Below are 115,343 nucleotides of genomic sequence, written 5' to 3' on the forward strand. Positions count from 1 at the left end.
CGCCAGGGAGAAGTTCGGCTTGCCGTCGGTCTTGATGATCTGCTGGCGCAGGTGGTGCAGGCGGGCCAGTGGCTGGCCGTCGTCGCCGTAGACTTCCAGGTCGTCGTCCTGCACCTGGTTGGCCGGCCAGAAGCCGAATACCGCCCGGGCGCTGATCAGTTTTTCATTGATCAGCTTGTCGAGCATCTCCCGGGCGTCCTTATACAGGGCGGTGGCGGCTTCACCGACCACTTCGTCTTCAAGGATGCGCGGGTACTTGCCGGCCAGGTCCCAGGAGATGAAGAACGGCGTCCAGTCGATGTACTCGGCCAGCACTTTGAGGTCGATGTTGTCCAGCACCCGGGCGCCGGTGAAGGTTGGCTTGACTGGCTGGTAGTTGGCCCAGTCGAACTGTGGCTTCTTGGCGATGGCTGCGGCGTAGCTCAGGCGCTCGGTACGGGCGCTGCGGTTGGCGGTGCGCTCGCGCACCTCCACGTACTCCTCCCGGGTCTTCTCGACGAAGCCGGCCTTGAGCTCCTTGGACAGCAGCTGGGTGGCCACGCCCACGGCGCGGGAGGCGTCGGTGACGTAGACCACCGCGTCATTGCTGTACTTGGGCTCGATCTTCACCGCGGTGTGGGCCTTGGAGGTGGTGGCGCCACCAATCATCAGCGGCAGGTGGAAATCCTGGCGCTGCATCTCGCGGGCGACGTGGACCATCTCGTCCAGGGACGGAGTGATCAGCCCGGACAGGCCGATGATGTCGCACTTCTGCTCCTTGGCCACCTGGAGGATCTTCTCCGCCGGCACCATCACCCCGAGGTCGACAATGTCGTAGCCGTTGCAGCCCAGGACCACGCCGACGATGTTCTTGCCGATGTCGTGCACGTCGCCCTTGACCGTGGCCATGAGGATCTTGCCCTTGGCCTCCGGCTTGTCGCCTTTCTCCAGTTCGATGAACGGAATCAGGTGGGCTACTGCCTGTTTCATCACCCGGGCGGATTTCACCACCTGGGGCAGGAACATCTTGCCCGCGCCAAACAGGTCGCCGACCACGTTCATGCCGGACATCAGCGGGCCTTCGATGACCTCGATCGGGCGGCTGAAACTCAGGCGCGACTCTTCGGTGTCTTCGACGATATGGCTGGTGATGCCCTTGACCAGGGCGTGCTCCAGGCGCTTGTTGACGTCCCAGCTGCGCCATTCCTCGGTTTCCGCTTCCTTGACGCTGCCATCGCCCTTGAACTGGTCGGCGATGGCCAGCAGCGCGTCGGTGCTGTTTGGCGTGCGGTTGAGCACCACGTCTTCCACGGCGTCACGCAGCTGCTGCGGGATCTGGTCGTAGATCTCCAGCTGGCCGGCGTTGACGATGCCCATGGTCAGGCCATTGCGGATCGCATACAGCAGGAACACCGAGTGGATCGCCTCACGCACCGGGTTGTTGCCGCGGAACGAGAACGACACGTTGGACACGCCGCCGGAGCTCAGGGCATAGGGCAGTTCGTCGCGGATGTAGGCGCAGGCGTTGATGAAGTCCACCGCGTAGTTGTTGTGTTCCTCGATGCCGGTGGCCACGGCGAAAATGTTCGGGTCGAAGATGATGTCTTCCGGCGGGAAGCCCACTTCATTGACCAGAATGTCGTAGGAGCGCTTGCAGATTTCCTTCTTGCGCGCCTCGGTGTCGGCCTGGCCGACCTCGTCGAAGGCCATTACCACAACGGCAGCGCCGTAGCGCTTGCACAACTTGGCGTGGTGAATGAACTGCTCGACGCCTTCTTTCATGCTGATGGAGTTGACGATGCCCTTGCCCTGGATGCACTTGAGGCCGGCTTCGATCACTTCCCACTTCGAGGAGTCGATCATAATCGGCACGCGGGAGATGTCCGGCTCGCCGGCGATCAGATTGAGGAAGGTGACCATGGCCTTCTTCGAGTCCAGCATCCCTTCGTCCATGTTGATGTCGATCACCTGGGCGCCAGCTTCCACCTGCTGCAGGGCGACTTCCAGGGCCTCGGTGTAGTTGTCCTCGCGGATCAGCCGGGCGAACTTGGCCGAACCGGTGATGTTGGTGCGCTCACCAACGTTCACGAACAGCGAGTTGCGATCGATGGTGAAGGGCTCCAGGCCCGACAGGCGGCAAGCCTTGGGAATGTCCGGGATCTGTCGCGGGGCATAACCGGCCACGGCTTTGGCGATGGCGGCAATGTGCCCCGGGGTGGTGCCGCAGCAGCCGCCGACGATATTCAGGAAGCCGCTCTGGGCGAACTCCTCGATGACCTTGGCGGTTTGCTCCGGCAGTTCGTCGTATTCGCCGAATTCGTTGGGCAGGCCGGCGTTGGGGTGCGCCGAAACGTGGGTGCTGGCCTTGTTCGACAGCTCTTCCAGGTAGGGGCGCAGTTCGCTGGCGCCCAGGGCGCAGTTCAGGCCCACCGAGATCGGCTTGGCGTGGGCCACGGAGTTCCAGAAGGCCTCGGTGGTCTGGCCCGACAGGGTACGGCCGGAGGCATCGGTGATGGTCCCGGAAATCATGATCGGCAGCTCGACGCCCAACTCTTCGAACACGCCCTGTACGGCGAAGATTGCCGCCTTGGCGTTCAAAGTGTCGAAGATGGTCTCGATCAGGATCAGGTCGGCGCCGCCTTCGATCAGGCCCTTGGTGGACTCGGTGTAGTTCTCCACCAGTTCATCGAAGGTGACGTTGCGGTAGCCGGGGTTGTTGACGTCGGGCGACAGCGAGCAGGTACGGCTGGTCGGGCCCAGGACACCGGCGACGAAACGCGGCTTGTCCGGGTTCTCCTGGGTCTTGGCGTCGGCCACCTTGCGGGCCAGGCGTGCGCCCTCTACGTTTAATTCGTAGGCCAGTTCTTCCATGCCGTAATCGGCCATGGAAATGCGCGTGGCGTTGAAGGTGTTGGTTTCCAGGATGTCGGCGCCGGCATCCAGATAGGCTTTTTCGATGCCACCGATCACGTCCGGACGGGTGATCACCAGCAGGTCGTTGTTGCCCTTGACGTCGCTGGGCCAGTCGGCGAAACGCTTGCCACGGTAGTCCTGTTCTTCGAGCTTGTAGCTCTGGATCATGGTGCCCATGCCGCCATCGAGAATCAGAATGCGCTCTTTGAGGGCTTGCTGGAGAGCGTGGAGGCGAGCACTGCGATCAGACATGAGAACTACCTGGTAGGGCCATAACGAAGGGCGTGGATCATAGCAAACCTGCATGGATTTGCGGCATTTACGGGTTTTGCATGAATATCGCTCATGTTGGTGGCCGGGCGACATCGGTAGAATCGCGGCGTTTTTTTTACTTTCGGGACCAGGGACATGCCGTACCGTTTTGTCGTTGCCAGCGCTTTGCTGCTGCTCAGTTCATTGTGCATGGCCCAAGGTCCCGCACCGGCCATTTCCTACACCCGCGACATCCAGCCGATCTTCACCGAGAAGTGCGTGGCCTGTCATGCCTGCTACGACTCCGCCTGTCAGCTCAACCTGGGCAGTGGCGAAGGGGCCGGTCGCGGTGCCTCGAAGATTCCGGTGTACGACGGTGAGCGCAGCAAGGCCCAGGCGCCTACGCGGCTGTTCTATGACGCCAGCGGCAAGGCGGCCTGGCAGCGCCAGGGCTTCTATTCGGTGCTCGACGCCCAGGGCAGCCAGGCAGCGCTGATGGCGCGCATGCTCGAACTCGGCCACCGCACCCCCTTGCAACCCAATGCCAAGCTGCCCAGCGAGATCGTGCTGGGCTTGAGCCGGGAGAACATGTGCCCGCAGCCGGGGGAGTTCGACGCCTATGCCGGTGCTCATCCCAAGGAGGGCATGCCCCTGGCGGTCACCGGCCTCACTGACCAGCAGTACCAGACCCTGCAACGCTGGCTGGCCTCCGGCGCGCCGATCGACGAACAGGGCCTGGCCCCCAGTGCCCGGGAAAGCCTGCAAGTGGCCCAGTGGGAGAACCTGCTCAACGCCCCCGGCGCGCGGGAAAGCCTGGTGGCGCGCTGGCTCTACGAGCACTGGTTCCTGGCCCATGTCTATTTCGAAGGCGGCGAGCCGGGGCACTTCTTCCAGTGGGTGCGCTCGCGGACCCCCAGCGGCCAGCCCATCGACCTGATCAACACCCGGCGCCCCAACGACGACCCGGGCACCCAGGTGTATTACCGCCTGTGGCCGGTGCAAGGGGTGATCGTGCACAAGACCCACATCACCTACCCGCTGAGCGCGGCGAAGATGGCCCGGGTCAAGACCCTGTTCTACAGCGGCGACTGGCAGGTCAGCGCCTTGCCGGGCTACGGGCCGGGGCGCCGGGCCAATCCGTTCGAGACCTTCGAGGCGATTCCGGCCAAGGCCCGCTACCAGTTCATGCTGGATAACGCCGAATACTTCGTGCGCACCTTCATTCGTGGCCCGGTGTGCCGCGGGCAGATCGCCACCGATGTGATCCGCGATAACTTCTGGGCGCTGTTCCAGGCCCCGGAACACGACCTGTACATCACCGATCCTACCTATCGTGGCCAAGCCACACCGCTGTTGGCCATGCCTGGGCAGAACGACGATGTCGGCAGCGTGCTCAGCCTGTGGCTGTCCTATCGCGACAAGCGCAACGAGTACGAAGCCCTGCGCCGCGACTTCTATGCCGACTCTCCGGCCCCCAGCTGGTCGACCCTGTGGGCCGGCAACGACAACGCGCTGCTGAGCATCTTCCGCCACTTCGACAGTGCTTCGGTGAGCAAGGGCCTGATCGGCGAGGTGCCGCAGACGATGTGGCTGTTCGATTACCCGCTGCTGGAGCGCACCTATTATCAGTTGGCGGTGAATTTCGACGTGTTCGGCAACGTCTCCCACCAGGCCCAGACCCGGTTGTACTTCGACCTGATCCGCAACGGCGCCGAGCAGAACTTCCTGCGCCTGATGCCCGCTGGCACCCGTGAGGATTTCCTTGACGATTGGTACCAGAACAGCGGCAAGTTCAAGATGTGGCTGGACTACGAGTCCATCGACGACGACAAGCGCAGCGCCCTGAAACTGGACCCCAAGGACCCGAAGAAAGACTTCGCCCATCAGTTGCTGGCCCGCTATGGCGAGCTCAACGCCAAGCCGGACCCGATCAATCGCTGTGACAGTGCCTATTGCTCGCGGCCCAATATCGACCCGGCGTTGCAGGATGCCGATCAGGCCCTGAGCCGCCTGGCGTCGCGTCCGGCGGCGGGACTCAAGGTCATCGAGCAGTTGCCGGAAGCCACCTTGCTGCGGGTCCAGGCCCCGAGCGGCAAGCGCGAGTTCTACAGCATGCTGCGCAATCGCGCCCACAGTAACGTGGCCTTCATGCTGGGCGAGTCGCTACGCTACCAGCCGGGTCTGGACACCCTGACCATTTTTCCGGGCATTCTCAGCAGTTATCCGAACTTCATGTTCAACGTTCCGAGCGAGCAGGTGCCGGCATTTGTCCAGGCCATGCAAGCGGCCAGGGACGCCGCCGGCTTCGAGAAGATCGTCGATCGCTGGGGGATTCGCCGCAGTCATCCGCAGTTCTGGCAGTACTTCCACGATCAGACCCGTTATCTGCAGGAAGTCGACCCGGTCGAGGCCGGAGTCATGGACATGAACCGTTACGAAAACCTCTGATACAGGGCCGCTATCTGTCCTCGGGACGCCCGCTGGCGGGCCCCGGGGAAGCCCTATACCAAGGTCTATCCCGACAAAAATACTAGGACTTTGTCAGCGGCGTCGATTGGCGTAAACTGCGCCCACGTCTGCGAGGAACCACCATGAGCGCCATAACCATTACCGACGCCGCCCACGATTATCTGGCTGATCTGCTATCCAAGCAGAACACCCCGGGGATTGGCATCCGCATCTTCATTACCCAGCCAGGAACTCAGTACGCCGAGACCTGCATCGCCTATTGCAAGCCGGGCGAAGAGAAACCCGAAGACAAGGCCCTTGGCCTGAAGAGCTTCACCGCCTACATCGACGCCTTCAGCGAAGGCTTTCTCGATGACGCGGTGGTCGACTACGCCACCGACCGCATGGGCGGCCAGCTGACCATCAAGGCGCCCAACGCCAAGGTGCCGATGGTCAATGCCGACAGTCCGGTCAACGAACGCATCAACTACTACCTGCAAACCGAGATCAACCCGGGGCTGGCCAGCCACGGCGGTCAGGTCAGCCTGATCGACGTCGTTGACGACGGCATCGCCGTGCTGCAATTCGGTGGCGGTTGCCAGGGTTGCGGCCAGGCCGACGTGACCTTGAAGGAAGGCATCGAGCGCACCCTGCTCGAGCGCATCCCCGAGCTCAAGGGCGTACGTGATGTCACCGACCACACGCAGAAAGAAAACGCCTACTACTAAGGCGTTCGCTGCGAACAAAAAAACGGCGCCCCGTGAGCGCCGTTTTTTTATGCCCGCAAACCAACGCCTCCCGAAATAAGCCTCCGTAGGAGCCGGCTTGCCGGCGAAAGGGCCCTAGAGCCTTGCGCCAATGCCGAGATTGCCTTCGCTGGCGAGCCAGTTCCTGCAAAGAGGGTCAGGGGCGATAGAGGTGCGCGTGCCCGGCGCGGTACAGCGATGATTCGCTGAACGCGTCCGTGGCCAGCACCCGGCCGACCAGGATCAGCGCCGTGCGCCGGAAGCCCTTGGCCGCAACCTTCTCGGCAATGTCCGCCAGGGTGCCCAGGACCCAGTCCTGGTCCGGCCAGGTGGCTCGGTGTACCACGGCAATCGGGCAGTCGGCGCCGTAGTGCGGCAGCAGCTCGGTGACTATCTTCTCCAGGTGGTTGACCCCCAGGTGAATCGCCATGGTGGCGCCGTGGGCCGCGAGGCTGGCGAATTCTTCACCGGCCGGCATGGCGGTCTTGTCCGCATAGCGGGTCAGGATCACGCTTTGGGACACATCCGGCAGGGTCAATTCGGCTCCCAGCAGGGCGGCACAGGCGGCGGTGGCGGTGACGCCAGGGATGATCTCGAAGGGAATACCCAGCTCCCGCAGGCAGCGGATCTGCTCGCCAATGGCGCCATACAGGCTCGGATCGCCGGAATGTACCCGGGCTACATCCTGGCCCTGGTCGTGCGCGTGCTTGATCGCCTCGATGATCTGTTCCAGATGCAGCTCGGCGCTGTTGATCACTCGTATCGCGCTGTGGCCTTCGAGGACGGCCTCGGGCACCAGCGAGCCGGCGTAGATGATCACCGGGCAGCGATGGATCAGGCGCTGGCCCTTGACCGTGATCAGTTCCGGATCGCCGGGACCGGCACCGATGAAATAGACAGTCATGGCTGTGTCCTGTGCAAAAAAAGGCGGGAGCAGAGCGGCAGATGAAGAACGCTCATGTTCGAAGAAGGGAATTGTCGGCGATTCTACCGGGCAGTGGCCAATGCCAGGGTGGCCTGGGCGCATTTTTGCCTGGGAACCAGCAGTTCGGCCGGGCCACCGGACAGCTGTTCGGCCATGGCCAGGGCGGCGCTTTCGGCAACGCCATAGCAGCCGCTGTGTTCAAAGGCGATCTGTGAACGATGGCTCAGGCGCGGGGCATAAGGCGCCAGTTGACTGCTGCTGAAGCAGGTCAGTGGCAGGGCCAGTTGATCCGCCAGTTGCAGCAGGCCGGGTTCGTTACGCTTCAAGTCGATACTGGCCAGGGCCAGCAATTGCCCGCTCTCCAGGCCGTGGGCTTGCAGCACCTGCTCAAGCAGGGCGCGCAGCGTGGTCACCGGGCAGCCTTTCTGGCAGCCCAGGCCGACCACCAGGGCTGGCGCCGCGCGCCTTTCGATCATGCCGGGTACAGGTCCGTGTTCTTGCGCCGGAACAGCCAGGCGCTGATCAGCCCGAGGGCCAGCCAGAACGCCGCATTGGTCAACTGCGAGGCGATCTTGAACTGCGCTTCCAGTTCTTCCGGGGCCAGCATCGAATGCACTTCCGGTTGTGGTGCGCCGATCACGTGAGGCACGGCGATGATGGCGGCGCCCAGCAGTTTCAGCAGCCAGTTGCCTGCGAACACGATCAGGGCAAGGCCCACGGCGGTGGAAGCGGCAGCGCCGATCCACCAGACCTGGCGCTGCACCAGATCGGCGGCAGCGGTGCCCGGCAACTCCGGCGGCAGGCCCAGGGTCGGCGCCAGGCAGAAGGTCGCATAACCGGCCAGGCCCCAGAGCAGGCCCTGGGAAGTGCGGCTGGGCGCCCGCAGGGTATAGAGCCCGGCCAGCATCAGGGCGAAGCCGACCGCCACCACCAGATTGCCGCCGGTGGTGGACAGGGTGCGCTGCCAGCCGTCTTCCGGTTCCCAGGCCTCGGCATCATGGCTGTGACCGGCCATGGCGCCTTCGGCGTGTTCGTGGACTTCGGCCGCCGGGGCCTGTTCATAGGTTTCCGCCTGCAGAATCAGCGGGGCCACCCAGAAGCTCTGCAGCAGGGTCAGCAGCAAGGCCGCCAGCAACCCGCTGAAGCCTGCGGTTTGTGCAATACGCTTGATCATGTCGGCAGGTCTCAGTGGCAAGGGAAAGCAGCGCTGTGACGAGTGTCGTGGGCGGCGTTGTGCACCGCTTCGATATGGGAGAAACCGGCGAAGTACACTAGGCAGGCGCCCAGCAGCGAAGCGCCGATGGCGGCCACCAGGCGCTGGCTCAGGGTGGAGGTGCTGCTGGCGGAATGGCTGGTGCTGCTGATGATCGACATGGCGCTTCCCTTTGGAGTGTCGGCGGGGGAGGAGCGCAGGAAAACCCCGCGTGAGGAGCACGCAGGGTTTGCAACAGCGCCCGCCCACCGCGGGTTTGTTATGTGTGTGTTGCGGGCCGGTCTCCGGGCTCGCGAGGGGCAGGGGGCGACTCATGTCGTACCGTGCCGAAAAGTGTCGCCTTCCCATGCCTTGGCACAGTGGATCTGACACTTCGCTCGCTTACCGTTGCGGGGGCAGCACCGGACTGGTCACGACTTTTTAGTAAAGCACGTGATTCACCGGTTTCCCGTTTCACCCTGTGAAGGGCACCCGTAACAAGGCGCGTAGCAAATCATGGGCGGGGTAACGTCGTCAATTGCGGATGCCGGTGTATTGCCGATTGACCGTCCCCCGCGCTCTGCGTAGCCTTGCGCCTTCGAGGTTCTTCGGCCAGCGGTCGAAGCTAAGAAGGGAACGCGGTCGATGCCGCGGCTGCCCCCGCAACTGTGAAGGGTTTCATTTCTGCAAGGCCACTGCATTGGCGTTCGTAACGCCTGCGGGAAGGCGCGGAAACCGCCAGTCCAATGACTGGCAAGCCCCCAGCCAGGAGACCTGCCTCGATCCCAGATTCTCACTACAACCGGGCGGGGTGATCCGGTGGCGAAATCTCCGCGCGCCTCTGCGCTGCGGCTCTCGTCCCGTATGCCCGCCACCTTTGCCAAGGGGCATCCGATGAAAACACTGGCCAAACTTCCCGTCACCATCGTCACCGGCTTCCTTGGCTCGGGTAAGACCACCTTGCTGCGGCACATGCTGGACAACGCCCAGGGCCGGCGCATCGCGGTGATCGTCAACGAGTTCGGCGAGCTGGGCATCGATGGCGAGATCCTCAAGCAATGCTCCATCGGCTGCACCGAGGAAGAGGCCAGCGGCCGGGTCTACGAGCTGGCCAACGGCTGCCTGTGCTGCACCGTGCAGGAAGAGTTCTTCCCAGTGATGCGCGAACTGGTGGCGCGCCGTGGCGACCTGGACCACATCCTCATCGAAACCTCCGGCCTGGCCCTGCCCAAGCCCCTGGTCCAGGCCTTCCAGTGGCCGGAAATCCGCAGCGCCTGCACCGTCGACGCGGTGATCACCGTGGTCGACAGCCCGGCCGTGGCCGCCGGCACCTTCGCCGCGTTCCCCGAGCAAGTGGACGCCCAGCGCAAGCTCGACCCCAACCTGGACCACGAATCGCCGCTGCACGAGCTGTTCGCCGACCAACTGTCCAGCGCTGACCTGGTGATCCTCAACAAGACCGACCTGATCGACCCCGCAGACCTGGCCAAGGTGCGCCTGGAAGTGGCCGAAGAACTGCCGCCGGCGGTGAAAGTCATCGAAGCCAGCAGCGGCCGCCTGCCCCTGGACGTGCTGCTGGGCCTGGGCGCCGGTTCCGAGGAGCATATCGACGGCCGCCACAGTCACCACGATCACCACCACGACGGCGATGACGACCACGACGACCACGATCACGACGCCTTCGATTCCATCTCCATCGAACTGCCCCAGGCCGACGAAAGCCTGCTGCTGGACGCCCTGACCCAGCTGGTGGTCAAGCACGGCATCCTGCGGGTCAAGGGCTTTGCCGCGATCCCCAACAAGCCGATGCGTTTGCTGATCCAGGGCGTGGGCACGCGCTTCGACAAGCACTTCGACCGTAAGTGGGGCGCTGACGAAGCCCGCACCACGCGCCTGGTACTGATCGGCCAGGAACTGGACGCCGCCCAACTCGAAGCGCAACTGCGCGCCGCCCTCAGCGTGTAAGCCATGCACCTGCTCAGGACCCAGCCCGGCGGTTTCGTGTCGGATGACAACATTGCCGACCTTGGACAAACCCCCGCCGAGCTGGTGATTCTGTGCAGCGGCGACTCCAGCCTGGCGCTGCTGGCGGATGCCGCCGAGCAGTTGCCCGAGGATTACCCCAGCTTTCGCCTGGCCAACCCGATGCAGGTGCAGAACCACGCTTCGGTGGATCTGTATGTGGACCAGGTGCTGCGCCACGCCAAGGTGATCCTGATTTCCCTGCACGGCGGCATCGGCTACTGGCGCTACGGCGTCGAGCGGCTGGTGGAGCTGTCCCAGCGCGGGGTGCAACTGATCCTGGTGCCGGGGGACGACCGCCCGGACCCGGAGCTCAGCGACCTGAGCACCGTGGGCCCCGTCGAGCGCGACCGCCTGTGGCAGTTCCTGCGCCAGGGCGGGCGGGACAACGCGCTGAATTTCTACCGCTGCCTGGCCAGCGGGCTGCTGGGGCGCGACTACCCCTGGAGCGAACCGCAGACCCTGCCACGCACGGCGATCTACCACCCGCACAAGAGCCAGGCCGCCCTCAGCGACTGGCAGGCCGATTGGCAGCCTGGTCAAGCGGTGGCGGCGCTGCTGTTCTACCGCTCCCACCTGCAGGCAGCCAACACCGGCTTTATCGACCTGTTCTGCCAGCGTTTGCTGGCGGCGGGCCTCAACCCCTTGCCGATCGCGGTGGCCAGCCTCAAGGAGCCCGGCTGCCTGAGCCAGGTGGAAGACTGGCTGGATGAAACCGCGGCCGGGGTGATCCTCAACACCACCGGCTTTGCCCAGTCCAGCCCCGAGGCGCCGCACCTGCGGCCGTTCCGCCGCAATATCCCGGTGATCCAGGCCATCTGCGCCCAGGACAACGAACCAGGCTGGCGCGACAGCGAGCAGGGCCTGGGCCCGCGGGACCTGGCCATGCACATCGCCTTGCCGGAACTGGACGGGCGCATCATCAGCCGGCCCATCAGCTTCAAGGACCTGGCCTGGCGCAGCGAGCGCAGCCAGTCGGACGTGGTGTGCTACCGCGGCCAGCCCGAGCGCATGGACTTTGTCGCCGAGCTGGCCCGGCGCTGGGTCGAACTGGGGCGCCTGGACAACGGCCACAAGCGCATCGCCCTGGTGCTGGCCAACTACCCGACCCGCGACGGGCGCATCGGCAACGGCGTCGGCCTGGACACTCCGGCGGCGGCGCTGAACATCCTCAAGGCCCTGCACGCCGAAGGCTACCCGCTGCCGGCCGAGTTGCCCGCCAGCGGCAGCGAGCTGATCCGCCAGTTGCTCGGCGGGGTCAGCAACGACCTGGACAGCCTCGACCAGCGCCCGTGTCAGCAAAGCCTGGCCCTGGACGACTACGCGCTGATGTTCCAGGCCCTGCCCGCCGCCAACCGCGAGGCGGTGCTGCAGCGCTGGGGCGCACCGCAGCAAGACCCGATGTTCCGCAACGGGCGGATGATGATCGCCGGCCTGCGTTTTGGCCTGACCTTCGTCGGCATCCAGCCGGCCCGGGGTTATCAGGTGGACCCCAGCGCGGTCTACCACGACCCGGACCTGGTGCCGCCCCATGGCTACCTGGCGTTCTACTTCTGGCTGCGCCAGACCTACGGCGCCCATGCGCTGATCCACGTCGGCAAGCACGGCAACCTGGAATGGCTGCCGGGCAAGGGTGTCGGCCTGTCGGAGAACTGCTGGCCGGACGCGCTGCTGGGGCCGCTGCCGAACATCTACCCGTTCATCGTCAACGACCCGGGGGAGGGCGCCCAGGCCAAGCGCCGCACCCAGGCGGTGATCATCGACCACCTGATGCCGCCCCTGACCCGTGCCGAAACCTACGGCCCGCTGCGTAACCTGGAACTGCTGGCGGACGAGTACTACGAAGCCCAACTGCTGGACCCACGTCGCGCCCGCGAGCTGCAACGGGACATCCTGCAACTGGTGCGCGAGACCCACATCGACCGCGAGTTGCAACTGGGCGAACAGCTGGACAGCGACGCCGACGCGGCGATCTGGCTGCCGCGCCTGGACACTTACCTGTGCGACCTCAAGGAATCGCAGATCCGCGATGGCCTTCACGTGTTCGGCGAATCCCCCGACGGCCGACTGCGCATCGACACCCTGCTGGCCCTGCTGCGCATTCCCCGGGGCGATGGCAAGGGCGCCCATGCCAGTCTGCTGCGGGCCTTGGCCAAGGCCTTCGACCTGGGCTTCGATCCGCTGGACTGCGCCCTGGCCGAACCCTGGACCGGGCGCCGCCCGCAGCCGTTGCGACAGCTCAGCGATGCCTTGTGGCGCACGGCGGGCGATGTGCGCGAACGCCTGGAACTGTACGCCGCAGCATTGATCGAAGCCGCGCTCCAGGGCCCGGTGGCGCAGTTGGCTGAGCCGGGCTGGGAGCCGGTGCGGGTCATCATCGACGCCTTGCGCGAAGTGGTCGCGCCGCGCCTGGATGCATGCGGCCCGGCGGAAATGCGTGGCCTGCTGGACGCCTTGAACGGCCGTTTCGTCCCCGCCGGACCCAGCGGCGCGCCCAGCCGCGGGCGTCTGGACGTGCTGCCCACCGGGCGCAACTTCTATTCGGTGGACGTGCGCAACCTGCCCACCACCACCGCCTGGCGCATCGGTTTCCAGTCGGCGAACCTGATTCTCGAACGCCACCTGCAGGACCACGGCGATCACCTGCTGCACCTGGGCCTGTCGGTGTGGGGCACCGCCACCATGCGCACCGGCGGCGACGACATCGCCCAGGCCATGGCTCTGATGGGCGTGCGCCCGGTGTGGGCCACCGGCAGCCAGCGGGTGGACGATTTCGAGATCCTGCCCCTGAGCCTGCTGGACCGGCCGCGGGTCGACGTGACCCTGCGGGTGTCCGGGTTCTTCCGCGATGCCTTCGCCAACCTGATCCGCCTGTTCGACGCAGCGGTACAGGCGGTGGCGGCCCTCGACGAGCCTGAGGACATGAACCCGCTGGCGGCCAGGGTCCGCGCCGAGCGCGAGGCCTTGATCGCCTCCGGCCTGGAGCAGGACGCGGCCGCGCGTCAGGCTGGCTGGCGGATCTTCGGCGCCAAGCCCGGAGCCTATGGCGCCGGGGTCCAGGGCGCCATCGACGGTCGCCTGTGGCAGAGCCGCGAGGACCTGGCCGAGGTCTACCTGAACTGGGGCGGCTATGCCTATGGCGGCCAGGATGAAGGCACCGCCGCCCGCGAGCAGTTCGCCACCCGCCTGAGCCAGGTGCAGGCGGTGCTGCAGAACCAGGACAACCGCGAGCACGACCTGCTGGATTCCAACGACTATTACCAGTTCCAGGGCGGCATGCTGGCGGCGGTGGAAAGCCTCAGCGGGGCCAAGGCCGCCAGCTACCACGGCGACCACAGCCAGCCGGACCTGCCGAAGATCCGCACCCTCAAGGAAGAACTGAACCGGGTGATCCGCTCCCGGGCGGCCAATCCGAAGTGGATCGAAGGGGTCAAGCGCCATGGCTACAAGGGCGCCTTTGAAATGGCCGCGACCCTGGACAACCTGTTCGCCTTCGACGCCACCACCGAGCTGATCGACGATCACCAGTACGCCTTGCTGGCAGACGCCTACCTGCTGGACGACTCGACCCGCGAGTTCGTCCGCCAGCATAATCCCCACGCCCTGCGCGACATGACCGAGCGCCTGCTGGAAGCCCAGCAGCGCGGCCTGTGGCAAGACCCCGGCGATTATCGTGAAGCCCTGGAGCACCTGTTACTGGATATTGAAGAAGACAGCTGAGCCTGTAGCCGCTGCCGCAGGCTGCGAACGCCGACGACGTCGACGTCACGTGCTACCACCCCGAACCTCCTCGCGACGGCTCTGTGGTGCCGATCGCAACCTGTAGCAGTGGCCACCCCCTGATGTTTGCACAACCCTTGAGCGAGACCCCGACATGAGCGACACCCCCCATTTCCCGCTGTCCGCCGTGGTCGGCGCCGAACGCCTGAAACTGGCCCTGTGCCTGACCGCCATCGACCCGAAGATCGGCGGTGTGCTGATCGAAGGCCCGCGGGGCATGGCCAAGTCGACCCTGGCGCGGGGCCTGGCCGATCTCTTGGCCAGCGGCCAGTTCGTCACCTTGCCCCTGGGCGCCACCGAAGAGCGCCTGGTGGGCACCCTGGATTTGGACGCCGCCCTGGGCGAAGGCCGGGCGCAGTTCTCTCCGGGGGTTCTGGCCAAGGCCGACGGTGGTGTGCTCTATGTCGATGAAGTCAACCTGCTGCCTGATCACCTGGTGGACCTGCTGCTGGACGTGGCCGCCAGCGGCACCAACCTGATCGAGCGCGACGGTATTTCCCATCGCCATTCGGCGAAGTTCGTACTGATTGGCACCATGAACCCGGAAGAGGGCGAACTGCGTCCGCAACTGCTGGACCGCTTCGGCCTCAACGTCGCCTTGAGCGGCCAGCCCGCGCCGCAGGAGCGCGGGCAGATCATCCGCCGGCGCCTGGATTTCGACAGCGATCCCCAGGGCTTCTGCGGCCAATGGGCCGAGGCGCAAACGGCGTTGCGTGAGCGTTGCCAGCAGGCCCGAGCGCTGCTGCCGGCCATCGCCCTCGATGACCTGTCCCTGGAGCTGATCACCGAGCGTTGCTTCGCTGCAGGCGTCGACGGCCTGCGCGCCGACCTGGTGTGGTTGCGAGCCGCCCGGGCCCACGCCGCCTGGCGCGGTGCCAGTGCCATCGCCGAGCAAGACATCGACGCGGTCGCCGAGTTTGCCTTGCGCCACCGCCGCCGAGAGACTGCGCCCAGTGCGCCGCAATCGGAGCCCAGCCCCCAGCCGCCGGCGTCAGCCAATGCCAACCCCAGTGAAGGCCAGGGCCAATGGGGCGAAATGCCGGCCCAGGCGTTGCCCACCGGCGCCCGGCGTGACGTGCCCAGCTGGCCAAAAAAGCCCTAGGCATTCGTCCCCGCACTGATCGGGGGGCGGATGCCAAGCCCCGGGCGGGGCACCTGGATCATGGCCGGCAAGGCAAAGGCCGCGAGGCCCGCGCCGGTTCCATCAACTGGCCCGGCACCTTGCTCAAGGGCCGGCCGCGCTTGCGCCAAGACCTGCTGTTTCGCCTGCGCAGCCGCGCGCCCCATGAACTGTGGCTGGTGATCGTCGACGCCTCGGCCTCGACCCGCCGCCACAGCGCCCTGAGCGACGCCAAGGGCCTGCTGGCACAACTGTTCGACGACGCCTACCGCCAGCGCGCGCGCCTGGCCCTGCTTACCGCCAGTGGCCGCGCACCGAGCTGGCAGGTCCAGGGCCTGAAAGCCTCCCAGGACCTGCGGCACTGGCTCGACGGCCTCGGTGCTGCTGGCGGCACGCCCTTGCCACAAGCCCTGAGCGAAGCGGCCCAGTGGCTGGAACAGCGCCAGCGGCGCCTGCCGGCGGAACAGCAGCGCGTACTGCTGATCACCGATGGCCGCTTGAAAACCCTGCCGCTGTTGCAGCCCCTGAACTGCCCGACCTTATTGCTCGACATCGAACGCGGCCCGATCCGCCTGGGCCGCGCCCGCGAACTGGCCACACGCCTCAACGCCACCTACCAACACATCGACCTGTAGCCGCTGCCGCAGGCTGCGAACGGCCCGCAGGGCCGCACAGTTCCAGAGGGCGCCGGGGCTTGACGGTTGATCGCCAGGCAAGGCCCTGCGGGCCTTTTCGCAGCCTCGCCGTGGCTCGGCAGCGGCTACAGCCAGTGTCAATCCGGGCTGGTGTAGCCGCTGCCGCAGGCTGCGAACGGCCCGCAGGGCCGCAAAAAACCTGAGAGCGCTAGAGACTCGTCAGTCGATCGCCAGGCAAGGTCCTGCGGACCTTTACGCAGCCTCGCCGAGGCTTGGCAGCGGCTACACTGCCTGCGCCAACACAGGAGTGAAGCGATGCGGGTACTGGTGCGTAACGATAAGGACGATTTCCGGGTCAAGGCCTATGCCGGGACCAATGGGGTGTTGCTGGCCATGGATCTGGATGCGTCACGGCGCAAGGGGCTGCTGGGCTTCGCCATCGAGAAGCAGGTCGGCAGCAAGCCCTGGCTGTTTCTGTTCAATAGCCTGACCTTCCCCGGCAAGACCCATACCTTCCCCCAATACAACGCCACCCCCAGCGATCAGGCGCCGCTGCAGAAGTTTCGCTGGGCCGACTACGCGGTCCGCCCCGGCACCACCCTCAACTATCGGGTGCATCTGGCCTACGGCAGCCCCGATGCGCCGCAACTGGGGGAGGCCCTGGAACTGAGCATCACCGCCGACAACGGCCAGCCGCCGGGGCAGCAGGTGATCTTCAACCGTGCCGTGGCCGCCAGCCAGGCCTTCTCGCGCAAGTTTCCGCAACTGGATGCGTTGCTCAGCAACAACAAGAAACTGCCCATCGAATCCTGGCCCGACGCCCCGCGGCAATGGCTGGAAAACGGTCTGCTGGAGGCGCTTCTGGGGTTTATCCAGCGCGCCACGGATGCCAGCTGGAGCCTGGACGTCGCCATCTACGAGTACCAGTTGCAGGCCGTCGTTGACGCGGTCAACGCCGCCTTCGACCGTGGCGTGCACGTGCGGGTGCTGTACCACGCCGGCCCCGGGGACGACGACACCACGCAGAACCAGGCCAGCCTGCAGCACCTGCCCGAGCACAGCAAACGCGGGCGGGTGACCCACGGGATCTTCCATGACAAGTTCATCGTCCTCAGCCGCCTCGACGCCGCCGGCCAGCGTCAGCCCGAAGCGGTGCTCTGTGGCAGCACCAACTTCACCGCCAACGGGGTCTACCGCCAGGCCAATGTGCTGCACAGCCTCGATCACCCGGACATTGCCGGGCGCTATCTACAGGTGTTCGAGCAGATCTGGCAGGCGCCGACGGACGTGGGCGCCACGCGCAAATGGTTGACCCAGGACAATCCCATGCAGCCGGATGCACCGCTGTTCGCCGGTTTTTCTCCGCGCAGGGGGCAGGGCGATCTCAGTGAGTTCGTCGACATCATCAACGGCGCCCGCCGCGACCTGCTGTTCGTCACCGCCTTCGCCTTGCCCGACAGGATTCTCGACGCCTTGCTCGGCCAGCCCCACGACGATGTGCTGCGTTATGGCCTGCAAAACACGGCTAGTCGCATCACCGGCTTCCACGCCGATCGCACCGCCGAGTTTGCCGCCACCGCCTTGCTCAACAAGGGCCTGGAAGGCTGGCTCAAGGAGGGTCTGAAGGGCCAGAGGGGCAACCTGCTGGTGCACACCAAGGCGCTGGTGACCGACTTCACCAGCGAGGCTCCGGTGATCATCAGCGGCAGCCACAACCTCAGCGTCGGCGCCAGCCAGAGCAATGACGAGAACTACCTGATCATCCGTGGCGACACCGATCTGGCGGATCGCTACGGCCTGGAACTGCTGCGCTTCTATGAGCATTACCGGTTTCGCTACTTCGCCAGGCAGTTGGCCCTCAAGCAGGTCCGGCCCCTGGCGGTGGACGACCGCTGGAGCGATGACTATTACCTGGAAGGCGACCTGCGCCAGCTGTCGCGCCTGCGTTTTTCCGGGCGCTGAACCGAGCCGCCGAACGGCCTGCCATCGGTCCGCTTTTACCGGGGCCGGGCAGGCAGATTGATATCACCTGATCTAGCGTTGCCAGCGGAGCGAGCGCTCCCTCCGCAACGGAGCCTTTTCAGGGAGATAAATCATGGTTTATATACGGCGTGATGTAGGGAAATTGAGCGGCGATTGGGACCCGACCCTGTTGTGGTATGCCAGGGCGGTTGGCGTCCTGCTCCAGCGTCCGATCACCGATCGCACCAGTTGGCGATTCCTCGCGGCGATTCACGGATTCTCCGAGTCGTGGTGGCGGATGGACGGCTACCTCAAGGCCGGTGAGGCACTGCCCAACGAAGCGGAACAGCTGCTGTACTGGGACCAGTGCCAGCATGGCAACTGGTTCTTCCTGCCCTGGCACCGCGGTTACCTGGCGTCCTTCGAACAGATCGTCCGCGATGTGGTCGTCCAGCTGGGTGGTCCCAAGGATTGGGCGCTGCCTTACTGGAATTACAACGAGGGGCAGCAGTCCCTGCAGCTGCCCGCGTGCTTTGCCGCCAAGACCCTGCCAAACAATGAGGGGCCCAACCCGCTGTATGTTGAAAAGCGCTTTGGCCTTTTGGGAGACGGCAACGTCGTGCTCGATGGCAGCCTGATCGGTCTCGGCTGTCTGGACGACCCGAGGTACGAGGGCGGCAGCGAAGGCAGCCCGCCCGGCTTTGGCGGTACCCCGAAAACCCTGCTTAGAAGCGGTGTCACAGGCGGCCTGGAGTCGTGCCCGCACAACGTCGTGCATACCGAAGTCGGTGGCCGCGATCAGGTGCGAACCGCTCCCGACGGTTCTCGGTATACGGTTCGTGGCCTGATGAGCTATCCCAATACCGCCGCGCTGGACCCGATCTTCTGGCTGCACCATGCCAATATCGACCGCTTGTGGCAGGTCTGGCTGGACAGCCCCGAGGAGCACAGCAACCCCGACAAGTCCAACTGGTACAACGGCCCCGACAAACTGAGCCGGCCCTTTATCGTGCCCCAGGTCGATGGCGAACCATGGAAATTCAAGGTGGCGGAGGTGCTCGATACCCTGGCGCCCAGGCTCAACTATCGATACGACACCACGGCTCCCGCCAAGAGCCAGGGCAACCGTCTGCACCAGCGCTTGCAGCGCCTGGGTCTGGCAACCGATCAATTGCAGAACTTCAGCGCCAGCGGAGCATTGATGGCCAAGGAACCGGAAACAGAAGTGATAGGGGCCAATCGTGCGCCGCTGGAAATCGTCGGGCACTCGGTGCAGACCTCAGTGCAACTGGACAAGCAGGGCGCGCAACAGGTGTTCAGCAGCCTGAAGTCGAACCTGTTCGCGGCTAGCTTCACGCCGCCGGACCGGGTATTTCTCAACCTGGAGAATATTCGCGGCAACAGTGATGCGGTGTTGCTGGAGGTTTATGTCAACCTGCCGGCCGATGCCGATCCGGCTCAGCATCCGGAGCTGCGGGCCGGGGTCTTGTCGTTGTTCGGCGTGAGCGATGCCAGTCGTACCGACCACGAGCACGGCGGGCACGGCATCACCGAGGTGTTCGAGATCACCGATATCATCGATGCCCTGCACCTGGGGGGTATCACCTCGGCGGATCAGTTGAATATCCGTCTGGTGTCCAGGGCGGCGGTGCCTGCCGAGGACCAGATCACGGTCGCGCGGGTCAGCCTTACCCGGCTGGGCGGTTGAGGGGCGTGCTACGTGGCCTGCGACCCTTGGGCCAGAACCCGCGGCCCTGGTTGCTGCTGATCAGCCTGGTGGGGTGGGGGTGGTTGCTGGGGTCGACGGCGATGCTGTCGATTCCGGCGTTCTGCGGCAGCCTGCCGTTGTCGGGTTATGCCTTGGGCTGGCGGGGCATCGAGCAGGCGTTGCTGTTCAATCCACCGCAGCGATTGTTGCAGGGCTGGTGGCTGATGCTGCTTGCCATGCTGCCACTGCTGTTGGTGCAGCCCTTGCTCTATGTCTGGCACCGTAGCTTGCGGCGCAAGCGTTGGCAGGGCGTTGCCCTGTTCGTGCTGGGCTTCGGCGCGGTCTGGAGCCTGGCAGGCGTGGTGCTGATGGGGCTGGTGGTGGCGGTCCGGGTGTGGTTCGGCCTGAGTGCGTGGCAGGGTTTTTTCGCCGTGTTGCTGTTGTGCCTGGTCTGGCAGGCCTCGCCGTTCAAGCAACATTGCCTGAACCAGTGCCACCGGCAGCCGCGGATCTGTGCCTTTGGCCTGGGCTATCTGAGGGACTGCCTGGGTTTTGGCCTGTCCGCCGGGGCTTGGTGCGTAGGTTCCTGCTGGCCGCTGATGCTGTTGCCGGTGCTGCTGGAACAGGGGCATGTGGCGCTGATGCTGCTGGGCATGCTGTGGATGCTCTACGAACGCCTGTTGCGGCCTCGGGGCTTGCGCTGGTACTGGCCCTGGCCTCGTCATCCGCGGGGTTTGTCCTAGTCGTTGTCTGAGGTTGCCCAGGGGCAGGATCGCCCGCAGTTGCGATCCCGCCCCCTGGTAGCCTTTGCCTCAGGCCTACAACCGCGGCGCCGGGCTTACCGTGGCATTGCGCCAGGCGGTTTGCAGTTGCTCCTCAAGCAACGCCGGGACCTGTTTGCCGGGCTGGTTTTCCAGGCTCAGCTTCAGGCCGTTGAGGGAGCGGCCGCTGAGGCGGTTGCCCGCCAGATCCTCACGAAACACCTGTTCCGCCTCGGCATAGCGTTTCTGCGCCAGCAAGGCATACCCCAGGGACTCGCGCAGGGTGTAGTACCAGTCCGGCGGCTCGTTGTAGGCCAGGGCGTCTTGCACCTCCACAGCCTTGCGCCAGGCGGTAATCTGCTGCTGGCCGGCATCGCCGGTCAGGGCCTGCAGGTCAGCGTTGAGGCCCTCTTTGGCGTTGTTGAATACCTGGTTGCCCAGGTTTTTGAGGGCTGCCAGGTCCAGTGGGCCGGCGGCACGGGTCAGGGCGCGGTCGAGCAGGGTCAGGTTGGCGATGCGCAGCAGCTGCAGCGCGGAATTGTTGCCATATTGCAGGGCGTCCTTGCCGGTCAGGGGCTGGGGCGAGGCGGCGACCGCCTGCCAGAAACCCTTGAGGGCATCGCGGGCCTGGTCCTGGTTGAGGTTCTGGGCGCTCAGTTGCCGGTACGCCAGGGCATAGGCCTTCATCAGCTGGGTGTAGGGCTTGGTCAAGTCCTGCCAGGGCTTGTCCGTTCCCTGGTTGGCCTCGCGGCAGGTCTGGTTGAGGGTGGCCAGGCCGGCGTCGATCTTCGGCTCGATCCGTGCCAGGGCGTCCCAGTCCTCGAAGCGCACGGCGAAGTAGTAGGGCACCGCGTAGAAGTAGTCGCTCTTGGTCTTGAGCTCTTCGGGGTACTGCTGGCAAAGGAAGGGCACGGCCGCGTAGCGGGTGGTGTTCTCCACCAGTTCCTCGGCCATGTTCATGGATTCGTTCTGCCGGCCTTCTATGGACAGGGTCCAGGTCAGGAAGTGGATGTTGTGCCCCAGGTAGTGCAAGGCATAGGGGCTTTGCGGCTGGACCTGATGGGTGTAGGCGCGGTCCACCGAGACGGCGGTGTAGTTGGCCACGCTGGCCAGGTTGTTGTTGCCGGTGCGCTGGTAGATGTGCGAGGCCATGTGCACCAGATGGCCGATGGCCGGGTTCTGGTCGCGGAAGCGATTGGCCATGGGCAGGCCGCTGTCGGGGAAGGGTGATTCCTCGATGGCGTGGATGTAGAAGTGATTGGCCCCGGTGTGCTGCTGGTCCTGGACCAGCACCCGGTTGAGCACTTGCAGGGCCTCGTAGGCGGCGTCAGTCGGCTTGACCTGATTGGATACGGCCTCGGTGCCGTTCCACCATTTCCACGGGTCGCGGCTGAGCAGGGCGTCGGCGTACAGGGTCGCGGCATCGAGGTCGTCAAAGTAGTCTTCCGACAGTTTTTTCATGGCGTCGGCGTAGCGCTTGTTGCCCTCATCGCCGAGGCTGACCTGGCCGTCCTTTTCGCTATACAGGCTCAGCAGCGCCTTGGCGTAGTCCACCTCGCGCTGCAGCTGACGCTGGCTGAAGGCGGCTTGTGCGGCGCTGTCCTTGAGCCGGGCGCTGGCGTGCTCCAGGGCGATCTGAACCGAGCGGTAGGCCAACTGGTTGCAACCGGTGGTGGCGACACTGTTGATGTTGGAGTTGGCCGACAGCGCGATGCCCCAATAGGGCATGGCCGAGCCTTCGTCGATGCGGCTGGCCTGGTAGAAGGCGCGGATCGCTGCCGAGAAATTGAAGCCGTATTGCAGGGCCATGCCCTGGCTGTAGAAGGCCTGGACCTGCTCCGGCTGCTTGAGGCTGACCAGGGGGTAACGGGTGCCACCCAGGCCCGAGAGCAGTTGGTCGCCCTCGGTGTCCTGGGGGCTGACGCACTTGTGCAGCACTTGCAGGTAGGGCGTGTCCGGCGGCACCGGGGTGAAGCCGCCACTGTGTTCATCGCTGCCGTGGTTCATGGTGTGGGCCAGGGCGCTGGCGCTGGCCAGCAGCAGGCCGGCGGCCAGGGTCGAGCGCAGGAAGGGGACGTCCATGCTGTGTTGCTCCTTGCAGGAATCGCTGGGTTGGGGCCGGCTTACCGAGGTGTGGGCGGGCAAGCCGGCTCCTGCAGCGCGAGGGTTCAGTCGTTGTCGTTGTCGTGGCTGTGACGGGCGACGAACGACGGGCCGTCCGGCTTGGCCAGGCGCTTGATCTGCGGTGCCAGGTCCTGCCGGGGAATCACCACCTGGATCAGCGCCGGGCGGTCCTTGATCTGCAGCAGTTGCGGCAGCAACTGTTCCAGCCCGGCCCGGGTCGAGACCTTGAAACCCTCGGCGCCAAACCCCTTGGCCAGGGCCAGGTAGTCCCAGGTCGGCAGGGTGTCGAACGGGGCGAACTGGCCGCCGGGTTCGAAGGCGTCGATATCGACGAAAGCCTGTTCGATGGCGTAGACCTCGTTGCTCATGACGAACACCAGGGCGTTGATCCGGTTGCGTGCCAGGGTCGACAGCGACTGGCAGATCATCATGAAGCCGCCATCGCCGGCCACCACGATCGGTCGCCGACCGCTGCCCATGGCCACCCCCAGGGCGCAGCCGGTTTCGTGGCCCAGGGAACCCCAGATGGCATCGGCGACAAAGCTGTCCCGAGGCAGGCCGTTGATGTTGCTGGCGGCATACAGGGCCGAGCTTTCACCGAGGATCAGGCTGCTGCCCGGCCACAGGTTCTGTTGCCGGGCAAAACCGTCGAGGATCTCCAGGAACAGGTCATAACCCAGTGCATCGTCGGGTGCGCCCTGTTGCAGTTGCGGCGGGCGCGCGGGTTCCGGAGCGGGGTTGCGCAGGGGGTAGTCGCTGTCCAGGCCCAGGGCCCCCAGCAGCCGTTGCACGTACTCCGGCAGCGGTACGTGGGGGTAGTACTGCAGGCCGGTGCGGGCCAGTTGGCTGTTGACCAGGATGATCCGGCTGAAGTCCTGGTTCAGCAGTTGCAGGTAGTCGTCGGTGAAGATCACCCCCAGGGCGAGGATGCAGTCCACGTCCTGCATGAAGGCCTGGGTCCACAGGCGCGAAGCGGTGCCGGCGTAGGTGCCGATGAACTGCGGGTGACTTTCGTCGACCACGGTCTTGGCTTCCAGGCTGGTGGTGAAGGGCAGGCCGCTGGCCTCGATCAGGCGCATTACCTGCTCCTGCAGGCCGTAGCGGGCCACCTCGATGCCGAGCATGATCAGCGGCGAGCGGGCGCTGCCCAGGCGCAGCAGGCTGGCCTCGATGGCGGCGCGGATCGAGTCCTCGTCGCAGCGGGCGGGCAGCGGTTGCAGTTCGCCCTGAGGGCGTGGGCAAGGTTCGCCCCAGACGTTCTGCCAGGCTTCCAGGTAGATCGGCCGGCGCTCGCTGATGGCCTTGACCAGCGCCTCGTCGATCAGCGCCGGGGCGCGCAGGCTGTCGTCAAGAATCAGGCTGGCCACGGTCACCGGCTCGAAGACCTTGCGGCCCACGTCCAGATCCCCGGTGGAGTGGTGGAACAGCACGTCCTGGGACCAGATCAGGTCGCGGTTCTGCGCCGACGGGCTGGCGCTGATCAGCACCAGCGGATTGCGTTCGACATAGGCGCCGGCAATGGCATTCAGGGCACTGAAGGTGCCGACGCTGTATTGCAGCGATACCGCGCCGATCCCGGTGTAACGGGCATAGCCGTCGGCCGCGTAGGCGGCGGCCATCTCGTTGACTTCGCCCACCGCGTCGATGCCGTCGAAGTCGTCCAAGGCCGACATGAAGTGCGAGACGTAGTCCCCCGGCACCTGGAACACCTTGGTCAGGCCCAGTTGCTGCAGGCGGGTCAGCAGGTAGTCGGCGACGCTGAAGGGGTCATTGCTGGCCATGGGCGATCCCCTCGTAGGCGAACTGGGTGACGCCGTCCAGGGTCTTGGCGCAGTTCTGGCAGGGCAGCGGCTGGTCGCCGGGCAGGGTGCAGCCGTCCGGGGTCGGCACTGGCAGCAGGGCATAGTCCTTGGGCAGCCAGTTGGGGCGCTTGAGGCCAAAGAAATCCTGCAGGGTCGACTCGGCCACGGTCAGCGCGCCTTCCACCCAGCCCTGGCCCATGGAGTAGGCCTCGCCGACGATATGGATCTGCTGGTCGGCCACCGGCTTGCGCATGCGGCACAGGATCTGGTCGATCCGGTAGTTGGCCTTCCATTCGTGCCAGCCGCCGCCATAGGGATCGGCATCCCAGGCATGGTAGACCGCCGAGTACGGGCGTGGCAGCTCCACCTGGTCATGCAGTTGAGTGACTTGCATCTGCGCCACCCGGACCATTTCGTCGCTGACCTGAAACTCGCTTTTGGGCACCACTGCTGCGGCTTGCAACTGCCCGGCGAGGCTGGCCGGTACATGGCCGACAAAGGGCGCACCGCCTTCGAGGCCTTTCCAGAAGGGCACGGTGCCGATGTCGTTGTAGGAGGCCATCAACAGCGAGTTGAGATTCGGCTGGCCGCCGGGCTGTTCGCACTCGGTACCCATGTAGTAGACCTGGCGCACCGGCAGGTCGGTGACCGAGCGCCCGGCCACCAGCCCGAGGCTGCGCCACCAGGGCTGTTCGTAGGCCAGAAACAGCTTGAACGCCGACTGCATCAGCACCGAGCCGAGGTTCTCCTTGAGCCAGGGATCGTCGAACAGCGGCGCATCGATCAGCTCCAGGGCACGACGGGGCATGGCCAGGATGATCTGCTTCGCCTTGACCACCTGGCTGCCGTCGATGTCCCGGGTGCTGCCCTGTTCGGTGACGGTGCTCTGGAAATGCAGGCGATAGGGGAAGTCGCGGTCCTTGGCGTAGCTGATCTGCACCAGGCGCTGGTTCATCTGCACCCGTTGCGCACCGGGCAAGATTCCCGGCAGCTTGCGGAACTTGGCCTCCAGGGTCAGGGGCAGGCTCTGGAAACCCTTGGTCAGGGTGAGGAACTCGGTGTCGTCGCTGTATTCGGTGGCGGGCAACTGGGTGACCGCGCTGGCGTTGGCGACGTTGGCGTCGTAGCCGCCGGCGTCCTTCATGAACTGGTAGCCCTCATTGCTCATGACCCGGTACAGCAGGTCCCAGAAGCCGTAGCGCCAGATTTCCTTGCCGAACACCTTGACCTGCATCTGCTGGCACAGGCTGAGCTGGTCGAAGCCCGGGTAGACGTAGTTCATCACCTTGACTTGCAGGTCCTCGGGGCCGAAGCCGCGCTCGGACCAGGCCAGGTCGTAGGGGATCTTGTGTGGCGCTTCCTTGAAGTCGCGATAACGAAAGCGCTTGCCCCGCAGGTAGAACAGGTTGTTCAGCGAGCCCACCGGGGGCGGCGCGCCCATGGGGAATTTCTGGCTTGGCAAGCGCAATTGCTTGACCAGGCTGTCCACCAGCACATGGCCGGTGGGGCCGGGGATATAGCGCATGCCGCCGACTTCCGCGACCACGTTGGGCAGCCCCGGCAGGTTGATGCTGAACAGCCGGCCGCCGATCCGGTCGCCGTATTCGAACAGGCCGATACGCAGTTTTTCACCTTGTTCATGCTGCAGGCGCCAGGCGCTGTAGGTGCCGGACACACCCCCACCGACCACCGCGACATCGAGTTCGAGTTCTTGAGGTTTCATGCTGAAGTCCTTTTCGCTGGGAGGCGGACAGGGAGGTCCGTCGCGACCAGTATTGTCCAGTTTTGGCGAAATGCCAGTTTGCCATTAGTGCATGTTTCGGCCCGTGTGTACGGGGCTTTTACGATGATTGTCGGACAATATGCGGGCCTGCTGGCGGGGCGCTCTGGGAGGGGCTTGAAGCGTCGCAGCAGCGTTGGACAGGGCGGCGCCAACTGCGTAGTTTTCACACACTGCGCACAAGGACTCCGCCATGTCTCCGGACCTGACTTCCATCGAGCTGTTTCTCAAGGCCCTGACCCTGGGCAACCTGTCCCGGGCCGCCGAGCAGTCGCACCTGTCGCTGTCGGCCGCCAGCCGGCGTCTGTCGCTGCTGGAGCAACACTTCAAGGTGGCGCTGCTGACCCGCACCTCCACCGGGGTGCAGCCCACGGCGGCGGGGCAGGCGCTGGCCGAACATGCCCGCAGCCTCCTGCGGGCGGTGGATGTGATGCACGCTGACCTGGCCGACTTTGCCAAGGGCGCCACCGGCCGGGTCAGCCTGTACGCCAACAGCTCGGCGATGAGCCAGGAACTGCCCCGGCAATTGACCCAGTGGAGCGAGCTGCACCCGGGGATTCGCGTGGACATCCGCGAAGAGCGCAGTCGCGAGATTCTTCTGGCGGTGCGCGACGGCATCGCGGATGTGGGCATCGTCACTACCTTGCCCCAGGCCCGGGACCTGTACTTCAAGCCCTATTGCCGTGACCGTCTGTGCCTGATCGTGCCCCAGGCTCATCCGTTCAAGATGAGCCATGCGCGCTTCCAGGACTTGCTGGGCTACGACTTCGTCGGCCTGGAAGACAACGCCGCCATCACCCCGTTGATCACCGAGGCTGCGGCTGCGGTGAGCATGCCCTTGCGCCTGCGGGTGCAGGTGCGCAGCTTCGAGGCGGTGTGCCGGCTGATCGCCGCCGGGCAGGGCGTGGGGGTGCTGCCCCAGGGCGCGGTGCAGATCTTTCGCAAGGAGATGGCCTTGCGTTTTATCGAAATCGACGATGCCTGGGCCGATCGTCAGATGTTCCTCTGCCGACGCCGGGAGCAACCGTCCCTGGCCAGCCGCGAGCTGTTCGACTACCTGGCTGACTGCGATCGCAGCGCGGCGCCGCCGCCCTAGTCGCGGCCCCCTGGCTGCCTGGCGCCGCGAGCCTTCGAATTTTGCGAAGGCGGTTTCCACAATGAGCAATTCCCCTGGGCGCTTCCCCATGCCCAGAATGGGCTCGCCCGTACGCTTGACCTGCCTCGATAACAACAACACGTCAGACCAGGAGAGACGGCTTGTCCAGGATCAATCCCGCTGTAAAACCTCCCCATCGCATCGCGGTGATCGCCGGTGACGGCATCGGCCGCGAAGTGGTTCCCGAAGGCCTGCGCGTGCTGGAAGCCGTCAGCCGGCGTTTCGGCATCGATCTTCAGTTCGATCATTTCAATTGGTGCAGCGAGCACTACCAGGCCCACGGCAGCATGATGCCCGAGGACTGGGCCGAGCAGATCGGCGACCACGAGGCGATCTTCTTCGGCGCCGTCGGCGCGCCGGATATCGTCCCTGACCATATTGCAGTCTGGGATTCGCTGCTGAAGATCCGCCGCCAGTTTGATCAATACGTGAATATCCGTCCGGTGCGGCTGATGCCCGGGGTGCCGTGCCCGTTGGCCGGGCGGGTGCCGGGGGATATTGATTTCATCGTGGTGCGGGAAAACACCGAAGGCGAATACTCCAGCGTCGGCGGGCGCATGTGGGAGGGCACCCCGCGGGAGATTGCCTTGCAGGAGTCGGTGTTCTCCCGTCACGGCGTGGACCGGGTGGTGAAGTACGCCTTCGAGCTGGCCAGCCGCCGGCCCCGGCGCAACCTGGTGGCGGCCACCAAGTCCAATGGCATCGCCATCACCATGCCGTTCTGGGACGAGCGGGTGGAGGCGCTGGCCAAGGCCTACCCCGAGGTCGACACGCGCAAGTTCCACATCGACATCCTCTGCGCGCATTTCGTCCAGCACCCGGACTGGTTCGATGTGGTGGTGGCTTCCAATCTGTTCGGCGACATCCTCTCCGACCTGGGCCCGGCCTGCACCGGCACCATCGGCATCGCGCCCTCGGCCAACCTCAACCCGGAGCGTCTGTACCCTTCGCTGTTCGAGCCGGTGCATGGCTCGGCGCCGGATATCGCCGGGCTGGGGGTGGCCAACCCGATTGGTCAGATCTGGTCGGCGGCGCTGATGATCGAGCACCTGGGGCAGGGGGATGAGCTTTACCAGCGAGCCGCGGCGGCGATTGTCCAGAGCATCGAGACGGTGCTCGCCGAAGGCCCGCGCACCCGGGAAATGGGTGGCAACGCCAGCACCGTGGAAGTCGGGCGGGCGATTGCCGAGTGTCTGGCTGGCAACAGGAGCTGATGAAAATGAGCCTCGAACACTACATCGACAACCAATGGCAAGCCTCGTCCTGGGCCGAGGACATTCCGGTACTCGACCCCAGCACCGGCATCGCCTACGCGCGTATCGCCCGCGGCACCGCCGAGGACATCGACCTGGCGGTGCAGGCCGCGCAACGGGCCCTGGGTGACAACTTCGACGGGCCCTGGGGCAGCCTTTGCGCCCTGGAGCGTGGGCGCCTGCTGGCGCGCCTGGGCCAGGTGGTGCTGGAGCACCACGAAGAGCTGGCGCAGATCGAGGCCCGGGACACCGGCAAGGCGCTGAAGGTGGCCCGGGCCGACGCCACGGCCCTGGCGCGCTACTTTGAGTACTACGCCGGGGCCGCCGACAAGCTGCACGGCGACACCTTGCCCTACCAGGCCGGCTACACCGTGCTCACGGTGCGCGAGCCCCATGGCGTCACCGGGCACATCATTCCCTGGAACTACCCGATGCAGATCTTCGGCCGCAGTGTCGGTGCCGCCCTGGCGGCGGGCAACGCCTGTGTGGTCAAGCCCGCCGAGGACGCCAGCCTGTCGCTGCTGCGGCTGGCGGAACTGGCGGCCCAGGTGGGGTTTCCGGCGGGCACGATCAACGTGGTCAGCGGCTATGGCCACGAAGCCGGCGCGGCGTTGTGCGCTCATCCCGGCATTGCGCATATCTCCTTTACCGGTTCCACCGGCACCGGCGCCCGGGTGGCCAAGGCGGCGGCCGAACGGCATTGCCCGGTGACCCTGGAGCTGGGGGGCAAGTCGCCGCAGATCGTGTTTGCCGACGCCGATGTGGAGCAGGCGCTGCCGGTGCTGATCAACGCCATCGTGCAGAACTGCGGGCAGACCTGTTCCGCCGGCAGCCGCCTGCTGGTGCAGCGCAGCCTCTATGAACCGCTGCTGGAACGCCTGGCCCAGTGCTTTGGCCAACTGCGCGCCGGGCCCTCGGAGCTGGACTTGGACATGGGCCCGCTGATCAATCAGAAGCAGCTGCGCCAGGTCCAGGCGTTTGTCCGCGAAGCCGAGGCCGCCGGCATCCCGGTGGCGGCGCGCGGGCAGGTGGTGGCCGAGGCCGGCAGCGGCGGCTACTTCCACGAGGCGGTGCTGTTTCGCGATGTGCCGCCAGACAGCCGCCTGGCCCGGGAGGAGGTGTTCGGCCCGGTGCTGGCGGTGATGCCCTTCGAGGACGAGGCCGAAGCCATTCGCCTGGCCAACGACAGCGCCTTCGGCCTGGTGGCCGGGGTCTGGACCCGGGACGGTGCGCGACAGTTGCGCATGGCCCACAAGCTGCGCTGCGGCCAGGTGTTCATCAACAACTACGGCGCCGGTGGCGGTGTCGAACTGCCCTTCGGCGGGGTCAAGGCCAGTGGGTATGGCCGGGAGAAGGGCTTCGAGGCACTGCTGGGTTTCACCACCTTGAAGACCATCGCCATTCGCCACGACTGACGGCCGCCACGACGGCGGCCCATAACAACAAAAACAGGAGTCACTTCCATGCGTCTAGCCAACAAGACTGCCATCGTCACCGGCGCCGGTTCCGGCTTTGGTGAGGGGATCGCCAAGACCTTCGCCCAGCAGGGCGCCCGGGTCATCGTCGCCGACATGAACGCCACGGGCGGCCAGCGGGTGGTGGACGAGATCCGCGCCGCCGGCGGCCAGGCCCACTTCATCGAGGTCAACGTGGCCCAGGACGCCAGCGTTGGCGCCTTGCTGCGCAACACCCTGGAGCACTACGGCGGCCTGGACATCGTGGTCAACAACGCCGGCACCACCCACCGCAACCGGCCGATGCTGGAAGTCGACGAGGCCGAGTTCGACCGGGTGTTTGCGGTCAACGTGAAAAGCATCTATCTGAGCGCCAAGCACTTCGTGCCGCATTTTCGCGGCCAGGGCGGCGGGGGGTTCATCAACATTGCCTCCACCGCGGCGATCCGGCCGCGCCCGGGGCTGGTCTGGTACAACGGCAGCAAGGGCGCGGTGGTAGTGATGAGCAAGACCATGGCCGCCGAGCTCGGGCCGGACAACATCCGTGTCAACTGCGTCAACCCGGTGGTCGGCGCCACGGCCCTGCTCAGTGAGTTCATGGGCGTGCCGGACACCCCGGAAAACCGCCAGAAATTCATGGCCACCATTCCCCTGGGGCGCTTCTCCACCCCCCAGGACGTGGCCAACGCCTGCCTGTACCTGGCCTCCGACGAAGCGGCGTTCATCACTGGCACCTGCCTGGAAGTGGATGGTGGACGTTGCGTCTGATGATCTGTAAAACCCTCCAGGCCCGCGGGTAATCCGTGCTTTGTGTAGCCGCTGCCGCAGGCTGCGAACGGCCCGCAGGGCCGCACAGTTCCAGCGGGCGCCTGGGGTTGACGGTTGATCGCCAGGCAAGGCCCTGCGGGCCTTTTCGCAGCCTCGCCGTGGCTCGGCAGCGGCTACAGCCAGTGTCAATCCGGGTTGGTGTAGCCGCTGCCGCAGGCTGCGAACGGCCCGCAGGGCCGCACAGTTCCAGAGGGCGCCTGGGCTTGACGGTTGATCGCCAGGCAAGGCCCTGCGGGCCTTTTCGCAGCCTCGCCGTGGTTCGGCAACGGCTACAGCCAGTGTCAATCTGGGCTGGTGTAGCCGCTGCCGCAGGCTGCGAACGGCCCGCAGGGCCGCACAGTTCCAGCGGGCGCCGGGGCTTGACGGTTGATCGCCAGGCAAGACCCTGCGGGCCTTTTCGCAGCCTCGCCGTGGCTCGGCAGCGGCTACAGCCAGTGTCAATCCGGACTGGTGTAGCCGCTGCCGCAGGCTGCGAACGGCCCGCAGGGCCGCACAGTTCCAGAGGGCGCCTGGGGTGACGGTTGATCTCCCAAGGCAAGGCCCCGCGGGCATTTTCGCCCGCTTCAACCCAATCTATGGAGTGCATTCGACATGTGTGGGATCGATAACGACAAGCACCACCCCAATACCAAACAGTTGCTTGAAGGTCTGCCAAAGAACTGGGGCAAATGGGGGCCGGACGACGAGGTTGGCGCCCTCAACTACCTGCAACAGGCCGAGGTGCTGCGCGGTGTCGCCGCGGTGCGCCAGGGCAAGACCTTCACCCTGCAGGTGCAGATCGGCCACCCCGGCGGCGACCCGATGTGGCCGGCGCGCAACCCCTCGATGCGCTTCAACACCCTGGACCGCAGCCACTATCAGGCCGGCAAGCAGCCGTCGATGACCGGCGGTGCCGAGTACTGCGACGACGTGATCTTCATGCAACTGCAGGGCTCGACCCAGTACGACGCCTTGGGCCACGCCTGGTACGACAACCAGTTGTGGAACGGCTACGACGCCAGCAGCACCGTCGGCGGCATGGCCAAGGCCAGCGTGCTGCCGATTGCCGAGCGCGGCGTGGTGGGCCGCGCAGTGCTGATCGACATGGCCCGGCACCGCGGCAAGAAGTACCTGGGCCGCGGCGAGACCTTCAATCACCTGGATCTGCTGGCCGCCGCCAAGGCCCAGGGCGTGGCCATCGAGAAGCGCGACATCCTGATCATCCGCACCGGCTCCATGGGCGCCTTCTACGAGTACGGCAAGACCGAGTTCTTCAAGGACCTGGTGGAGCCCGGGCTGACCTACAGCCGCGAACTGGTGGACTGGTTCAACCAGATGGAGATCCCCAACCTGGTCACCGACACCATCGCCAACGAAGTGATCACCGACCCGGTGTCCGGGGTGCAGATCCCGCTGCACTGCGCGCTGATGCGCAACCTGGGGATCGCCTTCACCGAGATCGTGCTGCTCGAAGACCTGGCCGAGGATTGCGCCGCCGACGGCCAGTGGACCTTCCTCTACACCGCTGCGCCGTTGAAGATCGTCGGCGGCAGCGGGGCACCGGTGAACCCCATCGTCATCAAGTAGGCGGCGCTTGCTGGTGGAGAGGCGGGCGCAGGGTTTATCCTGCGCCCCCTCACCAAGACCGATAGGGATCATCGACCGATCATGCATGACGATTCGCACTCGCCGGACTGCAGCTGCTGCCTGGATCACGCCAATGCCCATCAGGGCGTACTCGATACCCTGGAGTTGATGGCCGACCACCCCGAGGCCAGCGAGGACGACATCGTCCAACTGCTGCAGGCGCGTGGCTACTCGGCCATCGCCGCGGAAAAACTCAACGCCTTCGTGCCATCGGCCCTGGCCTGGATCGTGCTCAAGCGCCTGGGGGTGAAACACCTGCCCAACCACTTCATCGCCCTGGATGAGGAGGGTGAGGAGGTCCGGGTTCCGGTGGCCGACCAGCACTACTTCACCGCCGCGCTGACCCTGGCCTACAACACCTTCGAAAACGGCTGGAGCGAGGTGCTGCCGCGCAAGACCTACGAAATGGTGGCTGGCCGCAGCGCCGAAATGGCCATGGCCAACGAGGCGCTGTATGCCGGGGAGTCCCTGCAGGGGTCCACCCTGGAGCCCGTGCAACTGCTGCGTCTGGATGCCAGGGCGGCGCTTGAGTAAGCGCGCGGACACTGGCGGGCTGCAGGTCATGGGGTTACCCTGCGGCTGTTTTTTTTGAGACCGATATGGACCTTCGCCTCCCGTGACCGATACCTGCCCGCCCAACGGCGCGCATTGCGCCGAATACCCCGACCACCAGACCGCCCACCAGGCCGTGGTTGAAGCCCTGCAAGTGATGGGCGCCCACCCCAAGGCCAGCGAAGACGAGATCGTGCAGATGCTCCAGGCCCGTGGCTACTCGGCCATCGTCGCCGAGAAGCTCAACGCCTTCGTGCCCTCGGCCCTGAGCTGGCCGCTGCTCAAGCGCCTGGGGGTGGAGACCTTCGTCGGTCACTTCGTCGCCTACGACGACAATGACCAGGAGGTGCAGATCCCGGTTTCCAGCCAGCACTATTTCACCGCCGCGCTGATGCTGGCCTACAACACACTCGAAGCCGGCTGGAGCGAGGAGTTGCCCCACGGCACCTTTGTCAGCGTGACGCAACACAGCGCCGAGATGAACGCGGCGAACAAGGTGCTGAACCAGGGCGGCAGCCTGGAGGGCGGGACGATCGGGCCCTTGAAGTTGCTGCGGCTGAGCGCCAGCGAGGTGCTGGGGCAAGCCCCTAGCTGATGTAGATGATCTTCGACACCAGCTCGGCGCTGTTCTTGGCCTGCAGCTTCTTCATCAGGCGGGCGCGGTGTACCTCCACCGTGCGGTGGGAAATCGCCAGTTTGCGCGCCACTTCCTTGCAGGTCAGGCCGTTGACGATGTGCAGCGATATCTCGCGCTCGCGTGGGGTCAGGCGCACGGTTGGCGCCAGTTGCCGGTCCAGGCGTTCGAAGTGCCAGATCATCAGCCCGAACGGATCGTCCGGGGTCAGGGAAAAGCCGTGGGCCCGGGCCCAGAACACCTCGCCATTGCGGTGCTGCATGAAGCGTTCGTCGCTATAGGACGCGCCCTGGCCGTTGCGCAGCCAGTGTTCGCTGCGTTCGCCAATGCTCTGGTAATCGGCCTGGGAGGGGTACAGCAACAGGGTCAGGTGATCCAGCAGCTGTTCGCGCTCATAGCCGAACAGGCGCAGGAAGGCCTGGTTGCAATCGAGCATGCGCCGATGCCCGGTGATCAACTGCGGTGCGGGGGAAACCTGGAAGGCCAGGCGCTCTAGGTCCTGGAGCTGCTGGGCATATACGGTCATGGGGCATCCTGCCTCGTGGAAGTCGGTGCGCCGCTCTGGCGAGCGGGGTACTACTTACTGCTGTACGTAGTTGCCCCAACTAGCGTCTGATTTCGGCGCTCGCCATTGTAGGGAATGCCCGCTTCAAGCACAGAAGAAAATCACCATGACCCATGCTTCCGTATCCATTGTTGCTGCTGCCCACACGTCTTTCGGCCGTCTGCAGGGCTCGACCCTCGAGGACCTGATTGTCCAGGTCACTCGTGAAGCCCTGGCGGATGCCGCGATTGACGCCGCCGAGATCGACGCCCTGTTCCTCGGACACTTCAACTCAGGCCTGGTGCCGGACGGTTTTCCGGCCTCGCTGATGCTGCAGGCCGATCCGCAATTGCGCTTCAAACCGGCCACCCGCTGCGAGAACGCCTGCGCCTCGGGCTCGGCGGCGATTCAGGCCGGGGTCAACGCGATCCGCAGCGGCGCCGCTGAACTGGTGCTGGTGGTGGGGGCGGAAAAGATGACCGGCAACTCCACCGCCGAGGTCACCCAAGCCCTGGCCGGAGCCGGTTACCAGAATGATCCGCAGGAGGCCGGCCTGAGCTTTGCGCAGCTGTTTGCCCGGGTCGCGCAGCAGTACACCGAGCGCTACCACAGCCCGCTGGCCTCGATGGCGGCGATTGCGGTGAAGAACCACAGCAATGCCATGGCCAACCCGCTGGCGCAGATGCATCGGCCGATGGACTTCGAGCATTGCAACAATGTGTCCCAGAGCAATCCGCTGATTGCGCCGTCGCTGCGCCTCACCGACTGCTCGCTGATCAGCGACGGCGCGGCGGCCATTGTCCTGGCGTCACCGCAGCGCGCCCGCTCGTTCCGGCGCGAGGTGGCGATCCGCTCCCTGAGCCAGGTCAATGACCTGCTGCCGATGGCCAGTCGCGACATCCTCGCCTTCGACGGCCCTCAGCGGGCCATCCACGGCGCCTTGCGCGAGGCCGGGGTGAGCCTGGGGGACATGAACTTCGCCGAGGTCCACGACTGCTTCACCATCGCCGAGCTGTTGATCTACGAGGCCATGGGCCTGGCGCCCAAGGGCGAAGGCCATCGGGCGCTGGACGAGGGCATCGTGCGCCAGGGCGGTCGTTTGCCGGTCAACCTGTCCGGTGGGCTCAAGGCCAAGGGCCACCCGGTGGGCGCCACCGGGGTCTCGATGCATGCCCTGGGCTTTCGCCAATTGATCGGCGAGCCCATTGGCCTGGGCGTGCCCCGTGCCGAGTTCGGCTTGCTGTTCAACATGGGCGGGATGGCGGTAGCCAACTACGCCTCGGTCCTGCAAGCGGTCAGGACCTGAGCATGAACATCGCTCATTGGCTGCTGGATGCGGCTCAACGCTGGCCCCAGCGTCCAGCGCTGTTCGCGGGCTGTCGCCAGGTGGCCGACTATCAGGACTTCGCAACCCGGGTCCGGGCTCGGGCCCTGCACCTGCGTCAAGGTCACGGCATCGCCCCGGGGGAGCGGGTGGCGTTGCTGATGAAGAACAGTTGCGACTACCTGGAACTGCTCTATGCCATCTGGTGGAGCGGGGCGGTGGCGGTGCCGGTCAACAGCAAGCTGCATCCGCGGGAGGCGGCCTGGATTGTCGGCAACGCCGGGGCTCGGGCGATCTATACCGACAGCGGGCGGACTTTCGAGCTTAAGGACTTGCCGGACAACTGCCGCGAGTTGCCCGGTTACGCCAGCCCCGCGCCGGCGCCAGCCCCGGGCCACGAGCTGCTGGAGCCCTGTCCGCGCAGGGACGATGATCTGGCCTGGCTGTTCTACACCTCGGGCACCACCGGCCGTTCCAAGGGGGTGATGCTGTCCCATGGCAACCTGATGGCCATGTCGCTGTGCTACCCGCTGGATGTGGACCCGGTGCAGGCCACTGATGCGGTGGTCTATGCCGCGCCGATGTCGCACGGGGCCGGGCTCTACAACTTCATTCACGTGCGCTGCGGGGCCCGGCATGTGGTGCCGGAGTCACGGGGGTTCGACGCGCAGGAGCTGTTCGGGTTGGCGCAGGAACTGGGGCAGGTCAGCCTGTTTGCCGCCCCGACCATGGTCAAGCGCATGGTCGAGCAGGCCCGGCAGCAAGGCTATGACGGCGCGGGGATCAAGACCCTTGTCTACGGTGGGGCCCCCATGTACCTGGCGGACCTGGGCCAGGCCCTGGAGACCTTCGGCCCACGGTTGGTGCAGATCTACGGCCAGGGCGAGTGCCCGATGACCATCAGCGCCCTGTCCCGGGAGCTGATCGCCGACCGCGAGCATCCCGACTGGCCCGCAATCGCGGCCTCGGTGGGGCGGCCGCAGTCCTGTGTGGAGGTGCGGATAGTCGATGCCGATGGACAGCGCCTGGGCCCCGGCGAACCCGGGGAAATCGCTGTGCGCGGGGCCCCGGTGATGCACGGCTACTGGGACAACCCGTCAGCCACTCAGGCGGCCCTGGTGGACGGCTGGTTGCTCACCGGCGATATCGGCTTTCTCGACAGTCGCGGGATGCTGACCCTCACGGACCGCTCCAAGGATGTGATCATTTCCGGCGGCAGCAATATCTACCCACGGGAAGTGGAAGAGGTGCTGATGCAGCATCCCGGGGTGTTCGAGGTCTGCGTGGTGGGGCAGGCGGATGCCGAGTGGGGCGAATCGGTGGTGGCTTTCGTGGTGCTGCGCTGCCCTGGCGGCCTCGATGCTCAGGCACTCAACCAATGGTTCGTGACCCGCATGGCCTCGTTCAAGAAGCCCAGGAAATACCTGTTTTGCCGCGAGCTGCCCAAGAACAGCTACGGCAAGATTCTCAAGACCCGCTTGCGCCAGTGGTTGCAGGACCCCTCAGGGTCCATCGCCGACCTCTGAAAGATTTTTCCATGGACAGCAATACGACAGGAGTCTCCCAACATGGACATGACCTCTTGCAATCCCCAGCGCCAGCGGCGCCGGGCCTTTATCGGCGCGACCTCGGGCCACTTGATCGAGTGGTACGACTACGGCGTCTACGGGTTCCTGGCGCTGTACATCGGCAAGGCGTTCTTCGTCTCCGATGACCCCACCAGCAGCCTCTTGGCGAGCTTTGCGGCTTTTGCCCTGAGCTTTTTCATCCGTCCCCTGGGCGGGCTGTTCTTCGGCCCCCTGGCGGACAAGATCGGTCGGCGCAAGACCCTGATCACCGTACTGATGCTGATGGCCGGTTCCACCTGCCTGCTGGGCCTGCTGCCGACCTACGCCAGCATCGGCATCGCCGCGCCGATCCTCCTGGTGCTGATCCGCTGCGTGCAGGGGTTTTCCGCCGGAGGCGAGATCGGCACCATCACCAGCTTCATTTCCGAATACGCCGGGCCCGGGCGCCGGGGTTTTGCCACCTGCTGGCTGATGGTCACCGCGGTGCTGGGCCTGTTGCTGGGCGGCGCCGTGGCCAATGGCATGACCTGGGCCCTGGGGGCCGAGTTGATGCAGGACTGGGGCTGGCGAATTCCGTTCCTGATCGCCGGACCCCTGGGGTTCATCTCGCTGTACATCCGCCTGAAGCTCGAAGACAGCCCGGAGTTCCTGGCCCTGGTACACGCCGGAGAGACCTCCAAGGCACCGCTGCGGGAGGTCTGGCAGTGGAAGCGCTCGATTGCCCTGGTGTTCTTCATCATCACCCTGCACAGCTCGATCTTTTACCTGGTGCTGACCTTCGCCTCGACCTACATGTCCAACACCCTCAAGTTCGACAGCGGCACTACCTTGCTTTACGTGTTCGTCGCCAGCCTCTCGGCGGCCCTGGTCATGCCCCTGGGCGGCGCCTTCACCGACCGCTACGGACGCAAGCCGTTCCTGATGGTGATCGGCACCCTGGCCACCCTGGCCATGTACTGGTTCTTCAAGACCGCGCCCAACGCCACCCCGGCCACGCTGTTCTGGCCGCTGATGGCGGTGGCGATCCTGTTCGGACTCTACGCCTCCTCGACCTACGCCCTGATGAGCGAACTGCTGCCGACCCGCATCCGCTCCACCGGGATTGCCGTGGCCTACAACATTCCCGTGGCAGTGTTCGGTGGCAGTGCACCGTTGATCTCCACCTGGCTGATCAAGCTCACCGGCGACATCACCTCGCCCTGGTATTTCTACGTGGCCACCGGGGTGGTGTCGTTGATTGCCCTGGTGGTGCTGCGCAAGGAGGACTTTGTCGCCTGCGCTCCCGGCTCGCACACCCCAGGCAGCCTGGCACCCCCGTTGCTGGTCAACCCGGCGCCCTGAGCCAGCAGGCCGGCTGCGGCCTGGGGGTTCAGCAGGTGGGGGGCAGCTGGTGCGGGATTCAGGAGCCCTGGGGTTTCCAGCATGCCGCCGGTGGCGCGGCACCGGCACAGGCGCGGTTTTGGCCATACAGCGGTTTTGCCGGCTTGCGGGTTACCGCGCTGTTGCGGGTCCTGATGCAGGTGCGGGTATAGCGGTGCATCTGGTTCAGCGCCAGGTTGCGCAGCCCCTTGGGGCAGATCAACAGGGCCTCGCCGAAAGAGAAGAGTTGAAAGCCCTGAACTTCCAGGCGCTGCTCCGAGGTCAGGCGGGTGTTCCACATCAGTGGGTCCAGGTCATGCAGTTCGAGGTCATCGTGCAGCACGAATCGTTCGACTCCGTCCTGACGCACATCCAGGCTGCCGGCCGCCTTGTAGGTGATCTGGCTCATGGCCCCGGGCAGCACCAGAAGAAAGGCTGCGGCCAGGAGCAGGGTGCACATCAGGGCATAGAAGACCCGTTTGTAGGGACTACCGGCCTTGCAGTAGAAGAACACGATGGGCAGCAAGGAGAAGAGCAGCCCCAGGAAGTTCAACAAGGCCGGTAAGTGTGGCGAGTCATTGGACACTTCGTTGCTGTAGGCATTGATGATCAGCAGGCTGGTGAAGATCCCCGAGATCACCGTGCCCAGCAGGCAGAGTGTCAGGGTCACGAACAGGCCACCCCAGGTGCCCCTGCCCGCAACGGGGTGTTTCTCCAGACTGCTGTGGATCACGCGTTTGAACGCGGGGCGTGACATCACCAGCCCTGTCACCAGTACCACCACCGCCACCAGTATCAGCGACGCCAGTGCCTCACCCAGATGCACGTAGTAGCTGAGCACGATCAGAGTCAGGAAGCCTGCCAGGACCGGCAAGGTCAGCCATACCACCACATCGCTCATGTGTTCTGGAGTGTTGCGAAACACATCGTTTGCCAGCCCGAACAGCAGGGTGGTGACCGTAAGCAGCAGCAAGTAGATCAGCATGAGAAACAGCACCATGACCAGCCAGACCACCAGCGCCGATCTGGCATCGATGGAGGCCATGAACAGGTCGGTGCGGCCGATGGCCCGGGTGTACATGTACAGGCTGAACAGCCCCAGCGCGGCGGCGCTCAGGCCGATGACGGTGCCGATCTGGCTCCAGTAGTTGAGGACGCGTTTGAGGTTTTTCCTGAACACCTCTTCAAAGGTGGGTCCTGCGACTTGCATGTGGGCACTCCCTGGCAACGGCGATGGCGGCGGGAGTAGAACAAGACGAGGGGGCTCTGTCGATGCTTTTGCACGCAGGACCGGGCTCCGACGGTGCCGCTCCCGGGTCCAGTCTTTCAGGCTCGCGCCTCAGCGGTATTGCGCCGCCGCTTGCAGCGGTGTCCGCCCCTTGCGCCCGGCTGTCAGGCGATAGGCAATGGCCAGCCAGACGAACCACGCCGGCATCACGCACAGGGCCATGCGGGTATCCGGGCGCAGGGCCAGCAAGGCCAGGACGAACAGCAGGAACGCCAGGGCGAACCAGGCCATGGGCACGCCGCCGGGCATCTTGTACTGGGAACCGGCGTGCAGTTCAGGGTGCTTTTTGCGGTAGGCGATGTAGGACGCGAGGATGGTCGACCAGGTGAAGATCACCAGGATCGCCGACACCGTCGACACCAGGGTGAAGGCGGTCATCACCTCCGGAACCACGTACAGCAACAGCACCCCCAGCAGCATCAGCAGGCTGGTGAAGGCCAGGCTGATCACCGGAACGCTATGCCCTGACAGGCGTTTGAACAAGCGTGGTGCGTTGCCCTGGTCCGCCAGGCCGAAGAGCATGCGACTGGCGGAGAACACGCCGCTGTTGGCCGAGGAAGCCGCGGAGGTCAGCACCACGAAATTGACGATGCCCGCCGCAGCCGGAAAGCCGGCGATCAGGAACAACTCCACGAACGGGCTCTTGCTCGGCGACACCTGCTGCCAGGAGGTCACGGCGATGATGCATGCCAGGGCCAGCACATAGAACAGGATGATGCGCAGCGGAATCGCGTTGATGGCCCGGGGCAGGGTCCGGCGCGGGTCGCGGGTCTCCGCCGCTGCGGTGCCGATCAGCTCGGTGCCGGCAAAGGAGAAGATCGCCATCTGGAAACCGGCGAAGAAGCCCAGCAGGCCGTTGGGAAAGGCGGCCTGGCGTTCCAGCAGGTGGTTCAGGGAGGCGCTCACCCCGGACGGCGAGACAAAGGCGGTGGCGATCAGCACCAGGCTCACCGCGATCAGGGTGACCACGGCGATGATCTTGATGATGGCGAACCAGAACTCCACCTCGCCGAACAGTTTCACCGTCAGCACGTTGAGGGCGAACAGGGTCAGCATCATGGCGATGGCGGGAACCCAGGCCGGCACATCGGGGAACCAGTACTGGAAGAAGCCGCCCACCACCACGGCATCGCCCACCACCGCGACACTCCAGCTCAGCCAGTAGGACCAGCCGAGGAAGAACGCCGCCTGGGGCCCCAGGTAGGCACCGGCGAAATCGGCAAAGCTCTTGAAGTTCAGGTTCGACAGCAGCAGCTCGCCCATGGCGCGCATCACCAGGTACACGAACAGGCCGATGATCATGTAGATCAGGATGATCGAGGTGCCGGACATGGCGATGATCTTGCCCGAGCCCATGAACAGCCCGGTGCCGATGGCGCCGCCCATGGCCATGAGCTGGATATGACGGTTATGCAGGGTGCGTTGCAGCGTCGGGTGCTCGGAGGCCCCGAAGGTATCTGGATTCATCACAAAACCTCTTGATTTTATAGTTGTCGAGTTTTGGCAGTGGAAGGTCGTTGGGGGCTGCGGTCTGTAATTGTTGTGGTGCAGCCGGGTCAGGTATTGCCCGTGAACAGGGGCACGAGGCCGGTTCCCTGTTCATGGGCCACAGGAGCGCTCTTTCAGCCGGCGGTGATCCGTCGTGGTGCCGTCGCCAGGGAGGCGGGGCGCTGTTGCAGCAACTGGTACAGGTCCTTGATATTGGCCGGAGTGGGCACCAGCTGAATCTGCTCGCCGATGCCGTGCTGGCGTGCCAGGTCATGCAGGTAGCGCAGGGACGCGAAGTCTTCCAGGGCGAAACCCACCGAGTCGAACACCGTGACCTGGGCCTCATGCTCGCGGCCCGGCGCCAGGCCCTGGGCAATGCGGAAGTACTCGGTGACCGGGAACTGCGCCGGCATCTGCTGGATATCGCCCTCGATGCGGGTCTGGGGTTCGAACTCGACGATCACCCGGGCGTTGCGCAGGATGTCCGCGTGCAGCTCGGTCTTGCCCGGGCAATCGCCGCCCACGGCGTTGAGGTGCATGCCTGGCTCGATCAGTTCGGGGGTGAGGATGGTGGCGTAGGCCTTGTCCGCGGTGACCGTGGTCACGATGTCCGCGCCCTTGACCGCATCGGCCACCGAGTCGGCGATGCGCACCTTGAGCCCTGGCCAGGCCTGCAGGTTGTGCTTGAGCTTGTGGGACGCTTCAACGTCGATGTCGAAGATCCGCAGCTCGCTGATGCCGAGCATTTCATGGAAGGCGATGGCCTGGAATTCACTCTGGGCGCCGTTGCCGATGAGTGCCATGCGGCGGGCGTCCTTGCGGGCCAGGGATTGCGCCACCAGCGCTGAAGTGGCGGCGGTACGCACCGCGGTGGTCAGGGTCAGTTCGCTGAGCAGCACCGGGTAGCCGCTGTCGACCTGGGCCAGCACGCCGAAAGCCATCACCGTCAGCAGGTGCCGGGCGGGATTGCCGGGGTGGCCATTGACGTACTTGAACGCGTACTGCTGGCCATCGTCGGCGGGCATCAGCTCGATGACGCCAGTGGCGGAGTGATTGGCGGTGCGCGGGGATTTCTCGAAGGCTTGCCAGCGCTGGTAGTCGGCCTGGATGTAGCCGGCCATTTCCCGGATCGCCCGGCCTATGCCCAGGCGCGAATACAGGTCCGCTGCGTGATCCACATCGATGAACAAGGTCATGTCTTTTCCCTCTCGGTCAGAACGTTGAAAACTGCTGGGCAGTGCGACGCTGGTGCATTAGCGGTTGGCATGGCCGTGGAGCACATTGACCGCGTTGATGCCGATCTCATCCACCATGTAGCCGCCCTCCATGACGAACAACGTGGGTACGCCCACGCCGGCGATGACCTGGCCCATGCCGAGGAAATCCTCGCTTTCCAGAAGGAAGTGGCTGATGGGATCGTCCTTGAAGGTGTCGACGCCCAGGGACACCACCAGCAGCTCCGGGGAGAACTCGCGAAGCCGGGCGCAGGCCTGGATCAGTGCTTCCCGGTAACGCTGCCAGGTGGTGCCTCGGGGCAGGGGGAAATTCAGGTTGCAGCCTTCGCCGGCGCCGGCCCCGCGCTCCGCGGCGAACCCCGAGTAGTAGGGGTAGGAGACCGCCGGATCGCCGTGCAGCGAGACGAACAGGACGTCATCACGCTCGTAGAAAATGTTCTGGGTGCCGTTGCCGTGGTGGAAGTCCACGTCCAGCACCGCTACGCGTTTCGCGCCCCGGGTCACGGCGTGTTGCGCGGCAATGGCGGCGTTGTTCAGGTAGCAGTAGCCCCCCATGTATTCCCGTGCCGCGTGATGGCCCGGCGGACGGCACAGGGCAAAGGCACTGTCCTGGCCTTCGTCGATCAGCGCCAGGCCGGTGAGGGCAATATCGGCGCTGGTGCGAACGGCATTCCAGGTGGTGGCGGTGATGGGCGAGCCGGCATCCATGGCGAAGAAGCCCAGCTTGCCGTCGATGAACTCCGGCACCTGCTGGTTGGCCAGGTCGCGTACCGGCCACACCAGGGGCAGGGCGTCGTGGCTGCGGCCGGTGGCGCGCCATTCGCTCCAGGCGCTTTCCAGGAAGGTCACGTAGCGTTCGCTGTGGGCGGCGACGTAGCAGGAGCGGTCGAAACGGCGGGGGACGATGATGTCGCCAAGCCCCACGTGCCTGACCCGGTCGCGGACCGTATCGGCCCGGCTGGGTTGCTCGAAGGAGGGCTTGAGCACCCCATCCTTCAACTCGGTGCCGTGGTGCAGGCGGTGGGATTCGCTGAAGACGGTAAGCATGCTGAACGCATCCATTGTTGTTGTCCGGTGCAAATAGTTTGTTCCGGCATGGCTGCGACTTCTTTGCTTTTTGTTCTGATGGAATTAGAGTTTTGGGTAATATTTTTCCATTGAGTGGCTACTTGTGAAAAAAATGACTCGAAGGGTGTCCCTGGACGAAACCGACCTGGCGATCCTCGCCCTGTTGCAGCAGGACGCGAGCATTTCCAACGCCGAACTCAGCGAGCGCCTGTCCCTGAGCCTCACCCCCTGCTGGCGCCGGCGCAAACGCATGGAAGAGGAGGGGGTGATCAAGGACTACCAGGCCAACCTCGATCGGCGCCTGCTGGGGCTGGACATCATGGCCTTCGTGCATGTGCGTTTTGCCACCCACTCCGACCAGACTCCGGATGACTTCGAGGCGGTGATCATGCGGTTGCCCGAGGTCCAGGCCTGCCACAAGATCACCGGTGACGCCGACTACCTGTTGCAGGTGCTGGCCCAGGACCTGGACAGCTACAGCGATTTTGTCGAGCAGGTGCTCAGGCGCCAGCCGGGCATCGCCTCGATCCAGTCGAGCCTGGCGCTGCGGGAGATCAAGGCCACCAGTCGCCTGGCAATTGCCCCGGCACCGGCCCGTTGAGTCGAACCCCGGTTACTGGAATTCTCCGCTGAGTCAGGTGGCCGTCTTCTAGGCGACTTCACGGCTGTCGGGCTTTGTGCGCCGCCTGCAAGGTCCGGCGCACGCCTTCGGCATAGGGCGTCTTGGCGATGGGCCCGATCAAGCCTGGCAGGGCCGGGGAAACCTTGAAACGGCCGCTTTCGAAATCCTCGAAAGAGAACAGCGAGGCGTTCAGGCCAGCGGCCAGCACTGCCTCGTACTCGTCCAGGTAGTGCTCGTCCCGGCGTTTGGGGTCGAACGGGTCGCTGCGATACAGCAGGTGCATGGCAGGTTCCATCAAGTGAAAGTGGGGCTGGGTCGAGGGACGCGGTGAGGATGGCGTTCGAACGGTGGATGATAACGGCATTTTTGCAGGCTTTGTTCCTGGGCCAGCAGCGCCTCACATCCCTGCACGTTTATTCACAGAAAATCACTGACTGCAGACAGATTCCAACGTTTGCCATGAGGATACTGGTGCGCCTTCCGAGGAGCCTCCCAAGGAGCCTGAAGGATCGACGTGACCAGAGGAAAACCCCCATGCGTTCCATGCTTGCAACCTTGCTGATCAGCACCTTGGGCGCGATGCCCCTGGCCCATGCCACCGAGCCTCTGGCGTTTCACGAGGTGTTCGACGACATCAAGCCTGACCAGCCCGGTTGCGCCGCCGGGGTGATGCGCGGCGCCAAAACGATCTGGAGCGCAGGGTACGGCGCTGCCGACCTGGCCACGGGCCGGGCGATCCAGGCCGATACCCTGTTCAACCTGGCCTCGGTGTCCAAGCAGTTCACCGGTTTTGCCATCCTTGAGCTCGAAGCCCAAGGTCGCCTGGATCTGAATGACTCGATCCGGCGCTTTGTGCCGGAGCTGCCGGCCTATGCCGAGGGCATCCAGATCCGTCATCTGCTGCACCACACCTCGGGCCTGCAGGACTACATGCTGCTGGCGGAGTTGGCGGGGATTCCCCTGACCCAGCGCTTCACCCAGCAACAGGCCCTGGATCTGCTGTTCAAGCAGAACGCCCTGATGTTTCCCCCCGGCAGCGAATTCAGCTACAGCAACAGCGGTTATGTACTGCTGTCGAGCATCGCCGAGCGAGCCGCCGGCATGCCCCTCAAGGACTACAGTCGAGCCCATCTGTTCGAGCCCCTGGGCATGAGTCGCTCGAGCATTGTCGATCAGTACCCGGTGCAGTTGCCGAACCTGGCCCAGGGCTATGAACAGGGCGAGCCGTCCAAGGGCCCCGAAGCCGTGGACGCCCGCTGGGAACAGACCGGCGACGGTCAGGTGCACAGCACTGTGGCAGACCTGATGCTGTGGTTGCGCAACCTGTCCACGGGGCGGGTCGGGGGCACGGCGCTGGTGGAGAAGATGCGCCAGACCGAGCCCTTCAACGACGGTGACCCGGGCTATTACGGCATGGGCCTGGCCAACCGCAGTTATCGGGGCCTGCAAGAGGTGTCCCACAGCGGCAGTTGGGCCGGTTTCAGCACCGATGTGGCCTGGTACCCGAAGCTGGATGTGGCCACTGTGGTCCTGTGCAACAGCACGGAAGGGGAGGCGTCGGAGCGCGGGCATCGCTTGCTGGATGTCCTGCTGGGCCCGTCCTGGTTGCCCCGGGACACGGGCATTCCGGCGCCGCCGCCGAGCATCAAGGCGGTGCCCAAGGCGTTCTTGAATACCTTGGTGGCCGGCACCTACCTGGATGATCTCGGTCATCAGTTCCAGCTGCAACGCACCGGCAAGGGGTTTGTCCTGGACACCTTTCATGAGGTCCTGCCGTTGCTCCGCCAGAGCGATCAACTGATGGTGGCGGACAACGACGGCATCCCGATCTATCTCGCGGCGGCACCGGGGGCACGGATCGTCGGCAACAACCCGGCCTCGACCTACGTCCTGGCCCCGGCTTGGAAACCCGAGGATATTCGTCGTTATGTCGGCCTCTACGCGCTGCAAACCAGCCCCGGACAGCTCAAGGTCTACCCCCGGCAAGGCAAGCTCTACGTACGTATCGGCCAGCACAGCTATCCTTTGCAGCCGCTGACGACGGAGCGCTTTCGCGCCGGTGAACTGGGGGTGATCAGCTTTGCCGAGGAGGGTGCCGTGTTGACCAGCAGCGTGGCGCGCAATCTGCGCTTCAGGAAGGTGACGGGGCAATAGCCTCGGGCCGCATGTTGGTAACGGACAGTCGGGGCCTTCTTGCAGCCTTTTGAGGCGAGTATTTTAGACCTGGAAGCCCCACCACCTGCCCGGCACCTCGGACCAGGACCTTTGGGGGACTACCAGTGGTCAACCAGTTGCTTGACCTGCGACGCATCGTGGCACCGCAGCAGCGCTTGGCGAAAGCGTGGATTGGAAAACAGCCGGGCAGTGTCCGCCAGCAGTTCCAGGTGTTGCTGATCGGCGGGGGCGGGCACCAGCAGCACGAGGATATCGCTCACCGGCTGCTGGTCGGGGGCGGCAAAGGCCATGGCGGTCTGCGGCCGCAGGTACAGCGCATGGATGCTGTCGAGCTCGGCGAGCCGCGCATGGGGCACGGCCACACCGTCGCCGATGGCGGTACTGGCGGCCAGTTCCCGGCGCCACAGACTGGCCGTGACCCAATCGCCGGGCAGTTGCCGGGTCTCTTGAAGATGCTGGCCAACCTGATCGAACAGGCGCTGTTTGTTCGAGATATTGACGTCGAGGAGGATGTCCTCGACCTGCAGATAGCGGGCAAGCTTGCTCATGGGCTTCTCCGGTCGTTTCAGACTTGGCTCAAGGAGAATTGAAGCGCATTTGCCTGGCTGGGTCAGTGGCGGCCGGGCAGTCTTTACGAACTCTTTAGGTGGGGGCTGGCGGGTGGCAAGGGAGTGACCGAGGAGGGTGGAGTTCTTGTGGTGGATCTGTTCAAAGACGATGGCGCCGTTGGTGTAGATGGGCGCGGCTTTGCGCGGTTGTTCGCTGCTCCATAGGTACTCTTCGCCGATGATGGGTTTTCGCTGTGGGCGTAGTGTGTGCCGCGTTTGTTGCTGCGGTTGAAGTTGAACTTGCGCGTGCGACGGCCGAAGGCGTCGTAGTTGTAGCGCCAGTGTTCGTTGTTGGGGGTGTAGAGGTCGGCGAGGCGATTGTCGCTGTTCCAGCGGTATTGCCAGCGCTGGGGGCGGAAGCCGTGGCGGTCGACGATTTTTTCGGCCAGGCGGCCGCAGGCGTCGTAGCGGTAGCGGTTGGCCCCGGACTTGACCACGCGCCCGCCTTTTTGCTCGGCCTTGACGCCCATGCCCTTTGCGCTGTGGATCTGCCCTTCGCTGAGCAGATTCAGGGCGTTGTCGTAGAGCCATTGCTGCGGCTGGCCCTGGCCCAGGTGGGCGGCGATCAGTTGCTGGTTGGCGTTGTAGCGGTATTGGCTCTGGCCCCAGCGGTTGTCGTCGATCTGGATCGGGTTGAAGGTTTTGTCGTAGCGGTAGTGGCGTTCGACAAAGGAGGTCGCTGCTGCGCCGGCCTTTTGCTCGGTCAGCAGGCTGAGGCTGTTGTAGGTTGAAGTCGGTGATGGCGCTGCGCTGGGCCTTGCACATGTTTGAATCGATAGTTATAAAATTATTTATATGGTGTAAAAAATAATAATACAAAAATTAATTCTTGTTTTTAATAATCTCCGTCTTTGATGCAGATTTTATAGCTGCAAGTTGAAGTCATATTTTTATCTCTCAGGTAAATTGATTTACTTGCCCAGCTCTGTCAGGTTGATGGGGGTATGTTAGAGGGAGTGGTTGTATAGCGTTTTAAGGGGAAATAGATGTGTTAATTTTATTTCATGAAAACTTTAGGGTAAGGTCGTGCTAGTGGGCTTTCTCTTCTATATTGTCTAGTGGAGATAGAGTCATGCTCTCCATAATTTCGTTATGTTTGCAGATTGATTTGCATAAATTTTTAGGGGGTAGAACTCTGCTGTTTTTCTGTGCAAGACTGTTTTGCTATTTGTTTTTTGTATTTAATAAAGTCGTATTTTTTTGGTTTAATAGGGCGGGCTTCGATTATTCATTGTGTATCTTAAAGGTGTTAATTGGTTTTTCTTTGCTTGCGTTGACATTATTGATGTCGCTAGGGTGAGTTGGTTTCGAATAATGTTATCTCGGTGCACCTTTAGGAATGTTATGTATGATCTCGTAATCAACGGTTTTTAATTCACTGAGACTTAATTTTCCATGGTATCTCTATTGTTTTTCCTAGCTTTTCTTTAAATAATCTTGAAATGTGTAGGAATATTTTCTCCCACTCATTCACGTAGTTTGTTTTTTTTGTTTTTACCTTGAAGCTAGGTACTGGCTTATCTCCTTTGCCTTTGCTGATTTCATTGCCTTCTGTATATGAGAGATCGATTAGGGTTTCATCAATTATATAGTGTAAGTAAATGTCGCGACCTTGCTCGCAGAACCAGATATAATCTTTTCCAAGCCATCCTGACTTTGCTCTTTGAATCGATTCAATAATATCTTCGAAGCTGACTGTCAAGTCAGGGTATATGTCAAGGCGTATTTTGTGGTTGCTGTCTAGCTCTAAAGTAATCTCGCCATCAATGTATTGCCTTAATTCTTCCAGGTGGTATTGGAATGGGGTTAATTCTTCATCGATAAATTCATCAGCTTCGCCTGGTATTTTTTTGTTTTTTATTTCTAAAGTAATATTCATGATTTAATCGCCAAGTACGTAAGGGTAGGCGGTAGTAGGGCCTTTTCTTTCGCTTATTATAACTCTGACTATATTTGTTGTTTTTGTTGTTCCGTCTGGGTAGTAAACGTTCGATTGTTTTGATACGTGTACGTCATGAACTCCGGGTGTTGTTGGGGCTTTTTCAAATGCTTCTTCAATCATCCGGTTGTCAATAAAATGCCCCTGCGGCTTTGGATCTTTAGGGTTTTTGGCTCGGTCCATTAACTCCTGGGCTTTTCTTTGCGAGCCATGTTCACTTCTAGCATGTCCATATCTCTTCGAGCTTTTGCCTGCGCCGTGATCTGGCTTATCAATACAATCTCCAGCCAAACCCAGCGGGTCAACCCAACTATTAGGGTTATGCACATACCCCTGCGGCCGAACCCCACCCGCAAGCCCGATCGGATCTGGACTCAAGTACTGCGCCGTCTCCGGATCGTAGTACCGGTGCCGATTGTAGTGCAGCCCACTCTCTTCGTCGTAGTACTGGCCCGGGAATCGAATCGGGCAGGTGGTCTTGTTGATCGGCACCACATTGCTGCTGGCGAATTCGTCATTCGCGGCTTGCCATAGCCGTGCCTGGCCCCAGACGCTGGGGCTGTTGTTCCAGCCCAGTTGGCCGCTTTCGTCCAGTAGCTCTCTGGGCGTGCCGAGGTGGTCGGTGACGATGTACCAGAGTTTTTCGCCTTGCTGTTGCGCCAGCGGGGTGATGCCGCCCGGGGCGTAGCTCCAGCGGGTGGCGTGTTCGAAGGCGACGGTGCCGTCGGCGTAGATGGGCGCTGCTTCGAGCAGTTGTTCGCCGCTCCACAGGTATTCCTCGCCGATGATGTGTTGTTCGCTGTGGGCGTAGTGTGTGCCGCGTTTGTTGCTGCGGCTAAAGTTGAACTTGCGCGTGCGGCGACCAAAGGCGTCGTACTCGTATCGCCAGTGTTCGTTGTTGGGGGTGTAGAGGTCGGTGAGGCGATTGTCGCTGTTCCAGCGGTATTGCCAGCGCTGGGGGCGGAAGCCGTGGCGGTCGACGATTTTTTCGGCCAGGCGGCCGCAGGCGTCGTAGCGGTAGCGGTTGGCCCCGGACTTGACCACGCGCCCGCCTTTTTGCTCGGCCTGGACGCCCATGCCTTTTGCGCTGTGGATCTGCCCTTCGCTGAGCAGGTTGAGGGCGTTGTCATAGAGCCATTGCTGCGGCTGGCCCCGACCCAGGTGGGCGGCTATCAGTTGCTGGTTGGCGTTGTAGCGGTACTGGCTCTGGCCCCAGCGGTTGTCGTCGATCTGGATCGGGTTGAAGGCTTTGTCGTAGCGGTAGTGGCGTTCGACAAAGGAGTTTGCGGCCGCGCCGGCCTTTTGCTCGGTCAGCAGGCTGAGGCTGTTGTAGTGCTGGTGCAGGTTGAAGCCGGCGCTGCTGCTGCGCTGTATGTCGCGGCCCAGGGCGTCGCGGCTGATCTGCAGCGGTGCATGGCCGGCGATCAGCAGTTGCGCCAGGCCGCCATTGCGGTCGTGCTGCCACTGCACCTGGGGCAGGGCAGCGAAGGCTTCCTGGGCGTTGGCCTGTTCGGCGATGGCACCGGCTTGCTGGCCGATGGGCAGGCCGCTGGCGGGGTCGTACTGGTGTTCGATCAGGCGGCCATTGATGCGTTCGCTGAGCAGGCGGCCCACGGCGTCGCGTTGGTATTCGATACGGGCGCCCGGGCTGTTGACGCCGATCAGGTGTCCGACGTCGTTGTAGTTGAACTCGGTCTGTTCGCTCAGTTCGCCGTTGGCCCGGTAGTGAGCGATGCTCAGCAGGCGCGCACTGGCGATGTCGTAGTGGTAGGCCACGCGGGCGCCGTCGGCGCAGTGTTTTTCGCTGAGCCAACCGACGGCGTTGTAGCAATAGCGGGTGAGGGTGCCGGCGAAGTCGCGTTCGGCGATCAAGCGCCCGGCCTTGTCGTAGGCGTATTGATACACGTCGCCGACGCCATTGGTCAGGCGGGTCAAGCGGGTGAGTCTGTCGTAGTCCAGGGTCAGGCTTTGCCCGCCGGGGTAGGTGAGCTTCTCCAGCAGGTCGAAGGCGCCGTAGGCGTAGCGGGTGCGATGGCCTTCGCCGTCGATGAAGCGGGCCAGTCGGTGTTCGCTGTCGTAAGCCCAGTGTTGTTCGGTGCCATCAGCCAGGGTCACGGCGCTGAGGGAGCCACGGGGATGGGCGTGCTGGCTGTGGTAGGCATAACGGGTGATATGCCCCAATGCGTCTTGCTGTTGGAGAGGGCGGCCCAGGGTGTCCAGCTGTACGCAGCTGATCTGGCCGTCCGGTTGCTGGATTTCGCTCAGGCGCTGTTTGCGGTCGTAGCGGTAAAGGGTCTGGGTGCCCTCCGGCCAGGTCTGGCTCAGCAACTCGCCATGGGCCCCGTGTTGGTAAGTGGTGGTACGCCCGTCGGGGTCTTTGACGCTGCTGAGGTTGCCCTGGGCGTCGTACGCCATTTGCCAGGTGACACCGTCGGCGGCGACGTAGCGCGTCAGCAGGCCTTGGGCGTTGTAGTCAAAGGTGCGCCGGGTGCCGTCCGGGTTGATTTGGGTCAGCAGCTCGCCGAAGTCGCTGTAGCGGTAGGTGGTGGTGCGACCCAGAGGGTCGGTGGTGGCGACCTTGTTGGTGTATTCGTCCCACTCGGTGAGCCATTCATGGCCCAGCGCATCGATTTTGCGCACCACCAGGAAGTCGCTGTTGTAGTAGTGCCGGCTGCATCCGCCTTCAGCGTCGTGGTAGTCCGTGCAGCGGTTGGCCTCGTGGTACTCGAAGCGATCGGTGTAGTGCCCGCTGTCGGCATGGGTGCGAATGACTCGCCCTTTGGCGTCGTAGGCAATGTGGAAATGGGTTTTGTCGGTGTCGTGCCACTGGGTCATGTGCCCGGCGTTGTTGTAGGCGTGATAAAGGGTGCCGAATTGATGGCTGGCGCAGTCAGTCAGCATGTTGTGTTGCGCATAGCGGCAACTGAGCAAGCGGCGCGGGTGTTGTTCGCCGTCGTGCAGGGTGATGCCTGTCAGCAGGCCTGTGCTGCTGAGCTCGATGTGCAACTGATAGCCGTCGCTGTGCTCGATACGCTGCAACCGCTGCTGTGGATCGTAGATAAAGCGGATGCGGTTGCCGTTGCCGTCTTCGATAGCGGTCAGGGGGCGAGTGTGGTTCGGGCTGTGGGCAAAGCTCAGGGTCTGCTGGGTCGCGCGGTCATACAGGCGCAAGGTGCCGGAACGTTGGCCGCTGAGCAGGTAGCGACCGTTGCGCCGGTTGTGGGCCTGGACTTCGTCGTCCGGCGCCTCGTAGTCCAGGGTGCTGCCATCGACGGTGTGATAGGTAATGCGCAGGCGATCGAGCACCAGGTGCTGGGACCAGTCGTCGGCCCATTTAAACCCCAGTAACCCATGAAAACTGGCCCGCGAGCGATACAGGCGCGAGAGTTTCAGTGGGATGCTGCCGGGGATCTCCAGCACCGGCCAGGTTTGCAGGTAGTCACCGGTGGCGACATCCACCGGTTCGCCTTCCAGGCTGCATTTGCTGGTTTCGCAGTTCTTGCCGCTGTCGGAGGTTCTTCCGGTTTTTACCTCTTCTGCGCTGCCGTGCGCGGCGCCCTGGGGGCGGACATGAACGCCGTCGCCGCCGTGGGCCACGGTTTCTGTGCGGTTGGCGTTCTTCAGTGCCTTGGCCGCCTTGGCCGCCTCTGCCGCTTTGCCTGCCTTGAACAGCGTCCAGGGCAAGGTCAGGATCTCCACGCCCGCCCGGGTCACAGCCTCGATGTGATTGCCCTTGGACCAGGCATCGGTGACCGGTTTGACCAAGGCAGAACCCACGGCTTTGGCACCGTTGCTGATGCTTGTTCCGACAGTCCCAGGGGTGATATTGCCCAGGCGCATGTTCTCCGCGAGGATCTGCGCATCCAAGGCACGGCCGCGCAGACCATCGGCGGTGTAGTTGCTCTGCAGGTTCTTGGCTTGCAGCTTGGCCCCGGTGTAGGCCAGTTCACCCAAGCCCATGACGGTGTCTTTGGCAAACCCGGTCACGCCACGGGTGACTTGCGCATCGGCGTCCGCCACCGCCGGAAAGTAATGGGCAATCAGCGGACCCATGGGCGTCGAGCCCAGCACCGCCCCTTGCTTGATGCTGGCGATGCCTTCATCGGCGCTTTTGTTCCAGCCGTCAAAATCGATGTACTTATCCAGCCCATCGATGTCGAGCTGCTTCAGGGCTTCGCGCTCGGCCTCCAGTGCTTGCAGGCGTTCGCTGGTGCGTTCTCCGGGAGGGGCCAGGTCACTCGTCTCGCTGGCAACCGCAGTGGCCGACTGGGCCGTCGTCACTATCTTGCCCAGGGTGCCGCCTACACCGGCGGCGTTGCAGTTGATCAGGCAGGCGCTGTCATGCCGGGCCAGCGGCAGGCCATTGACCTTGACGTTGCCGTGGCCCTCCAGCAGCTTGACGTTGCCCGCGCCCAGCGAGGTACCGGCCACCACGTGGGCGCCGGCATCGGCCTGGACCTGATTGAAGAGATCCCCCAGCCGATAGACCTTGGTGCCACGGGCCTTGACGTCGCTGGAAGCCAGCACCGGTTTGTCCAATGTCGCGAACGAGTCGAAAGCCACCACCACCGGTCCGACCCAGCAGAAGTCCGGCACACTGCACACGGCTTGCCATTCACTGCTGTCATGGGCGACGTGGCGCTTGCTGCCCCCTTTGGCGGTGGCGGCCGCGTCCCTATCCACCGGCGCCGACTCGGCGGCTACCGCTTGAGTGGCGGCGGCTTTTTGCGCGTCCAGCTCAGCTTTCAGCTGCTGCAACTCACTGAGCCTGCGCTCATCCATCAAGCGTTGTTCCGCTGCCGCATCATCGGCGCTGTCGGAGATTGTCAATCTGTCCGTCATGTTCAAGCCTTCCCTGGCAACGCGGCGGTGCCTACCAGCGCCATGGTTATCTGGCTGATACCCGCCGTCACGGGCAGGCGCCAGAGCAGCACGGCCTGGCGCTGGTCCAGGTCAAGGCGCAGGGTGTCGAGCACCGGCACGCTGACGAAGGGCTCAGCGTCCGTGCTTTCACACACCACCAGTGGTGCAACTCCGGGCAACCGCATGAGGTAGTCGCCTTCGCTCAGGCAGCCCTTGAGCCGCACGCTCTCATCACCGGTCAGATAGGGCACGGCCACCTGATCGGCCGGGGCGCTCTGGTAAAAGCGTGGGTCGAAGTCGTCCGGCAGCAGTGGATAGCGTTCAGCGAGCCATTGCGCGTCCAGCGTGCCTTGCAAGTCCACGCGCGGCTGCCACCAGCGCGCCAGCGCGGTCAGGCCCACGGGCTGCAAACGCTGCGAGGGGGCTTTGTAGGGATGTGCTGGGTCTTCAATCTGAGGGGCTGGCAGGCTGTCCAACTGCGCGATCTGTGCTTCGATGTGTTGGCGCACCGAAGCCTCCAGGGTGTTCAATTCAGCCGCGCTCGGCAGCCAGCCACAACCGGCGGTGTTGCTGGGGTAGCTGACGCTGGGAATCGGCGTCTGCCCGGGTGACGGCTCGGGGTCGTAGAAGCAGCCGCCAAACGCCAGGCGGTAATCCAGCGTGACCTTTTCCACTTTATCGGGGGCACCGAGCGTCCAGCCCATCAGCCCTTTGTGCACGGTGCGCGGACCATGGACCTGCAAGCTCTTGCGCACCGCTCCGACCTGCACCTCGACCGGCCAGTTCGTGCGCCACTGCCCCTCAGCGCTGTGCACGCTGCCTTGCAGCAGCACATCGGTGCCGGGCTTGCCCAACAGCAGATCGCCTTCTTCGGCGATCACCGCTTGCAAGGGAAAAGTGGCTATCGGTCCATCGAAGCGATCGCCGAGGACAATCGCGCTCTGATCTGCACTCAAGGGCATGGCCAAGCCCTGCGCAAAATCAAAGGTGCCGCGAATCACCAGGATGTCCGTGGGCACGCCCGCCGGGGTAGTTTTTTCATACAGCAGGTGTGGCAGCCCGGTGTGGTTCTCGATGTGGATGACGCCCATCACCAGCTACCGTCGATCAAGAGCGGCATGGCATCGGTCACATCCAGACCTTTGAGCTGGGTGGTTTCGGCGTCCACCGGCAGGTTCGGCGCCGGTTGTGCGGTGCCGCTGTTGAGGTGCACGTCTGCGGGGGCATCGGCATTGACCGTGTTGCCTGCCACCAGATGAATGTCCGGTCCGTCGAGGTAGATCCCGGCATCGGTGATCACCACTTTCGAGCGTCCGACCTGCAAGGTGATGCTTTCACCGTCCAGCTTGATGCTCGATCCTGGTCCGCTGGCCTCCGGCGCAGGCTCCTCACCCGCAGGCGGTGCGGCACTTTGCACGCTGCCATCGCCGACCTTGAGGCTGTAGGACGTGCCCACCACCGTGCTCTGGCTACGGCCCACCTGGGTGCTCTGGTTGATCCCCACCAGGGTGTTCATGTGCAGGCCGACGTTCTGGCTGTAGACCGTGCCGATGTTCATCATCTTGGCCAGCCCGACGTTTTGCAGAGAGGCCAGGTTGATGGTCTCGGTCTTGAAGCAGTCGACATTGATCGACCAGTTGCGCTTGATGCGATTACGTTCGTGGCGGTCGATGGTCTTGGTGCGATCACGTCCGACCCAGTGGGTTTCGTCGTGTTCGACTTCGATGTTCTGATCCCTCTCCGCGTGGACGTAGATCTCTTCGGCGCCCTTTTTGTCCTCGATGCGCAACTCGTTGGAGCCATTGCCGCCCAGGCTGCTGCGGGTCTTGAACACGCTGCGGGTCTTGTTCGCCGGCAACGGATAAGGCAAGGGCGTGTGCTGGTTCGGTACGCAGCCGGTCACCAGGGGCTGTTCGGGATCACCGCCGATAAAGCTCACCAGCACTTCCATGCCGATCCGCGGGATGATCACGTGGCCAAAGCCTTCACCGGCCCAACTGGTGGCCACCCGCACCCAGCAGCTGGAGAACTCGTTGCGCTCGCCTTCGCGGTCCCAATGAAACTGAATCTTTATCCGTGAGAATTCGTCACACCAGATTTCCTCACCGGCAGGACCGGTCACCAGCGCGGTCTGGCTGCTCAGGCGGGGCTTGGGGGCGGGCTCTTGCGGCCGAAAGAAGGTGTCCCAGGGGATGGCGCTGAAGCGGTTGCGGTAACCCTGGGTGAAGCCACCGTGGCGGTCGTCGCTGGTGACCGACTCTTCCAGCACCTGCGGTTGTCGACCCTCATGCTCAACGCTGACCAGCAGCCACATCTGGTTGTATTCACCGCGCGGGTGCTCGCTGAGGGTGACCAGATGGCCGCAGCGAAAGCTCGACAGATCACTCTGCCCCTTGGCCAACTGGTAGTCGGTGCGATGGCCTTCAAGGGCGATCTGGCTCAGTTGCTGGCCCACGGCGCCGGTGCTGTAGCGGCCGGGGTAGCGATAGTCTTCCAGCACCGGAGTGGCGTCGGATTTGGCTGCGCTGTGCAAGGTGCTAGGTACCGGGTCGAGTGCGGCACCGCTGGAGGCGCTGCGCGGGTCGGGCTTTTTCAGGTTGTAGTCGCGGCGCACCACCTGGCTGGTGCGGGTGCTGAAACGCACCGAGAAATGGCTGACCACCGGGTCTTCGGCGGCCAGGCCACTGCCTTGCTGATAGCGCGCGGTGGCGAGGATCGGGTAGTCGGTCTGGTTGTCGGAAAATACCAGCAGGTGCTGGTCGAGGCTGTGTTCGTGGTGCCAGTGAATGCCGTCTTCGAAGCACAGGCGTTGCACAAACTGGAAATCCGTCTCCCCGTATTGCACGCAATACACCCTGGGTACTGAAGGCTTGGGAGCAATGTTGAAGCGGTATTGGTCGGCGAGGATGCCGTGTTCCTTGAGCACCTTGGCAATGATCTGCGGCACCGTCAGGTTCTGGTAGACCCTTTGGTTGTGGCGGTGCTGCAACTGATAAAGGTGAGGACGCAGGATCAGGTGATAGCGGGTCATGCGCTTGCCGCTGTCGCCGATTTCGATGTCGTCGATCAGGCCGTGGATGCCTTCACCCTTGAGGCCGAACTGCAGGAACGCCGGTTGGTTGAGCAGGCTTTCCAGATCGACGTTGGGGTTGTCCGAAACCAGCTCGATATGGATCGCATACAGCTCGCTGATGGCTTCGCGACCCTTGAAGGCCAGTACCTTGAAATCGTGGCGAACGGCAGGGATGGACAGCACGAAATGCGCAGTATCGGCCGGCGCGAACATAGGCTCATCCTTAAGCGTGAGAGAGGCCAGACCCGCGCCGTACCTGGCCCGGGTGCAAAGTGGCGCTCAACCTAGCAAAGGGTGCGCAAAAACTAATATGGGATGAGTCTGGAAAGTCGCTTGAAATTTCCGGACCTGACTTTGCTGTCCGCAACCAGGAGCCAGGGATGGCTGAGCCACTCAGGTCATGACCCGGCTCAAGCTCACGGGTGGCTTGATTCGAAGAACGGACACCCGATGACGAGTCCGCTGAACTCCGTCAGCCCAGACGTGCCGGGCGGCACGAGGCAAGCTCGGCAGAGCATTGGCCCAGCAGCAACTCCTGGCTGACCAGGCGGCCGACGGTGGGCGCCAGGGTCACCCCGGCATGCATCACCGCCAGGTACAGGCCCAGGTACTGCTGGCTCGGGCCAATGATCGGCAACTGATCACAGGGCATTGGGCGTAGACCTACCTCAACGCTGCGCAGGGCTATCTTCTCGGCGCCGCGGAACAGTCGGCGGATCGTGGCCATGGCTTGCTGCGCTATGGCCTCGGGCCCTTGAGGACCGCTGTCGTCGATGTAGTCTTCCGCCGCCAGCAGGCTGCCGTCCGCCGCTTCGCGAATCTCCAGCAGGCTGTTGGAAACCAGGGTCTTGACCAGGCCGCGCGGGGCATCGAAGCGGATCAGGATCGACGGCGAGGCCTGCACCGGCAGCAGGATTCCCAGGGGCGCCAACAGGGCAGGGGTGGCGCAGCCCGTTGCCAGGACGATGTGCTCGGCTAGGTAAGGCCCGGCCGCAGTGGTGATGCCGAGCACGCGCCGGCCCTCCACCAGCAACCCCTGTACCGGCGTCTGGGTCAGCACCCGGGCGCCGTGGGCCCGGGCCCCTTCGAGCAGCGCCTGGGTGGTGGCTACCGGGTCGAGGCTGCCTTCGCCGGGGGCGTACCGGGCTCGTTGCGGTAGTTCCTGCAGATTGGGTTCAAGCGCCCCGATCCGGTCACGGTCGATCCAATGGGCGGACGACATCGGCCCCTGGGTATCGGTGTCTGTCGAGTTCGGGCCGGTTTCGGCATAAGTCAGTGCTCCGGTCCATTGAATCTGTAACTGGGGCAACTCCTGCTGCAGGCGTCGATAGTCCGCCAGCGCCAGGGAGCGCAGCGGCCGAGCGGCTGCCGGGAACTCGCCGTGGGGGTTGATCCAGGCAAAGGAATGGCGGGTGACCCCGGAGCCGGGACTGGCTTGCTCGACCACCGTGACCTGCGCGCCCTGTCTGGCCAGGTGGTAGGCGATGGATGCACCGACAATGCCGGCACCGACCACAATCACGTTTGTAGGCTTCACACTGACCTCGTCTGCTGAAGGCCGTACCTTAGCCGGCCATTTGTTGTTCAAGCCATGTGTTTATTGTTCTGAAATTGCAAGCAGCGGGCCGCTGCCCATCTGGGCGGCGGCCCAGAGAGCCGATCGGCATCCCCATGCCTCATTGGGTTTTCAGCACCAGGCCTTGGGCCTGGGGCAGGGGGTTGCGCATCAACCGGCCCACCACCAGGGCCCCAAGCAGGGCGAGAATGCCTGCCACCGTCAGTACCAGCCCGAAGCCGCCGACAAAGGCTTGCTGGGCCAGGGGTTCAATCAGGGCGCGGGTGCTTTCCGGCAGGCTCGCCAAGGCACCCTGCATATCCCCGGCCACCACCCGCGACGCGATGTCCGGCGCCTGGACCAGCCAAGGCCCGGGCACCTGGCTGAGGCTGCCTTGCAGTTGTTGCAGGGTATGGCTGGCCAACAGCGCACCGAACACGCCGATGGCCAGCATGATGGCGCTGAAGCGCATGGTGGTGCTCATGCCCGAGGCCATGCCGGTGCGTTCCCGGGGCACGCAGGCCATGATGTTTTTCTGCGTGTCGCCGTTGAGCAGGCCGGCCCCGGCACCAGTCACGGCAATCGCCGCCGCGAAGCTCAGGTAGCCCCCGGCATGCACCGCCCAGGCACTGAGCAGGTTGCCGCAGCCCACCAGGGTCAGCCCGGCGGCCATCAGGGCGGCAGGGCTGTAGCGCCCGGCGAGACGGGCACCGATGCGTGGGCAGATCAGCATGGTCAGGGCAAAGGGCAGCATGCCCAGGCCTGAGGCAATGGCGGAGAAGCCCAGACCGTTCTGCAGGTAGAAGGGCAGCAGGGTCATCATCACCTGGGCGCAGCCGGCGTAGGCGAACATGCCCAGCAGGGCGCCGATGAACCGCGGATGGCGAAACAGTTGCAGGTCGACCATGGGCCGGCGTTGCAGGCGCTCGATCAGCACGAACAGCCCCAGCAGCGCCACTCCGGCCAACAGGCGGGTGGAGGTGGCTGGGTGGCTCCAGCCGATGCGGTTGGCTTCGATCAGGCCCCAGATCAGGCACAGCAGGCTGGCGCTGAAGGCCAGGCTGCCCCAGGGGTCCAGGCGCGCCGCTTGGGTATCCCGGGATTCCGGCACGTTGCGCAGCACGCTCCACAGCAGCAGGGCGCCTACCGGCAGGTTGAAGTAGAAGATCCAGCGCCAGCCGAAGTACTCGGTGATCAAGCCGCCGACCGTGGGCGCGGCGGTCATGGCCATGCCCATGCAGGCTCCCCAGAAAGCCCAGGCCTTGGCCCGTTCCGCTTCGTCATGGAAGGTATGGCCGATGGAGGCCAGGGCCGAGGTTAGAAGCAGCGCCGCGCCCACGCCCTTGAGGGCCCGAGCGAGGTCCAGCAGCAGGGCGTTGGGGGCGGCGCCGCAGCCCAGGGAGGCGAGGATGAACAGGCCCAGGCCGCAGAGCAGGGTCCTCTTGCGTCCGAAGCGGTCCGCCAGGCTGCCCGCCGGCAGCAGCAGGGCGGCGAAGGCCAGCATGTAGGCACTGACCACCCATTCGATATCGGCGAAGTTGGCCCCCAGGTCGCGGGCGATGCTCGGCAGGGCCACGGCGACGATGTTGGTGTCCAGGACGATCAGCGAGCAGACCCCGGAAGCAGTCAGCAGGGTCAGGCGGGGATTGATCAGGCGGCTCATGACGCTGTCCGCCGACTGAGGATGGACAGTGCTTTCAGTTCGATGCTCGCCACCACCGGTACCCCGTCATCGAGGATGACCACTGCACAGGAGCAGCCTCTGGCCTGGGTGGTTTGCTGGCCGGCCTTGAGTGGGATTGGGGGGCTGTTCAAAGGCAGGATTGCTTTGTGGGCAACGTTGGCTTGGATCTCTGCGGCCACGGCGCTCTGCAGGCAGCAGCAGGCGATCATTGCCAGAATCAGGGGTTTGACGCGCATGGCAAAGGCTCTCTACTGTGAAGGTCCGCTCAGCTTATCCCGGCCTTTGTGGGTCTTTGTTAGCTGCTGGCGGTCAGTTCGTTACCTTTGAGCTAATGCCCTTTATGGAAATTCGTCACTTTCGCTACTTCCTGGCGGTGGCCCGGCAGCGCAATTTTACCCGCGCGGCCGAGCAACTGGGGATTGCCCCGCCGACCTTGAGCCGACAGATCCAGGACATGGAGAAGACCCTCGGTACGCGGCTGTTTTTGCGACAGCAGCGCGAGGTCAGTCTGACCGAGGCCGGTGCCACTTTGCTCCTGGAGGCCGAAGCCACGGTGCGCCAGTTCGAGTTCGCCCAGCGCAACGCCCAGCGTGCCGGGCGCGGAGAGATCGGCCATATCGAGCTGGGCTATGTGGCCTCGGCGGTGTATTCCGGGTTGTTGCAGAAGCAGGTGCAGAGCTTCAGCCGCGACTGCCCGGACGTCAGCCTGAATGTGCGCGAGTGTCCGATGGCAACCCTGCCGGCGCGGATTGCCGACGGACGTCTGGACGTCGGCTACATTCGTTCGCCCATGACCCTGCCCGACGGCGTGGAGGCCATTCGCCTGGACGCCGAGGGGTTTGTCCTGGCGCTGTCCGCCGAGTCCTGGCTGTGCCGGCTGCCGCAGATCGCCTCCGAGCACCTGCTCAATGAAACCTTCATCCTTCCTGAGCAGATCAGCGGCACCTTGCAAGTGGCGGCCCAGGGGGCCTATGCCCCCAAGCTCGGTGCCCAGCCCGGCGGCCTGGTGGCGGTGCTGGCCCTGGTTTCCCTGGGGCAGGGCGTGGCGGTGGTGCCCGAATCGGTGGTGGGGCATTTGAGCCTGCCCCATGTGGTGTACCGGCCGATCGGCGGCAGTTCGGCGTCGTCCTGGCTGTCGCTGATTTACCGGCGTTTCGAGCAGGCGCCGGCGGTAGTGCGCTACATCGACCAGGTCAAGCGCGAGTACCGGCGTTCGGCCTGATACGGCATGTTCAGCACTGCGCCCGGCGAGCATAATCCGCCGGGCTATTTCTCTTCCTTCAGGAGCTGCGTCCTTGATGATCGACCACCTTGACCACCTGGTACTGACTACCATCGATCCTCTGGCCGCCGAGGACTTTTACGTTCGGGTGCTAGGTATGCAACTGCAAACCTTTGCCGGCGGGCGCAAGGCCTTCAAGTACGGCCAGCAGAAGATCAACCTGCATGTACGTGGCCAGGAGTTCGAACCCAAGGCCCACCTGCCGGTACCGGGAGCGCTGGACCTGTGCTTTATCGCCAGCGTGCCCCTGGAGCAGGTGATTGCCCATCTGCGCCGAGTCAACTGGCCGATCATCGAAGGCCCGGTGGCGCGCACCGGAGCCACGGGGCCGATCCGCTCGGTGTACCTGCGGGACCCGGACTTGAACCTCATCGAGATTGCCGAGCGGGTGTAGGCGGTTTGAGGGGGTGTCCCGGCTAAACTTTTGTAATGATTTCCCGCTGGGGAAAAGTGCCGCTGCCCCTGTAACCTCCAAGTCCGTTTTTTCACTCAGGACTTGCATGAACACGCTCTCGGAGCCCCCCAGTCGGCGCTCTTTCTTCGCTTTGCCCCATGACTTCTCGCGCCATCCGGCCCCATTGAGACGCAGACGCTCAGGCAGTCATTCTCCCGGCCGTACATCCCCGGCCTTTGCCACTTCCCGTACTGACCAGCCCGTCACCCAGGTTGCACCTGTCCTGCACCTTGGTGCTTCGTCGCGCCTGGCCGTTTGAATTTTCTGGAGAACTTGAGTCGTCGTTATGGAATGGATCGCAGACCCCACGGCCTGGCTTGGCCTTTTGACCCTGATTGTCCTGGAGCTGGTGCTGGGCATCGACAACCTGGTGTTTATCGCCATCCTCGCGGACAAGCTGCCGCCGGAGCAGCGTGACCGCGCCCGCTTGATCGGCCTGTCCCTGGCACTGCTGATGCGTCTGGGCCTGCTGGCCAGCATTTCCTGGATGGTGACCCTGACCCAGCCGCTGTTCGAGGTGTTCGACAAGAGCTTTTCCGGCCGCGATCTGATCATGCTGTTCGGTGGTGTGTTCCTGTTGTTCAAGGCCACCATGGAGTTGCATGAACGCTTGGAGGGGCATGTCAGCCAGCGGGCCGGCAGTGCAACCTACGCCTTGTTCTGGCCGATCGTGGCGCAGATTGTGGTGCTCGATGCGGTGTTCTCCCTGGACGCGGTGATTACCGCCGTGGGCATGGTGGAGCATCTGTCGGTGATGATGATCGCGGTGGTGGTTTCCATTGGTGTGATGATCGTCGCCAGCAAGCCGCTGACCCGTTTCGTCAACGAACACCCGACAGTGATCATGCTGTGCCTGGGCTTTTTGATGATGATCGGCTTCAGCCTGACCGCCGAAGGCCTGGGCTTCCATATTCCCAAGGGCTACCTGTACGCGGCCATCGGCTTCTCGATTCTGATCGAGGTGTTCAACCAGATCGCCCGGGCCCGCCGCAAGAAGTCCATGCAGGGCCTGCGCCCAATGCGTGAGCGCACGGCCTATGCGGTGATGCGCCTGCTGGGTGGCCGCAAGCTGGCAGCGGAAGAAGTGGGTGAGGAAATTGCCGATTTGCTGGAAGACGGTGATGCGCCGAGCAGCGAGCTGTTCGACCGCCGCGAACGGGTGATGATCAGCGGCGTACTGCAGTTGGCGGAACGGCCGATCCGTACGCTGATGACGGTGCGCGCCGAGGTCGACTCCATCGACCTCACGGACAGCCCGGAGAGCATCCGGACCAAGTTGATGCACTCGTCTTATTCGCGCCTGCCGCTGATTCGCGACGGTGCGGTGGATGAGCCGCTGGGCTTCGTGCACAAGAAGGAATTGCTCAAGGAATACCTGGCCGGCAACGAGCCGAACCTTGAGCACCTGGCGCGCAAGACCATCAACCTGCTGGACAGTTTTTCGATCCTCAACGCCCTGGAACAGATGCGCAAGGCGTCGACCCACATCGCCTTCGTGATCAACGAGTTTGGCGACTTCATGGGCATCCTGACCATGACCGACATTCTCGAATCCATTGCCGGCGAGCTGCCGGATGCCAGCGAGGTCGAAGGGCCGGATGTGGTGGAAGATGAGGGTAGGTTCCTGGTCAATGGCGCCCTGAACCTGCCCCAGGTGCGCCAGCGTACCGGCTTTGGCGCCGAGCCTACCGAGGACTACCAGACCCTGGCCGGGCTGGTGATGAGCCTGCTGGACCGTCTGCCGGTCAAGGGCGACCGCCTGGAATGGGAGGGTTGGAATATTCAGGTGATGGCGGTGGAAGAGCGCCGCGTGACCCAGGTCCAGCTGTCTCGGCAGGTGCCTGCCTGACGGGAGAAGTCCTGGAGTTGGCGCTGCAAGGTGCTATGCCGTTGCGCGGCGTGAGCGCAGAGGTTCAGGCCCAGGTTCATGCCCTGTCACGCAGGGCTTTTGCCTCCAGCCAGGTGTATAGGTGGCGAGCGATGCGTTCACTGGCATGGCCGTCGCCATAGGGGCTGTGTACTCGGCTCATGCGGGCATAGAGCTCGGCATCGTCCAGCAGTTCGCTGGCATGGTGCACGATGCGTTCGCGGTCGGTGCCCACCAGCAACGCGGTACCGCCCTCCAGCACCGCCGGCCTTTCGGTGACGTCCCGCAGTACCAGTAGCGGCTTGCCGATGGCCGGTGCTTCTTCCTGGATGCCGCCGGAGTCGCTGAGGATGAGGTGCGAGCGCCCCATCAGCCAGACGAAATGCTGATAGTCCTGAGGCGCTATCAGGTAGATGTTGGGCGTGTCCGAGAGCACGCCATGGACCGCGCTCTGCACCTGTGGATTGAGGTGCACGGGGTACACGAACTGCACGTCCGGGTAGCGCCGGGCCAAGGTCGCCACGGCTTCGCAGATATTGCGCAAACCGTCGCCGAAGTTCTCCCGGCGATGGCCGGTTATCAGCACCATGCGCCGCTGGTGTTCCAGCACCGCCAGGGGCGAATCGGCGGCGGGGCGCCACTGGGTCTGTTGCTGGTGATGCCGCATCCACAGCAGCGCATCGACCACCGTGTTGCCGGTGACCTCGATGGTGTCGGCGAGCACGTTTTCCCGCAGCAGGTTGGTCCGGGCCTCGGCGGTCGGAGCGAAGTGCAGGTCGGCGATAATCCCGGTCAGGCGCCGGTTGGCTTCCTCGGGCCAGGGCGCCCTGAGGTTGCCGGTACGCAGCCCGGCTTCGACATGGCCGATGGGCAACTGGCGGTGGAAAGCGGCGAGGGCGGCGATAAAGCTGGTGGTGGTATCGCCATGCACCAGGACGATGTCCGGTTGCAGGCGTTCGAAGGCGGTATCCAGATGGATCAGCAGTTGCTGCGAGAGGCCGTTGAGGGACTGGCCCTGGGTCATCACTTCCAGGTCTTTGTCGACTTGCAGCTCGAAGGAGTCCAGTACCTGTTTGAGCATGTCCCGGTGCTGACCGGTGGAGCAAATGTGCAGTTGCAGACCTGGCCAGTGTTTTAGCACCCTGGCCAGTGGCGCCATCTTGATTGCTTCTGGGCGTGTACCGAAAACCATCACGACTTTAAAAGGCATGTTCCCCTCCTTGGGTGCGATGCGATCGGAACGAAGGTTGAATCAAAGCAGCGGGAACTGCGCTTGTCCAGCCAGGGCGTGTGGGACACATGCCTGGAGTTGGTGCTGGCGGCCAATGGCTCCAGGCGTTGAGTCGCATCAATGTGGCACAGGTTTTTGTACACGTCTGTTGCTGTCTGTATGCTCTCGGTCCGGCGAATGAAGTGATCTGCTCCGGGGCATCGGAGCGGATGCAATCCACCCTGTCTTGCCGCTCCCTATCATGCGGAGGCGGTCCGCTGGATAAAATCAATCAATGTCTGGGCCGACTGTCAGGGTGCTGTTGCCGCGCAAGATCGATGGCTTGGTCGAAAGCCTGGTGCGCGCCTGCTTGGCCGAGGTTGCAGATCACCCCTGGGCGGGTAGGGGGGCGTTTTTTGTTGAAGGCAGTCCCATGCTCTGCGCGCTGGGGGCCGATTATCCAGAGGAGCTGGCGGAATATGCCGGGCTGGCCGGGGAGCTTGGATGGCTCCCTGAAGGCATCCTGAGCCTGGCGGCCATGGATAAAGATCAGTTGGATCACCAACGACTAGGACAGGCGGCGCTGGCGTTGGTCCGTCGTCTGGATGGCGTGGTGGCCTTCTGCGCCAGTATCCATACCTATACTCGGGATGCCGAATTTCTGGCGGGGCTGGCGATCATCGAGCATGAGGGTGAGAGCATTTTCAGCGCCGCGGACTTTGCGGCTTGGTTGGGCCACCGGGATTTTCGACTGGTGAAATAGTCCACGGCCCCACTGCCACTTCGCCACCACCCGTCCTGGGCGCTGGCTTGACAGCGAAGGCGGCCGTGAGATCGCTTTCGCCGGCAAGCCGGCTCCTGCAAGGGAGAGGTCAGATCTTCTGCTGGTGCTCGGCGGCATGCATGCCGAGGTAGGCGCGAAGGTTGTCGTCGTTGATGCCCAGGGTGCCGAGAATCTGTGCCATGAAACTCACTGGAGCGCTGCCTGGGGCGGTGATCACGCACTGGTCCGCGACGGCATGGGGCACATCCTGGTAGTGCGCGGCGCCGGCATAACCCACTGCCAGCAGGTTGGCCGCCGAATTGGAGGTGTGCTTCACCGCGTCCAGCACCCCGGCCCGAGCCAATTCGCGGGTGCCGTCGCAAATGCCGGCGATCACAAGGTGGCGTGCCTGGGCGGCGCGCAGCAGGTCGCCGATGTCCGGCGCCTTGTCGCTTTGCCAGACGCTCCCGCCGCAAACCATCAGCAGATCCACTTCATCCAGACGAATGTCTTCCAGCGCCAGGTCCGGGGTTACCCGCAGGCCGCCCATGGAGGTCACGATAGCGCCCTTGGGGGAAGCGTAACGGCAGTCGAAGCCATAGTAGCCACGGCCGGTGGCGTTGATCAGGGCGGTTTCCCAGTCGGCGAAGTTGTCGCAGATGATAGTGATGGCGCGGGTCATGGAGCTTCCTTGCTTGGGGCGATGAGCGGGTGGGGAGCGCCAGGGTAACCCGTTTTTGCCGGATGCCTGGAGAAGCTTTTACAGCTCTGGCGACAATCGCCGGCAATTGTCGTTGGCCTTCAACCAGCGAGCTGCCTTAGGCTCTGTACGAAAAGTTTTGAGACAAAGGTCAGGCAAGGCGAAAACGGTCGAGGAAGCGGAGTTTACGGGGTGTAAATGAGCATTCCGAGACCGTTTTCAACGCAGCGTCACCGAGTATCAAGGCTTTTCGTACAAAGCCTAGGATCCAGCACCTTGATTTCATTGAGCGCAGTGCAGGGCGGTTCGTCAGTGAACCCATCAAAGGAACTGAACATGTACAACTTTCTGAACGGAACCCCGGCTCAGTGCGGGTTGTTGACCGGCCTTCTTCTGGCGCTGTCCGGTTGCCAATCGGACTTGCCGGGCACCCCGCTGTCCAAGGACGAGCAGCAACGACAGCTGGAGACGCAGTTCTATGCCAACGCGGTGCAGCAGGTGCTGTACCGCGAAAGCCTCAGGGCCAATGCCGAACAACTGATGGGCAGCGTGGAGCTGGTCATGCAGTTCGATCGGCAGAATCAGGTCATCGGTTGTGCGGCGCAGAGCAGCCCCTTGCCTGAAGCGCGGGCCTATCCCTACAACCCGAAACTGGGCGAGATGCTCGAGGGCGTCTGCTGGAACACCGTGTTCCCTCTGGCGCCCGCCGCCGCCTTTGAGCCTGATGGCGTGCTGGAGGTCAAAGGGACGTTGATGTTCCCTCGCTTGACCCTGGAAGGCGAGCAATTGAAGGAGTTTGCCTTCGATACCGCTCAATACGCCAAAGGCCATTTCTTCTGGACGCACACCCTGGCCCAGTTGCCGGTGGACAGCGTCGGAGTGGCCAGTTTTGAGGTCAAGGCCGATCCCCGGGGCCGGGTGCAGGAATGCTGGGTGAACCTGCGGGCGGTGCGCTACCGACCCGAGTCATTCAAGCCCGACAATCAATTGCGCAATCGCGTCACCCAACTGTGTGAGCAGTTGGACCTGCGGCAGATGCCGGGTTTTGCGGCCGAGCAGGGTCAGGCGCGGCCGATCCATGCCAGCGTGTTTTACACGCCGTGGAAAGGCGGGCCGAACAAGGCCGCGCAGCGTGTGCAGGCAAGCGGCGCTGAACCTTGAGTCTGGCTGGTGCGCATTGGTGATGCAGATTTTACTAAAGCTTCGGCTATTGGTTCGTTCAGTGATTGAGCCGACCCTTTCCGGGGCGCGGGGCGTGGCCCTTGCGCCCGGTCATTGATCAATGAGTTCCCTATTCATGTCATTAGCATTCTTGCGCACCTCGACCCTGGCCTTGCTGACTCCGGCCGTGCTGACCCTGGGCGCCTGCCAGAGCAAGACTCCGGAGCAGAGCGCCGCCCAGGCCCTGGAAACCCAGAAAAGCCTGGAATTCTCTGTCGCCATCAGCGAAGTGCTGAGGCGCAACATCATGGCCGCCAACCTTCAGGGCCTGAGCGGCGCGGTGGAGTTGCGGATCAAGCTCAATCGGCAGAACGAAGTGCTCGACTGCACGGTACGCCCCGGCAGCGGTGATGTTTCCCAGGTCCTGGCCACCCCAACCCTGCTGCACCTGGCCCGACAGGTGTGCTGGAACACCCTGTTTCCTGCCGCCGCGCCTGAGGCCTTTGGCGATGGGAACGTCATCAAGGCGATTGCCAACCTGGAGTTTCCGCACCCCAGCCAATTGCCCAAGCGTGAGCGTCAGGCGTATCGGCTGAGTTCCAGCCTCTATCAGCAAAGCCGGTTCTTCTGGGAGCAGGCCGTCGTCGGGTCGGGCATCGACAGCATCGGCGTGGCCAGTTTCCACTACAGCGCCAATGCCCAGGGGCAGGTCCGGGAATGTCTGGTAAACCTGGAGCACAGCGCGTTCCGGCCGGAAGCGTTCAAGGCCGACGCCACCCTGCGCCAACGCTTGACCCAGCGCTGCCAGCAGCTGGATCTGCGGCAGATGCCGGGCTTTGTCAGTCAGCCCGACGGCCTGAGCCGCGGTGAGGTGCTGGTGGAATACATGCCGTGGCGCGGCGGCCCGGCACCGCACTGACGCCACGCCGTCCGGCAGGCACCTCCCCAGGTGCCTGGGCAAAGAATTTCCCCCGGGCTATTTACATCCACGCCGTCATTCCCCATTATCCGCGCCGTCTAAGTTTCGCTGCTGACCAGACAATTCCAGCCACCAAAAGGGTGGTTGTTTTGTTGCGTCCAAGAAAAGCAGTTGAAAATGACCAAGACTCCTCTGAAAAGAATTCAGCACAAGCTCGCCCGTTCCGGGGTGGCCATCGAACGCCTGAATTCCAATTCCCTCTCCATCTCTTCGATCAATGACGCCGGGCTCAAGGTGGATCTGTTGCTGCCCGAAAGCTTTGCCATCGAAGAAAAAGCCGTCCTGCAACTGATGGATTTCGCCAAGGTGGCTCACCCCCATGGCGGCGAAGTGAAGTGCGCCTGCGCCACGCCGGACTTCCACACCGGCAGCCCGATCCCGGTGGGCAGCGTGATTGTCACCAGTCACGACATGGTGGTGCCGCAGGCCATCGGCACCGACATCAATTGCGGCATGCGCCTGCACAAGCTGGGGCTGAACTACGAGCAGTTCATGGCGCAGAAAGCCAAGTGGACCGCCCTGGTACGCGGCGATCTGCTGGAGGGCACGCGCAACATTCCCACCAGTCCAATGGCCATGACCGCGCTGTTTCAGGCCGGGCTCGGGGATTTCTGGGCCCAGGTGCAGCAGCAGGACCCGATCGGGTTGTTTGCCGGGGCGGACTTCGCCCAGCTGCAACGTGAGCTGTCGGGTTTGCATGAGTCGTCGTTCGCTCGCGGCAGCGCCGACTACGCGCCAGAAGCCTTGCAGGATCGCTCGCGCAAAATCCTCCGCGACCCGGGCCTGGGTTCCCTGGGCGGCGGCAACCACTTTGTCGAGATCCAGGTGGTCACCGAACTGGTGGATCGTCAGGCCTGCTTTGCTCAGGGCCTGTCGGTGGGGCAGGTGGTGATGATGATCCACACCGGCTCGCGCGACGTGGGCTTCTATGTCGGGCGGCGCTGGATGGACAAGGCCAAGGCCCTGTGGCCGGCGGGGATCAAGCACCCTGATTCGAAGATCTTCGCCCTGTTTGGCGAGATGGCCGACGAGTACCTGCTGGCCATGCACAGCGCTGCCCACTACGCCGACGCCAACCGCGCGTTGATCGCCGAGATGGTGCGCCAGCGCACCCGGCAAGTGTTTGGTGCGGGCATCGAAGCGCCGCTGATTGTCGATGTGCCGCACAACATCGTGCTGCGCGAAGAGGGCGGCAATGTGCATCGCAAAGGCGCGACACCGGCCTATGCCGGGCAGCCGCTGCTGATTCCGGGGAGCATGGGGCATGACTCCTACCTGCTCACCGGGCTGGGCAATGAGCGCTGGCTGCGTTCGGCCAGCCACGGCGCCGGGCGCTCGATGTCGCGCAGCGAGATCGTGTTCAAGGCCAAGAAGGACAAGGCGTTCCTCGGCTTGCAGGGCGTGGAGTGCATCACCACCAAGGAGGAGCGGATGATCGAAGAGGCGCCAGGGGCCTACAAGGAAATCGGCCAGGTGATCCAGTCCCAGGTGGAAGAGGGCACGGTGTCGGTGATGGCGCGGTTTTCGCCGATTCTGACCTTCAAGGCGTAAGCGCGCTGGGCGGGTGCGGGCGGGGATGGTTTTCGGGTTTGCCGTGCAACGGTGCGGCCGATACATTGTCGCCCCTCCCGGCCTGTTCGCTCCGAGCGGTGCCGTTGCAGTTGTCTGCGGTCGCAAAAGCCCAGGATGCGGTAGCCGCTGGGGTGTTTGCCTGTTTGTGATCAACCTTCGGTGCTTAAGCATGAATCAAGATGAAAACCTGAAGCACGATGCGCTAGCGCCATTGACCGCTGCCAGCGAGTTTGTCGTCGACAAGCAGCCCCTTGCCGAACTGCTTGCCGTGCTTGCCCAGTGTGGCGAGGTGGTGTCCTGCTTCTTCAAGCCTGATCCCGCCATCAAGGTGTTGGGTGAGAGGCCGCGACTGGCCGAGTTTCTCGAGCGTTTCAGCGGCCTCGCCAGCTCGACGGCCATCGGGCAGATCGAGCCTGAATTCGGGCCCTGTTCCATGCTCAATCGATACGAGTTCGAGGGCTCGTTACTGGCGGCGCTGCTGCGGGGCGGGTGTCATTCGTCCAGCCGTGGAGGGTCCGTGGCCAATGCCCGCCAGGTGGTGTTCGAAGCGCTGGATGCTGTGTTTCCGGCGCCGTTTTCCGAGCTGGTGGTGTATCGGTTCGATAGTCCTGATTGGTGTGAGTTGACCAGGGGGGCGGCTATTTCTTCTGCCTATGTCGCCTGCCAGGGGGCGCGGAATCTGTGGTGGGTGTTGTGTGTTGCTGATGTTGACTGAGGCTTTTGGGCTTTAGGTTGGCTGTGTGGGAGGTGTACACCCACATGGGTAACGGAAAAGTTCAGGCACATGGGTGACACCAAGGGTGCGGCTCGCTGGAGCTGGCTTGCCAGCGAAGGCTGCCTGGAGGGCGCCGGTGGGTTTGGCGTAGTAGGTGCTTGTTGCTGCGGTAACCCCTAGTCCTATGCTATGGCCACAACCTTTGTGGCGAGGGAGCTTGCTCCCGCTCGAGCGCGCAGCGGTCGTAATCCCTAATATCGCGGATTTTGGGGTATATCCGTTGCTGCTGTAGGTTTCGTCCTTACGGTGAGGGGCGCGTACATATCCGTTGCTGCGGGTGCCGCTGCTGACGGTTTCGCTTTTACAGCGAGGGACTGTGTACATATCCATTGCCGCGGTTGCGGCCACTGGCGGTTTCGCCCTTACGGCGAGTCCCTTTTTACAGTCGCCTAAAAAGGAACCAAAAACGCTTGCCCCTCCACTCGGTGCCTCGCCTAGGCTCGGCATGCCCTCTCTCCGGCATTGATCCGTGGGCCGCCGCCACCGGCCGTCCCTGGCCGGATGGCGGCTAACCCGGCGTCCTGCCGGGTTACCCACGGCTCACTGCCTGCGTTCGGCCATCGTGGTTAACGGGGCCCCCAGGATCAAAAGCCAAAGCAAAGCAGAGCGAGAGCCTTGGCTGTGCATTGGGTTAGGGCTCCGGTAGTTGCAGCGCTTGTTGTTCCGCCATTTGCAACACGTCGCAGTCGTCCTGCAACAGCAGGGTCGCCACGCTGGAGAAGCGCTTCAGGTCGAGGTGATCGGCATTGCGGCTGGTCATGTCGGTAACGCTGTCCAGCATGTCCCGGGCGGCGCGGATGCGCAGGCCGGCGTAAGTCAGCAGGTCGAGCAGCGGCGCTTGTGGGTTGATGAAGGCGACGGGGTGGTCGGTTGTGGATGAGGTAAATGCTTGGTAGTCCATTGGGTAACACTCCATAACTTCGGGAGTTACCACCGTTCGCGGCCAAGCGAAGGAGGGTGGCAACTGTACGCGGGTTGGCCGACCGGGCCCGAAGCATCCCGGCACACCCGAAGGTGTCCCACGCACAGTCGCCATAACACGAATGTGCAGGCGCAAAAAAAGCGCTTGCCTTTCGGATGGTGAGCGCCTGTGCGCTACGGGAATGCTGACGGCCAAGTCAGATCGCTGAATTTGCAGCGACGGGCGAAACTATAAGGATAAGTAAGAGGCTAGGCGAGGTGCATAGGCCTGTTCGCAGAAGTTGCCGCAATACTCTGCAAGACGCTCCGCTTTTTACGACATACCGACGCTGTCTTAGTAGCGAGGGCAGGCTGTAGAAATGCAAGTGGCAATTTGCTACTTTCAATGCCAGCCTATGATCGTCAGCGGTTCGGTTTGGTGGAAATGGCCGAGTATTTAGTGATTAGGGCTGTGATCTTTCTAGAAAGCATTTCAGATAATGTAAGGAAGGAAAAATGACAGATAGACGGCCGTTAAATCCTAACGTAACTGTTCCCAAACCAGGCGGTGGTCAACAGCCTAGATCTAGAAATGAAGATGGGAAAATTCGCGAAAAGCGTAGTGACGCAGGGAAACCAAGGAGAAAGTGATTTTAATTAAGGCCAAGCGAGACGCTGATTTTTAGCGTCTCGCTTGGATTTACATTTACTTTTTTGGGGTAGGCTCTTAGCTATTTCTTTAGAGTTGATAGTTGTATTTACTGTGCAGCTCCCAAAATTCTAATTACTCCTTCGAATACAGGTCTCAATGGTTCAAATATTTCAGGATTTTCATCTGCTATATCAATAATCCACTCTGCAAATCGAATTTTTGAGTCTTCATGTGTTGTCAGTATATTGAAGTGTTTCAAATCCTCTCTCGGGGTTATGTAAGGTTGGATTCGGTGAAAATGCTCCGCTGAAATTATTTCAGCATGTGGTGATTTTGTGATTTCTAGAGCGCCAGCTTTGAGTGCAGTATTTCTTACCTCGGGAGTAAAAAAGTTCTCAAGGCTTCCCGGCCAAATATTTTTAGGCAAACCTAGTGTCGTCATAAAGCGCTCGAAGTCAGCGTTAAAGGGTAATCGACACCAATAAACTCTGTTTGAATTGTGTTGTATCCATTCGCCTGATCTATTAAGGCGGGAGTTGCTATAGAGTGCGCGGCCTTCCGTGTCATTATCAACCAAGGCAAATATCTTTCGTTCTGGAGCTAATCCCGATAGCACTTTTCCATCACGGGAGAGACTCTCCATTTTTGTTGTGCCTCCAGCCGATTCAAAACGGAATGGCATATCAATGTTCATGATGATTTCCCAAGCTTTAGAAAAAATCATCACGTCGGAGGCGCCCTCGACGAAAATTATTGATTGATTATGATCGTCAATTCTACGGGTTAGTTCTTTACTGTTTTTTTCTTGTTCTAAAATTTTCTTATGCGCCTCTTTTAAGTAGGCACTAATTACTGGTAGGTGTGGTGTTTCCCCCATTAATTCACTAGGAAGATGTCCGGTAGTGTCGTCTATCTTGGTAATGGATGAGTTAACTCGATCTTGGATGGTGTTAGAGCGACTAACGAAATACTTAGACGTGTCTTCGTGATCAAGTGAGAAAAAGGCTGGACTATGACTGGTTAAGAAGATCTGCTTGTTGGGTTGTTGGCCGAAAGCTCGGAATCTGCCGGCTTCTTCAATGGCATTAGCTAGCTCTAAAGAGTTCTCTGGTTCCTCAAAAGCCCATATATGGAAATCCTCATTGCTGTGTTCAGCTAGGAAGGAAAGAATGGGGGCGATATGCCTGACTTGAACACCATCGCCACGTTGTAGGGTTAAGCTGTAGGAGTCTCCGGCTTCTGAGGTGGTTTCAAAGTCAAGTGATCTAAATAGATCGGTCAGATCCTTTGGTGTGGTTACAACACTGGTTATGTTCAAATCTTTAAGAAGTTGCTGACTGAGATCTTGCGTTCTATCTTGTAGAGCAGTTGTGAAGTTTGTTAGTGATCCAGAGAATTCAATATTTTGGGATATTACTTTGTAGATTTCGGCTTGAAGGCTTTCAAAGATTTTCCTGTCTTTAATGGCAGGGATGTAATAGAGTCGTATTTTGTTTAAGAATCGAGATAAATAGTGGCGCTTTGGTTCTGCAATCGATGTTGTGATTTGAGAGTCTGATCCTAAGGAGATGCTCCACTGTTTTTTGACCCAGAACCGATCTCCTAAGGAGCCTCTCCAAGTTGCTGGGGTATTAAACCAGATCTTTACATATACAAATTTTCTGATGTCGCCATCTCCGCCAGCTTCTGCTCTGCGTGAGTGGTTAAAGTCTTGGAAGAAATTAAATTCTTGGTCTGGACTGGTTTTGTTGTTAAAGAACAAATTAAGGGCGCGTAGTATGTTGCTCTTTCCAGAGTCATTCCTGCCAAAAACTACGTTGATATCAGTGCAGTTGCTAAGGCTGTCTTTATAAATTGATCTAAAGTATGCGATCTCTACTTGATCTATTAGGCGCATTTCAATTCCATGTTTGCGGTAGTAGTTTTGATATGAAGAATGCAGGAGGGTTTTTGCTTTCTAAGCTGATGGCATAGTGCCTTCTTTTGGCTCGAAAGGCTAGCTGTTGGCGGTATGGCTCTAGCTGGTTTCTATCTCTCTTACTTGGGTTAGATTGTCCCATTCTGTTGTCATTTCATCACTTCCAGTGGCACACTTCATGGGAATTTTTCCGCTATTGCAGCAGTAATTCCGTTGTAGCGGAATTTAGCCTTAATGCTAAATCGTTGATTTTTGTTGTGGGTGCTACCACAGGCTGTGGACGGCAGGCTGGTTAGCGTGTTTGAGCGCGGTTTTTGATTTGGGAAACGAGAGGTCCCCATACCTATGAGCATTGTTTTTGACAGCCAAACTCCAACCTTCAACCAGGAGAATCGCTCATGAGCATCACCCGTTACGGCACCGGCAGCACCGCAGGCGGTGGCCAGCCGCGTCCTTTCGCTCGCGCCGTCGAAGCCGATGGCTGGCTGCATGTGTCCGGCCAGGTGCCGGCGCTGGATGGCGAGATCATTCACGGTGGGATCGTCGAGCAGACGCATCAGACCATGCGCAATCTAGTGGCCATTCTCGAAGAGGCCGGGTACGGCCTGGAGGATGTGGTGCGGGTTGGCGTGTGGCTGGAAGATCCGCGGGATTTCTGGAGTTTCAACAAGGTGTTCGGCGAGTACTTCAAGCCCGAACACGCGCCGGCCCGGGCCTGTGTGCAGGCCAGCATGATGGTGGACTGCAAGGTCGAGATCGATTGTGTGGCCTACAAGAAGAAGCCTTGAGTGCGCTTCTGTAGCCGCTGTCGAGCCTGGGCGAGGCTGCGATCGACCGCAACGCGGGCGCAGGGTGATGAGATCGCTGCGGCCCCGGCGACGGCGTGTCGCTCAGGGCGTTCGCAGCCTGCGGCAGCGGCTACAGGGATTGTGTTTTGCATAGGGGTGGGTAGATGACTGAAGACAGCATCAAGCGCCGGGCCAAGGGCCTGGATCGGGCCTTCGATATTCTCGATTTCCTCAAGGAGATCGGCCAGCCGCTGCGGCCCAACGATATCGCCAAGGGCATTGGCAGTCCCAAGTCCACGGTCTATGAGTTGGTGGCGTCCTTGCTGGAGCGGCGGGTGCTGGAGCCGGTAGGCAAGGACGGTCATGTGTACCTGGGCCGCCAGCTGTATTTTCTCGGGCAGGCTCATTTGCGCCATTTCGATCTGAGCCGCGAGGCTGATCAGGCGTTGCAGGAAATTGTCAGCCAGACCCGGGAAACCGCGCAGATGTGCCTGCTCAACGGGCGCAAATACACCGTGGCGCTGATGAAGGAGGGCGAGCGGAATTTCCGCATCACCTCGGACATTGGCGAGAACGCGCCGATCCCCTGGACCGCCTCCGGGCGGTTGCTGCTGGGGCATATGAGCGATGAGCAGATCGTCGAGATGATCGATGACCAGGACTTCATGCTGCCTAATGGTGAGCGGCTGCCGCTGGAGACCTTCCTCAAGGAAATCCGTCAGGCCACCGAGGAGGGGTTCTTTTCCTTCGACAGCGTCGCCGACACCTTCACCCATTGTTTTGCCGCGCCGGTGCGCGATGAGCGCGGGGTGTGCATCTGCACCCTGTGCATCGTCGCGCCGAGGGCCGATGCGCAGAGCCATTACCAGGAATACCGCCGGGTGCTGATCGACAGCGCCAACCGCCTGGCCCGGCGTATCAACGATTGATGACAGTGTCGCGGCTGTGCGCAGCCGCCTTGATAAGGAGTGCCAACATGTCTTCCGCTTTGAATCTGCCCCTGGTGGAAAAGGGCGCTGCTGCTATCGGCGCGAGTCTGCTGAGCGACGTCAGCCTGCCGGCCCTGGTGCTGCACCGCGAGGCGCTGGAACACAACATTCGCTGGATGCAGAAGTTTGTCAGTGACAGCGGCGCCGAGCTGGCGCCCCACGGCAAGACCAGCATGATGCCCGCGCTGTTTCAGCGGCAGTTGGACGCCGGCGCCTGGGGCATCACCCTGGCCACGGCAGTACAGACTCGCGCCGCCTACGCCCATGGCGCGCGCCGGGTGTTGATGGCCAACCAACTGGTGGGGGCGCCGAACATGGCGCTGATCGCCGAGCTGTTGGCGGATGCCGATTTCGATTTCTATTGCATGGTGGATCACCCGGACAACGTGGCCGATCTGGGGGCGTTTTTCGCCCAGCGCGGCGTCACCCTCAAGGTGATGATCGAGTACGGCGTGGTGGGCGGTCGTTGCGGTTGCCGCAGCGAGCAGGAAGTACTGGCCCTGGCCAAGGCGATCCAGGCGCAGCCAGCTTTGGCGTTGTGCGGTATCGAAGGTTACGAAGGGGTGATCCACGGCGACCAGGCCATCAGTGGCATTCGGCAGTTTGCCGATTCCCTGGTGCGTCTGGCGGTGGATCTGCACAACGATGGTTTGTTTGTCATCGAGCGGCCGATCATCACGGCTTCGGGTTCGGCCTGGTACGACCTGATCGCCGAGTCCTTCGAGACCCACAACGCCAAGGGGCGTTTCCTCAGCGTGCTGCGTCCGGGCAGTTATGTCGCCCATGACCACGGTATCTACAAAGAGGCTCAGTGCTGTGTGTTGGATCGACGCAGTGATCTGCACGAAGGCCTGCGTCCGGCGATGGAAGTCTGGGCCCATGTGCAGTCGCTGCCGGAGCCGGGCTTTGCGGTGGTGGCCCTGGGCAAGCGCGATGTCGCCTATGACGCTGGCTTGCCGGTGCCGCTGCGACGTTACCGCGCTGGAGCCGAGGCCGGTGCCAGTGATGATGTGGGGGCGTGCAAGGTGACGGCGGTGATGGATCAGCACGCGTTTCTCACCGTGGCGCCGGGAGTGGAGCTGCGTATTGGCGACATCATTTCCTTTGGTACATCGCACCCGTGCCTGACCTTCGACAAGTGGCGCACCGGTTTGCTGGTGGATGAGCGCCTGCAGGTGATCGAGAGTCTGGAAACCTGCTTCTGAACGTAGTAGCCGGCTCGCCGACGAACAGACCCTGGGTTAGGGCGCAACTCTGAGGACGCTTTCGTTGGCAAGCCAGGTTCTACTAGCTGGTGTGTGCTTTGAGGGGAGGTCAAGAACATGAACGGGAAGCAGCGCATTGCCGCCATTGGCGAATGCATGATCGAGCTGCAACAGCGTCACGACGGCAGTCTGCTACAGAGCTTTGGTGGCGATACCTTGAACACTGCGGTGTATCTGTGCCGGGAGCTCGGACAGCAGGCGCAGGTGGATTACGTGACCGCCCTGGGCTACGACAGCTTCAGCGATGCCATGTGCCAGAGCTGGGCGCAGGAGGGTATCGGCCTGGGAAAGGTTCAGCGCCTGCCCGGGCGTTTGCCGGGGTTGTATTGCATTCAGACCGATGCCCGGGGGGAGCGGCGTTTTCTGTATTGGCGCAATGAGGCGGCGGTACGGGACTGCTTCAACACCGCGGCGGCGGGGCCGATCCTGGCGGACTTGTGCGATTACGATGTGTTGTATTTCAGCGGCATCACCCTGGCGGTGCTCGGGGAGGTGGGACGCAAAAAGCTGATTGACCTGCTGGTGGAAGCGCGCATCCGTCGGGCGCAGATCGTGTTTGACAACAACTATCGGCCAAGGCTCTGGGCCTCGGTGGAGCAGGCGCGAGTGGCCTATCTGCAGGTACTGGAGCATGTGGATCTGGCGCTGTTGACCCTGGAGGACGAGCAGGCGCTGTTTGGCCATGACTATGCCCATGGCGTGTTTGCGGCCTACCCGAACATTGCCGAGGTGGTGGTCAAGCGCGGGGCGGATTCGTGCCTGGTGCGTTGCGGCGGCGAGAGTCATGAGATACCGGCGCTGCCAGTGGCGCAGGTGGTGGACACCACGGCGGCGGGAGACTCCTTCAGCGCGGCTTATCTGGCCTGTCGTTTGCGCGGCGGCAGCCCGGTGCAGGCCGCAGAGGCCGGGCATCGATTGGCGAGTCGGGTGATTCAGCATCCCGGGGCGTTGCTTCCCCGGGAGCCCGCGTTGTAGGAGCCGGCTGGCCGACGAACAGGCCTTTGCCGGTTGCGGGCGCTTGGGCTGGCACGCCGGCTCCCACAGAACGGGGCTTGAGTGGTCAGTCGCGGAAGAACACCTGCACCAGGTGATAGCCGAATTTGCTCTTGATCGGGCCGTGCACGGTGCGCAGGGGCTTCTTGAAAATCACCTGATCAATGGCGCCGACCATCTGCCCCGGACGCACTTCCCCCAGGTCGCCGCCGCGCTTGCCCGACGGGCAGGTGGAGTATTTCTTGGCCAGCACGTCGAAGGCTTCGCCCTTGGCGATGCGCTGCTTGAGCTGCTCGGCTTCTTCGGCGGTTTTCACCAGGATGTGGCGGGCTTGGGCTTTCATGATGGCGTGACCTTGTAGCGGGAAATCGGCGGCCGCGGATTATGCCTGAATTCAGGACTCGCGGCCGATCATCTGGCGAATCTTCTGCGCCAGTTCTTCGATGGAAAAAGGCTTGGCCATCAGGTCCATGCCCGGTTCCAGAAAGCCCTGGCGCTCGGCGGCCTTTTCCGCGTAGCCGGTCATGAACAGTACCTTGAGCCCCGGGCGCTGTTGGCGGGCGATCTCCGCCAATTGTCGGCCGTTCATGCCCGGCAGGCCGACGTCGGTCACCAGCAGATCGACGCGCAGTGGCGAGTCCAGCAATGGCAGGGCGCTGCGTGCATCCTCGGCCTCGATGGCGCGGTAGCCCAGTTCGCTGAGGACGTTGAGCACCAGCATGCGCACCGCCGGGTCGTCCTCCACCACCATCACGCTTTCCCCGGCCATGGCCTGGGGCGCCGCGCTGCTGCCCGTGGGTTGCAGCGGTTCCAGGGGCGCGTTGTGCAGGCGCGGCAGGTACAGGCGCACACAGGTGCCCTGGCCTGGCTCGCTGCTGATGGTCACGTGTCCGCCGGACTGCTGGGCAAAACCATAGATCATCGACAGCCCGAGGCCCGTGCCCTGGCCGATGGGCTTGGTGGTGAAGAAGGGGTCGAAGGCCTTGGACAGAATCCGTGGGCTCATGCCGGCGCCGTTGTCGCTGACCCCCAGCATCACGTAGTCGCCGGCCTTGACCGGCTCCAGGGTGCTGATGTCGCTGCCGTCGAGGTAACTGTTGGCGGTCTCGATCAGCAGTCGGCCGCCGTCGGGCATGGCGTCGCGGGCGTTGATCACCAGATTGAGCAAGGCGTTTTCCAGCTGGCTGGCATCGGTGTTTACCGGCCACACCTCGTCCGCCAGTTGCATCTGCAGCTGGATGTGTTCGCCCTTGGTGTGGTTGAACAGCTCCTGCAGCGAGCGCACCAGCTGGTTCGGGTCCAGGGGCTGGCGGTCCAGGGACTGGCGTCGGGAGAAGGCCAGCAGGCGGTGGGTCAGGGACGCGGCACGTTTGGCCGAGGACATGGCGGCTTCGGTAAAACGACCGATCTCATCGCTGCGGCCGTTGTCGATGTAGCGCTGCATCAGGTCCAGGCTGCCGATGATGCCGGTGAGCATGTTGTTGAAGTCGTGAGCGATGCCGCCTGTGAGCTGGCCCACGGCCTCCATCTTCTGCGCGTGGCGCAGGGCGTCCTCGGCGCGCTCGCGCTCGAACATTTCGTTCTGCAGGCGCTGGTTGACGGCGGCCAGCGCCTCGGTGCGGCGGTTGACCCGTTCTTCCAGGGTTTCGTTGAGGTTGCGCAGAGCCTCCTCGGTCTGTCTGCGCTCGGTTTCATCGATGACGAAAATGTAGAAACCGTTGATGGCACCGTCGGCGCCATGGCGGGGCAGGTACTTCATCAGGGCATGGCGCGGGCGGCCGTCGCGGTGGGGCGAGTTGGCTTCGAAGCTGCAAGGCTTGCCCGCCAATGCGGCGGCAATGTTCTCGGCGCGGGTGGCGTAGATCTCGTCGCCCACCACTTCGCGGATGGTCTTGCCGTACAGCTCCTGCGGGGTCAGGCCGTACCAGTCCAGGTAAGCGCTGTTGTTCAGGCGAAAGCGCTCTTCGCGGTCGACGTAACCGATCAGCACTGGCATGGCGTTAATGATCAGTTGCAGTTCGGTCTGGCTCTGGCGCAGTGCTTGCTCCATCTGTTTGCGCTCGGTCAGGTCCAGGGCGGCGCCGAGAAAGCGCGTCGGCCGGCTGTGGTGATCCTTGTAGCAGCGACCCCGGGCGAACACCCAGCGCACCTGGCCGTCGGCCAGTTGCAGGCGGTATTCCTCGGCGTATTCGCTGCCCTGGGTGATGCAGTGCTTGATGCTCCGGGCCACCATGGCCCGGTCTTCCGGGTGCACGCCTTTGAGGTACTCACTGATGGGCAATTGTCGGGATAGCTGCGGGTTGACGCTGTGCAGCTGGGCAAAATGGGTATCGGCGATAAAGCGATCTTCGCCAATGTCCCAATCCCAGGTGCCCACCGCATCGGTGGCCGCCAGGGCCAGTTGCAGGCGCTCCTCGGTCTCGTGCTGGGCCCGCAGGCTGTCGTCGGAGCGCTGCTGCAGTTCGAGGGCGATGCGCCGGCGCTCGTTGGTCTCGATGGCGGTCACCAGGATTCCGGCAACGTCGCCGCGTTCATCGCGGATCGGGCTGTAGGTCAGGTCCAGCCACAGGTCGTGTGCAGTACCGTCGCTGCGTTGCAGGCTGAAGCGCTGCTCGCTGAAGCTGCGCACCTGGCCGTTGAGCACCGCGCGGTAGACCGGGTCGGTGAAGTCCATCAGCTCTGGCCAGATCAGGTGCGCCGGCTGGCCGAAGGCCTGGGGGTGCTTGTTGCCTGCCAGCAGGGCGAAGCCGTCGTTGTAGATCTGGGTCAGCTCGGAGCCCCACAGCAGCAACATCGGCATCGGCGAATGGATCACGATGTCCACGGCGGTGCGCAGGCTCTGGGGCCAGTGGCCGGATTCACCGAGGGCCGTGGCGGACCAGTCCAGACGGGCTATCAGGTGGGCGGCTTGGCTGCCGGAGTGGGGGGCATTCATGTCGGGTGTGTCCTGGGCGCAGCGGTGTTACGCGGCAAGGTCATGGCTCGCGTACTGGAAAAGTCGCATGGACATGCCGTGCATATTCAAACGGATGGAGTGTAGGTGTTTCTGGCGGGGTTATTTTCACCTGCTTTTGCGGCAGATGACCAGTCTAGAGGGGCTGAACGGTCCCTGTAGCCGCTGCCGCAGGCTGCGAACGCTCTGGGCGGCACTGCGTCGCAGGAAGCGCTGCTCTTGAGATCGCTGAAGGTCCTGCGGCCCTTTGCGCAGCCTCGCGGGCTCGGCAGCGGCTACAGGTCCTGCGTCGCGAAGGGCTGCGCCGACGGTGGTTGGCCGTCGTCAGTGGCGCAATTCCTCGCGGTCGCGGAACTGCTCCAGGGCTTCGGGGTTGGCCAGGGCGTCGGTATTCTTCACCGGCAGGCCATGCACCACATTGCGCACCGCCAACTCCACGATCTTGCCGCTGATGGTCCGGGGAATGTCGGTCACTGCGAGGATCTTCGCCGGCACATGGCGCGGCGTGGTGTTGCTGCGGATCACCTGGCGAATCCGCTCCTGCAACGGCTCATCGAGCACCACGCCATCCTGCAGGCGTACGAACAGCACCACCCGTACGTCATGCTCCCAGCTCTGGCCGATGGCCAGGCTTTCCAGCACCTGTTCCAGCTTCTCCACCTGGCGGTAGATTTCCGCGGTGCCAATCCGCACTCCACCCGGGTTGAGCACCGCATCCGAGCGTCCGTGAATCAGCCAGCCGCCATGGGGCAGCTGTTCGGCGTAGTCGCCCTGGGCCCAGACCCCGGGAAACAGGCTGAAATACGAGGCCTTGAGCTTGCTCTGGTCCGGGTCGTGCCACAGGCCTACGGGAATACTCGGAAAGTGCCGGGTGCACACCAGTTCGCCTTTTTCGCCGGTCACCGGCTGGCCCTGGTCGTTCCACACTTCGATGGCCATGCCCAGGCTCTTGCCCTGCATCTCGCCACGGCGCACCGGCTGGATCGGGTTGCCGGCGACGAAGCAGGCGACGATGTCGGTGCCGCCGGACATCGAGGCCAGGCACAGGTCGTGTTTGATCTCGCGGTACACGTAGTCGTAGCTCTGTGGCGACAGCGGCGAGCCGGTGCAGAGCAGGGTCTTGAGGCTGTCCAGGCGGTGGCTGAGGCGCGGTCGGCTGCCGGCCTTTTCCAGGGCGGCCAGGTACTTGGGGCTGGTGCCGAAGACGCTGATGCCTTCGCTATCGATCAGGTCGATCAGGCGCTCGTTGGTGGGATGGAAGGGCGATCCGTCGTAGAGCACCAGGCTGGCGCCGGTGGCCAGGGCCGAGACCAGCCAGTTCCACATCATCCAGCCGCAGGTGGTGTAGTAGAACAGCCGCTCGCCGGGCCCCAGGTCGGTGTGCAGGCCGTGTTCCTTGAGGTGCTGCAGCAGCACCCCGCCGGTGCCGTGGACGATGCACTTGGGCACCCCGGTGGTGCCGCTGGAATAGAGGATGTACAGCGGATGGGCGAAGGGCACCGGGACGAATTCGGGCTCGCCGCCTGACTGATAGAAATCGTTCCAGAGGCTGATCCGGGCCTGGGTACGGTAGTCCTCGACCCGGGCTTGCTGACGGGCGTAGGGCACGATGAGCAACTGCTCCAGGGACGGCAGGCGCTCAAGGATCTCGTTGACCTTGGCGGTCTGGTCGATGTCCTTGCCGGCGTAGCGATAGCCGGCGCAGGTGATCAGCACCTTGGGTTCGATCTGGCCAAAACGGTCGATCACCCCCTGGGTGCCGAAATCCGGCGAACAGCTGGACCACACCGCGCCGAGGCTGGTGCTGGCCAGCATGCCCACCAGGGTCTGCCAGGTGTTGGGCAGGCAGGCGGCAACTCGGTCGCCGAGGCCGACCCCGGCAGCCCGCAGGCTGCGCTGCAGGCCGGCGACCTGGGCCGCCAGTTCGACGTAGGTCAGTGGTTCGCGCTGGCCGTTCTCGTTGATCGCCACCACCGCCACGGTGTCGTCCCGGCGCTTGAGCAGGTGCTCGGCGAAGTTCAGCGTGGCCCCTGGAAACCATTGGGCGCTGGGCATTTGCGGGCCTTCGCGCAGCACGGATTCAGCGGGCTGGTGAAAGCTGACCTCGAAGAAGTCGACGATGGCCTGCCAGAAGCTTTCTCGCTGGTCGATGCTCCACTGGTGCAGGGCGGGAAAGTCGGCGAGGTTGAGGTCGTGACGGTAATTGACCAGGCGCCGGAAGGCTTCCATGCGGGTCTTGCTGATGCGCTCGGCGCTGGGTTGCCAGAGTATTTCGGACATGGGATGCCTCTTGTTTTTCTTGCTTTGCACGCAAACCGATTCTAATGCCGGATGCTCTGTAGCCGCTGCCGCTGCCGCTGCCGCTGCCGCTGCCGCTGCCGCTGCCGCTGCCGCTGGCTGCGATCGGCTCTGCAGGAGACGTGCTCTTGAGGGCCTAGGAAGGCGCGACGCGCCTTATCGCAGCCTATGGCAGCGGCTACAGGGCGCGGGGTTATTGCGCCAGCCAGCCGCCGTCGATGTTCCAGGCCGCACCGCGCACTTGGGCGCCGGCTTCGCTGCACAAAAATAGCACCAGCTCGCCCAGTTGCGACGGGGTGACGAACTCCAGGGACGGCTGCTTTTCCGCCAGCAGATCATGCTGGGCCTGTTGCGGGTCAGCCCCGGCCGCCACCCGGTCGTCGATCTGCTTCTGCACCAGCGGGGTCAGCACCCAGCCGGGGCAGATGGCATTGCAGGTGACGTTGCTGGTGGCGGTTTCCAGGCCCACCACCTTGGTCAGGCCGATCACCCCGTGTTTGGCCGCGACATAGGCGGCCTTGCCTACCGAACCCACCTGACCGTGCACCGAGGCAATGTTGACGATCCGTCCCCAGCCCTTGGCACGCATCCCCGGCAGCCCCAGGCGGGTGCTGTGGAACACTGAGGACAGGTTGATGGCGATGATCGAATCCCAGCGCTCCACGGGGAATTCCTCCACCGCCGCCACGTGCTGGATGCCGGCGTTGTTGACCAGGATGTCGACGCCGCCAAACTCCCGTTCGGCGTAGGCGAACAGCTCGGCGATCTGTGCCGGGTCGCTGACGTCCGCCGGGTGATGGCCGACCTGGCCGCCGAATTGTGCGACCTCGGCGATGGCCTTCGAGGCATCGCCGAAGCCGTTGAGAATCAGCTTGGCCCCGGCCTTGGCCAGGACCCGGGCGATGCCCAGGCCAATGCCGCTGGTGGAACCGGTGACCAGGGCGGTCTTGCCAGAAAGAGTGGTCATGAATACCTCACACGATGCCGGTGGCGTAGAAAGTGGCGATGACGACGAAGACCGCCAGGGTCTTGATCAGGGTGATGCAGAAAATGTCCTTGTAGGCTTCGCGGTGGGTCAGGCCGGTGACCGCCAGCAAGGTGATCACCGCGCCGTTGTGGGGCAGGGTGTCCATGCCGCCGCTGGCCATGGAGGCCACCCGGTGCAGCACTTCCAGGGGAATGTTGGCGGCATGGGCGGCGCTGATGAAGCTTTCGGACATGGCCGCCAGGGCGATGCTCATGCCCCCCGAAGCCGAGCCGGTGATGCCCGCTAGCAGGGTCACAGTAATGGCTTCGTTGACCAGTGGGTTGGGAATGTTTTTCAGCCAGTCCGCCAGCACCAGAAAGCCCGGCAGGGAGGCGATTACCGCACCGAAACCATATTCCGAGGCGGTGTTCATGGCGGCCAGCAAGGCGCCGCTGACCGCGCTTTTGCTGCCTTCGGCGAGCTTGCTGCGAATCGCCGAGTAGCCGCACACCAGCACCATCAGGATGCCCACCAGCAAGGCCGCCTGCACCGCCCAGATGGCGGTGAGCTTGGCGATTTCGCTGGTCACCGGGGCGGCCATGCCCGGCAGGCTGAGGCTGTGGGTCTTGCCGTACCACTGGGGAATCCAGTGGGTGAACAGCAGGTTCATGATGCCCACCAGCAGCAGCGGCGACAGCGCCAGCCAGGGGTTGGGCAGCTTCAGGTCCTCGGCGGTTTCCGGCTCGTTGCGCAGCTCGGTGCCGTAGCCTTCACCGGCCTTCTGCGCCTTGTTGCGCTGGCGCTGCAGGAACAGCATGCCGGCGCAGAACACGAAAATGGTGCCGATCACGCCCAGCCAGGGCGCGGCCCAGGCGGTGGTGTTGAAGAAGGTGCTGGGGATGATGTTCTGGATCTGCGGGGTGCCGGGTAGCGCATCCATGGTGAAGGAGAATGCACCCAGAGCGATGGTGGCCGGGATCAGGCGCTTGGGGATATTGCTCTGGCGGAACATCTCGGCGGCGAACGGGTAGACCGCGAACACCACCACGAACAGCGAAACCCCGCCGTAGGTCAGCAGGGCGCAGACCAAAACGATCACCAGTATCGCTTGGCGGGTGCCCAGCAGGCGGATCGCGGCGGCGACGATGGAGCGCGAGAAGCCCGACAGCTCGATCAGCTTGCCGAACACCGCGCCCAGCAGGAACACCGGGAAATACAACTTGATGAAGCCGACCATCTTCTCCATGAACACCCCGGTAAAGGCGGGCGCCACGGCGGACGGATCGGTGAGCAGCACTGCGCCGAGGGCGGCAATGGGGGCAAAGAGGATGACGCTGTAGCCACGGTAGGCCGCCAGCATCAGCAGCGCCAGGGCTGCCAAGGCAATGATCACACTCATGGTGTGTCTCTCCAGGATTGTTATTGTTGTCGGGTGTTGCGTGTGGAGAGCGTTGTAGCGAGAACTGTGCCAGTTAGTTAACTTGTTGAAATATAAGAACTTTTTAAATATATCGAAGGTGATTTATCCAGATATTCTCTGATTGGAGACAGTGAGGCGAGGGAGCTTGCTCCCGCTTTAGTGTGCAGCACTCCTCATGCCGGCCACCGGGTTGTGTCAGAAAGACCGCAATCACTGGGTTTGGCGCCGCTGCGCGGCCCAGCGGGAGCAAGCTCCCGCGCCACACAAGCGGTTGTCTCTGAATTGGGATTTTTGTCTCGTTATTGAGACTCTGCAATCCCCAGGGCCGCCATCTTCTTGTACAGCGTCGAGCGACCCAGCCTCAGGCGCCGGGCCGCTTCGTCCACCTTGCCGGCGCATTGCGCCAGGGTGGCGCTGATCAGTTGCCGCTCGAACCGTTCCCGGGCCGCGGCGAAGGTTTCCTGGCTCGGCGACTCGGCGGGCAGCGGGGCCGCATGGCGTTGCGCCGGGCTGAAGCTGCCGATTGCCGCGCGAATGTCCGCGGCAGTGAGTATCAGGTCGTCGCTGAGCAGCGCCGCGCGCTCCAGCACGTTGCGCAGTTCGCGGATGTTCCCCGGCCAGGCATGTTGCGCCAGCAGGGCCAGGGCTTCGCGATCCAGTTCATGCTGGCTGCGCAGTTCTTCGAGAATCCCTTCGCTCAGGGCCGGCAGGTCGTCCAGGCGTTCGCGCAGGGCCGGCACCTGGATCGGCAGCACGTTGAGCCGGTAGTACAGGTCGGCGCGGAACTCGCCGCGCTTGATCGCCGCTTCCAGGTCGGTGGAGGTGGCGGCGATCACCCGCACATCGCTGTGGATCACTTCATTGGAGCCCACTGGTTCGAACTCTTTTTCCTGCAGCACTCGCAGCAACTTGCTTTGCAGGGGCAGGGGCATGTCGCCGATTTCATCGAGGAACAGGGTGCCGCCCTGGGCGATCTGCAACTTGCCGGCGCGGCCCTTGCGGTCGGCGCCGGTGAAGGCGCCGGGGGCGGTGCCGAAGAACTCCGCCTCCAGCAGCGCCTCGGGAATCGCCGCGCTGTTGATGCTGACAAAGGGCTTGTGGGCCCGGGGCGAAGCAGCATGGATGGCCTGGGCCAGCAGCTCCTTGCCGGTGCCGGTTTCGCCTTGCAGCAGTACTGGGGATTCGGCGCTGGCGCTGCGTCGGGCCCGGCGTTTGACTTCCAGGCTGGCGGCGCTGGTGCCGATGAAATGGGCGAAGTTGTACTTGGTCTGCCGGGCCCGCAACAGAGAGCGGGTGGAGGCCAATTCTTCCTGCATGCTCAGGTAGCGCTTGAGCATCGGCGACAGGCTGCGCAGTTCGTCGAACAGGGCAAAGCCGATGGCGCCGATCACCGTGCCGGCGGCGTCGTGGATCGGCAGGCGCATCACCACCAGCGGTTCCTTGGGGGTGTCCTGCATGTCCAGCAGGATCGGGCGGCCGGTGCGTACCACCTCCCGCAGCAGGCTGCCGGGGATCACGCTTTCGCAGGGCTTGCCGATGGCGAAAGCCGCCGATTCCAGGCCGAAGCGCCGAGCGTAGCGCTCGTTCATCCAGACGATATTGGCGTCGCGGTCGACGATCACCGTGCCTTCGCTGGACTGCTCGATGATCTCGAACAGCGAACGGATCGCCAGTTGGCGCACACGCTGGTAATCCTTGAGGCTTTCGCTGTCGTTCATGGCGGCATCCTGAAAGTGGGCGCGGCGATTATGCCGCAGTCTGCCCCGGTTGTTGCGCTGTAGCCGCTGCTGAGCCTGCGAGGCTGCGCAAAGGGCCGCAGGACCTTCGGCGGCCTTGAGGGCAGCGTCTGCTGTGCAGCCGTTCGCAGCCTGCGGCAGCGGCTACAGGATGCAGCATCTGTAGCCGCTGTCGAGCCTTGGCGAGGCTGCGAAAAAAGGACGTCGGCGGCGGGTCAGCCGGGGTGGGCGGCGGCCAGCAGTTCCTGGGTGTAGGGGTGTTGCGGGTTGGCGAATACTTCATGGCTGGCACCGCGCTCCACCACCTGGCCGTCCTTGATCACGATCATGTCGTGGGCCAGGGCCCGCACCACCGCCAAATCATGGCTGATGAACAGGTAGGTCAGGCCGTACTTTTCCTGCAACTGGCGCAGCAGGGCCACCACCTGTTTCTGCACGGTGCGGTCCAGGGCCGAGGTCGGTTCGTCCAGCAGGATCAGCGCCGGTTTGAGCACCAGGGCTCGGGCGATGGCGATGCGCTGGCGTTGGCCGCCGGAGAACTCGTGGGGGTAGCGGTGGCGGCTGTTGGGATCGAGGCCGACTTCCTCCAGGGCGCGGATCACCTGTTCGTCGCATTGGCGGGCGTCGTATTGGCTGTGCACTTCCAGGCCTTCGCTGATGATCTGCGCCACCGACATGCGCGGGCTGAGGCTGCCGAAGGGGTCCTGGAACACCACCTGCATCTGCTTGCGCCAGGGCCGCAGTTGCTTCTGGTCGAGGCCGTCCAGGGCCTGGCCCTGGAAGCGGATGCTGCCTTGGGAATCCAGCAGCCGCAGGATCGCCTGGCCCAGGGTGGACTTGCCCGAGCCGGACTCGCCGACGATGCCCAGGGTCTTGCCTTGCTCCACGCTGAGGCTGATGTCGTCCACTGCCCGCAGGTATTCCTTGCGCCGGAAGAGGCCGCCGCCTATCTGGAAGTCAACGCTGAGATTGTTCACCTCCAGCACGGTTTCGCGGCTGTCGCGGCACAACGGTCGCCCCTCGGGCTCGGCGTGCAGCAGTTCGCAGCTGTAGGGATGTTGCGGGGCGTTGAACAGGGTGTCGCAGGCGGCTTGTTCGACGATTTCCCCGGCCTTCATCACGCACACCCGCTGGGCGATGCGCCGCACCAGGTTGAGGTCGTGGCTGATCAGCAGCAGGGACATGCCCAGGCGCTGTTGCAGGGATTTGAGCAGCAGCAGGATCTTGCGCTGCACGGTCACGTCCAGGGCGGTGGTGGGTTCGTCGGCAATCAGCAGCTCCGGCTCGCAGGCCAGGGCCATGGCGATCATCACCCGCTGGCGCTGGCCGCCGGAAAGCTGGTGCGGGTAGGCCTTGAGTCGCTCCTTGGGTTTCTGGATGCCCACCAGTTCCAGCAGTTCGAGAATCCGCGCCTGGGCCTCCTTGCCCCCCAATCCCCGGTGCAGGAGCAGGGTTTCGCCGATCTGCTTCTCTACGCTGTGCAGCGGGTTGAGGGAGGTCATGGGCTCTTGGAAGATCATGGCGATGCGGTTGCCCCGCAGTTTTTGCAGGGTTGCCGGATCGCAGCCCATCAGCTCCTGGCCGCGGTAACGCACGCTGCCGGAGCTGCTACAGCCGGTCTGCGGCAGCAGTTGCAGGATCGAGTGGGCGGTCACCGACTTGCCCGAGCCGGACTCGCCCACCAGGGCCAGGCATTCGCCGGGACGGATGTCCAGGCTCAGGTCGCGGACCACGGTCTGTTCGCCGAAGGTGACCTTGAGCTGGCGGATTTCGATAAGGTTGTCAGGCATTTCTACAGTCCGCTTCAAGATCGTGGATCAAAGGCATCGCGCAACGCTTCGCCGATAAACACCAGCAGCGAAAGGATCAGCGCCAGGGTGAAAAACGCCGTCAGCCCCAGCCATGGCGCCTGCAGGTTCTGCTTGCCCTGGCCGATCAACTCGCCCAGGGAAGCGCTGCCGGCGGGCATGCCGAAGCCGAGGAAGTCCAGGGCGGTGAGGGTCGAGATGGCGCCGGTGAGGATGAACGGCAGGTAGCTCAGGGTGGCGTTCATGGCATTGGGCAGGATGTGCCGCAGGATCACCTTGCGGTCGCTCAGGCCCAGGGCCCGAGCGGCCTTGACGTACTCCAGGTTGCGCCCACGGAGGAACTCGGCGCGTACCACGTCCACCAGGGCCAGCCAGGAGAACAGCGCCATGATTCCCAGCAGCCACCAGAAGTTCGGCTCGACGAAGCCCGAGAGGATGATCAGCAGGTAGAGCACCGGCAGCCCGGACCAGACTTCCAGCAGGCGCTGGCCCAAGAGGTCGACCCAGCCGCCGTAATAGCCTTGCAGGGCGCCGGCGGCGATGCCGATCAGGGCGCTGATGGCGGTCAGCGCCAGGGCGAACAGGATCGACACCCGGGCGCCGTAGATCACCCGCGCGGCCACATCCCGGGCCTGGTCGTCGGTGCCCAGCCAGTTGACCTTGCTCGGCGGGCTGGGGGCCGGCTGGGTCAGGTCGTAGTTGGGCGTGTCTTCGCTGAAGGGGATCGGCGGGAACAGCAGCCAGCCACCGTCCTTGCGGATCAGTTGCTGCACGTAGTCGCTGCGATAGTCGGCCTGGAACGGCAGCTGGCCGCCGAATTCCTGCTCGGTGTAGCGCTTGAACACCGGGAAGTACAGCGAGCCCTGGTAACTGACCACCAGGGGTTTGTCGTTGGCGATCAGCTCGCCGCCCAGGGTCAGGATGAACAGGCCGATGAACAGCCACAGCGACCACCAGCCGCGGCGGTTTCTCTTGAAGCGGTCCAAGCGTCGGCGGGCGACGGGAGAAAGCTTGAGCATCAGGCATTCCTCGCGGCGAAGTCGATACGCGGGTCGACCAGGGTGTAGCACAGGTCGCCGATGAGTTTTATCAGGAGGCCAAACAGGGTGAAGATGAACAGCGAACCGAACACCACCGGATAATCTCGCGACACCGCCGCTTCGTAGCTCATGCGCCCCAGGCCGTCGAGGGAGAAGATCACCTCGATCAGCAAGGAACCGGCGAAAAACACGCTGATAAAGGCCTGGGGAATCCCCGAGACCACCAGCAGCATGGCGTTGCGGAACACGTGGCCATAGAGCACGCGGCGCTCGCTCAGGCCCTTGGCCCGGGCGGTGACCACGTACTGGCGGGTGATCTCGTTGAGGAAGGAGTTCTTGGTGAGGATGGTCAGGGTGGCGAAGCCACCGATCACCAGGGAGCTGACCGGCAATACCAGGTGCCAGAAGTAGTCGGCGATCTTGCCCAGGGTGCTCAGTTGCTCGAAGTTGTCCGAGACCAGGCCGCGCACCGGGAACCAGTTCAGCGAAGTGCCGCCGGCGAACAGCACGATCAGGAACATGGCGAACAGAAAGGCCGGCATGGCGTAGCCGATGATGATCGCGGTGCTGCTCCAGATGTCGAAATGGCTGCCGTGGTGCACCGCTTTGCGAATCCCCAGGGGGATCGACACCAGGTAGGTGATCAGGGTCGCCCAGAGACCGAGGGAAATGGTCACCGGCATTTTCTCCAGGATCAGGTCGGTGACCGTGGCGCCGCGGAAGAAGCTCTTGCCGAAGTCCAGTTGGGCGTAGTTCTTGAGCATCAGCCACAGGCGTTCATGGGCCGGCTTGTCGAAGCCGTACTGTTTTTCGATGTCCTGGATCAGCTTGGGATCGAGCCCGCGGCTGGCCCGGGAGCCGCTGCTGCTCATGGCATCGGCGGAGCCGCCGACGCTGCCGCCACCACCAATGCCTTGCAGGCGGGCGATGGCTTGTTCCACCGGGCCGCCTGGGGCCGCCTGGACGATGACGAAGTTGACCAGGAGGATGATCAGCAGGGTCGGAATGATCAGCAGCAGGCGCCGCAGAATGTAGGCCAGCATCAGTGGAGTCCTCCGGGTTTGCCACGGCGGATCAGCTCGGCGGCCATCTGTTCATTGGTCAGCGCGGTGCTGCTGACTTCCCACCAGCTTTCGATGGCTTCGTCGTTGCTCGCCGGCACCTTGGGCCTGCCGAAGCGGTTCCACCACACCGTGGAGGTGCCTGGCGGGTAGTAGTTGGCGATCCAGTAGTAGTTCCACTGCAGCACCCGGTCCAGGGCGTGGGCGTAGCGCAGCATCTCCGGCTGGCTGGTGGCCTTCACCAGGCCGTTGAGCAGGCGGTCCACTGCCGGGTTCTTGAGCACCATGTAGTTGTTGGAACCCGGATCGTTGGCCGCCGCCGAACCGAAGTAGTTGTACAGCTCCATGCCCGGCGAGGTGGTCACCGGGTAGCCGGTGACGATCATGTCGTAATCCCGGGCCATGAGGCGGTTGACGTACTGCGAGGAGTCGATGCGACGGATGTTCAGGCTGATGCCGATCTGCGCCAGGTTGCGCTTGTAGGGCAGCAGCAGGCGCTCGATGGAACCTTGGGTGATGAGGAAGGTGAAACTCAGGGGCTCGCCTTCGGCGTTGACCAGTTTGTCGCCTTCGGCTTTCCAGCCGGCCTGTTCCAGCAGGGCCAGGGCTTGCAGTTGCTTGTCGCGGATCACGCCGCTGCCGTCGGTTTTTGGCGCTTGGAAAACCTGGGTGAAGACTTCGTCGGGGATCTGTCCGCGCAGGGGTTCGAGGATCTTCAGCTCCTCGGCGTCCGGCAGGCTGCGGGCGGCCAGGGGCGTGTTGGAGAAGAAGCTCTGCTGGCGGATGTAGAGGTTGCGCATCATCTGCCGGTTGCTCCATTCAAAGTCCCAGAGCAGGGCCAGGGCCTGACGCACCCGGCGGTCCTGGAACACCGGCCGGTCGAGGTTGAACACGTAGCCCTGGGCCGGTTGCGGCGCCGACTGGGCCAGGTGAGCCTTTTGCAGGCGACCGTCGTTCAGGGCTGGGCTGTCGTAGCCGATGGAATAGCCGGTGGCGGAGAACTCTCGGTTGTAGTCGTAGGCGCCGCCACGCAGCACCTGGCGGGCGACATCGATGTCGCCGAAGTACTCGACGCTGAAATGGTCGAAGTTGTACAAGCCGCGGCTCACCGGCAGGTCCTTGCCCCACCATTCGGGGTTGCGGGCGAAGGTGATGCTGTTGCCCGAATCCACTTTGGCCACGCGATAGGGGCCACTGCCCAGGGGGGCTTCGTAACCGCCGCCACCCGCGAAGTCGCGACTCTTCCACCAGTGTTCGGGGAACACCGGCAGGGTCGCGATATCCAGGGGCAGGGTGCGGTTTTCATTGCTTTTGAAGTCGAAGCGCACCACGCGTGGCGATTCCACGGTGACGCCTTTGACGTCCTCGAACTGGGTGCGGTAGCGCATGCTGCCCTGGGTCATCAGCAGGTCATAGCTGTAGCGCACGTCCTCGGCGGTGATCGCGGTGCCGTCGGCAAAGCGCGCCTTGGGGTTGAGGTAGAAGCGCAGCCACAGGCCGTCTTCCGCGCGTTCCATCTTTTCGGCCACTAGGCCGTAGACGGTGTAGGGCTCATCCAGGGAGCGCAGGGCCAGGGGCGAATAGACCAGGCCGTCGAGCTGGGAAACGCCAATACCTTTGTCTATATAAGGCAACACGTGGTCGAAGCGCCCGATCTCGATGGCCGAGCGGCGCAGGGTTCCGCCCTTGGGGGCCTGGGGGTTGACGTAGTCGAAGTGGCTGAAGCCCTGGGGATACTTGGCCGGTTCGCCGTAGACGGTCATGGCGTGTTGCGGTGCCGCCTGGGCACCCGCGGCGCCCAGTAGCAGGACGGTGAAAAGCACAGTGGAGGAAAGCAGTCGCATTGTCAGCCTTAGGAGCCGGGTGATCGATGACCACGATTTGTACGCTAGCGGCGCGTGACTGGCCAGCCGCTTTCACAAACACAACGGCCCACCAGGAGGCGGGCCGTTGAGCAGACGCAGTCGCGAGGGGATCAGTCCTGGCGGCTGGTGACTTCCAGCAGGTGGTAACCGAACTGGGTTTTCACCGGACCTTGCACGACGTTGACCGGGGCGCTGAACACCACGGTGTCGAATTCCTTGACCATCTGGCCCGGGCCGAAGGAGCCCAGGTTGCCGCCGTCACGGCTGGACGGGCAGGTGGAGTTCTTTTTCGCGACTTCGGCGAAGTCGGCGCCGGCTTCGATCTCGGCTTTGAGTTCGTTGCACTTGGCTTCGCTGGCAACCAGGATGTGACGGGCAGTGGCTTTGGCCATGGATGTTGCTCCTTTCAAGAAAGTTGAGAGCCTACCGGATTCAGGTGGCTATTTCTTCTCAAAGTTCCTTCAAGGCGTTGCCGTCTGGCGCCTTCGCGGGCAGCCACGCTCTTGCGGGCGCGGCGGGTATTACAGAAGCCGGCTTGCTGGCGAAGAAGTCGCTGCTCTTGGGGACGTCTTCGCTGGCAAGCCAGTGCCTGTAGCAGGGGCGGTCAGGCGGGGACGGCAGCGACCTTGTGTGCGTGCTGCAGTTGCTGCGCGGCATTGCGCAGCAATTGCTCGGTCGCGCTCCAGCCCAGGCAGCCGTCGGTCACGGAGACGCCGTAGCGCAGCTGGCCGCTCAGGGGCTGGCAGCCTTCGAACAGGTGGCTTTCCAGCATCACCCCCATCAGCGAAGTGTCGCCCTGCAGGCGTTGCTCCAGTACGTCGTTGAATACCGCCGGTTGGCGCAGTGGGTCCTTGCCGCTGTTGGCGTGGCTGCAGTCCACCATGATCCGCGCCGGTATCTTCAGCTTGTGCAGGTCGCGCTGGACCTGAGCCACGCTCTGGCGGTCGTAGTTCGGGCCGCTGTGGCCGCCGCGCAATACCAGATGAGTGTCGGGGTTGCCCGGAGTCTGGATGATCGCCGGATGGCCCTGGCTGTCGACGCCGAAATGGCGGTGGGGGTGGGCAGCCGAACGCATGGCATCACAGGCGATGGCGACGCCGCCGTCGGTGCCGTTCTTGAAGCCTACGGGCATCTCCAGGCCGCTGGCCATCTCGCGGTGGATCTGCGATTCGGTGGTGCGGGCGCCAATGGCGACCCAGCTCAACAGGTCGTCGAAGTAGCCGGCGGCCATAGGCTGCAGCAATTCGGTGGCAATCGGCAGGCCCAGGCGCAGCATTTCGCGCATCAGATCCCGGGACAGGGTCAGGCCGCCGGCCATGTCGTCGCTGCCATCCAGGTCCGGGTCGTAGGCCAGACCTTTCCACCCCACGGTGGTGCGGGGTTTCTCGACGTAGGCGCGCATCACCAGGAGCATCTGGTCGCTCACCTCTTCGGCCAGGCGGGCCAGGCTGGCGGCGTATTCCAGGGCTGATTGCGGGTCATGGATGGAGCAGGGGCCGACTACCACCAGCAGGCGGTGGTCTTGTCCTTCGAGAATGGCGCGTACCGCCTGGCGGTGGGCGGCAACTTGCTGGCTCAGGGCCAGAGACAGCGGCAATTGCTGCTTGAGCTCCAGAGAGCTGGGCAGGCGCTGGGTCAGGGTTTCGTTGGCGCTGACGTGGGCGGACAGGGGCAGAGCGGATACGGACGAGTTCATGTTCGGTCTTCCTGGGCGGGCGGCGGGTGATGTCCCGCGCGCGGCCCTACTGGGGTGTTCGACAATTGGCCGTACTGGCCACAAGTGTGCAATTGCCACCGGTAGGTGACCGATCGGAGGCGGCAGGCTGTCCCGAGCGGAGGCTGCTAAATCGCCAGGTGGAGAACATGTCGTAGCGGTAATAGGTGGCGTAGTTCATGGGGAAAATCCTCGGTAAGTTCGGTATGTCGCTGAAAGTCGTGGTTGAAAACGTCGAGCCTGAAAAAACAAAACCCCCGGTCGGGAGGCCGGCCGGGGGTTGAGAATTCTCTGGTAGGCGACCCGTTAAAGTGGGCGCCGGTTGGGTATCAGGCGCGCCAGTGGCTAAACCAATACCCAAAATAAAAGCTCGCCGGAGCACTGGTGCCGTTGACCCGAGCAGCCGCAACCGAACGCAGTGCGCTGGCGGTGTGGCGATGCAGGGAAAGGGTCTGGGACAACATGAGTTTCTCCGTGAAGTGGGGCGAGCTTACTCGAGGCCGGGGCCGCGATTCAATCAGTAATTTCTATGAGAGCTGATGCAATGAGCCATGGATTAAGCCGTGAAAGGATTTATGCCACACTCGCCGCTGCCTCTCGTTGTCTCGCCAAGGAATGTCCATGACCATGCTGACCCTCGCTGCCGCCCAATCGGTGTCCATTGCTGGAGACTTGTCGGCGAATCTGGCCCGACATCAGCATTTGATGGGGTTGGCAGCGCAGCAGGGGGTGCAGTTGCTGGTGTTTCCTGAACTGTCCCTGACTGGCTATGAGCCGCAGTTGGTCGCTGAACTGGCGCTGCCGCCCGACTCCCCGCGACTGCAGCCACTGCGCAATCTGGCCCGCGAGTTGAAGCTGACGACGGTAGTGGGCATGCCGATTCGCTTGTCCGTCGATGGCCCGGTGCTGATTGGCGCACTGGTGCTGGGGGCGGACGGCTCGCTGGCGGTTTATAGCAAGCAGCATCTGCACCCTGGAGAGGAGCGATTTTTTGCTCCGGGTAGCGGTGGCGCGCCGTTGCAGTTGGGGAATGAGGTCCTGGCCTTGGCGGTATGCGCGGATTTCTGTCATGCCAGCCATGTGCAGGCTGCGGTGGACGCTGGCGCCGGCATCTACGCCGCCGGGGTGTTGATCAGTGAAGGCGGGTATGCCGTCGACAGTGCTCTGTTGCAAGGATATGCCCGGGACCACGGGATACTGGTGCTGATGGCCAACCATGGCGGACCCAGCGGCGGCTGGTCCTGTGCCGGGCGCAGCGCAATCTGGAGCGCCCAGGGACAATTGCTGGGTGCTGTGGAAGGCGTCGGCGAAGCGCTGCTGATCGCCCGGCGCGATGGGGGGCAATGGCGGGTCGAAGCGCGGGCGGTTGCGGGTTGATGAGCGCCTTTCAATTGCGTCCGGCGGCTGAGGCGGATTTGGCCTTCGCCCGGGATCTGACTCGTTCCACGATGCTGCGCTATTACATTCGCAATGATCTGTTGTGGCTTGACGAGGCGTTTGATGTGGCGTGGAGCGGTCGCGAGAATCTTTTGATTTGCTCGGGGGCCGAGGTATTGGGGTTTGTCAGCTTGAGCAGGGACCTGCGCGCCGTCTACATCCGTGAGTTGCACGTGCTGGAGGCGTGGCGGGGGCAGGGAGCCGGAGCCTGGACGCTGTTGCAGGTGATGGAAAAGGCCCGCTCGGAGCGGCGGGGCTTGTTGCGTCTGACTGTGTTCAAGGGCAACCCGGCACAGCGTCTATACGAGCGGGTAGGGTTGAAGGTGGTGGGTGAGGAGGAGTGCTTTTTGCGGATGGAATGCTCATGCGCCTAAGATTCTCTGGAAGGCTCCTGCGGCAATTGAGCGCAACCTTGTGGGTTCAATCCCGTTTGCTGTTCTTGCGGCCTGCCAGAGGTGGAAAGGTATGTGCGGGATCGAGCATCTGCCAGTGGGAAAAGTGTTGAACCGATTTACCTTGAAGCTCGCGCCTGGCTTGGCTTGTGCGGCAATGCGAATACCGGGCATAGTTCAAAACCGTTCAAATTGCTGGAGGGTACTGTTCAAGGACGATCAGAGGGCAATCTTTCGTCTGACCAGGACCCTGGCGAGTTGTCGTAGATCCAGATTCTGCGCAAAAGCCCCTGATCGCCGAGCCCTGAAGCCAGAGCGTTTTCTTGCTTCAGGTCGGCGGCGTCTCTTATCGCTTGCCGATGTTTTTTATATAGCGCTTGTGATTAGGTTTGTACGTCGCTTTTTGCTAAGGTATCCGGCAACCTATAAAGACCAAATCGCGAGGTGTCTGCTTGATTAGGGTGCTAGTAGTCGATGACCATGATCTCGTTCGTACGGGCATTACACGAATGTTGGCTGACATCGATGGCCTGCAAGTAGTCGGGCAGGCGGAGTCAGGGGAAGAATCCCTGCTCAAGGCTCGGGAGTTGAAGCCCGATGTGGTCCTGATGGACGTAAAGATGCCCGGGATCGGCGGCCTTGAGGCCACGCGCAAATTGCTGCGCAGTCATCCGGATATCAAGGTCGTGGCGGTGACTGTCTGCGAGGAAGATCCGTTTCCGACGCGGTTGCTGCAGGCCGGTGCGGCGGGCTACCTGACCAAGGGCGCGGGCCTCAATGAAATGGTCCAGGCCATTCGCCTGGTTTTTGCCGGTCAGCGTTACATCAGCCCGCAGATTGCTCAGCAACTGGTGTTCAAATCGTTCCAGCCTTCCAGTGATTCCCCGTTCGATGCCTTGTCGGAGCGGGAAATTCAGATTGCGCTGATGATTGTCGGTTGCCAGAAGGTGCAGATCATCTCCGACAAGCTGTGTCTGTCGCCGAAAACCGTGAACACCTACCGCTATCGTATTTTCGAGAAGCTGTCGATCAGTAGTGATGTCGAGTTGACGCTGCTGGCGGTTCGTCATGGCATGGTTGATGCCAGCCTCTGAAATGACTGACCTGTTTGATCCCAGTGCTTTTCTTTCTACCTGCAGTGGCCGTCCCGGCGTGTATCGCATGTTCGACAGCGATGCACGCCTGCTTTACGTGGGCAAAGCCAAGAATCTGAAAAACCGGCTGTCCAGCTATTTCCGCAAGACCGGCCAGGCACCGAAGACCGCAGCCCTGGTGGCGCGTATCGCGCAGATCGAAACCACCATTACCGCCAACGAGACCGAAGCGCTGCTGCTGGAGCAGACGCTGATCAAGGAGTGGCGGCCGCCCTACAACATTCTCTTGCGCGACGATAAGTCCTATCCCTATGTGTTTCTTTCGGATGGCGATTTTCCGCGTTTCAGCATTCATCGCGGGGCGAAGAAGCACAAGGGCAAATATTTCGGGCCATACCCCAGTGCCGGCGCCATTCGTGAAAGCCTCAGCCTGTTGCAGAAGACCTTCATGGTCCGCCAGTGCGAGGACAGCTATTACAAAAACCGCACGCGGCCCTGCCTGCAGTACCAGATCAAGCGCTGCAAGGCGCCTTGCGTCGGCCTGGTGGAGCCTGAGATCTATGCCGAAGACGTGCGCCACTCGGTCATGTTCCTGGAGGGGCGTAGCAACGCCTTGACCGACGAACTTTCCAGTGCCATGGAGGCGGCCGCCGGCACTCTGGATTTTGAAAAGGCCGCCGAGTTGCGGGACCAGATTTCCCTGCTGCGCCGAGTCCAGGACCAGCAAAGCATGGAAGGTGGCACCGGTGATGTGGATGTGGTCGCGGCCTTCGTTAACCCGGGTGGCGCCTGCGTGCACCTGATCAGCGTGCGTGGCGGTCGGGTGCTGGGTAGCAAGAACTTCTTTCCCCAGGTGGGCATCGAGGAAGATGTAGCGCAAGTCATGTCGGCCTTTCTGGGTCAGTATTTTGTCAGCAGTCCTGAGCGCGATCTGCCTGCGGAATTGATCGTCAACGTGGTGCACGAAGACTTCCCGACGCTGGTCGCCGCCATTTACGAACTGCGGGGTCGCGAGCTGACCATCAGTCACCGGGTCCGTGGCACCCGTGCCCGCTGGCAGCAACTGGCGGTGACCAATGCCGAACAGGCTCTGAGTGCACGCTTGGCCAACCGCCAGCACGTAGCCGCGCGCTTTGAAGCCCTGGCTGAAGTTCTGAACCTGGACGAGCCACCGCAGCGCCTGGAGTGCTACGACATCAGCCACTCCAGCGGCGAGGCCACAGTGGCCTCCTGCGTGGTGTTCGGTCCGGAAGGGCCGCTGAAATCCGATTACCGCCGTTACAACATTGAGGGCGTCACCGCCGGAGACGACTATGCGGCCATGCATCAGGCTCTTACCCGGCGCTTCAGCAAGCTCAAGGAAGGCGAAGGCAAGCTGCCGGATATCCTTCTGGTGGATGGCGGCAAGGGGCAGTTGTCCATGGCTCGCGACGTGCTCAATGAACTGGCGGTACCGGACCTGATCCTCCTCGGCGTAGCCAAGGGGGCGACCCGCAAGGCGGGTTTCGAGACCTTGTACCTGAATGACGCCGCCCACGAGTTCACCCTCAAAGGCGACTCACCGGCGTTACACCTGATTCAGCAAATCCGCGATGAGGCTCACCGCTTCGCGATCACCGGTCACCGTGCCCGACGTGGAAAAACCCGGCGTACCTCGACCCTGGAAGGGGTGGCGGGCGTTGGCCCGAAGCGTCGGCGGGACCTTCTTAAACATTTTGGTGGATTGCAAGAACTGTCTCGTGCCAGCATCGACGAGATAGCCAAAGCACCGGGAATCAGTAAAAAGCTCGCAGAGTTGATTTATGCAAACCTGCACAGCGAGTAGAATGCCCAATCACCTCGTAGCCAGTTGTGCCGATGAATATCCCTAATCTGATCACCGTTCTACGCGTCCTGCTCATCCCGATTTTCATATTGCTGTTCTATTTGCCCTATAGCTGGAGCTACATGGCAGCCAGTTCAGTCTTTGCCTTCGCGGCTGCCACTGACTGGTTGGATGGCTACCTGGCACGACGCCTGCAGCAGAGCACGCCGTTTGGCGCGTTCCTCGACCCTGTAGCTGACAAGCTGATGGTGGCGGTGGCCCTGGTGCTGCTGGTGCAAGAGCACGGCAACCTGTGGCTGACCTTGCCGGCAGCTGTGATCATCGGTCGCGAGATTGTTGTTTCGGCACTGCGCGAATGGATGGCCGAACTTGGCGCCCGGGCCCAGGTGGCAGTGTCCAATATGGGCAAATGGAAAACAGCAGCGCAGATGCTGGCGCTGGTGATCCTCCTGGCCAACCCTTCGGACTTCAGCTTCTGGGTCTTGGTGGGCTATGCCTTGCTGCTGGTAGCGGCGGGGCTAACCTTGTGGTCGATGCTGCAGTATCTGCGGGCCGCCTGGCCGCATCTGAAAATCGACAACGAGAAAAAATAAGTATTTTTGAATCAAGGGCTTGACGCGCATTCGGATTTCTATAGAATGCGCAACACCAAGACGATGCGGGAATAGCTCAGTTGGTAGAGCACGACCTTGCCAAGGTCGGGGTCGCGAGTTCGAGTCTCGTTTCCCGCTCCAAATATAGCGTTGTAGAATTCAGTCGATTTCTACTGCGATCGAAAAAAGGACCTCCGGGTCCTTTTTTCGTTTCTGTGCTTTTCGCTCAAATCCAGCATCATCCAGTGCGTTTAAGTCCAGAATTGAGTACGTTTCAAACGCTCAAGTCTGGTCAAGTGCTGAACCGGTTTGTTGTCGGCGTATGTCGATGTAGGTTATCCCCGCCCATCAACTCAATCGGACCTTGCGTGGAAAATAGTCCCCCCCCGCCGGATCGTCTTACCGAAGGTGCTGTAGTTCAGTCCTCTTTCCTAAACGTGATACCCCCTGAAAACACAGATTCTGCTCAATCCGATTCTGCGATAGCGTTCTCCTCATGCTTTGTAGTACCCGCGACGCCTCGAGTCCTCCGACATCGGTCATTTCCTACGGTGTGCCGATCTGGTCGGTATGTAAGTTGTAGCTTTGGCTGGAAAGGCCGAGGGCGTTTTCGATGCGCGGCTGATCAGATTGCCTCATGGCCAAGTTTCTCGCTGGCATAGCGGGTCATGCATTTACCGCAGTCGCCGATTTCGATAATCGTCGATCAGGCCGTGGATGCCTTCACCATCCAGGCCGAACTGCAAGGAAGCCGGTTGGTTGAGTAGGCTTTTCAGCTCGACATTAGGCTCTGTCCGAAAAGTTTTGAGACGAAGGTCAGGCAAGGCGAAAACGTTCGAGGAACGGCCGGGGTCGCGTCCGACTTCACGGGGTGTAAATGAGCATTCCGATCGGACTCGCGCGCGAGACCGTTTTTCAACGCAGCATCACCGAGTATCAAGGGTTTTCGTACAAAGCCTAGGGGTGTCCGAAATCAGCTCGATACGGATCGCATACAGCTCGCAGATGGCTTCGCAACCCTTGAAGGCCAGCCCCTTGAAGTCGTGGCGAACGGCAGGGATGGACAGCACAAAATGTGCAGTGTCGACTGAAGCGAACATAGACTCATCCTTAAGCTTTAACCCGCACCTTGCCTGGCTCTGATGCAAGATGGCGCTCAAACTGGTAAAGCGTGCGCAAACGTTAATATGAGACCGGTCTGTAAAGTCAGTTGAAACTTCTGAGTCTAAAAGCTGCCCTCAATTAAGAACGGTGATGTTTAGGCCTAGGGCTCCGCTCACCATTCAAACGCCATGACCAAACAACACATCAGGACCATCGAGGTTAAGCAATAACTGGCCCGTATCCGGTGCTACAACAACGCAAAGCCAGCGCTCTCATAATGAATCGCCGAGCAGTTTCCATTTTTTTGGAAGCTGTTGTACCGCTATTTCAGGGAGTTACACCTTGAGCCGAGTGTTCCTCTTGTTGGACGCGACCTTGAAAGGAGGTTGTGTTTTAGTTTCTAAGTAAGTTTCTTATGTTGTTGATAAAAATGAGCTAATTATATTTATCTCACGGTGCGCCGTTAGCTGAACAAGGTTATCTCGCCCCGTTTTTACTTTCTGATACAGCATGGTTAATGGAGGTATATATCTGTGGCTATGCATCGCGACGGCACTGCATGAGCGAAAAGGTCGGTAACAAAGGTCCTGGCGCGGAGTGCGCTTGTCGGAAAAATTGAAACGGTAAGGGAATTATTCTCGTAAGTTTAGGATTTTTCTTAAATTAATACTTATGGGTTAGGGGGTATATTTTTAAAGCGCTAGCCATTTGTTCTGCGGCAAAGCTTTAAACAGGTCATGGATGAACTACTCAAATAAACTGTCTGCTCATTATCTTGAGATCGCCAAAGTCTCTATTTCCAAAGAGAGTTTTGCGGGCGCGGATGTTCGCTTTTCGAGTGAATACGAAGCCCTTGAAAACGAGTTGGCCAAAGCCCAGTCCATGCATGAAAGCGGTCAGATCGACTGGCTGAAAGTTCTTGAAAACAGTGAAAACCTGCTACGTGTGCAGTCCAAGGATCTGCGAGTGGCCGCCTGGCTCACTTGGGCGCTGTATCAGCGCGAGTCCTTCGCAGGATTGCTGGCGGGTTCCGGCCTCTTGCAGTACCTGTGTGAACAGCATTGGGTCGAGGTTCACCCCAATAAACTGCGTACCCGTGGTGCCGCCATCAGTTGGCTGGTGCCTCGACTGGAGCAGGCGTTAAGCGAAAACATCGCGATCAAGGAACAGTTACCGCTGTTTCGTCGACTGGTGCTGAATCTGGAAAAGCTTGATGCGGTACTGACCCAGCATCTTGGCGATGACGCTCCTTTGTTGCTGCCCATCTGTCGGCGGCTGTCGAGCATGATCCAGCGTGCCGTCGAGCATCAGCCAGAGCCCGGCGCCGTTGGCACGGTGGTAGCACAGGTCAAGCAGGCAGCGACCCAGCTCTTCTCATCGGCCTCGTCGATCGATAACGAAAAGGATGCTCAGAGGGTCCTGCGTGCGCTGCAGGAGCATGCCCGACCTCTGTGCGCCTGGTGGCTCAAGCAGAAGGCTACCGACGTGCGCTCCCTGCGCCTGAACCGCACCATGCTGTGGTTGCCCATCGATACTGTCCCGGAGCGTAACGCTGAACAGGTCACGGCATTGCGAGGGCTGCCAGGGGACAAACTCAAGGCTTACCAGGAACGCTTTGCCGGTGGCCAGTTCGCTGATTTGTTGCTGGAACTCGAAGCCAGCCTGTCCAGGGCACCCTTTTGGTTCGACGGGCAGCGCATGGTCTGGGAGTGCTTGCAAGCGTTGAACGCCGACCAGGCCATGCGTGAAGTCGAATTTCACTTTGCGCTCTTGCTGCAGCGTCTGCCGGGAGTGGTTGAGTTGCGCTTTCACGACGGCACCCCCTTCGCCGATCCGGCCACTCGAAGCTGGATCAGCGCCCATGTCATGCCTCACCTATCCGCCACCAGCGCACCGCGTCAGGTCGACGCCAGCTCCAGCCAGCCGATTTGGGAGGAGGCCCTGGAAGAGGTCTTGCCGATCCTGCGCAAGGATGGCCTCAAGGCGGCGGTGCAAGTACTCAAGCCAGGCCTGCAGAGTGCGCGTGGCGGTCGCGTGAGGTTCTTCTGGCATTTCAGCCTGGCGCGGCTGTGTTTCATCGCCAAGAAGTACGAGCTGGCCAAGACCCAGCTGGAAACCCTTGATCAAGAATTGCAGAACTCAGGCTTGCACGCCTGGGAGCCGGATCTTGCGTTGGAAGTGCTGCACCTCCTGCATAGCTGCTGTGAGTTGTTGCCGCAGAACCACGCAGTGCGAGAACGCAAGGAAGAGATTTATCGCAGGCTGTGCCATCTCGACCTCGAGGTGGTACTCGAATAGGCCCACGGGCCGACAATCGCAAGGAAAGGACCATGGCCAAAGAAGGCTCTGTAGCCCCTAAGGAACGCATCAACGTCACCTTCAAACCCGCGACCGGCGGAGCTCAGGAGGAGATTGAGCTACCGCTGAAACTGCTGGCGATCGGCGATTACACCCAGCGTCCGGATGAACGCAAGGTGGAAGATCGCAAGCCGATCAGTATCGACAAAATGACTTTCGACGAAGTCTTGGCCAAGCAGGATCTGAGTCTGACGCTCAGCGTGCCTAACCGTCTTCAGGAGGACAGTGACGCTGATGAGCTGGCGGTCAGTCTGCGGGTCAGCTCGATGAAGGACTTCAACCCGGCCAGCTTGGTAGAGCAGGTGCCCGAGTTGAAAAAGCTGATGGAGCTGCGCGATGCCTTGGTGGCACTCAAGGGGCCTCTGGGTAATGCCCCTGCGTTTCGCAAAGCCATCGAAGGCGTTCTCGCCGACGACGAATCCCGCGTTCGCGTGCTCGGTGAGCTGGGCCTGAACGCCGCCGCCCCAGACGCCTGACCCATCAGACAAGGAAGCCACAACACATGACTACCCGTGCCGCGCAACACCAAAGCAACGAGAGCAGCGAGTACAGCATTCTCGACGGCATCATCGCCGAAACCCGTCTGACTCCGAACGACGAAGCCTACGATATCGCCAAGCGCGGAGTGTCAGCCTTCATCGAGGAGCTGCTCAAACCGCAGAACAGCGGCGAGCCGGTCAAGAAGGCCATGGTCGATCGCATGATCGCCGAGATCGATGCCAAGCTCAGCCAGCAGATGGATGAGATTCTCCACCACGAAGATTTTCAGTCGCTGGAGTCTGCCTGGCGGGGGCTGCAGTTACTGGTGGAGCGCACCAATTTCCGTGAAAACATCAAGATAGAAATCCTCAACGTCTCCAAGCAGGACCTGCTGGACGACTTCGAAGATTCGCCGGAAGTGATGCAGGCCGGCCTTTACAAACACATCTACACCGCGGAGTACGGCCAGTTTGGTGGCCAGCCAGTCGGCGCGATCATCGCCAACTACTTCATGTCGCCCAGTTCTCCCGACGTGAAGTTGATGCAGTACGTCTCCAGCGTTGCCTGCATGTCACATGCGCCGTTCATTGCCGCCGCAGGCCCGAACTTCTTTGGCCTGGAAAGCTTCACCGGCCTGCCGGACCTGAAGGATCTGAAGGATCATTTCGAAGGCCCGCAATTTGCCAAGTGGCAGAGCTTCCGGCAGTCGGAGGACTCTCGCTACATCGCCCTGACCTTGCCGCGGTTCCTGCTGCGCAATCCCTATGATCCGGAAGAAAACCCGGTCAAGTCCTTCGTCTACAAGGAAACCGTTGCCAACAACCACGAGCACTACCTGTGGGGCAATACCGCATATGCGTTCGGCACCAAGTTGACCGACAGCTTCGCCAAGTTCCGCTGGTGCCCGAACATCATCGGTCCGCAGAGCGGTGGCGCGGTGGAAGACTTGCCGCTGCACCATTTCGAAAGCATGGGTGAAATCGAAACCAAGATCCCGACTGAAGTGCTGGTTTCAGATCGTCGTGAGTACGAACTGGCGGAGGAGGGCTTCATCTCCCTGACCATGCGCAAGGGCAGTGACAACGCCGCGTTCTTCTCTGCCAACTCGGTACAGAAGCCGAAGTTCTTTGGCATCAGCGCTGAAGGCAAGACCGCGGAGCTGAACTACAAGCTTGGCACCCAACTGCCCTACATGATGATCGTCAACCGCCTGGCTCACTACCTGAAGGTGCTGCAGCGTGAACAGCTCGGCTCATGGAAGGAGCGTACCGATCTTGAGCTGGAGCTCAATAAATGGATCCGTCAGTACGTGGCTGACCAGGAAAACCCCAGTGCCGAAGTCCGTGGCCGTCGTCCGCTGCGCGCTGCGCAGATCATCGTCAGCGATGTGGAGGGCGAGCCGGGCTGGTATCGCGTGAGCCTGAACGTGCGCCCGCACTTCAAGTACATGGGGGCCGACTTCACGCTTTCTCTGGTTGGCAAACTGGATAAAGAGTAACCGGGAGCCAGGTCATGAGCGGATACGGCAGCCTGTTTGAACGCCTGAGCGCAGAGGCCGACCAGCGTGCCGGCTGGAGCCGCGAGGTAGGCGCGATGGCATCGGTGGCTGCCCATCTGGGCAAGATGCTCAGCACCCGTGCGGGGAGCGTGCAAACGCTTTCCGACTACGGGTTGCCCGATCTCAACGACATGCGCTTGAGCTTGCACGATGCCCTGAGCCAGGCCCGTTTGGCCATCGAACACTTCATCGAAGCCTACGAGCCGCGGCTCAGTCAGGTGCGTGTCGTTTCTCTGCCGCGTGATCATGACCCGCTCAAGCTGGCGTTCAGCATTGAAGGCTTGCTTGAGGTGGAAGGGATCAAGCGTCAGGTCAGTTTTTCCGCGTGCCTGGATGGCAGCGGGCAAGTCAAGGTCAGTTAAGGAGACGACGATGACAGCACACCACGCAGTCTGCGCCAGCCGGGTTGTTGGCTACCCAGGCCACGACCTTTGTTGGCTATCCGGTACGCGTCGCGAACACGGCAGGGATCTTTGGAGAGTGGGGTAACGCGGCGCGGCTATTGGCAACGCGTTCCACCGCAGTGATCCATGACTCTTACTACCAGGCACTGAGCCCATGTCCTTTAACCACTACTACCAAAGTGAGCTGACCGCGCTGCGCCAGCTGGGCCGTCGTTTCGCCGAGCGCAGTCCGGCCTTGGCACCTTTTCTGGGGGAGGCCGGACGAGACCCGGATGTAGAGCGCCTGCTCGAAGGGTTTGCGTTTCTGACGGGACGTCTGCGCCAGAAGCTCGACGACGAACTGCCCGAGCTGAGCCACTCGCTGATGCACCTGCTGTGGCCGAACTACATGCGGCCATTGCCAGCGTTCAGCATCTTGCAGTTCGACCCCCTGCAGCAGTCCGGACCCGCCCAGCACATACCGCGAGATACGCCGGTAGAGAGCAAGCCCATTGATGATGTCTGCTGCCGATTTCGCACCTGCTATCCGACCGATGTGCTGCCTCTGGACCTGACGGCATTGAGTTACTCGGTCAAGGGTGACGGTGCACTGTTGAGCCTGCGTCTGGAAATGAGTTGCGACGGTCATATTGGTGAGCTGAACCTGGAGCGTCTGCGCTTGCACCTGGCCGGTGAGCGCTACATCAGTCAGATGCTTTACCTCAGCCTGCTGCGCAACCTTGAGGGCATCGAGCTGGTGCCGTTGGGGGTGGACGGCGAGCCGCTGGCCGGAGTCAACGGCGTTGGGATGTCCTTCAAGATACCGGGCAATCGTGTACAGCCTGTGGGCTTTGCTGAAGAAGAGGCCTTGATCCCGTACCCGCTGAATACCTTCCGCGGGTATCGCTATTTGCAGGAGTATTTTGCGCTCCAGGATAAGTTCCTGTTTGTCGATCTCAGTGGTCTGGATCTGCTGCAGAGGTTGGCGCAAGACATCCTTCAGCGCATGCACGGTTTGGAGTTGCGCTTCGATATTCGCAACAGTGGGGTGCAACGTCTGCGTCCGACACTGGACAACGTGAAGCTCTACTGCACGCCTATCGTCAACCTGTTCAAGCACGATGCCTTGCCGATTCGTCTCGACGGCAAGCAGGACGAGTACCTGTTGCTACCGGCCAAGTACGAACTGGAACATTGCGGCGTGTTTTCCATTGAAAGCGTCACCGGCTGGAAGCCGGGAGGCCTGGGTTATCAGGCGTATGTACCCTTCGAGTCGTTCGAGCATGATCCGAGTTTCGACGTGCCCCACAGCCGTCCGCACTACAGCATTCGCCAGCGCTCATCGTTGCTGCACGACGGCCTCGATACCTACCTGAGCTTCGGCATCCGTCACACCGAGGCTCAGGAAACCCTGTCGATCGAGCTGATGTGCACCAACCAGAACCTGCCGCGTCGGCTCAAGCTCGGCGACATCAACCAGTTGTGCGAGGAAACCCCGGAGTTTCTCAGCTTCCGCAACATCACACCGGTCACGTCGAGCTACGCGCCGCCACTGAACCGCGATTTTCTGTGGAAGCTCATCAGCAACATGTCGCTCAACTATCTGTCGCTGGCCAACGTCGATGCGTTGAAGGTGATCCTCGAAACCTACGATTTGCCACGCTACTACGACCAGCACCTGGAGAAGGTCAGCAAGCGTTTGCTGGGCGGGCTCAAGTCGATACGTCACGAGCACGTCGACCGCCTGCACCGAGGTTTGCCGCTGCGTGGATTACGCACCGAGCTGAGTATCGATCCCCAAGGCTATATCGGTGAAGGCGACCTGTTCGTTTTCGCATCGGTTCTTAACGAGTTTTTTGCTCTTTACGCCAGTCTCAATTCCTACCATGAGCTGCGGGTAAAAAGTACACAGGGAGAGGTGTACAAATGGGCGCCACGCATGGGGCTGCAGCCCCTGCTTTAAGCAGGCTGAGCACGGTAATACGAGAGTATTCGCTGTTTCAGGCCGTACTGTTGGTCGTCGATCGCTTGCGTGATGCCCATCCGTACCTGAGTGAAGAGGAACTCTACGATCAGCTGGAGTTCCAGGCCAATCCGAGCCTGGGTTTCCCTGGCAGCGATGTTGATCGCGTGGAGTTTTTTCAAGAGCGCGGCCAGATGCGTGCACGTTTGCGTTTCAACCTGATCGGGTTGTTCGGCGCGGGCTCGCCCTTGCCGGCCTTCTATGGCGAGCAGGCCCTGGGCGATGGCGAGGAGGGCAACCCGACACGCAACTTCCTCGATCTGTTCCATCACCGCCTGCAACGCCTGATGCTGCCGATCTGGAGTAAATACCGCTATCGCGCCAGCTTCAAGAGTGGTGCCCTGGACCCGTTTTCAGCGCATTTGTTTGCCTTGATCGGCCTGGGTGGCGAAGAGATCCGCAAGGCCAAGGAACTGAACTGGAAACGCTTGCTGCCATACCTGGGATTGCTCAGCTTGCGCGCCCATTCGGCGGCGCTGATCGAGGCGGTGCTGCGCTACTACTTCAAGCACGCAGACCTGGTGATCGAGCAGTGCATCGAGCGCCGGGTAGAGATTCTCGACGAGCAGCGCAATTGCCTGGGGCAGGCCAACAGCCTGCTCGCCGAGGACCTGGTACTGGGCGAGCGGGTGCGCGACCGCAGCGGCAAGTTCCGCATTCATATCAGCCAGCTCGACTGGCAACGCTTCCACGAGTTCCTGCCGATCGGATTCGGTTACCAGCCCTTGTGCGCGCTGGTGCGGTTCACCCTGCGCGATCCACTGGACTACGACATTCGCCTGGTGCTGCGCCAGGAGGAAATCCGCGAACTGTGCATCGGTGAACAGAACACCTGTCGTCTGGGGTGGACCAGTTGGCTCGGTCATGAAAAGGCCGACGGCGTGGTGACCCTGGGCAGCAAAATTCATTAAGGACAGATGACCCATGATCAACCTAGACCTGCAACAACTTATCCAGGCACTGGACGCTGAAACCCGCCGCGACCTGGAGCGTTCCGCTGAGCGCTGCGTCGCCCGTGGCGGCAACAAGGTGCTGGTCGAAGACCTGCTGCTGGGTTTGCTGGAGCGTCCCCAGGGTCTGCTTGCCCGGGCGTTGCAGGACGCGCAAGTCGAGGCCGGCGAGTTGATTGAGGCACTGCAATCGCAAGTCGGCGATAGCGGCTCGCGCAGCCCGGTGTTCGCTCCGGAACTGGTGCAGTGGCTGCAGGACGCATTACTGGTGGCCAATCTTGAACTGGGTCAAAGCCAGGTCGAGCAGGCGGCCTTGATTCTGGCCTTGCTGCGCAACCCGATGCGTTATGCCGGCAGTCGCTACCAGCCGTTGCTGGCGAAGCTGGACATCGAACGCCTGAAGGATTTTGCTCTGTCACAACAGCAACGAATCTCCGGCGGCGGGCCGGCGGCAGCGGGGGAGTCGCTGTTGCAGCGTTTCACTCATAACCTCACCCAACAGGCGCGAGACGGCCAACTCGACCCGGTGCTGTGCCGCGACGATGCGATCCGGCAGATGGTCGACATCCTCGCCCGTCGCCGCAAGAACAACCCGATTGTGGTCGGTGAGGCCGGTGTCGGTAAAACCGCGGTCGTTGAAGGTCTGGCCTCGCGCATCGCCGCCGGAGAAGTACCGCCCGTGCTCAAGGACATTGAGCTGCTCTCGCTGGACATGGGGCTGCTGCAAGCGGGCGCCAGCGTCAAAGGTGAATTCGAACGGCGCCTCAAAGGGGTGATTGATGAGGTCAAAGCCTCGCCCAAACCGATCATCCTGTTCATCGATGAGGCTCATACCCTGATCGGCGCGGGCGGCAATGCCGGAGGCTCCGATGCGGCCAACCTGCTCAAGCCGGCCCTGGCCCGCGGTGAGCTGCGTACCATTGCGGCCACCACCTGGAGCGAATACAAAAAATACTTCGAGAAAGATCCGGCCCTGGCCCGGCGTTTCCAACCCGTGCAATTGCACGAACCCACCGTTGCCGAGGCGGTGACCATTCTGCGAGGCCTGGCCCAGGTCTATGAGAAGAGCCACGGTATCTACCTGCGTGATGACGCCGTGGTGGCCGCCGCCGAGCTCTCGGCCCGCTACCTCGCCGGGCGCCAATTGCCGGACAAGGCTGTCGATGTCCTCGACACCGCCTGTGCCCGGGTTCGCATCAGCCTTGCAGCGGCGCCTGAGCGTCTGGAGCGTCTGCGTGGCGAGTGTGCTGAGGGACGGCGTCAGTGCCAGGCTCTGCGGCGCGACGCCGAAGCCGGACTGAAGATCGACCACGAGGTCCTGGACAGCCTGGAAGCGCGGCTGGCCGATGCCGCGGAGCAACAGCAGGCCCTGGAAACACTCTGGCATGAGCAACGCACATTGGCCGAGCGCCTGCTGCAGTTACGTGTGCAATTGGCCAGGGCCCGCGACGCCAGCCCTCTGCGCTCGACACAGGACAGCGAAGGCTCGCCGGATGCTGGCCGGGAGACTGATGGGCAAGCCGGGCCTGGCGTGGTGGAGCTGGAGTCGGCACTCAACGACACCCATCGCGCCCTGAGCGATGCGCAAACCCGTGAGCGGCTGGTGAGCTTCGAGGTGTGTCCACGCCTGGTGGCTGAAGTCATCAGCGCCTGGACCGGCGTACCGCTGGCGCAGCTGGCCCGTGAGCACAACGCCAAGGTGGCGAGTTTCGCCACTGACCTGAGTGCCCGTATTCGCGGTCAGGACCAGGCGGTACAGGTTCTGGATCGTTCGATGCGTGCCGTGGCCGCAGGCCTGAATAAACCAGACGCACCAGTCGGCGTATTTCTCCTGGTGGGCCCCAGCGGTGTGGGCAAGACCGAAACCGCCCTGGCCCTGGCAGACCTGCTGTATGGCGGTGAGCGTTTCATCACCACCATCAACATGTCCGAGTTCCAGGAGAAACACACCGTTTCACGTTTGATTGGCGCTCCGCCGGGTTATGTCGGCTATGGCGAAGGCGGCATGCTCACCGAAGCGGTGCGGCAAAAACCCTACTCCGTGGTGCTGCTCGATGAAGTCGAGAAAGCCGATCCGGATGTGCTCAACCTGTTCTATCAGATCTTCGACAAGGGCGTGGCCAACGATGGCGAAGGGCGCGAGATCGATTTTCGCAACACGCTGATACTGATGACCTCGAACCTGGGCAGCGAGCGGATCAGCGCGCTGTGCGAGAACGGCGAGCGCCCGAGTGTCGACACCCTGGAGCAGACGATCCGTCCGGTATTGAGCAAGCATTTCAAACCGGCGCTGCTGGCACGTATGCGCGTGGTGCCTTACTACCCGGTGAGTGGCCCGGTGCTGCGTGAACTGATCGAAATCAAGTTGGCGCGACTGGGTGAGCGGCTGAACGCTCGGCAGCTGGAGTTCAGCCACTGCCAGGCGTTGGTCGATCACTTGGCCGAACGCTGTACTCAGAGCGAAAGCGGTGCACGCCTGATCGACTACTTGCTCGACCTGCACGTCCTGCCGTTGGTGGCCGACCGTCTGCTGGCGGCCATGGCCACCGGCGAGAACCTCAAACGTGTGTACGCAACGCTCGATAGCAGCGGTGGCGTGGCCTGCGAGTTCGCCTGAGGTGGGCATCATGTTCACTCGGGTGCCGCAGCCGCTGGCCTATGCAGAGGCACTGCTGGCGCAATTCTCCGCTTTGTCCCGGGCGACGGAAGGCGCTGTGCTGCTTGAAGACTTTGTGCGCGGCGCAGCGCAGCTCAGTGGCTGTGAACTGAGTCAGCTGTATCTGCTCGATGCCACCCATAGCTGCCTGCAACTGCGCGCCGAATGCCTCGGTGGCCTTTTGCAACCGCGGGAAGTGATCAACCTGCCGAGCGATTACAGCGGTGAGCAACTGCTGCAGTTTGCCCTGTGCCAGAACCGGGTGGTGAGCCTGGTGGGCCTGAACCACAGCCTCCACGACACCAGCTTCCTGCCCGTGTACAGCGCTGCGTGGCAGTCACTGTTATGCGTACCGCTGGTCAACGCGCGCAAGGCTGTCGAAGGCTTGCTGTTGTGTGCCAGCCCGCAACAGCAAGACCTGCAAGCCTTTGCCCAGTCGTTGGGCCAACTGGGGGCGTTTGTCCTTGGACAATGGGCGTTGCTCCAGCGTTTGCGCCTGCCCGCGGGCGAGCCTGCGCCGCTTCTGCCCCCCGAGGTCATCACCAGTGGTTATGGCCTGATCGGCACCAGTCCGGCGATGCGCCAGGCCTATCAGTTGATCAGCAAGGTCCTGCACAGCCCTTACACCGTGTTGCTGCGTGGCGAAACCGGTACCGGCAAGGAAGTGGTGGCGCGTGCCATTCATGATTACGGCCCGCGTCGTTCCCAGGCATTTGTGGTGCAGAACTGCGCGGCGTTTCCGGAAAACCTGCTGGAAAGCGAGTTGTTCGGTTATCGCAAGGGGGCGTTCACGGGCGCTGACCGCGATCGCCCCGGACTGTTTGATGCGGCCAATGGCGGCACTTTGTTGCTGGACGAAATTGGCGACATGCCGTTGTCCCTGCAAGCCAAATTGCTTCGGGTACTGCAGGACGGCGAGATCCGCCCGTTGGGCTCCAACGACACGCACACCATCGACGTGCGGATCATCGCCGCCACCCACCGCGATCTGGCGGCGCTGGTGGGCGAGGGCAAGTTCCGTGAGGACCTGTATTACCGCCTGGCTCAGTTCCCGATCGAGTTGCCGGCGTTGCGACAGCGTGAAGGCGACATTCTCGACCTGGCCCGGCATTTCGCCGACAAGGCCTGTGCCTTCCTGCAAAAGGACCCGGTGAGCTGGTCGCCGACGGCCCTCAATCATCTGTCCGGTTACGCCTTTCCAGGCAACGTGCGCGAGCTCAAGGGGCTGGTGGAGCGTGCAGTGCTGCTCTGTGAAGACGGTGAACTGATGGCCGAGCATTTCTCCCTGAACGTTGAAGTCATGCCCGAAGAGTCGGGTCTGAACCTGCGCGAGCAGTTGGAAAAAGTCGAACGCCACCTGTTGCTCGATTGCTTGCGCAAGAACGACGGCAATCAGACCCTGGCGGCCCGGGAGCTGGGATTGCCCCGTCGCACGCTGCTGTACCGCCTGGGGCGCCTGAACATCAATCTTGATGACTTTGTGGTCTAGCGAGGCATGCAGCCTTGGCTGGTTTTTCGTACTTCTGGGCGCGCCTGCAAGGGAGGGCGTCTTGTGCACTGTCTACCTATGGAGACCTTCTGATGTCTGTTCGTCACTGGCAAGCCGTCCTCTTGACCCTGGTTGTTGTGGTCGGCCTCGGCGCCTGCAGCGGCAACTACAAATTCAACGATGACACCTATCGCCCGCTGGGTGATCCGCAGGCGGTCAATCGCGGCAAGTGAGCGCAAGGAGCAGCATCATGGAACTGGTTTTTGAAGTGCTCAATGCCAAGCAATTCGTGCCGGCGGACTTGAGCAGCAAAACTTTCAGGCGGGCGGGTGGCACCATCGGCCGGGGAGAGGATTGCGAGTGGCAGATTCCGGATAGCAACCGTCATCTGTCCAACCATCATGCGCTGGTCAGCTACCGCGATGGCCAGTTTTTCCTCACCGATACCAGCAGCAACGGTATTCAGGACCGTGGCAGTGGCGCGCGCCTGCGCAAGGGCCAAGCCCAGCGTATCGAGCAGGGCAGTGTCTACTTGCTGGGGGATTTCGAGATCCGTGCACGCCTGGTGCAAGCCCCGGAAGCCTTCGCCGTTGAAGCCGGTCGTCCGCAAGCGGCCGGTAGCATCATTCCGGATAACGCATTCATTGACCTCGACCCGCTCAACGCATTGGACCAGCAGGAACACAGTGGGGCAGAGCTAGACGAGCTGAGCGCGCTTGATGTGCCACACCAGGAGCCTGGACAGCGAGCTGACTATGCCCGCATCGATAGGGAATGCCTGTTGGTCCCGGAACTGGTGGCCCCCCCCGAGCCGCAGGCGCTACCCGAGCCCAAGGCGCCGGCTTGCCAAAGCGAGGCTTTCTGGGCGCGTTTTGGCGCGGTCCTGGGGGTGGATCTGCAGACGCTCGATCTCGATCAGCGCGAGGCCCTGGCAATCAATGTCGCGGGGCTGTTCAAGCAGAGCATGGGGGGCTTGCAGCAGAGCTTGCGAACCCGCAGCGAGCTGAAAAACGAGCTGCGCCTGGCCCTCACCACGGCCCAGGGCAACAGTCAGAACCCGTTCAAGTTCGCCGTGGATTGCGAAGCGCTACTGGGCATCCTGCTGCTGGACCACAAGCCTGGGCAACTGTCTGCCGAGCAGGCGATTTCCCGCGCTTTTCGCGACTTGCAGGCGCACCAGGTGGCGCTGCTCAGCGCCAGCCGCGCAGCAGTGCGTAGCACCCTCGAACACTTTTCGCCGCAACAGCTGACGCTACGTTTCGAGCGCGATGGCCAGCAACCGTTGCTGGCGACTTCCGGTAGCCGCTGGCGAGCGTACCGCCGCTATCACCAGGCGCTGTGTCAGGACGACGATTGGAACGAGCGCCTGCTGGCGCGGGATTTTGCTCAGGCCTATGAAGAGCAGATCCGCCTGATCTCCACCCTCCACCTCGATGCTCAAGGATGACCTGCATGTCTCGCCGTACCCACCCATTACTCAAGGCCCTGACGCTGCTCATGGCCTTGGCGCTGTTGACCGGCTGCGCATCGATGTCGCCGTATTCGACCCTGACCAAGCTGAACCTGAAGCTCAGTGCCAGCGACCGGCTCAACCCCGACCTCAATGGGCGTGCGTCGCCGATCGTGGTGCGGTTGATGGAACTCAAGCATCCCGTCGCGTTCGAGAACGCCGACTTTTTCAGTCTCTACGAGCGCGCCAGGGAGTCCCTGGCACCGGATCTGGTGGCCAGTGAAGAGCTGGAGTTGCGCCCGGGGGAAAGCCTCGAATTCAAGTTGCGGGTCGAGGACGGGAGCCGTTTCGTCGGCGTGCTTGCGGCTTATCGTGA

The 115,343-nt window shown here is 62.7% G+C and carries 90 protein-coding genes, 1 tRNA gene and 2 riboswitches (2 of these 93 running past the window's edge); of the genes, 51 read left to right on the top strand and 40 right to left on the bottom strand.

Going from position 1 to position 115,343, the window contains the following annotated elements:
• On the bottom strand, window positions 1–3,144 hold the 5' portion of the coding sequence (metH, locus tag Q8O96_RS28575) for a methionine synthase (RefSeq protein ID WP_305949879.1). The gene continues 567 nt to the left of window position 1, outside the view; 3,144 of the gene's 3,711 nt are visible here — the first part of the coding sequence; it begins with the start codon at window positions 3,142–3,144; its stop codon lies off the left edge, out of view.
• 156 nt (window positions 3,145–3,300) lie between these two features.
• On the opposite strand from metH, the gene Q8O96_RS28580 reads away from it, so the two are divergent.
• On the top strand, window positions 3,301–5,592 hold the full coding sequence (locus Q8O96_RS28580; protein ID WP_305949880.1) for a fatty acid cis/trans isomerase: 2,292 nt from the start codon (window positions 3,301–3,303) through the stop codon (window positions 5,590–5,592).
• Between the two features lie 143 nt (window positions 5,593–5,735).
• Window positions 5,736–6,320 carry a Fe-S biogenesis protein NfuA gene (gene nfuA / locus Q8O96_RS28585; RefSeq protein ID WP_102864880.1) on the top strand — a complete coding sequence of 195 codons (585 nt, stop codon included), beginning with the start codon at window positions 5,736–5,738 and terminating at the stop codon, window positions 6,318–6,320.
• Between the two features lie 175 nt (window positions 6,321–6,495).
• On the opposite strand, the gene cobM is transcribed toward nfuA, so the two are convergent.
• The 4 genes from cobM to Q8O96_RS28605 form a co-directional block, all read right to left on the bottom strand.
• Window positions 6,496–7,242, bottom strand: coding sequence for a precorrin-4 C(11)-methyltransferase (cobM, locus tag Q8O96_RS28590; protein ID WP_250330155.1), 747 nt, complete (start codon window positions 7,240–7,242; stop codon window positions 6,496–6,498).
• A gap of 83 nt (window positions 7,243–7,325) precedes the next feature.
• Window positions 7,326–7,739 carry a cobalamin biosynthesis protein gene (locus Q8O96_RS28595; protein ID WP_207166135.1) on the bottom strand — a complete coding sequence of 138 codons (414 nt, stop codon included), beginning with the start codon at window positions 7,737–7,739 and terminating at the stop codon, window positions 7,326–7,328.
• Entirely contained in the window at window positions 7,736–8,437 is a 702-nt protein-coding gene (locus Q8O96_RS28600; RefSeq protein ID WP_115580390.1) for a CbtA family protein, read from the bottom strand. Before Q8O96_RS28600 ends, Q8O96_RS28595 begins: the two co-directional genes overlap by 4 nt.
• Window positions 8,438–8,448: 11 nt before the next feature.
• Complete coding sequence (locus Q8O96_RS28605; protein WP_060839964.1) at window positions 8,449–8,637, bottom strand: CbtB-domain containing protein; 189 nt, start codon at window positions 8,635–8,637, stop codon at window positions 8,449–8,451.
• 96 nt (window positions 8,638–8,733) lie between these two features.
• Window positions 8,734–8,966, bottom strand: a riboswitch (cobalamin riboswitch).
• A 73-nt stretch (window positions 8,967–9,039) separates the two neighbouring features.
• Window positions 9,040–9,252: riboswitch (cobalamin riboswitch) on the top strand.
• Between the two features lie 97 nt (window positions 9,253–9,349).
• Here Q8O96_RS28605 and cobW point away from each other — a divergent pair.
• The 7 genes from cobW to Q8O96_RS28640 all read left to right on the top strand — a co-directional run bounded on the left by cobW (window position 9,350) and on the right by Q8O96_RS28640 (window position 20,425).
• Window positions 9,350–10,420, top strand: a complete 1,071-nt coding sequence (gene cobW / locus Q8O96_RS28610) for a cobalamin biosynthesis protein CobW (RefSeq protein ID WP_102864884.1) — start codon at window positions 9,350–9,352, stop codon at window positions 10,418–10,420.
• 3 nt (window positions 10,421–10,423) lie between these two features.
• Window positions 10,424–14,197: a cobaltochelatase subunit CobN gene (gene cobN / locus Q8O96_RS28615; RefSeq protein ID WP_305949881.1), complete on the top strand. Its 3,774-nt coding sequence runs from the start codon at window positions 10,424–10,426 to the stop codon at window positions 14,195–14,197.
• Window positions 14,198–14,351: 154 nt separating this feature from the next.
• On the top strand, window positions 14,352–15,359 hold the full coding sequence (locus Q8O96_RS28620) for an ATP-binding protein (protein WP_305949882.1): 1,008 nt from the start codon (window positions 14,352–14,354) through the stop codon (window positions 15,357–15,359).
• Between the two features lie 53 nt (window positions 15,360–15,412).
• Window positions 15,413–16,012 (top strand): VWA domain-containing protein, encoded by a 600-nt coding sequence (locus Q8O96_RS28625; RefSeq protein WP_102864887.1) that lies wholly within the window; start codon window positions 15,413–15,415, stop codon window positions 16,010–16,012.
• Between the two features lie 315 nt (window positions 16,013–16,327).
• Window positions 16,328–17,974, top strand: coding sequence for a phospholipase D-like domain-containing protein (locus tag Q8O96_RS28630; RefSeq protein ID WP_102864888.1), 1,647 nt, complete (start codon window positions 16,328–16,330; stop codon window positions 17,972–17,974).
• Between the two features lie 133 nt (window positions 17,975–18,107).
• Window positions 18,108–19,682: a tyrosinase family protein gene (locus tag Q8O96_RS28635; RefSeq protein ID WP_305949883.1), complete on the top strand. Its 1,575-nt coding sequence runs from the start codon at window positions 18,108–18,110 to the stop codon at window positions 19,680–19,682.
• 5 nt (window positions 19,683–19,687) lie between these two features.
• Window positions 19,688–20,425 carry a DUF2182 domain-containing protein gene (locus tag Q8O96_RS28640; RefSeq protein WP_305949884.1) on the top strand — a complete coding sequence of 246 codons (738 nt, stop codon included), beginning with the start codon at window positions 19,688–19,690 and terminating at the stop codon, window positions 20,423–20,425.
• 75 nt (window positions 20,426–20,500) lie between these two features.
• Here Q8O96_RS28640 and Q8O96_RS28645 read toward each other — a convergent pair whose 3' ends face one another.
• The 3 genes from Q8O96_RS28645 to Q8O96_RS28655 all read right to left on the bottom strand — a co-directional run bounded on the left by Q8O96_RS28645 (window position 20,501) and on the right by Q8O96_RS28655 (window position 26,092).
• Entirely contained in the window at window positions 20,501–22,525 is a 2,025-nt protein-coding gene (locus Q8O96_RS28645; RefSeq protein ID WP_305949885.1) for a hypothetical protein, read from the bottom strand.
• An 86-nt stretch (window positions 22,526–22,611) separates the two neighbouring features.
• Window positions 22,612–24,348 carry a thiamine pyrophosphate-binding protein gene (locus Q8O96_RS28650; protein WP_305949886.1) on the bottom strand — a complete coding sequence of 579 codons (1,737 nt, stop codon included), beginning with the start codon at window positions 24,346–24,348 and terminating at the stop codon, window positions 22,612–22,614.
• Entirely contained in the window at window positions 24,335–26,092 is a 1,758-nt protein-coding gene (locus tag Q8O96_RS28655) for an FAD-dependent oxidoreductase (protein ID WP_102864893.1), read from the bottom strand. Before Q8O96_RS28655 ends, Q8O96_RS28650 begins: the two co-directional genes overlap by 14 nt.
• Window positions 26,093–26,342: 250 nt before the next feature.
• Here Q8O96_RS28655 and Q8O96_RS28660 point away from each other — a divergent pair, with 250 nt between their 5' ends.
• The 7 genes from Q8O96_RS28660 (at window position 26,343) to Q8O96_RS28690 (ending at window position 33,613) form a co-directional block, all read left to right on the top strand.
• The gene (locus Q8O96_RS28660) at window positions 26,343–27,245 is read left to right on the top strand and encodes a LysR family transcriptional regulator (RefSeq protein WP_305949887.1); all 903 of its coding nucleotides are present in this window, start codon (window positions 26,343–26,345) and stop codon (window positions 27,243–27,245) included.
• Between the two features lie 161 nt (window positions 27,246–27,406).
• Window positions 27,407–28,519: a tartrate dehydrogenase gene (locus Q8O96_RS28665; RefSeq protein WP_305949888.1), complete on the top strand. Its 1,113-nt coding sequence runs from the start codon at window positions 27,407–27,409 to the stop codon at window positions 28,517–28,519.
• 5 nt (window positions 28,520–28,524) lie between these two features.
• On the top strand, window positions 28,525–29,973 hold the full coding sequence (locus Q8O96_RS28670; RefSeq protein ID WP_305949889.1) for an aldehyde dehydrogenase family protein: 1,449 nt from the start codon (window positions 28,525–28,527) through the stop codon (window positions 29,971–29,973).
• 48 nt (window positions 29,974–30,021) lie between these two features.
• Window positions 30,022–30,780 carry an SDR family oxidoreductase gene (locus Q8O96_RS28675; RefSeq protein WP_305949890.1) on the top strand — a complete coding sequence of 253 codons (759 nt, stop codon included), beginning with the start codon at window positions 30,022–30,024 and terminating at the stop codon, window positions 30,778–30,780.
• 651 nt (window positions 30,781–31,431) lie between these two features.
• Entirely contained in the window at window positions 31,432–32,406 is a 975-nt protein-coding gene (locus Q8O96_RS28680) for a cyclase family protein (RefSeq protein ID WP_115580380.1), read from the top strand.
• Window positions 32,407–32,487: 81 nt separating this feature from the next.
• The gene (locus tag Q8O96_RS28685; RefSeq protein ID WP_102864898.1) at window positions 32,488–33,000 is read left to right on the top strand and encodes a hypothetical protein; all 513 of its coding nucleotides are present in this window, start codon (window positions 32,488–32,490) and stop codon (window positions 32,998–33,000) included.
• 82 nt (window positions 33,001–33,082) lie between these two features.
• Window positions 33,083–33,613, top strand: a complete 531-nt coding sequence (locus Q8O96_RS28690) for a hypothetical protein (RefSeq protein ID WP_305949891.1) — start codon at window positions 33,083–33,085, stop codon at window positions 33,611–33,613.
• On the opposite strand, the gene Q8O96_RS28695 is transcribed toward Q8O96_RS28690, so the two are convergent.
• Window positions 33,606–34,178, bottom strand: a complete 573-nt coding sequence (locus Q8O96_RS28695; protein WP_305949892.1) for a LuxR C-terminal-related transcriptional regulator — start codon at window positions 34,176–34,178, stop codon at window positions 33,606–33,608. The genes Q8O96_RS28690 and Q8O96_RS28695 overlap by 8 nt on opposite strands.
• Window positions 34,179–34,323: 145 nt before the next feature.
• Between Q8O96_RS28695 and Q8O96_RS28700 the strand changes: the two genes are divergently transcribed.
• The 3 genes from Q8O96_RS28700 to Q8O96_RS28710 are packed head-to-tail and all read left to right on the top strand — an operon-like array spanning window position 34,324 to window position 38,429.
• Complete coding sequence (locus Q8O96_RS28700) at window positions 34,324–35,502, top strand: acetyl-CoA acetyltransferase (protein ID WP_102864900.1); 1,179 nt, start codon at window positions 34,324–34,326, stop codon at window positions 35,500–35,502.
• Window positions 35,503–35,504: 2 nt separating this feature from the next.
• Window positions 35,505–37,046 carry a class I adenylate-forming enzyme family protein gene (locus Q8O96_RS28705; RefSeq protein WP_305949893.1) on the top strand — a complete coding sequence of 514 codons (1,542 nt, stop codon included), beginning with the start codon at window positions 35,505–35,507 and terminating at the stop codon, window positions 37,044–37,046.
• A 42-nt stretch (window positions 37,047–37,088) separates the two neighbouring features.
• Window positions 37,089–38,429 carry an MFS transporter gene (locus Q8O96_RS28710; RefSeq protein ID WP_115580376.1) on the top strand — a complete coding sequence of 447 codons (1,341 nt, stop codon included), beginning with the start codon at window positions 37,089–37,091 and terminating at the stop codon, window positions 38,427–38,429.
• Window positions 38,430–38,487: 58 nt separating this feature from the next.
• On the opposite strand, the gene Q8O96_RS28715 is transcribed toward Q8O96_RS28710, so the two are convergent.
• The 4 genes from Q8O96_RS28715 to Q8O96_RS28730 all read right to left on the bottom strand — a co-directional run bounded on the left by Q8O96_RS28715 (window position 38,488) and on the right by Q8O96_RS28730 (window position 43,505).
• On the bottom strand, window positions 38,488–39,657 hold the full coding sequence (locus Q8O96_RS28715) for a hypothetical protein (RefSeq protein WP_305949894.1): 1,170 nt from the start codon (window positions 39,655–39,657) through the stop codon (window positions 38,488–38,490).
• Between the two features lie 129 nt (window positions 39,658–39,786).
• On the bottom strand, window positions 39,787–41,202 hold the full coding sequence (locus Q8O96_RS28720; RefSeq protein ID WP_305949895.1) for an amino acid permease: 1,416 nt from the start codon (window positions 41,200–41,202) through the stop codon (window positions 39,787–39,789).
• A gap of 155 nt (window positions 41,203–41,357) precedes the next feature.
• Window positions 41,358–42,419 carry an ornithine cyclodeaminase gene (locus Q8O96_RS28725; RefSeq protein ID WP_305949896.1) on the bottom strand — a complete coding sequence of 354 codons (1,062 nt, stop codon included), beginning with the start codon at window positions 42,417–42,419 and terminating at the stop codon, window positions 41,358–41,360.
• A 57-nt stretch (window positions 42,420–42,476) separates the two neighbouring features.
• On the bottom strand, window positions 42,477–43,505 hold the full coding sequence (locus Q8O96_RS28730; RefSeq protein ID WP_185021156.1) for a histone deacetylase family protein: 1,029 nt from the start codon (window positions 43,503–43,505) through the stop codon (window positions 42,477–42,479).
• Window positions 43,506–43,638: 133 nt separating this feature from the next.
• Between Q8O96_RS28730 and Q8O96_RS28735 the strand changes: the two genes are divergently transcribed.
• The gene (locus Q8O96_RS28735; protein ID WP_170004083.1) at window positions 43,639–44,127 is read left to right on the top strand and encodes an Lrp/AsnC family transcriptional regulator; all 489 of its coding nucleotides are present in this window, start codon (window positions 43,639–43,641) and stop codon (window positions 44,125–44,127) included.
• A gap of 58 nt (window positions 44,128–44,185) precedes the next feature.
• Here the strand turns inward: Q8O96_RS28735 and Q8O96_RS28740 are convergent, their stop codons facing one another.
• Window positions 44,186–44,431, bottom strand: coding sequence for a hypothetical protein (locus tag Q8O96_RS28740; protein WP_305949897.1), 246 nt, complete (start codon window positions 44,429–44,431; stop codon window positions 44,186–44,188).
• A gap of 251 nt (window positions 44,432–44,682) precedes the next feature.
• Here Q8O96_RS28740 and Q8O96_RS28745 point away from each other — a divergent pair, with 251 nt between their 5' ends.
• Window positions 44,683–46,302 (top strand): serine hydrolase, encoded by a 1,620-nt coding sequence (locus tag Q8O96_RS28745; protein ID WP_102864908.1) that lies wholly within the window; start codon window positions 44,683–44,685, stop codon window positions 46,300–46,302.
• Window positions 46,303–46,421: 119 nt separating this feature from the next.
• On the opposite strand, the gene Q8O96_RS28750 is transcribed toward Q8O96_RS28745, so the two are convergent.
• Both Q8O96_RS28750 and Q8O96_RS28755 read right to left on the bottom strand, forming a co-directional pair.
• Window positions 46,422–46,871, bottom strand: a complete 450-nt coding sequence (locus Q8O96_RS28750; RefSeq protein ID WP_123394483.1) for a PTS sugar transporter subunit IIA — start codon at window positions 46,869–46,871, stop codon at window positions 46,422–46,424.
• Between the two features lie 83 nt (window positions 46,872–46,954).
• On the bottom strand, window positions 46,955–47,401 hold the full coding sequence (locus tag Q8O96_RS28755; protein WP_305949898.1) for an RHS repeat domain-containing protein: 447 nt from the start codon (window positions 47,399–47,401) through the stop codon (window positions 46,955–46,957).
• Window positions 47,402–47,413: 12 nt separating this feature from the next.
• On the opposite strand from Q8O96_RS28755, the gene Q8O96_RS28760 reads away from it, so the two are divergent.
• Window positions 47,414–47,662 (top strand): hypothetical protein, encoded by a 249-nt coding sequence (locus Q8O96_RS28760; protein ID WP_305949899.1) that lies wholly within the window; start codon window positions 47,414–47,416, stop codon window positions 47,660–47,662.
• Window positions 47,663–48,306: 644 nt separating this feature from the next.
• Here the strand turns inward: Q8O96_RS28760 and Q8O96_RS28765 are convergent.
• The 7 genes from Q8O96_RS28765 to Q8O96_RS28795 form a co-directional block, all read right to left on the bottom strand.
• Entirely contained in the window at window positions 48,307–48,810 is a 504-nt protein-coding gene (locus tag Q8O96_RS28765; RefSeq protein ID WP_115580367.1) for a hypothetical protein, read from the bottom strand.
• A gap of 3 nt (window positions 48,811–48,813) precedes the next feature.
• Window positions 48,814–53,712, bottom strand: a complete 4,899-nt coding sequence (locus Q8O96_RS28770) for an RHS repeat-associated core domain-containing protein (protein WP_305949900.1) — start codon at window positions 53,710–53,712, stop codon at window positions 48,814–48,816.
• A 2-nt stretch (window positions 53,713–53,714) separates the two neighbouring features.
• Window positions 53,715–54,824 (bottom strand): DUF2169 domain-containing protein, encoded by a 1,110-nt coding sequence (locus tag Q8O96_RS28775; protein ID WP_305949901.1) that lies wholly within the window; start codon window positions 54,822–54,824, stop codon window positions 53,715–53,717.
• Complete coding sequence (locus tag Q8O96_RS28780) at window positions 54,824–57,019, bottom strand: type VI secretion system tip protein VgrG (protein ID WP_305949902.1); 2,196 nt, start codon at window positions 57,017–57,019, stop codon at window positions 54,824–54,826. Before Q8O96_RS28780 ends, Q8O96_RS28775 begins: the two co-directional genes overlap by 1 nt.
• Before the next feature lie 259 nt (window positions 57,020–57,278).
• Window positions 57,279–58,343: an FAD-binding oxidoreductase gene (locus Q8O96_RS28785; protein ID WP_305949903.1), complete on the bottom strand. Its 1,065-nt coding sequence runs from the start codon at window positions 58,341–58,343 to the stop codon at window positions 57,279–57,281.
• Window positions 58,344–58,482: 139 nt separating this feature from the next.
• Window positions 58,483–60,024 carry an MFS transporter gene (locus Q8O96_RS28790; RefSeq protein ID WP_305949904.1) on the bottom strand — a complete coding sequence of 514 codons (1,542 nt, stop codon included), beginning with the start codon at window positions 60,022–60,024 and terminating at the stop codon, window positions 58,483–58,485.
• Window positions 60,021–60,281, bottom strand: coding sequence for a hypothetical protein (locus tag Q8O96_RS28795; RefSeq protein ID WP_207166119.1), 261 nt, complete (start codon window positions 60,279–60,281; stop codon window positions 60,021–60,023). The genes Q8O96_RS28790 and Q8O96_RS28795 overlap by 4 nt, the downstream gene beginning before the upstream one ends.
• A gap of 104 nt (window positions 60,282–60,385) precedes the next feature.
• On the opposite strand from Q8O96_RS28795, the gene Q8O96_RS28800 reads away from it, so the two are divergent.
• From Q8O96_RS28800 to Q8O96_RS28810, 3 genes are all read left to right on the top strand, one after another.
• The gene (locus tag Q8O96_RS28800) at window positions 60,386–61,267 is read left to right on the top strand and encodes a LysR family transcriptional regulator (protein WP_170004105.1); all 882 of its coding nucleotides are present in this window, start codon (window positions 60,386–60,388) and stop codon (window positions 61,265–61,267) included.
• Window positions 61,268–61,343: 76 nt separating this feature from the next.
• Window positions 61,344–61,721 carry a VOC family protein gene (locus Q8O96_RS28805; RefSeq protein ID WP_102864918.1) on the top strand — a complete coding sequence of 126 codons (378 nt, stop codon included), beginning with the start codon at window positions 61,344–61,346 and terminating at the stop codon, window positions 61,719–61,721.
• A 346-nt stretch (window positions 61,722–62,067) separates the two neighbouring features.
• Window positions 62,068–63,630 carry a TerC family protein gene (locus Q8O96_RS28810; protein ID WP_102864919.1) on the top strand — a complete coding sequence of 521 codons (1,563 nt, stop codon included), beginning with the start codon at window positions 62,068–62,070 and terminating at the stop codon, window positions 63,628–63,630.
• Window positions 63,631–63,706: 76 nt separating this feature from the next.
• On the opposite strand, the gene wecB is transcribed toward Q8O96_RS28810, so the two are convergent.
• Window positions 63,707–64,858, bottom strand: coding sequence for a non-hydrolyzing UDP-N-acetylglucosamine 2-epimerase (wecB, locus tag Q8O96_RS28815; RefSeq protein WP_305949905.1), 1,152 nt, complete (start codon window positions 64,856–64,858; stop codon window positions 63,707–63,709).
• A gap of 295 nt (window positions 64,859–65,153) precedes the next feature.
• On the opposite strand from wecB, the gene Q8O96_RS28820 reads away from it, so the two are divergent.
• Window positions 65,154–65,621 (top strand): DUF6368 family protein, encoded by a 468-nt coding sequence (locus Q8O96_RS28820; protein ID WP_102864921.1) that lies wholly within the window; start codon window positions 65,154–65,156, stop codon window positions 65,619–65,621.
• 109 nt (window positions 65,622–65,730) lie between these two features.
• On the opposite strand, the gene Q8O96_RS28825 is transcribed toward Q8O96_RS28820, so the two are convergent.
• Window positions 65,731–66,303 (bottom strand): type 1 glutamine amidotransferase family protein, encoded by a 573-nt coding sequence (locus Q8O96_RS28825; protein ID WP_250330837.1) that lies wholly within the window; start codon window positions 66,301–66,303, stop codon window positions 65,731–65,733.
• A gap of 354 nt (window positions 66,304–66,657) precedes the next feature.
• Here Q8O96_RS28825 and Q8O96_RS28830 point away from each other — a divergent pair, with 354 nt between their 5' ends.
• The 4 genes from Q8O96_RS28830 (at window position 66,658) to Q8O96_RS28845 (ending at window position 70,748) form a co-directional block, all read left to right on the top strand.
• The gene (locus Q8O96_RS28830; protein WP_102864923.1) at window positions 66,658–67,482 is read left to right on the top strand and encodes a hypothetical protein; all 825 of its coding nucleotides are present in this window, start codon (window positions 66,658–66,660) and stop codon (window positions 67,480–67,482) included.
• Window positions 67,483–67,618: 136 nt separating this feature from the next.
• The gene (locus Q8O96_RS28835; RefSeq protein ID WP_146036434.1) at window positions 67,619–68,401 is read left to right on the top strand and encodes a hypothetical protein; all 783 of its coding nucleotides are present in this window, start codon (window positions 67,619–67,621) and stop codon (window positions 68,399–68,401) included.
• Window positions 68,402–68,578: 177 nt separating this feature from the next.
• Window positions 68,579–70,012 (top strand): RtcB family protein, encoded by a 1,434-nt coding sequence (locus tag Q8O96_RS28840; RefSeq protein ID WP_102864925.1) that lies wholly within the window; start codon window positions 68,579–68,581, stop codon window positions 70,010–70,012.
• A gap of 190 nt (window positions 70,013–70,202) precedes the next feature.
• Window positions 70,203–70,748: a hypothetical protein gene (locus tag Q8O96_RS28845; RefSeq protein WP_146036435.1), complete on the top strand. Its 546-nt coding sequence runs from the start codon at window positions 70,203–70,205 to the stop codon at window positions 70,746–70,748.
• A 691-nt stretch (window positions 70,749–71,439) separates the two neighbouring features.
• On the opposite strand, the gene Q8O96_RS28850 is transcribed toward Q8O96_RS28845, so the two are convergent.
• Window positions 71,440–71,709: a hypothetical protein gene (locus tag Q8O96_RS28850; RefSeq protein WP_305949906.1), complete on the bottom strand. Its 270-nt coding sequence runs from the start codon at window positions 71,707–71,709 to the stop codon at window positions 71,440–71,442.
• A gap of 757 nt (window positions 71,710–72,466) precedes the next feature.
• Window positions 72,467–74,257, bottom strand: coding sequence for an ATP-dependent endonuclease (locus Q8O96_RS28855; protein ID WP_305949907.1), 1,791 nt, complete (start codon window positions 74,255–74,257; stop codon window positions 72,467–72,469).
• A gap of 419 nt (window positions 74,258–74,676) precedes the next feature.
• Here Q8O96_RS28855 and Q8O96_RS28860 point away from each other — a divergent pair, with 419 nt between their 5' ends.
• From Q8O96_RS28860 to Q8O96_RS28875, 4 genes are all read left to right on the top strand, one after another.
• Complete coding sequence (locus Q8O96_RS28860) at window positions 74,677–75,066, top strand: RidA family protein (RefSeq protein ID WP_102864930.1); 390 nt, start codon at window positions 74,677–74,679, stop codon at window positions 75,064–75,066.
• A 164-nt stretch (window positions 75,067–75,230) separates the two neighbouring features.
• On the top strand, window positions 75,231–75,995 hold the full coding sequence (locus tag Q8O96_RS28865; RefSeq protein WP_305949908.1) for an IclR family transcriptional regulator: 765 nt from the start codon (window positions 75,231–75,233) through the stop codon (window positions 75,993–75,995).
• Window positions 75,996–76,042: 47 nt separating this feature from the next.
• Window positions 76,043–77,260, top strand: coding sequence for an amino acid deaminase (locus tag Q8O96_RS28870; protein WP_115580351.1), 1,218 nt, complete (start codon window positions 76,043–76,045; stop codon window positions 77,258–77,260).
• Window positions 77,261–77,377: 117 nt separating this feature from the next.
• Window positions 77,378–78,295, top strand: coding sequence for a sugar kinase (locus Q8O96_RS28875; protein ID WP_102864933.1), 918 nt, complete (start codon window positions 77,378–77,380; stop codon window positions 78,293–78,295).
• 85 nt (window positions 78,296–78,380) lie between these two features.
• Here the strand turns inward: Q8O96_RS28875 and Q8O96_RS28880 are convergent, their stop codons facing one another.
• The 12 genes from Q8O96_RS28880 to Q8O96_RS28935 all read right to left on the bottom strand — a co-directional run bounded on the left by Q8O96_RS28880 (window position 78,381) and on the right by Q8O96_RS28935 (window position 95,157).
• Window positions 78,381–78,656, bottom strand: coding sequence for a peptidylprolyl isomerase (locus tag Q8O96_RS28880; RefSeq protein WP_011061856.1), 276 nt, complete (start codon window positions 78,654–78,656; stop codon window positions 78,381–78,383).
• A gap of 51 nt (window positions 78,657–78,707) precedes the next feature.
• On the bottom strand, window positions 78,708–81,248 hold the full coding sequence (locus tag Q8O96_RS28885) for a PAS domain S-box protein (RefSeq protein WP_305949909.1): 2,541 nt from the start codon (window positions 81,246–81,248) through the stop codon (window positions 78,708–78,710).
• A gap of 342 nt (window positions 81,249–81,590) precedes the next feature.
• A complete protein-coding gene (locus Q8O96_RS28890) occupies window positions 81,591–83,546 on the bottom strand; it encodes an acetoacetate--CoA ligase (protein WP_305949910.1) in 1,956 nt (651 codons plus the stop codon).
• Window positions 83,547–83,757: 211 nt separating this feature from the next.
• On the bottom strand, window positions 83,758–84,531 hold the full coding sequence (gene hbdH / locus Q8O96_RS28895) for a 3-hydroxybutyrate dehydrogenase (RefSeq protein ID WP_102864936.1): 774 nt from the start codon (window positions 84,529–84,531) through the stop codon (window positions 83,758–83,760).
• A 7-nt stretch (window positions 84,532–84,538) separates the two neighbouring features.
• Window positions 84,539–85,930: a GntP family permease gene (locus tag Q8O96_RS28900; protein WP_115580346.1), complete on the bottom strand. Its 1,392-nt coding sequence runs from the start codon at window positions 85,928–85,930 to the stop codon at window positions 84,539–84,541.
• A gap of 320 nt (window positions 85,931–86,250) precedes the next feature.
• Window positions 86,251–87,669 carry a sigma-54-dependent Fis family transcriptional regulator gene (locus Q8O96_RS28905; RefSeq protein WP_305949911.1) on the bottom strand — a complete coding sequence of 473 codons (1,419 nt, stop codon included), beginning with the start codon at window positions 87,667–87,669 and terminating at the stop codon, window positions 86,251–86,253.
• A 233-nt stretch (window positions 87,670–87,902) separates the two neighbouring features.
• Window positions 87,903–89,477 (bottom strand): ABC transporter ATP-binding protein, encoded by a 1,575-nt coding sequence (locus tag Q8O96_RS28910; RefSeq protein ID WP_102864939.1) that lies wholly within the window; start codon window positions 89,475–89,477, stop codon window positions 87,903–87,905.
• Between the two features lie 14 nt (window positions 89,478–89,491).
• Window positions 89,492–90,514: an ABC transporter permease gene (locus Q8O96_RS28915; protein WP_250330845.1), complete on the bottom strand. Its 1,023-nt coding sequence runs from the start codon at window positions 90,512–90,514 to the stop codon at window positions 89,492–89,494.
• Window positions 90,514–91,578 (bottom strand): microcin C ABC transporter permease YejB, encoded by a 1,065-nt coding sequence (locus tag Q8O96_RS28920; protein ID WP_102864941.1) that lies wholly within the window; start codon window positions 91,576–91,578, stop codon window positions 90,514–90,516. Before Q8O96_RS28920 ends, Q8O96_RS28915 begins: the two co-directional genes overlap by 1 nt.
• Window positions 91,578–93,440, bottom strand: coding sequence for an extracellular solute-binding protein (locus Q8O96_RS28925; protein WP_250330846.1), 1,863 nt, complete (start codon window positions 93,438–93,440; stop codon window positions 91,578–91,580). Before Q8O96_RS28925 ends, Q8O96_RS28920 begins: the two co-directional genes overlap by 1 nt.
• A 131-nt stretch (window positions 93,441–93,571) precedes the next feature.
• Entirely contained in the window at window positions 93,572–93,853 is a 282-nt protein-coding gene (locus tag Q8O96_RS28930; RefSeq protein ID WP_007924449.1) for a peptidylprolyl isomerase, read from the bottom strand.
• A gap of 212 nt (window positions 93,854–94,065) precedes the next feature.
• Window positions 94,066–95,157: a 3-deoxy-7-phosphoheptulonate synthase gene (locus tag Q8O96_RS28935; RefSeq protein ID WP_305949912.1), complete on the bottom strand. Its 1,092-nt coding sequence runs from the start codon at window positions 95,155–95,157 to the stop codon at window positions 94,066–94,068.
• Window positions 95,158–95,796: 639 nt separating this feature from the next.
• On the opposite strand from Q8O96_RS28935, the gene Q8O96_RS28940 reads away from it, so the two are divergent.
• The 6 genes from Q8O96_RS28940 to Q8O96_RS28965 all read left to right on the top strand — a co-directional run bounded on the left by Q8O96_RS28940 (window position 95,797) and on the right by Q8O96_RS28965 (window position 100,657).
• Complete coding sequence (locus Q8O96_RS28940) at window positions 95,797–96,552, top strand: carbon-nitrogen hydrolase family protein (RefSeq protein WP_207166107.1); 756 nt, start codon at window positions 95,797–95,799, stop codon at window positions 96,550–96,552.
• Complete coding sequence (locus Q8O96_RS28945; protein WP_305949913.1) at window positions 96,552–96,986, top strand: GNAT family N-acetyltransferase; 435 nt, start codon at window positions 96,552–96,554, stop codon at window positions 96,984–96,986. The genes Q8O96_RS28940 and Q8O96_RS28945 overlap by 1 nt, the downstream gene beginning before the upstream one ends.
• Window positions 96,987–97,456: 470 nt before the next feature.
• Window positions 97,457–98,098: a UvrY/SirA/GacA family response regulator transcription factor gene (gene uvrY / locus Q8O96_RS28950; protein ID WP_011061841.1), complete on the top strand. Its 642-nt coding sequence runs from the start codon at window positions 97,457–97,459 to the stop codon at window positions 98,096–98,098.
• A gap of 1 nt (window position 98,099) precedes the next feature.
• The gene (gene uvrC / locus Q8O96_RS28955) at window positions 98,100–99,923 is read left to right on the top strand and encodes an excinuclease ABC subunit UvrC (RefSeq protein ID WP_102864946.1); all 1,824 of its coding nucleotides are present in this window, start codon (window positions 98,100–98,102) and stop codon (window positions 99,921–99,923) included.
• A gap of 32 nt (window positions 99,924–99,955) precedes the next feature.
• The gene (gene pgsA, locus Q8O96_RS28960; protein ID WP_060839891.1) at window positions 99,956–100,516 is read left to right on the top strand and encodes a CDP-diacylglycerol--glycerol-3-phosphate 3-phosphatidyltransferase; all 561 of its coding nucleotides are present in this window, start codon (window positions 99,956–99,958) and stop codon (window positions 100,514–100,516) included.
• Between the two features lie 65 nt (window positions 100,517–100,581).
• A tRNA-Gly gene (locus tag Q8O96_RS28965) sits at window positions 100,582–100,657 on the top strand.
• Window positions 100,658–101,442: 785 nt separating this feature from the next.
• Here Q8O96_RS28965 and Q8O96_RS28970 read toward each other — a convergent pair.
• Window positions 101,443–101,616, bottom strand: coding sequence for a hypothetical protein (locus Q8O96_RS28970; protein ID WP_305949914.1), 174 nt, complete (start codon window positions 101,614–101,616; stop codon window positions 101,443–101,445).
• Window positions 101,617–102,361: 745 nt separating this feature from the next.
• Here Q8O96_RS28970 and tssA point away from each other — a divergent pair.
• From tssA to tssJ, 11 genes are all read left to right on the top strand, one after another.
• The gene (gene tssA / locus Q8O96_RS28975; protein WP_102864947.1) at window positions 102,362–103,918 is read left to right on the top strand and encodes a type VI secretion system protein TssA; all 1,557 of its coding nucleotides are present in this window, start codon (window positions 102,362–102,364) and stop codon (window positions 103,916–103,918) included.
• A gap of 32 nt (window positions 103,919–103,950) precedes the next feature.
• Window positions 103,951–104,454 carry a type VI secretion system contractile sheath small subunit gene (gene tssB / locus Q8O96_RS28980; protein ID WP_102864948.1) on the top strand — a complete coding sequence of 168 codons (504 nt, stop codon included), beginning with the start codon at window positions 103,951–103,953 and terminating at the stop codon, window positions 104,452–104,454.
• Between the two features lie 26 nt (window positions 104,455–104,480).
• The gene (tssC, locus tag Q8O96_RS28985; RefSeq protein WP_102864949.1) at window positions 104,481–105,956 is read left to right on the top strand and encodes a type VI secretion system contractile sheath large subunit; all 1,476 of its coding nucleotides are present in this window, start codon (window positions 104,481–104,483) and stop codon (window positions 105,954–105,956) included.
• A 14-nt stretch (window positions 105,957–105,970) separates the two neighbouring features.
• Window positions 105,971–106,378 carry a type VI secretion system baseplate subunit TssE gene (gene tssE, locus Q8O96_RS28990; protein WP_102864950.1) on the top strand — a complete coding sequence of 136 codons (408 nt, stop codon included), beginning with the start codon at window positions 105,971–105,973 and terminating at the stop codon, window positions 106,376–106,378.
• A gap of 196 nt (window positions 106,379–106,574) precedes the next feature.
• Entirely contained in the window at window positions 106,575–108,362 is a 1,788-nt protein-coding gene (tssF, locus tag Q8O96_RS28995; protein ID WP_305949915.1) for a type VI secretion system baseplate subunit TssF, read from the top strand.
• Window positions 108,326–109,333: a type VI secretion system baseplate subunit TssG gene (gene tssG, locus Q8O96_RS29000; protein WP_305949916.1), complete on the top strand. Its 1,008-nt coding sequence runs from the start codon at window positions 108,326–108,328 to the stop codon at window positions 109,331–109,333. The genes tssF and tssG overlap by 37 nt, the downstream gene beginning before the upstream one ends.
• Window positions 109,334–109,346: 13 nt before the next feature.
• The gene (gene tssH / locus Q8O96_RS29005) at window positions 109,347–111,989 is read left to right on the top strand and encodes a type VI secretion system ATPase TssH (protein WP_305949917.1); all 2,643 of its coding nucleotides are present in this window, start codon (window positions 109,347–109,349) and stop codon (window positions 111,987–111,989) included.
• Window positions 111,990–111,999: 10 nt separating this feature from the next.
• The gene (locus tag Q8O96_RS29010; RefSeq protein ID WP_305949918.1) at window positions 112,000–113,517 is read left to right on the top strand and encodes a sigma-54-dependent Fis family transcriptional regulator; all 1,518 of its coding nucleotides are present in this window, start codon (window positions 112,000–112,002) and stop codon (window positions 113,515–113,517) included.
• 92 nt (window positions 113,518–113,609) lie between these two features.
• A complete protein-coding gene (locus Q8O96_RS29015) occupies window positions 113,610–113,750 on the top strand; it encodes a type VI secretion protein (protein WP_102864953.1) in 141 nt (46 codons plus the stop codon).
• A gap of 17 nt (window positions 113,751–113,767) precedes the next feature.
• Window positions 113,768–114,964, top strand: coding sequence for a type VI secretion system-associated FHA domain protein TagH (gene tagH, locus Q8O96_RS29020; RefSeq protein ID WP_207816761.1), 1,197 nt, complete (start codon window positions 113,768–113,770; stop codon window positions 114,962–114,964).
• A 5-nt stretch (window positions 114,965–114,969) separates the two neighbouring features.
• Window positions 114,970–115,343 carry the 5' portion of a type VI secretion system lipoprotein TssJ gene (gene tssJ, locus Q8O96_RS29025; RefSeq protein WP_102864955.1) on the top strand. The gene runs 130 nt beyond the window's last position, so 374 of the gene's 504 nt are visible here — the first part of the coding sequence; its start codon is at window positions 114,970–114,972; the stop codon falls past the right edge of the window.

This window comes from Pseudomonas sp. LPH60 (assembly GCF_030718165.1).
GTDB lineage: Bacteria > Pseudomonadota > Gammaproteobacteria > Pseudomonadales > Pseudomonadaceae > Aquipseudomonas > Aquipseudomonas danubii.

What these genes read in the sequence shown, in the direction of transcription:
- Q8O96_RS28580 (WP_305949880.1), top strand. Translation starts at nt 3,301, where the DNA reads ATGCCGTACCGTTTTGTCGTTGCCAGCGCTTTGCTGCTGCTCAGTTCA.
- nfuA (WP_102864880.1), top strand. Translation starts at nt 5,736, where the DNA reads ATGAGCGCCATAACCATTACCGACGCCGCCCACGATTATCTGGCTGAT.
- cobM (WP_250330155.1), bottom strand. Translation starts at nt 7,242, where the DNA reads ATGACTGTCTATTTCATCGGTGCCGGTCCCGGCGATCCGGAACTGATC.
- Q8O96_RS28595 (WP_207166135.1), bottom strand. Translation starts at nt 7,739, where the DNA reads ATGATCGAAAGGCGCGCGGCGCCAGCCCTGGTGGTCGGCCTGGGCTGC.
- Q8O96_RS28600 (WP_115580390.1), bottom strand. Translation starts at nt 8,437, where the DNA reads ATGATCAAGCGTATTGCACAAACCGCAGGCTTCAGCGGGTTGCTGGCG.
- Q8O96_RS28605 (WP_060839964.1), bottom strand. Translation starts at nt 8,637, where the DNA reads ATGTCGATCATCAGCAGCACCAGCCATTCCGCCAGCAGCACCTCCACC.
- cobW (WP_102864884.1), top strand. Translation starts at nt 9,350, where the DNA reads ATGAAAACACTGGCCAAACTTCCCGTCACCATCGTCACCGGCTTCCTT.
- cobN (WP_305949881.1), top strand. Translation starts at nt 10,424, where the DNA reads ATGCACCTGCTCAGGACCCAGCCCGGCGGTTTCGTGTCGGATGACAAC.
- Q8O96_RS28620 (WP_305949882.1), top strand. Translation starts at nt 14,352, where the DNA reads ATGAGCGACACCCCCCATTTCCCGCTGTCCGCCGTGGTCGGCGCCGAA.
- Q8O96_RS28630 (WP_102864888.1), top strand. Translation starts at nt 16,328, where the DNA reads ATGCGGGTACTGGTGCGTAACGATAAGGACGATTTCCGGGTCAAGGCC.
- Q8O96_RS28635 (WP_305949883.1), top strand. Translation starts at nt 18,108, where the DNA reads ATGGTTTATATACGGCGTGATGTAGGGAAATTGAGCGGCGATTGGGAC.
- Q8O96_RS28645 (WP_305949885.1), bottom strand. Translation starts at nt 22,525, where the DNA reads ATGGACGTCCCCTTCCTGCGCTCGACCCTGGCCGCCGGCCTGCTGCTG.
- Q8O96_RS28650 (WP_305949886.1), bottom strand. Translation starts at nt 24,348, where the DNA reads ATGGCCAGCAATGACCCCTTCAGCGTCGCCGACTACCTGCTGACCCGC.
- Q8O96_RS28655 (WP_102864893.1), bottom strand. Translation starts at nt 26,092, where the DNA reads ATGAAACCTCAAGAACTCGAACTCGATGTCGCGGTGGTCGGTGGGGGT.
- Q8O96_RS28660 (WP_305949887.1), top strand. Translation starts at nt 26,343, where the DNA reads ATGTCTCCGGACCTGACTTCCATCGAGCTGTTTCTCAAGGCCCTGACC.
- Q8O96_RS28670 (WP_305949889.1), top strand. Translation starts at nt 28,525, where the DNA reads ATGAGCCTCGAACACTACATCGACAACCAATGGCAAGCCTCGTCCTGG.
- Q8O96_RS28675 (WP_305949890.1), top strand. Translation starts at nt 30,022, where the DNA reads ATGCGTCTAGCCAACAAGACTGCCATCGTCACCGGCGCCGGTTCCGGC.
- Q8O96_RS28680 (WP_115580380.1), top strand. Translation starts at nt 31,432, where the DNA reads ATGTGTGGGATCGATAACGACAAGCACCACCCCAATACCAAACAGTTG.
- Q8O96_RS28685 (WP_102864898.1), top strand. Translation starts at nt 32,488, where the DNA reads ATGCATGACGATTCGCACTCGCCGGACTGCAGCTGCTGCCTGGATCAC.
- Q8O96_RS28695 (WP_305949892.1), bottom strand. Translation starts at nt 34,178, where the DNA reads ATGACCGTATATGCCCAGCAGCTCCAGGACCTAGAGCGCCTGGCCTTC.
- Q8O96_RS28700 (WP_102864900.1), top strand. Translation starts at nt 34,324, where the DNA reads ATGACCCATGCTTCCGTATCCATTGTTGCTGCTGCCCACACGTCTTTC.
- Q8O96_RS28705 (WP_305949893.1), top strand. Translation starts at nt 35,505, where the DNA reads ATGAACATCGCTCATTGGCTGCTGGATGCGGCTCAACGCTGGCCCCAG.
- Q8O96_RS28710 (WP_115580376.1), top strand. Translation starts at nt 37,089, where the DNA reads ATGGACATGACCTCTTGCAATCCCCAGCGCCAGCGGCGCCGGGCCTTT.
- Q8O96_RS28715 (WP_305949894.1), bottom strand. Translation starts at nt 39,657, where the DNA reads ATGCAAGTCGCAGGACCCACCTTTGAAGAGGTGTTCAGGAAAAACCTC.
- Q8O96_RS28720 (WP_305949895.1), bottom strand. Translation starts at nt 41,202, where the DNA reads ATGAATCCAGATACCTTCGGGGCCTCCGAGCACCCGACGCTGCAACGC.
- Q8O96_RS28725 (WP_305949896.1), bottom strand. Translation starts at nt 42,419, where the DNA reads ATGACCTTGTTCATCGATGTGGATCACGCAGCGGACCTGTATTCGCGC.
- Q8O96_RS28730 (WP_185021156.1), bottom strand. Translation starts at nt 43,505, where the DNA reads ATGCTTACCGTCTTCAGCGAATCCCACCGCCTGCACCACGGCACCGAG.
- Q8O96_RS28735 (WP_170004083.1), top strand. Translation starts at nt 43,639, where the DNA reads ATGACTCGAAGGGTGTCCCTGGACGAAACCGACCTGGCGATCCTCGCC.
- Q8O96_RS28740 (WP_305949897.1), bottom strand. Translation starts at nt 44,431, where the DNA reads ATGCACCTGCTGTATCGCAGCGACCCGTTCGACCCCAAACGCCGGGAC.
- Q8O96_RS28745 (WP_102864908.1), top strand. Translation starts at nt 44,683, where the DNA reads ATGCGTTCCATGCTTGCAACCTTGCTGATCAGCACCTTGGGCGCGATG.
- Q8O96_RS28750 (WP_123394483.1), bottom strand. Translation starts at nt 46,871, where the DNA reads ATGAGCAAGCTTGCCCGCTATCTGCAGGTCGAGGACATCCTCCTCGAC.
- Q8O96_RS28755 (WP_305949898.1), bottom strand. Translation starts at nt 47,401, where the DNA reads ATGGGCGTCAAGGCCGAGCAAAAAGGCGGGCGCGTGGTCAAGTCCGGG.
- Q8O96_RS28765 (WP_115580367.1), bottom strand. Translation starts at nt 48,810, where the DNA reads ATGAATATTACTTTAGAAATAAAAAACAAAAAAATACCAGGCGAAGCT.
- Q8O96_RS28770 (WP_305949900.1), bottom strand. Translation starts at nt 53,712, where the DNA reads ATGACGGACAGATTGACAATCTCCGACAGCGCCGATGATGCGGCAGCG.
- Q8O96_RS28775 (WP_305949901.1), bottom strand. Translation starts at nt 54,824, where the DNA reads ATGGGCGTCATCCACATCGAGAACCACACCGGGCTGCCACACCTGCTG.
- Q8O96_RS28780 (WP_305949902.1), bottom strand. Translation starts at nt 57,019, where the DNA reads ATGTTCGCGCCGGCCGATACTGCGCATTTCGTGCTGTCCATCCCTGCC.
- Q8O96_RS28790 (WP_305949904.1), bottom strand. Translation starts at nt 60,024, where the DNA reads ATGAGCCGCCTGATCAATCCCCGCCTGACCCTGCTGACTGCTTCCGGG.
- Q8O96_RS28795 (WP_207166119.1), bottom strand. Translation starts at nt 60,281, where the DNA reads ATGCGCGTCAAACCCCTGATTCTGGCAATGATCGCCTGCTGCTGCCTG.
- Q8O96_RS28800 (WP_170004105.1), top strand. Translation starts at nt 60,386, where the DNA reads ATGGAAATTCGTCACTTTCGCTACTTCCTGGCGGTGGCCCGGCAGCGC.
- Q8O96_RS28805 (WP_102864918.1), top strand. Translation starts at nt 61,344, where the DNA reads ATGATCGACCACCTTGACCACCTGGTACTGACTACCATCGATCCTCTG.
- Q8O96_RS28810 (WP_102864919.1), top strand. Translation starts at nt 62,068, where the DNA reads ATGGAATGGATCGCAGACCCCACGGCCTGGCTTGGCCTTTTGACCCTG.
- wecB (WP_305949905.1), bottom strand. Translation starts at nt 64,858, where the DNA reads ATGCCTTTTAAAGTCGTGATGGTTTTCGGTACACGCCCAGAAGCAATC.
- Q8O96_RS28820 (WP_102864921.1), top strand. Translation starts at nt 65,154, where the DNA reads ATGTCTGGGCCGACTGTCAGGGTGCTGTTGCCGCGCAAGATCGATGGC.
- Q8O96_RS28825 (WP_250330837.1), bottom strand. Translation starts at nt 66,303, where the DNA reads ATGACCCGCGCCATCACTATCATCTGCGACAACTTCGCCGACTGGGAA.
- Q8O96_RS28830 (WP_102864923.1), top strand. Translation starts at nt 66,658, where the DNA reads ATGTACAACTTTCTGAACGGAACCCCGGCTCAGTGCGGGTTGTTGACC.
- Q8O96_RS28835 (WP_146036434.1), top strand. Translation starts at nt 67,619, where the DNA reads ATGTCATTAGCATTCTTGCGCACCTCGACCCTGGCCTTGCTGACTCCG.
- Q8O96_RS28840 (WP_102864925.1), top strand. Translation starts at nt 68,579, where the DNA reads ATGACCAAGACTCCTCTGAAAAGAATTCAGCACAAGCTCGCCCGTTCC.
- Q8O96_RS28845 (WP_146036435.1), top strand. Translation starts at nt 70,203, where the DNA reads ATGAATCAAGATGAAAACCTGAAGCACGATGCGCTAGCGCCATTGACC.
- Q8O96_RS28850 (WP_305949906.1), bottom strand. Translation starts at nt 71,709, where the DNA reads ATGGACTACCAAGCATTTACCTCATCCACAACCGACCACCCCGTCGCC.
- Q8O96_RS28855 (WP_305949907.1), bottom strand. Translation starts at nt 74,257, where the DNA reads ATGCGCCTAATAGATCAAGTAGAGATCGCATACTTTAGATCAATTTAT.
- Q8O96_RS28860 (WP_102864930.1), top strand. Translation starts at nt 74,677, where the DNA reads ATGAGCATCACCCGTTACGGCACCGGCAGCACCGCAGGCGGTGGCCAG.
- Q8O96_RS28865 (WP_305949908.1), top strand. Translation starts at nt 75,231, where the DNA reads ATGACTGAAGACAGCATCAAGCGCCGGGCCAAGGGCCTGGATCGGGCC.
- Q8O96_RS28870 (WP_115580351.1), top strand. Translation starts at nt 76,043, where the DNA reads ATGTCTTCCGCTTTGAATCTGCCCCTGGTGGAAAAGGGCGCTGCTGCT.
- Q8O96_RS28875 (WP_102864933.1), top strand. Translation starts at nt 77,378, where the DNA reads ATGAACGGGAAGCAGCGCATTGCCGCCATTGGCGAATGCATGATCGAG.
- Q8O96_RS28880 (WP_011061856.1), bottom strand. Translation starts at nt 78,656, where the DNA reads ATGAAAGCCCAAGCCCGCCACATCCTGGTGAAAACCGCCGAAGAAGCC.
- Q8O96_RS28885 (WP_305949909.1), bottom strand. Translation starts at nt 81,248, where the DNA reads ATGAATGCCCCCCACTCCGGCAGCCAAGCCGCCCACCTGATAGCCCGT.
- Q8O96_RS28890 (WP_305949910.1), bottom strand. Translation starts at nt 83,546, where the DNA reads ATGTCCGAAATACTCTGGCAACCCAGCGCCGAGCGCATCAGCAAGACC.
- hbdH (WP_102864936.1), bottom strand. Translation starts at nt 84,531, where the DNA reads ATGACCACTCTTTCTGGCAAGACCGCCCTGGTCACCGGTTCCACCAGC.
- Q8O96_RS28900 (WP_115580346.1), bottom strand. Translation starts at nt 85,930, where the DNA reads ATGAGTGTGATCATTGCCTTGGCAGCCCTGGCGCTGCTGATGCTGGCG.
- Q8O96_RS28905 (WP_305949911.1), bottom strand. Translation starts at nt 87,669, where the DNA reads ATGAACGACAGCGAAAGCCTCAAGGATTACCAGCGTGTGCGCCAACTG.
- Q8O96_RS28910 (WP_102864939.1), bottom strand. Translation starts at nt 89,477, where the DNA reads ATGCCTGACAACCTTATCGAAATCCGCCAGCTCAAGGTCACCTTCGGC.
- Q8O96_RS28915 (WP_250330845.1), bottom strand. Translation starts at nt 90,514, where the DNA reads ATGCTCAAGCTTTCTCCCGTCGCCCGCCGACGCTTGGACCGCTTCAAG.
- Q8O96_RS28920 (WP_102864941.1), bottom strand. Translation starts at nt 91,578, where the DNA reads ATGCTGGCCTACATTCTGCGGCGCCTGCTGCTGATCATTCCGACCCTG.
- Q8O96_RS28925 (WP_250330846.1), bottom strand. Translation starts at nt 93,440, where the DNA reads ATGCGACTGCTTTCCTCCACTGTGCTTTTCACCGTCCTGCTACTGGGC.
- Q8O96_RS28930 (WP_007924449.1), bottom strand. Translation starts at nt 93,853, where the DNA reads ATGGCCAAAGCCACTGCCCGTCACATCCTGGTTGCCAGCGAAGCCAAG.
- Q8O96_RS28935 (WP_305949912.1), bottom strand. Translation starts at nt 95,157, where the DNA reads ATGAACTCGTCCGTATCCGCTCTGCCCCTGTCCGCCCACGTCAGCGCC.
- Q8O96_RS28940 (WP_207166107.1), top strand. Translation starts at nt 95,797, where the DNA reads ATGACCATGCTGACCCTCGCTGCCGCCCAATCGGTGTCCATTGCTGGA.
- Q8O96_RS28945 (WP_305949913.1), top strand. Translation starts at nt 96,552, where the DNA reads ATGAGCGCCTTTCAATTGCGTCCGGCGGCTGAGGCGGATTTGGCCTTC.
- uvrC (WP_102864946.1), top strand. Translation starts at nt 98,100, where the DNA reads ATGACTGACCTGTTTGATCCCAGTGCTTTTCTTTCTACCTGCAGTGGC.
- pgsA (WP_060839891.1), top strand. Translation starts at nt 99,956, where the DNA reads ATGAATATCCCTAATCTGATCACCGTTCTACGCGTCCTGCTCATCCCG.
- Q8O96_RS28970 (WP_305949914.1), bottom strand. Translation starts at nt 101,616, where the DNA reads ATGTTCGCTTCAGTCGACACTGCACATTTTGTGCTGTCCATCCCTGCC.
- tssA (WP_102864947.1), top strand. Translation starts at nt 102,362, where the DNA reads ATGAACTACTCAAATAAACTGTCTGCTCATTATCTTGAGATCGCCAAA.
- tssB (WP_102864948.1), top strand. Translation starts at nt 103,951, where the DNA reads ATGGCCAAAGAAGGCTCTGTAGCCCCTAAGGAACGCATCAACGTCACC.
- tssC (WP_102864949.1), top strand. Translation starts at nt 104,481, where the DNA reads ATGACTACCCGTGCCGCGCAACACCAAAGCAACGAGAGCAGCGAGTAC.
- tssE (WP_102864950.1), top strand. Translation starts at nt 105,971, where the DNA reads ATGAGCGGATACGGCAGCCTGTTTGAACGCCTGAGCGCAGAGGCCGAC.
- tssF (WP_305949915.1), top strand. Translation starts at nt 106,575, where the DNA reads ATGTCCTTTAACCACTACTACCAAAGTGAGCTGACCGCGCTGCGCCAG.
- tssG (WP_305949916.1), top strand. Translation starts at nt 108,326, where the DNA reads ATGGGCGCCACGCATGGGGCTGCAGCCCCTGCTTTAAGCAGGCTGAGC.
- tssH (WP_305949917.1), top strand. Translation starts at nt 109,347, where the DNA reads ATGATCAACCTAGACCTGCAACAACTTATCCAGGCACTGGACGCTGAA.
- Q8O96_RS29010 (WP_305949918.1), top strand. Translation starts at nt 112,000, where the DNA reads ATGTTCACTCGGGTGCCGCAGCCGCTGGCCTATGCAGAGGCACTGCTG.
- Q8O96_RS29015 (WP_102864953.1), top strand. Translation starts at nt 113,610, where the DNA reads ATGTCTGTTCGTCACTGGCAAGCCGTCCTCTTGACCCTGGTTGTTGTG.
- tagH (WP_207816761.1), top strand. Translation starts at nt 113,768, where the DNA reads ATGGAACTGGTTTTTGAAGTGCTCAATGCCAAGCAATTCGTGCCGGCG.